Source organism: Algoriphagus taiwanensis (genome assembly GCF_036245645.1).
In the GTDB taxonomy this organism is placed as follows: domain Bacteria; phylum Bacteroidota; class Bacteroidia; order Cytophagales; family Cyclobacteriaceae; genus Algoriphagus; species Algoriphagus taiwanensis.
In genome coordinates, this window is sequence record NZ_BTPE01000008.1 from 1 (window position 1) to 115,343 (window position 115,343).

General features: G+C 43.5%; 100 protein-coding genes and 1 other RNA gene (1 of these 101 running past the window's edge). 31 read left to right on the plus strand and 70 right to left on the minus strand.

Features of this window, described 5'->3' with window-relative positions; genetic code table 11:
- Positions 1-235: 235 nt before the first annotated feature.
- From rplI to AAA938_RS12005, 4 genes are all read right to left on the minus strand, one after another.
- A complete protein-coding gene (gene rplI, locus AAA938_RS11990; protein WP_338228975.1) occupies positions 236-679 on the minus strand; it encodes a 50S ribosomal protein L9 in 444 nt (147 codons plus the stop codon).
- A 39-nt stretch (positions 680-718) separates the two neighbouring features.
- Positions 719-970 carry a 30S ribosomal protein S18 gene (gene rpsR, locus AAA938_RS11995; RefSeq protein ID WP_338221586.1) on the minus strand — a complete coding sequence of 84 codons (252 nt, stop codon included), beginning with the start codon at positions 968-970 and terminating at the stop codon, positions 719-721.
- Positions 970-1,338, minus strand: coding sequence for a 30S ribosomal protein S6 (rpsF, locus tag AAA938_RS12000; protein ID WP_338221585.1), 369 nt, complete (start codon positions 1,336-1,338; stop codon positions 970-972). The genes rpsR and rpsF overlap by 1 nt, the downstream gene beginning before the upstream one ends.
- A gap of 149 nt (positions 1,339-1,487) precedes the next feature.
- Positions 1,488-2,417, minus strand: a complete 930-nt coding sequence (locus AAA938_RS12005) for a coiled-coil domain-containing protein (protein ID WP_338228976.1) — start codon at positions 2,415-2,417, stop codon at positions 1,488-1,490.
- A 28-nt stretch (positions 2,418-2,445) separates the two neighbouring features.
- Between AAA938_RS12005 and AAA938_RS12010 the strand changes: the two genes are divergently transcribed.
- Positions 2,446-3,036, plus strand: coding sequence for a methyltransferase domain-containing protein (locus AAA938_RS12010; RefSeq protein WP_338228978.1), 591 nt, complete (start codon positions 2,446-2,448; stop codon positions 3,034-3,036).
- Here AAA938_RS12010 and AAA938_RS12015 read toward each other — a convergent pair.
- The gene (locus AAA938_RS12015; RefSeq protein WP_338228979.1) at positions 3,025-3,804 is read right to left on the minus strand and encodes an O-methyltransferase; all 780 of its coding nucleotides are present in this window, start codon (positions 3,802-3,804) and stop codon (positions 3,025-3,027) included. The genes AAA938_RS12010 and AAA938_RS12015 overlap by 12 nt on opposite strands.
- 1 nt (position 3,805) lies before the next feature.
- On the minus strand, positions 3,806-4,192 hold the full coding sequence (apaG, locus tag AAA938_RS12020; protein WP_338228980.1) for a Co2+/Mg2+ efflux protein ApaG: 387 nt from the start codon (positions 4,190-4,192) through the stop codon (positions 3,806-3,808).
- A gap of 65 nt (positions 4,193-4,257) precedes the next feature.
- Here apaG and ung point away from each other — a divergent pair, with 65 nt between their 5' ends.
- On the plus strand, positions 4,258-4,920 hold the full coding sequence (ung, locus tag AAA938_RS12025) for a uracil-DNA glycosylase (protein ID WP_338228981.1): 663 nt from the start codon (positions 4,258-4,260) through the stop codon (positions 4,918-4,920).
- A gap of 18 nt (positions 4,921-4,938) precedes the next feature.
- On the opposite strand, the gene lepB is transcribed toward ung, so the two are convergent.
- The 7 genes from lepB to AAA938_RS12060 all read right to left on the minus strand — a co-directional run bounded on the left by lepB (position 4,939) and on the right by AAA938_RS12060 (position 12,723).
- Positions 4,939-6,015 (minus strand): signal peptidase I, encoded by a 1,077-nt coding sequence (lepB, locus tag AAA938_RS12030; protein WP_338228982.1) that lies wholly within the window; start codon positions 6,013-6,015, stop codon positions 4,939-4,941.
- Positions 6,016-6,029: 14 nt separating this feature from the next.
- Positions 6,030-6,752: a 4-hydroxy-tetrahydrodipicolinate reductase gene (gene dapB, locus AAA938_RS12035; RefSeq protein ID WP_338228983.1), complete on the minus strand. Its 723-nt coding sequence runs from the start codon at positions 6,750-6,752 to the stop codon at positions 6,030-6,032.
- Positions 6,752-7,318, minus strand: coding sequence for a DUF5683 domain-containing protein (locus tag AAA938_RS12040; RefSeq protein ID WP_338228984.1), 567 nt, complete (start codon positions 7,316-7,318; stop codon positions 6,752-6,754). Before AAA938_RS12040 ends, dapB begins: the two co-directional genes overlap by 1 nt.
- Before the next feature lie 56 nt (positions 7,319-7,374).
- Positions 7,375-8,286, minus strand: a complete 912-nt coding sequence (locus AAA938_RS12045) for a ParB/RepB/Spo0J family partition protein (RefSeq protein WP_338228985.1) — start codon at positions 8,284-8,286, stop codon at positions 7,375-7,377.
- 2 nt (positions 8,287-8,288) lie between these two features.
- Positions 8,289-9,071, minus strand: coding sequence for a ParA family protein (locus AAA938_RS12050; RefSeq protein WP_338228986.1), 783 nt, complete (start codon positions 9,069-9,071; stop codon positions 8,289-8,291).
- 202 nt (positions 9,072-9,273) lie between these two features.
- Positions 9,274-11,067, minus strand: coding sequence for a membrane protein insertase YidC (gene yidC, locus AAA938_RS12055; protein ID WP_338228987.1), 1,794 nt, complete (start codon positions 11,065-11,067; stop codon positions 9,274-9,276).
- 39 nt (positions 11,068-11,106) lie between these two features.
- Positions 11,107-12,723 (minus strand): CTP synthase, encoded by a 1,617-nt coding sequence (locus tag AAA938_RS12060; RefSeq protein ID WP_338228988.1) that lies wholly within the window; start codon positions 12,721-12,723, stop codon positions 11,107-11,109.
- A gap of 478 nt (positions 12,724-13,201) precedes the next feature.
- On the opposite strand from AAA938_RS12060, the gene AAA938_RS12065 reads away from it, so the two are divergent.
- From AAA938_RS12065 to AAA938_RS12085, 5 genes are all read left to right on the plus strand, one after another.
- Positions 13,202-13,606: a hypothetical protein gene (locus AAA938_RS12065; RefSeq protein ID WP_338228989.1), complete on the plus strand. Its 405-nt coding sequence runs from the start codon at positions 13,202-13,204 to the stop codon at positions 13,604-13,606.
- A gap of 455 nt (positions 13,607-14,061) precedes the next feature.
- Positions 14,062-14,532, plus strand: a complete 471-nt coding sequence (locus AAA938_RS12070) for a hypothetical protein (RefSeq protein WP_338228990.1) — start codon at positions 14,062-14,064, stop codon at positions 14,530-14,532.
- Positions 14,529-15,950, plus strand: coding sequence for a CCA tRNA nucleotidyltransferase (locus AAA938_RS12075; protein WP_338228991.1), 1,422 nt, complete (start codon positions 14,529-14,531; stop codon positions 15,948-15,950). The genes AAA938_RS12070 and AAA938_RS12075 overlap by 4 nt, the downstream gene beginning before the upstream one ends.
- A 30-nt stretch (positions 15,951-15,980) precedes the next feature.
- Positions 15,981-16,685: a tetratricopeptide repeat protein gene (locus tag AAA938_RS12080; RefSeq protein WP_338228992.1), complete on the plus strand. Its 705-nt coding sequence runs from the start codon at positions 15,981-15,983 to the stop codon at positions 16,683-16,685.
- 168 nt (positions 16,686-16,853) lie between these two features.
- Positions 16,854-18,245: a purple acid phosphatase family protein gene (locus AAA938_RS12085; RefSeq protein WP_338228993.1), complete on the plus strand. Its 1,392-nt coding sequence runs from the start codon at positions 16,854-16,856 to the stop codon at positions 18,243-18,245.
- Here AAA938_RS12085 and AAA938_RS12090 read toward each other — a convergent pair.
- The 11 genes from AAA938_RS12090 to AAA938_RS12140 form a co-directional block, all read right to left on the minus strand.
- Positions 18,233-18,373 carry a hypothetical protein gene (locus AAA938_RS12090; RefSeq protein WP_338228994.1) on the minus strand — a complete coding sequence of 47 codons (141 nt, stop codon included), beginning with the start codon at positions 18,371-18,373 and terminating at the stop codon, positions 18,233-18,235. The genes AAA938_RS12085 and AAA938_RS12090 overlap by 13 nt on opposite strands.
- A 197-nt stretch (positions 18,374-18,570) precedes the next feature.
- The gene (locus tag AAA938_RS12095; RefSeq protein ID WP_338228995.1) at positions 18,571-19,794 is read right to left on the minus strand and encodes a S8 family serine peptidase; all 1,224 of its coding nucleotides are present in this window, start codon (positions 19,792-19,794) and stop codon (positions 18,571-18,573) included.
- A gap of 126 nt (positions 19,795-19,920) precedes the next feature.
- Positions 19,921-21,363 carry a S41 family peptidase gene (locus AAA938_RS12100; protein WP_338228996.1) on the minus strand — a complete coding sequence of 481 codons (1,443 nt, stop codon included), beginning with the start codon at positions 21,361-21,363 and terminating at the stop codon, positions 19,921-19,923.
- A 73-nt stretch (positions 21,364-21,436) separates the two neighbouring features.
- Complete coding sequence (locus AAA938_RS12105) at positions 21,437-22,147, minus strand: cell division ATP-binding protein FtsE (RefSeq protein WP_338221564.1); 711 nt, start codon at positions 22,145-22,147, stop codon at positions 21,437-21,439.
- Position 22,148: 1 nt separating this feature from the next.
- Positions 22,149-22,352, minus strand: coding sequence for a fructose-6-phosphate aldolase (locus tag AAA938_RS12110; protein ID WP_338221563.1), 204 nt, complete (start codon positions 22,350-22,352; stop codon positions 22,149-22,151).
- 42 nt (positions 22,353-22,394) lie between these two features.
- Positions 22,395-23,054, minus strand: a complete 660-nt coding sequence (gene fsa, locus AAA938_RS12115) for a fructose-6-phosphate aldolase (RefSeq protein ID WP_338228997.1) — start codon at positions 23,052-23,054, stop codon at positions 22,395-22,397.
- A 125-nt stretch (positions 23,055-23,179) separates the two neighbouring features.
- Positions 23,180-23,266: signal recognition particle sRNA small type (gene ffs / locus AAA938_RS12120), an RNA gene on the minus strand.
- 158 nt (positions 23,267-23,424) lie between these two features.
- Positions 23,425-26,058, minus strand: a complete 2,634-nt coding sequence (locus AAA938_RS12125) for a valine--tRNA ligase (protein WP_338228998.1) — start codon at positions 26,056-26,058, stop codon at positions 23,425-23,427.
- 131 nt (positions 26,059-26,189) lie between these two features.
- Entirely contained in the window at positions 26,190-27,569 is a 1,380-nt protein-coding gene (locus AAA938_RS12130) for a RagB/SusD family nutrient uptake outer membrane protein (protein WP_338228999.1), read from the minus strand.
- Between the two features lie 12 nt (positions 27,570-27,581).
- A complete protein-coding gene (locus tag AAA938_RS12135) occupies positions 27,582-30,560 on the minus strand; it encodes a SusC/RagA family TonB-linked outer membrane protein (RefSeq protein WP_338229000.1) in 2,979 nt (992 codons plus the stop codon).
- Positions 30,561-30,915: 355 nt separating this feature from the next.
- On the minus strand, positions 30,916-32,802 hold the full coding sequence (locus AAA938_RS12140) for a CocE/NonD family hydrolase (RefSeq protein WP_338229001.1): 1,887 nt from the start codon (positions 32,800-32,802) through the stop codon (positions 30,916-30,918).
- A 170-nt stretch (positions 32,803-32,972) separates the two neighbouring features.
- Here AAA938_RS12140 and fahA point away from each other — a divergent pair, with 170 nt between their 5' ends.
- Complete coding sequence (fahA, locus tag AAA938_RS12145; RefSeq protein WP_338229002.1) at positions 32,973-34,241, plus strand: fumarylacetoacetase; 1,269 nt, start codon at positions 32,973-32,975, stop codon at positions 34,239-34,241.
- A 245-nt stretch (positions 34,242-34,486) separates the two neighbouring features.
- Entirely contained in the window at positions 34,487-35,998 is a 1,512-nt protein-coding gene (locus AAA938_RS12150; RefSeq protein WP_338229003.1) for a hypothetical protein, read from the plus strand.
- Between the two features lie 57 nt (positions 35,999-36,055).
- Here the strand turns inward: AAA938_RS12150 and AAA938_RS12155 are convergent, their stop codons facing one another.
- Genes AAA938_RS12155 through AAA938_RS12165 form a run of 3 tightly spaced genes read right to left on the minus strand, consistent with a single transcriptional unit; the run spans position 36,056 to position 39,717 of the window.
- Positions 36,056-36,580 carry an FKBP-type peptidyl-prolyl cis-trans isomerase gene (locus AAA938_RS12155; protein WP_338229004.1) on the minus strand — a complete coding sequence of 175 codons (525 nt, stop codon included), beginning with the start codon at positions 36,578-36,580 and terminating at the stop codon, positions 36,056-36,058.
- A gap of 7 nt (positions 36,581-36,587) precedes the next feature.
- The gene (locus AAA938_RS12160; protein WP_338229005.1) at positions 36,588-37,316 is read right to left on the minus strand and encodes a class I SAM-dependent methyltransferase; all 729 of its coding nucleotides are present in this window, start codon (positions 37,314-37,316) and stop codon (positions 36,588-36,590) included.
- On the minus strand, positions 37,303-39,717 hold the full coding sequence (locus AAA938_RS12165) for a YfhO family protein (protein WP_338229006.1): 2,415 nt from the start codon (positions 39,715-39,717) through the stop codon (positions 37,303-37,305). Before AAA938_RS12165 ends, AAA938_RS12160 begins: the two co-directional genes overlap by 14 nt.
- Before the next feature lie 209 nt (positions 39,718-39,926).
- On the opposite strand from AAA938_RS12165, the gene ffh reads away from it, so the two are divergent.
- The 3 genes from ffh (at position 39,927) to AAA938_RS12180 (ending at position 43,866) form a co-directional block, all read left to right on the plus strand.
- Entirely contained in the window at positions 39,927-41,264 is a 1,338-nt protein-coding gene (gene ffh, locus AAA938_RS12170) for a signal recognition particle protein (RefSeq protein ID WP_338229007.1), read from the plus strand.
- A gap of 130 nt (positions 41,265-41,394) precedes the next feature.
- Positions 41,395-42,522, plus strand: a complete 1,128-nt coding sequence (locus tag AAA938_RS12175; protein WP_338229008.1) for a 6-bladed beta-propeller — start codon at positions 41,395-41,397, stop codon at positions 42,520-42,522.
- A 156-nt stretch (positions 42,523-42,678) separates the two neighbouring features.
- A complete protein-coding gene (locus tag AAA938_RS12180) occupies positions 42,679-43,866 on the plus strand; it encodes an ATP-binding protein (protein WP_338229009.1) in 1,188 nt (395 codons plus the stop codon).
- A gap of 269 nt (positions 43,867-44,135) precedes the next feature.
- Here the strand turns inward: AAA938_RS12180 and AAA938_RS12185 are convergent, their stop codons facing one another.
- The 7 genes from AAA938_RS12185 to AAA938_RS20295 form a co-directional block, all read right to left on the minus strand.
- Positions 44,136-44,612, minus strand: a complete 477-nt coding sequence (locus AAA938_RS12185; protein WP_338229010.1) for a nucleoside deaminase — start codon at positions 44,610-44,612, stop codon at positions 44,136-44,138.
- 83 nt (positions 44,613-44,695) lie between these two features.
- Entirely contained in the window at positions 44,696-45,370 is a 675-nt protein-coding gene (locus AAA938_RS12190; RefSeq protein WP_338224162.1) for an ABC transporter ATP-binding protein, read from the minus strand.
- Positions 45,371-45,380: 10 nt separating this feature from the next.
- Positions 45,381-46,637, minus strand: coding sequence for an ABC transporter permease (locus AAA938_RS12195; protein ID WP_338229011.1), 1,257 nt, complete (start codon positions 46,635-46,637; stop codon positions 45,381-45,383).
- Entirely contained in the window at positions 46,634-47,740 is a 1,107-nt protein-coding gene (locus AAA938_RS12200; protein ID WP_338229012.1) for an efflux RND transporter periplasmic adaptor subunit, read from the minus strand. Before AAA938_RS12200 ends, AAA938_RS12195 begins: the two co-directional genes overlap by 4 nt.
- Before the next feature lie 77 nt (positions 47,741-47,817).
- A complete protein-coding gene (locus AAA938_RS12205; RefSeq protein ID WP_338229013.1) occupies positions 47,818-49,020 on the minus strand; it encodes a serine hydrolase domain-containing protein in 1,203 nt (400 codons plus the stop codon).
- A 56-nt stretch (positions 49,021-49,076) separates the two neighbouring features.
- Entirely contained in the window at positions 49,077-49,313 is a 237-nt protein-coding gene (locus AAA938_RS12210; RefSeq protein ID WP_338229014.1) for a DUF2442 domain-containing protein, read from the minus strand.
- Positions 49,291-49,470: a DUF4160 domain-containing protein gene (locus AAA938_RS20295; protein WP_420915741.1), complete on the minus strand. Its 180-nt coding sequence runs from the start codon at positions 49,468-49,470 to the stop codon at positions 49,291-49,293. Before AAA938_RS20295 ends, AAA938_RS12210 begins: the two co-directional genes overlap by 23 nt.
- Positions 49,471-49,558: 88 nt before the next feature.
- On the opposite strand from AAA938_RS20295, the gene AAA938_RS12215 reads away from it, so the two are divergent.
- The gene (locus AAA938_RS12215) at positions 49,559-50,395 is read left to right on the plus strand and encodes an alpha/beta hydrolase (protein WP_338229015.1); all 837 of its coding nucleotides are present in this window, start codon (positions 49,559-49,561) and stop codon (positions 50,393-50,395) included.
- Positions 50,396-50,481: 86 nt separating this feature from the next.
- Here AAA938_RS12215 and AAA938_RS12220 read toward each other — a convergent pair whose 3' ends face one another.
- The 3 genes from AAA938_RS12220 to AAA938_RS12230 all read right to left on the minus strand — a co-directional run bounded on the left by AAA938_RS12220 (position 50,482) and on the right by AAA938_RS12230 (position 54,311).
- On the minus strand, positions 50,482-51,465 hold the full coding sequence (locus AAA938_RS12220) for a virulence RhuM family protein (RefSeq protein WP_338229016.1): 984 nt from the start codon (positions 51,463-51,465) through the stop codon (positions 50,482-50,484).
- 183 nt (positions 51,466-51,648) lie between these two features.
- The gene (locus AAA938_RS12225; protein WP_338229017.1) at positions 51,649-52,140 is read right to left on the minus strand and encodes a VOC family protein; all 492 of its coding nucleotides are present in this window, start codon (positions 52,138-52,140) and stop codon (positions 51,649-51,651) included.
- Positions 52,141-52,151: 11 nt separating this feature from the next.
- Positions 52,152-54,311, minus strand: coding sequence for an alpha-glucuronidase family glycosyl hydrolase (locus AAA938_RS12230; RefSeq protein ID WP_338229018.1), 2,160 nt, complete (start codon positions 54,309-54,311; stop codon positions 52,152-52,154).
- Between the two features lie 175 nt (positions 54,312-54,486).
- Between AAA938_RS12230 and AAA938_RS12235 the strand changes: the two genes are divergently transcribed.
- Both AAA938_RS12235 and AAA938_RS12240 read left to right on the plus strand, forming a co-directional pair.
- Entirely contained in the window at positions 54,487-57,723 is a 3,237-nt protein-coding gene (locus tag AAA938_RS12235) for a UvrD-helicase domain-containing protein (protein ID WP_338229019.1), read from the plus strand.
- The gene (locus AAA938_RS12240) at positions 57,720-60,557 is read left to right on the plus strand and encodes a PD-(D/E)XK nuclease family protein (RefSeq protein ID WP_338229020.1); all 2,838 of its coding nucleotides are present in this window, start codon (positions 57,720-57,722) and stop codon (positions 60,555-60,557) included. The genes AAA938_RS12235 and AAA938_RS12240 overlap by 4 nt, the downstream gene beginning before the upstream one ends.
- A gap of 62 nt (positions 60,558-60,619) precedes the next feature.
- Here AAA938_RS12240 and AAA938_RS12245 read toward each other — a convergent pair whose 3' ends face one another.
- Both AAA938_RS12245 and AAA938_RS12250 read right to left on the minus strand, forming a co-directional pair.
- Complete coding sequence (locus AAA938_RS12245) at positions 60,620-61,075, minus strand: YciI family protein (protein ID WP_338229021.1); 456 nt, start codon at positions 61,073-61,075, stop codon at positions 60,620-60,622.
- A 13-nt stretch (positions 61,076-61,088) separates the two neighbouring features.
- A complete protein-coding gene (locus AAA938_RS12250) occupies positions 61,089-62,462 on the minus strand; it encodes a TIGR00341 family protein (protein ID WP_338229022.1) in 1,374 nt (457 codons plus the stop codon).
- A gap of 387 nt (positions 62,463-62,849) precedes the next feature.
- On the opposite strand from AAA938_RS12250, the gene AAA938_RS12255 reads away from it, so the two are divergent.
- Genes AAA938_RS12255 through AAA938_RS12270 form a run of 4 tightly spaced genes read left to right on the plus strand, consistent with a single transcriptional unit; the run spans position 62,850 to position 65,813 of the window.
- Positions 62,850-63,218: a response regulator gene (locus AAA938_RS12255; RefSeq protein ID WP_338229023.1), complete on the plus strand. Its 369-nt coding sequence runs from the start codon at positions 62,850-62,852 to the stop codon at positions 63,216-63,218.
- 58 nt (positions 63,219-63,276) lie between these two features.
- The gene (locus AAA938_RS12260; RefSeq protein ID WP_338229024.1) at positions 63,277-64,074 is read left to right on the plus strand and encodes an MlaE family ABC transporter permease; all 798 of its coding nucleotides are present in this window, start codon (positions 63,277-63,279) and stop codon (positions 64,072-64,074) included.
- 3 nt (positions 64,075-64,077) lie between these two features.
- Positions 64,078-64,836 carry an ABC transporter ATP-binding protein gene (locus AAA938_RS12265; protein ID WP_338229025.1) on the plus strand — a complete coding sequence of 253 codons (759 nt, stop codon included), beginning with the start codon at positions 64,078-64,080 and terminating at the stop codon, positions 64,834-64,836.
- Complete coding sequence (locus tag AAA938_RS12270; protein ID WP_338229026.1) at positions 64,833-65,813, plus strand: MlaD family protein; 981 nt, start codon at positions 64,833-64,835, stop codon at positions 65,811-65,813. Before AAA938_RS12265 ends, AAA938_RS12270 begins: the two co-directional genes overlap by 4 nt.
- A 25-nt stretch (positions 65,814-65,838) precedes the next feature.
- On the opposite strand, the gene AAA938_RS12275 is transcribed toward AAA938_RS12270, so the two are convergent.
- The 4 genes from AAA938_RS12275 to AAA938_RS12290 form a co-directional block, all read right to left on the minus strand.
- Complete coding sequence (locus tag AAA938_RS12275) at positions 65,839-66,765, minus strand: endonuclease/exonuclease/phosphatase family protein (RefSeq protein WP_338229027.1); 927 nt, start codon at positions 66,763-66,765, stop codon at positions 65,839-65,841.
- A gap of 178 nt (positions 66,766-66,943) precedes the next feature.
- Positions 66,944-67,690, minus strand: coding sequence for an energy transducer TonB (locus tag AAA938_RS12280; RefSeq protein WP_338229028.1), 747 nt, complete (start codon positions 67,688-67,690; stop codon positions 66,944-66,946).
- A gap of 24 nt (positions 67,691-67,714) precedes the next feature.
- Positions 67,715-68,176, minus strand: a complete 462-nt coding sequence (locus AAA938_RS12285; protein ID WP_338229029.1) for a hypothetical protein — start codon at positions 68,174-68,176, stop codon at positions 67,715-67,717.
- A gap of 142 nt (positions 68,177-68,318) precedes the next feature.
- The gene (locus tag AAA938_RS12290; RefSeq protein ID WP_338229030.1) at positions 68,319-68,975 is read right to left on the minus strand and encodes a hypothetical protein; all 657 of its coding nucleotides are present in this window, start codon (positions 68,973-68,975) and stop codon (positions 68,319-68,321) included.
- A gap of 253 nt (positions 68,976-69,228) precedes the next feature.
- Here AAA938_RS12290 and pgi point away from each other — a divergent pair, with 253 nt between their 5' ends.
- A complete protein-coding gene (gene pgi / locus AAA938_RS12295; RefSeq protein ID WP_338229031.1) occupies positions 69,229-70,878 on the plus strand; it encodes a glucose-6-phosphate isomerase in 1,650 nt (549 codons plus the stop codon).
- On the opposite strand, the gene AAA938_RS12300 is transcribed toward pgi, so the two are convergent.
- Positions 70,875-72,404 carry a hypothetical protein gene (locus AAA938_RS12300; protein WP_338229032.1) on the minus strand — a complete coding sequence of 510 codons (1,530 nt, stop codon included), beginning with the start codon at positions 72,402-72,404 and terminating at the stop codon, positions 70,875-70,877. The two genes, pgi and AAA938_RS12300, sit on opposite strands and share 4 nt — an antisense overlap.
- A 132-nt stretch (positions 72,405-72,536) precedes the next feature.
- On the opposite strand from AAA938_RS12300, the gene AAA938_RS12305 reads away from it, so the two are divergent.
- Complete coding sequence (locus AAA938_RS12305; RefSeq protein ID WP_338229033.1) at positions 72,537-72,956, plus strand: LytR/AlgR family response regulator transcription factor; 420 nt, start codon at positions 72,537-72,539, stop codon at positions 72,954-72,956.
- Positions 72,957-73,015: 59 nt separating this feature from the next.
- Here the strand turns inward: AAA938_RS12305 and AAA938_RS12310 are convergent, their stop codons facing one another.
- Positions 73,016-74,224, minus strand: coding sequence for an S-adenosylmethionine:tRNA ribosyltransferase-isomerase (locus AAA938_RS12310; RefSeq protein ID WP_338229034.1), 1,209 nt, complete (start codon positions 74,222-74,224; stop codon positions 73,016-73,018).
- 62 nt (positions 74,225-74,286) lie between these two features.
- Between AAA938_RS12310 and menC the strand changes: the two genes are divergently transcribed.
- Positions 74,287-75,366, plus strand: a complete 1,080-nt coding sequence (gene menC, locus AAA938_RS12315) for an o-succinylbenzoate synthase (protein WP_338229035.1) — start codon at positions 74,287-74,289, stop codon at positions 75,364-75,366.
- Here the strand turns inward: menC and AAA938_RS12320 are convergent.
- Positions 75,363-76,526, minus strand: a complete 1,164-nt coding sequence (locus AAA938_RS12320) for a lactonase family protein (protein WP_338229036.1) — start codon at positions 76,524-76,526, stop codon at positions 75,363-75,365. The two genes, menC and AAA938_RS12320, sit on opposite strands and share 4 nt — an antisense overlap.
- A 171-nt stretch (positions 76,527-76,697) precedes the next feature.
- Between AAA938_RS12320 and AAA938_RS12325 the strand changes: the two genes are divergently transcribed.
- Positions 76,698-79,232 (plus strand): phosphoenolpyruvate carboxylase, encoded by a 2,535-nt coding sequence (locus AAA938_RS12325; protein ID WP_338229037.1) that lies wholly within the window; start codon positions 76,698-76,700, stop codon positions 79,230-79,232.
- A gap of 57 nt (positions 79,233-79,289) precedes the next feature.
- Here AAA938_RS12325 and AAA938_RS12330 read toward each other — a convergent pair whose 3' ends face one another.
- The 10 genes from AAA938_RS12330 to AAA938_RS12375 form a co-directional block, all read right to left on the minus strand.
- Positions 79,290-79,928 carry a hypothetical protein gene (locus tag AAA938_RS12330; RefSeq protein WP_338229038.1) on the minus strand — a complete coding sequence of 213 codons (639 nt, stop codon included), beginning with the start codon at positions 79,926-79,928 and terminating at the stop codon, positions 79,290-79,292.
- An 18-nt stretch (positions 79,929-79,946) separates the two neighbouring features.
- A complete protein-coding gene (locus AAA938_RS12335; RefSeq protein WP_338229039.1) occupies positions 79,947-80,420 on the minus strand; it encodes a hypothetical protein in 474 nt (157 codons plus the stop codon).
- Positions 80,421-80,539: 119 nt separating this feature from the next.
- The gene (locus AAA938_RS12340) at positions 80,540-81,778 is read right to left on the minus strand and encodes a BamA/TamA family outer membrane protein (RefSeq protein ID WP_338229040.1); all 1,239 of its coding nucleotides are present in this window, start codon (positions 81,776-81,778) and stop codon (positions 80,540-80,542) included.
- A 118-nt stretch (positions 81,779-81,896) separates the two neighbouring features.
- Positions 81,897-82,550 carry an outer membrane beta-barrel protein gene (locus AAA938_RS12345; protein WP_338229041.1) on the minus strand — a complete coding sequence of 218 codons (654 nt, stop codon included), beginning with the start codon at positions 82,548-82,550 and terminating at the stop codon, positions 81,897-81,899.
- 202 nt (positions 82,551-82,752) lie between these two features.
- A complete protein-coding gene (locus AAA938_RS12350; protein ID WP_338229042.1) occupies positions 82,753-83,811 on the minus strand; it encodes a helix-turn-helix domain-containing protein in 1,059 nt (352 codons plus the stop codon).
- A gap of 457 nt (positions 83,812-84,268) precedes the next feature.
- Positions 84,269-84,988, minus strand: a complete 720-nt coding sequence (locus AAA938_RS12355) for a porin family protein (RefSeq protein WP_338229043.1) — start codon at positions 84,986-84,988, stop codon at positions 84,269-84,271.
- A gap of 20 nt (positions 84,989-85,008) precedes the next feature.
- The gene (locus AAA938_RS12360) at positions 85,009-85,908 is read right to left on the minus strand and encodes a hypothetical protein (RefSeq protein ID WP_338229044.1); all 900 of its coding nucleotides are present in this window, start codon (positions 85,906-85,908) and stop codon (positions 85,009-85,011) included.
- A 152-nt stretch (positions 85,909-86,060) separates the two neighbouring features.
- Positions 86,061-86,600 (minus strand): hypothetical protein, encoded by a 540-nt coding sequence (locus tag AAA938_RS12365; protein ID WP_338229045.1) that lies wholly within the window; start codon positions 86,598-86,600, stop codon positions 86,061-86,063.
- 1 nt (position 86,601) lies between these two features.
- On the minus strand, positions 86,602-87,624 hold the full coding sequence (locus AAA938_RS12370) for an HAD family hydrolase (protein ID WP_338229046.1): 1,023 nt from the start codon (positions 87,622-87,624) through the stop codon (positions 86,602-86,604).
- A 51-nt stretch (positions 87,625-87,675) separates the two neighbouring features.
- Positions 87,676-89,241: an arylsulfatase gene (locus AAA938_RS12375; protein ID WP_338229047.1), complete on the minus strand. Its 1,566-nt coding sequence runs from the start codon at positions 89,239-89,241 to the stop codon at positions 87,676-87,678.
- 388 nt (positions 89,242-89,629) lie between these two features.
- On the opposite strand from AAA938_RS12375, the gene AAA938_RS12380 reads away from it, so the two are divergent.
- The 3 genes from AAA938_RS12380 (at position 89,630) to AAA938_RS12390 (ending at position 92,908) form a co-directional block, all read left to right on the plus strand.
- Positions 89,630-91,030: a sugar porter family MFS transporter gene (locus AAA938_RS12380; RefSeq protein ID WP_338229048.1), complete on the plus strand. Its 1,401-nt coding sequence runs from the start codon at positions 89,630-89,632 to the stop codon at positions 91,028-91,030.
- A 137-nt stretch (positions 91,031-91,167) separates the two neighbouring features.
- On the plus strand, positions 91,168-91,896 hold the full coding sequence (locus tag AAA938_RS12385) for a DUF2092 domain-containing protein (protein ID WP_338229049.1): 729 nt from the start codon (positions 91,168-91,170) through the stop codon (positions 91,894-91,896).
- 7 nt (positions 91,897-91,903) lie between these two features.
- A complete protein-coding gene (locus AAA938_RS12390) occupies positions 91,904-92,908 on the plus strand; it encodes a DUF6515 family protein (protein WP_338229050.1) in 1,005 nt (334 codons plus the stop codon).
- A 35-nt stretch (positions 92,909-92,943) separates the two neighbouring features.
- On the opposite strand, the gene AAA938_RS12395 is transcribed toward AAA938_RS12390, so the two are convergent.
- The 3 genes from AAA938_RS12395 to tamL are packed head-to-tail and all read right to left on the minus strand — an operon-like array spanning position 92,944 to position 96,877.
- Complete coding sequence (locus tag AAA938_RS12395; RefSeq protein ID WP_338229051.1) at positions 92,944-93,519, minus strand: phosphatase PAP2 family protein; 576 nt, start codon at positions 93,517-93,519, stop codon at positions 92,944-92,946.
- Positions 93,516-94,424, minus strand: coding sequence for an oxygen-dependent coproporphyrinogen oxidase (gene hemF / locus AAA938_RS12400; protein WP_338229052.1), 909 nt, complete (start codon positions 94,422-94,424; stop codon positions 93,516-93,518). The genes AAA938_RS12395 and hemF overlap by 4 nt, the downstream gene beginning before the upstream one ends.
- 5 nt (positions 94,425-94,429) lie before the next feature.
- Positions 94,430-96,877, minus strand: a complete 2,448-nt coding sequence (tamL, locus tag AAA938_RS12405) for a translocation and assembly module lipoprotein TamL (RefSeq protein WP_338229053.1) — start codon at positions 96,875-96,877, stop codon at positions 94,430-94,432.
- Between tamL and AAA938_RS12410 the strand changes: the two genes are divergently transcribed.
- Together AAA938_RS12410 and AAA938_RS12415 are read left to right on the plus strand one after the other, a co-directional pair.
- Positions 96,867-97,613 carry a TrmH family RNA methyltransferase gene (locus AAA938_RS12410; protein ID WP_338229054.1) on the plus strand — a complete coding sequence of 249 codons (747 nt, stop codon included), beginning with the start codon at positions 96,867-96,869 and terminating at the stop codon, positions 97,611-97,613. The two genes, tamL and AAA938_RS12410, sit on opposite strands and share 11 nt — an antisense overlap.
- Complete coding sequence (locus AAA938_RS12415) at positions 97,613-98,611, plus strand: bile acid:sodium symporter family protein (RefSeq protein ID WP_338229055.1); 999 nt, start codon at positions 97,613-97,615, stop codon at positions 98,609-98,611. Before AAA938_RS12410 ends, AAA938_RS12415 begins: the two co-directional genes overlap by 1 nt.
- A gap of 9 nt (positions 98,612-98,620) precedes the next feature.
- Here AAA938_RS12415 and AAA938_RS12420 read toward each other — a convergent pair whose 3' ends face one another.
- From AAA938_RS12420 to AAA938_RS12470, 11 genes are all read right to left on the minus strand, one after another.
- Positions 98,621-101,206, minus strand: a complete 2,586-nt coding sequence (locus tag AAA938_RS12420) for a mechanosensitive ion channel family protein (protein WP_338229056.1) — start codon at positions 101,204-101,206, stop codon at positions 98,621-98,623.
- A 167-nt stretch (positions 101,207-101,373) separates the two neighbouring features.
- On the minus strand, positions 101,374-101,634 hold the full coding sequence (locus AAA938_RS12425; protein ID WP_338229057.1) for an acyl-CoA-binding protein: 261 nt from the start codon (positions 101,632-101,634) through the stop codon (positions 101,374-101,376).
- Positions 101,635-101,742: 108 nt separating this feature from the next.
- Positions 101,743-103,029, minus strand: a complete 1,287-nt coding sequence (locus AAA938_RS12430) for a citrate synthase (protein WP_338221496.1) — start codon at positions 103,027-103,029, stop codon at positions 101,743-101,745.
- A gap of 249 nt (positions 103,030-103,278) precedes the next feature.
- Positions 103,279-103,701, minus strand: coding sequence for a BrxA/BrxB family bacilliredoxin (locus AAA938_RS12435; RefSeq protein ID WP_338229058.1), 423 nt, complete (start codon positions 103,699-103,701; stop codon positions 103,279-103,281).
- 24 nt (positions 103,702-103,725) lie between these two features.
- Entirely contained in the window at positions 103,726-104,067 is a 342-nt protein-coding gene (locus AAA938_RS12440) for a DUF59 domain-containing protein (protein ID WP_420915742.1), read from the minus strand.
- A 1-nt stretch (position 104,068) separates the two neighbouring features.
- Positions 104,069-104,497, minus strand: a complete 429-nt coding sequence (locus AAA938_RS12445) for a SufE family protein (RefSeq protein ID WP_338229060.1) — start codon at positions 104,495-104,497, stop codon at positions 104,069-104,071.
- Positions 104,494-105,717: a SufS family cysteine desulfurase gene (locus AAA938_RS12450; RefSeq protein WP_338229061.1), complete on the minus strand. Its 1,224-nt coding sequence runs from the start codon at positions 105,715-105,717 to the stop codon at positions 104,494-104,496. Before AAA938_RS12450 ends, AAA938_RS12445 begins: the two co-directional genes overlap by 4 nt.
- Before the next feature lie 4 nt (positions 105,718-105,721).
- The gene (gene sufD, locus AAA938_RS12455; RefSeq protein ID WP_338229062.1) at positions 105,722-106,990 is read right to left on the minus strand and encodes a Fe-S cluster assembly protein SufD; all 1,269 of its coding nucleotides are present in this window, start codon (positions 106,988-106,990) and stop codon (positions 105,722-105,724) included.
- Positions 106,991-107,008: 18 nt separating this feature from the next.
- On the minus strand, positions 107,009-107,773 hold the full coding sequence (sufC, locus tag AAA938_RS12460; protein WP_338229063.1) for a Fe-S cluster assembly ATPase SufC: 765 nt from the start codon (positions 107,771-107,773) through the stop codon (positions 107,009-107,011).
- 46 nt (positions 107,774-107,819) lie between these two features.
- Positions 107,820-109,265, minus strand: coding sequence for a Fe-S cluster assembly protein SufB (gene sufB, locus AAA938_RS12465; protein WP_338229064.1), 1,446 nt, complete (start codon positions 109,263-109,265; stop codon positions 107,820-107,822).
- Between the two features lie 241 nt (positions 109,266-109,506).
- Positions 109,507-109,980, minus strand: a complete 474-nt coding sequence (locus AAA938_RS12470; protein WP_338229065.1) for an Lrp/AsnC ligand binding domain-containing protein — start codon at positions 109,978-109,980, stop codon at positions 109,507-109,509.
- A gap of 372 nt (positions 109,981-110,352) precedes the next feature.
- Here AAA938_RS12470 and AAA938_RS12475 point away from each other — a divergent pair, with 372 nt between their 5' ends.
- The 3 genes from AAA938_RS12475 to AAA938_RS12485 all read left to right on the plus strand — a co-directional run.
- Positions 110,353-110,880 carry a hypothetical protein gene (locus AAA938_RS12475; protein WP_338229066.1) on the plus strand — a complete coding sequence of 176 codons (528 nt, stop codon included), beginning with the start codon at positions 110,353-110,355 and terminating at the stop codon, positions 110,878-110,880.
- Between the two features lie 147 nt (positions 110,881-111,027).
- The gene (locus tag AAA938_RS12480; protein ID WP_338229067.1) at positions 111,028-112,950 is read left to right on the plus strand and encodes a M14 family metallopeptidase; all 1,923 of its coding nucleotides are present in this window, start codon (positions 111,028-111,030) and stop codon (positions 112,948-112,950) included.
- A 9-nt stretch (positions 112,951-112,959) separates the two neighbouring features.
- Positions 112,960-115,343: the 5' portion of a S9 family peptidase gene (locus AAA938_RS12485; protein WP_338229068.1), read on the plus strand. It continues 427 nt past the right edge of the window; the window shows 2,384 of its 2,811 coding nt (coding positions 1-2,384); its start codon is at positions 112,960-112,962; its stop codon lies beyond the right edge, outside the window.

Here is a 115,343-nt window from a genome sequence, read left to right on the forward strand (position 1 = left end):
AAGAATGAAGCATGAAAAAAGGGCTCCGAAAAACGAAGCCCCTTCATTCCACTTGGCAGATTCTATTGCTGGTAAGTTGCTCCTCAGCAGAGCTTATGTCCTCTTCAAACCTGCACGGGATTTTAAGAAATTTTCTAATCAAAGGCACCAACTATTTTTGACCACATTACCTTAATCCAAATCAGACAAAAAAAAGAGGCTCTTCCATCGGAAGAGCCTTTCTTTTTTAAGTGAATTATTCGGCTACTACGACGAATTTCACTTTGGTTTTTACTTCTCTATGCAAATCTACGTCTGCAGAGAAGTCACCAGCACCTTCTACAGGTACTGTGATTGCGATTTTCTTACGGTCAATGTCGAATCCTTGAGTTGCCAAAGCATCTGAAATCTGAAGGGTAGTCACTTTACCGAAGATTTTTCCGGAGTCACCGATTTTAGCTTTGATTTCCAAGGTTACATTTTCCAACTTAGCTGCGATATTTTCAGCTTCAGTCTTGATTTTTTCAGCCTTGTGAGCAGCCTGCTTGATGTTTTCAGCAAGAATTTTCTTGTTTGAGTCTGTTGCCAAAACAGCAAAACCCTGAGGAATCAAGTAGTTTCTGCCATAGCCAGGCTTTACGCTGACCAGGTCATTTTTATAGCCAAGACCTTTGATGTCTGTTTTTAGAATAATATCCATTTGTAATGTTCTTTTTTGATTGAGCGATACAAGACTGAATTATTTCAAACCATCCGTTACGAATGGCAACAAAGCCAAGTGTCTTGCTTTCTTGATAGCCTGAGCTACTTTTCTCTGATACTTTGCAGAGTTTCCGGTCAATCTTCTAGGAAGAATTTTGCCCTGCTCGTTGACAAACTTCAAAAGGAAGTTAGGGTCCTTGTAGTCGATATACTTGATACCGTGCTTCTTGAAGCGGCAGTATTTCTTTCTGTTTTCGCCTCTGTTGATGGGTTCGTTTACTAGTGTCATTAGGCTTGCTCCTCCTTAGCTTCAACTTTTTTGTTAAATTCTCCTTTTCTTCTTCTCTCGGAATACACGATTGCGTGCTTGTCCAAGACAGTTGTAAGGAATCTCATTACTTTTTCGTCACGTCTGAACTCCAGTTCAAACTTGCGGATTACTGTTGGATCGGCTTTGAACTCAACTAGTACATAAAAACCGGTAGTCTTCTTTTCGATAGGGTAAGCCATCTTTTTCAGACCCCAGTTTTCCACATTGATCACGTCTGCCCCCTCTTCTTTTAACAAGTTCACAAACTTGTCGACGGTATCCTTCATCTGAACATCAGACAAAACGGGAGTTAAAATGAATACCGTCTCGTAATTTCTTTGGAACATTTTTTAATGTGTTTAGGAATTTGAATAAACAGGACGCAAAAGTAGATCAAAAGCGCCTTTATTCCAAACATTTATCCAAATCTCCAGCAGGGGAAATGAAAAAAGACCTCTTTTTGAGGTCTTTTATTGATTGTTGTGGTTGGATTGATTTATTTGACGGAGAAGGTCTTGGAGCCTGCCAGGTAATTGTCTACGAAGATTCGTACCTGATGGTCACCACTCAGGTAATCTGAGCCCTTTTCATAATAGAATACCAATTCCTGATTGGTATTGTCAAAGATCATGTCTTGGTGAAGGGTATAAAACAACTCCTGTCCATTAATCATGAAAGTTCCTGAGCCTTTGGCTACATCGAAGATCGCTTGTTCGTTTGGATCAAGAAGCTGGACATAGACATTTCTGGGACCTTTTTCTGCGACTTTGTTGTCAGCCAGGGTGAAACTCACTTTGATTCGCTCGATTTGTCTGTTTCTGAAGTCCTTGGTAGTCTCCACACGCTCTTTTCCTCGGGAATTAATCGCTGAGATTGCAATGTTTTCCACTTTCAGCATCGAAGCCACATCCACTTTGGCCTGCAAGTCCTGCTTTTGGATATTCAGCTGGGCTACCTCTTCCTCGATTTCGGCCTGAGTAGTTTTGAGATCCTGATTTTCTGCAAAGAGTTGCTGATTGGCTGCTCTCAACTCAAGGATTTCCTGATCCTTTTGCGCAATGAGGCCATTAAGGTTGTTGATTCGGCTGTTCAGCGCTGCTATTTCAGATGAGCTTCTTTGTTTGGCGCTGTTTCTCTCAGCAATGAGTTGATCTCGCACTGCTTCCAGAGCTTTTACATCTCCTCCCAGTTTCTCTATTTCCTTGATTCTGAGATTGAGCTGATAAGTAACGGAATCCAACCTTTGATTGAGTTCGTTGTTTTCAGTTGACAACAGAAGGATTTCCTCGGTTTTCTTGGTTCGGTCTACATAGTCCGTGTAGAGTTTGATCCCGCTGATAATCACTAAGAGGACCAAAACAATAATGATCACATTTTTGCTTTGGTCTTTTTTTGAATTGGAATCCTTTTGAAAATTGGTGTCCATTTTACTTTAATTTTAAAGGGCTTACGATATGTTGGATTTGGACGAGAATTTCTGGACGCATCGGTATCAACAGGGGAATACCGGATGGGACATGGGTTCCGTCTCTCCACCCATTTATCAATATCTTTGCCAAATTGAAAATAAAAGTCTCCGGGTGCTCGTTGCAGGTGCAGGAAATGCTTACGAAGTGGCTGCAGCATGGGATTTGGGCTTTCAGAATGTTTTTCTTCTGGATATTTCTCCTGTTCCAATTCAAAATTTTTTGAAAAAGCATCCTGAATTTCCTGCCTCACAAGTCTTTCAGGAAGATTTTTTCTTGCATCAGGGTAGGTATGATTTGATCTTGGAGCAGACTTTCTTTTGTGCCTTGAATCCCGAATTGAGAAAAGCTTATGCCGAGAAAATGCATGAGTTATTGGTTCCAGGAGGAAAGCTTGTTGGAGTTTTGTTTAATCGACAATTCCCTTTTCAGGGTCCTCCATTCGGAGGAAGTGAGGAGGAATACCGAGCGCTTTTTCAGAAAAGATTTGAATTAGTCGCTTTTGAACCTTGCCTCAATTCCATTCCTCAAAGGGCAGGTTTTGAGTTATGGATCAATCTTCAAAAGTCAAAGGGATAAAACTCGGTGAGTTTTTTCTCCTGGGTAGTCAAAAAACAAAACCCCACATTCAAAGAAATCCAAGCTGAGTTTGACTTTGGGGTGGGATTTGATTTCTTCCCAGGCTGTTTCCATTTCTGCACTCCAATGGATGTCTCCAAGAATACAGATACTGCTACCCTTAAATTTGGGTAAAAGCCAATTGAAATAAGAAATAGTCCCTGAATAGGTATGATTGGCATCAATCAAGGCGAAGTCAACTGTTTCCAATTGAGAAAGAATCGGGGGTAAATGGATTTCAATGGGTCCTAATATGGCTTCAACCTGTCCCGGAAAAGGTTCAAACTGGGCAGCATTCAAGATTTCTGATGCCCCTTCGAAGGTGTATAATCTCCCTTGGGTGACTTCTGCCAGATATCTGGTACTTAAGCCCATGCAAGTACCCAATTCAATGACATTTTGACTCGGAGTTAATCGGCAGAAGTACTGATAGGTAAGACAAAACTTGGGACTGCTTGTAGAGTATTGGGTTATTTTCCTGATTTCTCTTGAGGCGGAGGGGACTTTTTTTGACCCGGCGCCTAAGTCAATTACCTGAATGGGGTTGGTGTTTTTTAAAAGGACGGACCTTAGCTGCTCGATTGAATGGAATCCGCGTGGGTTTTCTTGTAAGTAGCCCCGCAAACCTTGATAGATGCTAAAAAGAAAAGGGGATTGCTGACTGTAATGATCTTCTTTTCTTAGCCAATACTTGAGATAGGCAAGAAGAGAGAAAAATCTTGAAGTCAAATCAGTTATGGAAAATATTGGCAATCAACTGGAATTCTGGGATGGATACTTCTATTCTTTTTCCATCAAATAGCTTTTCCATCACATAAATTCCTTTCATTTTCCCCAATCCGGATTTAAGATTGCATCCGGATACATAGGAGTGAGTTTCACCCGGTTCTAAAATTGGCTGTTGACCTACGACTCCCAATCCTTCTACCGTCTTGGGATTTTCAGCAGCATCAAAAATCTCCCATTTTCTGGAAATGAGCTGAAAGGTATGTTGGCTTTTATTTGCGATTTCTACCTTGTAGGTGAAAACATAATGATGCTGTTTGGGATTAGAAAATTCGGCCTGATAGGTGATTTCTACGCTTACTTGAATGCCTTCTGTGACAGCTGTGACCATGGAATTACCTTATTTTTGGACAAATTGAATACAAGATTCAGATATTTCATCCACAAAAACTACTAATGGAAATAAAAATTGAAGATAGTTGGAAAAAAGCATTAAGTAAAGAGTTTCAGCAAGATTACTTCTCAGATTTGGTGGCTTTTGTCAAAGACGAATACAAAGGGAGCAAGGTTTTTCCACCGGGAAAAGAAATTTTTAATGCGTTTTGGCATTGTCCTCTGGAGTCTGTAAAAGTGGTGATCCTGGGTCAGGATCCCTACCATGGACCCGGTCAGGCCCATGGGCTTTCTTTTTCTGTCAAACCCGGCGTGCCTTTTCCTCCGAGTCTTCTGAATATCCTAAAGGAAATCAAACAGGATTTGGGTAAAGACCTCCCTCCCAATGGAGACTTGACAAGATGGGCGAATCAAGGTGTGTTTTTGCTTAATGCAACGCTGACCGTGAGAGCTCACGAGGCCGGTTCTCATCAAAATAAAGGCTGGGAAACCTTCACAGACGGGGTAATTCGTGTGATCAGTGAGCAGCGGGAAAATGTGGTATTTATGCTGTGGGGAGCCTATGCTCAGAAAAAAAGTCAATTGATTGATTCCAATAAGCACTTGATCTTAAAAGCGCCTCATCCCAGTCCCCTTTCTGCCCATCGCGGATTCTTGGGATGTGGTCATTTTTCGAAGGCAAATGCCTATTTGGATTCAAAAAAAATCCCTGTCATCAATTGGTGACAGGGACTTTTTAGTGGTTTAATTGATGCCTTTGAAGAATCTGCTCCAGCGAATTTTGCCAAACATGGACTCATATTTGTCCAAGGAAAGCCACAGAAACCATGCTTTGCCCACAATGTGATCCTCCGGTACAAATCCCCAATACCGGGAATCCAGAGAATCGTGTCGGTTGTCCCCCATCATGAAGTAGTAGTTTTGCTTAAAGGTATATTGATCTACCTTTTGGCCATCGATGTATAGCTCGCCGTTTTTGACTTCTACTGACTCATGGCCTTCGTATTTTTCGATGGTCATAAAATACTTTGCCACATTGTCCGCATTCATTTCAAGGGTCTGACCTTCTCCCGGTACTAGGAGCGGACCAAAATTATCTCTGTTCCAAGCCAAGTCTGTATCTGCCGGGAAAATTCCTTCTTCTCTTTCTCCAACAGGCATGATGCGCTTGGTTATGGATACTACCACGGGAGAGGATTTCAATCGTTCCACGGTTTGGTCTGTACACCAAATAAGATATCCTGCTCCATTAGAGAATGCCATGAAGCTTTCTGGATTGATTCCATAGTCCTTGAAGAAATCGACAGTCAAAGGTCTGTTGGTGATCAGATCATAGGAGTATTGCATTTCCTCTGGCTGCATGGCCTCGCTGTCATTGACAAAGAGGTTTCCCTGCCTGAGTTCCAAAATATCACCCGGTATTGCTACTGCCCTCTTGATGTAGTTGGTTTTAAGGTCGTTGGGATATTGAAATTCAACGGGATAGTTGAATACGACCACATCATTTCTTTCCACATCAGAAAACCCAGGAAGTCTATAGTAGGGGAGCTGGATAGCATCAGAATAGGACGGGATCTCCGTCCCCCAGATTTTCTGGTGAGTCAGAGGAACTTGAAGTGGGGTTTTAGGAATGCGTGTCCCATAATGCATTTTGCTCACAAACAGAAAATCACCCACTAGAAGGGATTTCTCCATGGAGGCAGTAGGGATGGTAAAAGGCTCCAGCAATAGCCAACGGATCAAACTGGCAGCCACCACCGCAAAAACCAGCGCGTCAAACCACTCTCTTGCAGGGGATTTTTTAGTTTTAGTCTTGCTCATTTTTTAAAATTAGTTCAAAAGGACAGAAAATCATCCATGGAAAATACTCCTTTTTTGTCTTTGATCCACTCAGCCACCAAAACTGCGCCAAGGGCAAAGCCTTTCCGACTGTGAGCGGTATGAATCAGCTCAATGGTATCAATATCAGAGGAATACTGAATAATATGAGTACCAGGAGCAGGGTCGATCCGCTTGGAGGTGATCGGAATAGAACGTTCGGAATCGGCCGACTGTCCGGATAAATCCCAGGTGCTTTTGCTGCTGATATTTTCGATGATTCCCTCTGCCAAAGTAATGGCTGTTCCCGAAGGGGCATCTTTTTTTTCTGTATGATGAATCTCCTCAATGGCAATTTTGTACTCGTTGGCTTCATTCATCAGTTTGGCCAGATAAGTATTCACCTTGAAAAAGATGTTGACCCCGATGCTGAAGTTGGATGCGTAGAAAAACGCCCCTTCGGAGGTATTGGCCATTGCTTCCACTTCTGCCTTTCGCGAAAGCCAACCTGTGGTGCCGGAGACCACCGGTAATCCCCTGTCCAAACCCCATTTGATATTCTCTACTGCAGATTCTGGCTGGCTAAATTCGATGATGGCATCTACCTCTTTTGGGTTGATAGTTTCCAGCTCATCTCTATTTTCCAAATTGATTCTACCAACGATTTGGTGACCTCGGGATTCGGCGATTTCGCCGATGATTTTCCCCATTTTCCCGTAGCCGAGAAGTAAAATATTCATTACTTAAATTTTAATTTTAGTGTTAGTCCCATTTGGGTATTGGAAGCTGCAAAAGTTTCCACTTTGGGCTCGATTTTCAAGGCAAGTTCATCGCTGATATCAAATCCCGAAAGATGGGCATCGACATTAGCGTCGATGATATTCAGCGCATAGATTGCCACTAGGAGTAGGATGGTAAAATCCCTGTTTTGTCTCCAATAGTCCACATTTCTCACCAGTCCATCCCTATTGAGGGAAGGAAATTGAGAATTATCTCCTTCGTCAAAGGCAAATAAGGCTTCTCTGAAAGTCTGATAGCGCTTGTTGTTGTAGCCGATGAAATAGATGTCCGTCATAAATCCCGCATAGAGCAAAGGCACCTTCCAAGCTTTATTGTTATAGACTTGACCTGCACCCGGCAAAACTGCCGAAAGGAGGGTCGCCTTTCGGGGATTTTTAGGAAGAGAAGAATAGTCTGGCTTTTCATCTGCCTGAGCGGGCTTGGTTTTTTCTGTCGCAGTCGAACTGGTCGAGTTTTGTGCGTGGACTGAGCTGTTCAGGAAAATGCCCAAAAGTAAAAGCCCCATGAAAATCCACGGGGTTTTGGTCTTTAATACGCTATCTTTTATTGTAAAAGCCAAGCTTAGATGATTTCTAAAATTTCCAAAATCCTATTCAGGTCAGAGGCAGAATTGAATGGGATTTTTATTTCCCCTTTATTTTTCTCATTGGCCTTCAAGGCTACTTTGGTTCCAAAGTGAGATGCCAATCTCTGTTGGATTTTGTTCATTTCATATTTGCGAACCGGATCAAGAGAAGAAGATTTTTCGGGTTTGGTAGACTCTCCGCTATTCAGAGCCTTGACCAGGGCTTCAACTTTTCTTACGCTTAGTTCTTCTTCAACTGCTTTTTTGAAAATAGCCAGTTGCTTATCCACGCTTTCTACGTTGATCAAAGCCCGGGCATGGCCCATACTCAATTGCTGATCGCGGATAGCTGCCTGAATAGTGGGAGGCAGCTTGAGAAGTCGCAGATAGTTGTTTACCGTGGTTCTGTTTTTTCCAACGCGGTCTCCGAGTTCTTCCTGCTTCAGGTTACACTCTGCCAAAAGTCTCTGGTAGGAATGGGCGATTTCTAAAGCGTTGAGATTTTCTCTCTGAATATTTTCAATCAGGGCCATCTCCAGCATTTGCTGGTCATTGGCGGTACGGACGTAGGCTGGAATCTGAACAAGACCGGCGATTTTGGAAGCTTGAAATCTTCTTTCTCCCGAAATGAGTTGATATTCATTTGGAGCCAGTTTTCGAACAGTGATCGGCTGGATGATCCCTTGGACCCGGATGGATTCTGCCAATTCTTCCAAGGCATCTTTGTCGAAGTGCGTTCGTGGTTGAAAAGGATTGACCTGGATTTCAGTGAGGGGGATTTCAAAAATCCCGGTTTTCACTACTTCCGGCAGGATTTCCTCCGATTTGTTTTTGGCAGGACTATCCTCCAGGAGGGCTCCAAGTCCTCTTCCCAGAGCATTTTTCCGATTTGGTTTTTGATTGGACATAATTAGTTGCTCACCTTCTGGAGTCCGTTTTTCTTGGCGATTTCTCCGGCTAGGTTGAGATAGGCAATAGCGCCCTTCCCGTCTGCGTCAAAAGCAATCGCCGGCATACCAAAGCTTGGGGCCTCGGAAAGACGGACGTTTCTAGGGATAATGGTTTCAAACACCATGTTTTTAAAATGTATTTTGACCTCATCGACTACCTGATTGGAAAGTCTGAGGCGCACATCGTACATGGTCAGCAGGATGCCTTCTATTTCCAAAGCCGGGTTTAGACGGGTTTGGATTATTTTAATGGTATTCAACAGTTTTCCCAATCCTTCAAGTGCAAAATATTCACACTGAACAGGGATGATTACAGAATTGGCCGCGGTGAGGGCATTGATCGTAATGAGCCCCAAAGATGGCGAACAATCAATGATGATGAAATCATAGCTTTCCTGAATAGGATGGATGACTTCTTTCATCTTTTCCTCCCGGTTATCCATATTGATCATTTCCACTTCAGCACCGACCAAATCGATGTGGGAGGGAACAAGATCCAGATTTTCAATTTCTGTAGACAGGATAATGTCTTTGACTTCGATTCCATCCACCATGCACTCATAAATGCTGTTGGTGATTTCCTTGGGGTTATGTCCCAGTCCTGAAGTGGTATTGGCCTGAGGATCTGCATCGATCACCAGGGTTTTGTACTCCAATATCGCCAAGCTTGCAGCAAGGTTCATTGCAGTGGTAGTTTTTCCTACCCCGCCTTTTTGGTTGGCGATGGCAATAATTTTTCCCATGGTTTAGTCAGAGGGTATTTGGATTTCAATATTAAACAAAATAAGGTCTTTTCTTTGGTATCTTCTTCCTTTTTTTGGGGGGTGTGGAAAGTGAAACTTTCTTAAATAGGTAAGGTTCAATACCAAGCTTGCTAGAAATTTTTCCTCCTCATTTACCAAAGAACAGGCCAAAAAAAGGAGTCTTACTCAGACTCCTTTCCATTTATTTCTTTTTGTTGGCTTCGGCCGCCTTCATGGCGTCTTCCAGCCTCTGCTGGAATTTGGACTTCTTCTTATTGACGTTTTTCACTTTATTCTGCTCTACTTTTTCTCTGATTTTGGCATCGTCAACGAATAATTTGATCAATGCCTGCTGTCCAAAGGTGAAAACGTTGGAAACAAAATAATAGAAGCTCAATCCGGCGGGGTAGGAGTTCAGGATAAACATGAACATCACCGGCATGATATAGCCCAAGTTCTTCATCGGACCAGTGGCTGTGGTCAGCTGATTGTTGAAATGGGTATAAATGATTTGAGATACTGTCATCAGTAAAGTGAACAAGCTGACATGTGCACCATAAAACGGAATGGTAAATGGCAGCTTGATAAATTCATCGTAGGTGGATAGGTCCTTGGCCCAAAGGAAAGATTCCTGACGGAGTTCGATCGCATTGGGGAAAAAGAAGAACATAGCAAACAAAAACGGCATCTGAAGTAATAGCGGAAGACAGCCTGAGATCGGACTCACGCCCAATTGGGAAAACAGCTTCATTTGTTCCTGCTGCATTTTGGTAGGATCTTCTCCGTACTTCTCCTTCAGTTCGTCGATTTCCGGCTTGATGACCCGCATCTTGGCCATGCCTATGTAAGACTTGTAGGTCAAAGGCGATAGGGCCAGTTTGATGATGAATACTATCAGAATGATGATGATGCCATAATTGCTGAAGTATTTCTCCAGAAACTCAAACAAGTGAACTACGATGTATTTGTTGACCCAGCTGACGAAGAAATAGCCCATGTCGACATTTTCTTCAAAACCCTCAGTCACCTGCTTCAAGGTCTTGTACTTATCCGGGCCAAAATAAAAAGAGAAAGAGGATTTGCCGTTTTCAAATGGGATAGCCAAAGCCGCACTCATCGTACGGACTACCGAGCTATCTGCAGGTGTGCTTTGGCTGAGGTTTACTGCTCTAAATTCACTGTCGGCAATGATGCCCGCTGTAAAAAATCGTTGGCTAAAACCAATCCATTTGACGGGTTCGGCTACTGAGGCTTCCTCCAGATCATCGCTTAATCCCAAGTTTTCATAAGACCCTGAGCTGAGGTAGTAATTGACTTGAGATTTTCTTCGGGATTCGGCAAGATCTTTTTCATGTGCTTTCACCTGATCTTCCCATGAAAAGTTCAGAGAATTGCCTGTGAATACGCCTTGAAAGTTCTGAACTTCAAACGTTTTGTTGACTAGGTATTCTCCTTCTTTCAGGGTGAAAATCTGCTTGATGGTACCGGACTCGGTTCCTGCAGTGAAAGTTAATCTGTGAATTGTCCCTTCTTCCGTCTCCTCTTTTTCAAGCTTGGGCTGAAAATAGAAGTCAGCTAAGTTCATCTCGCCCATTCTGCTATCCAATACCAAACTCATCTGGGAGCTCTTTTCGTCTAGCAGCAAAAGAGGATTCATTTGCCAATCTTTGAACTCTTTCAGCTCTACCTGCTTGATTTGGGCTCCTTTGGTAGAAAAGGTGATTTTCAATTCCTCTGTTTCCAAGATCGCCTCTTGCTCCTCGCCTTGGGCAAGTGCCGCCAGAACGCCAAACTTGGAGAATCGAAGTGAATCTACCATTGCAGAAGAATTGGAGTCTGCTGCTATTTCCTGTGTCTCCGGAAGCGCTGAGGCTACTTCAGTAGAAGCTACCTCTTGTTCGGCAGGCGGAAGTTCTGGTCCGCTTGCAAAAAAAATCGAATAAATAAGAATGACCGCTGCAAATAAGATCAAGCCGGTCGCTTGGTTTCTATCCATATGTTTGATTTTGTACCTCTACTAGCCGAGGCCTAATTTTTATTTTAACTTTTGGTCGATGGCTGCCTGAATGAATTTGACAAACAAAGGCTGCGGATTCAAAACGGTACTTTTGTACTCCGGATGGAATTGAACGCCGACAAACCATGGATGGTTTTTGAGCTCGACTATTTCCACCAATCCGGTTTCCGGATTTTTTCCGGTTGCAATCATCCCTTTGGATTCGATTTGCTCCAAATAAGCGTTGTTAAACTCATATCTGTGGCGATGACGTTCTTGAATTTTTGTTTTTCCGTAGGCAGCAAAAGACTTACTTGATTTTTTGAGGTCGCAAGCATACGAACCCAATCGCATTGTTCCGCCTAATTGATCGATTTTCTTTTGCTCTTCCATCAATGCAATCACCGGGTGAGAAGTGTTTGGGTCCATTTCCGTTGAATTTGCGCCCTCCAGCTTGAGTACATTTCTGGCAAATTCAATGACGGCAACCTGCATTCCCAAGCAAATACCGAAGAATGGAAGGTGATTTTCCCGGGCATATTTTACGGTCTCGATTTTTCCTTCAAATCCCCGCTCTCCAAATCCCGGAGCAACTACAATTCCATTGAGTTCTGAAAGTTTGGATTTGATATTGTCCCGATTCAATTCTTCGGAAGAGATCAGTTTGAGATTGACCGCACATTCTGCTGCTGCACCGGCATGAGTGAATGATTCGATGATCGACTTGTAGGAGTCGGGCAGGGATACATATTTTCCAATCAGGCCTATGGTGACTTCCTGGGTCGGATTTTTGAGTCTGCCTAGGAAATCCTTCCAACTTTCGAGGTCGGTTTCTGATTTTGTGGACAATTTTAGCTTGCTCAGTACACGTTCGTCAAGCTTCTCCTTCTTCATCAGGAGGGGTACATCGTAGATGGTTTCTGCATCCATAGCTTCGATGACACTATTGAGCTGAACGTTGCAGAAGAGGGCAAGCTTTTTCTTTACCTCCATGGGTAAATGATGCTCTGTTCGGCATACCAAAATGTCCGGCTGAATACCTGCCTCCAATAGCTGCTTGACTGAGTGCTGAGTGGGTTTGGTTTTTAGCTCTTTGGCAGCTTTGAGATAGGGGATTAGGGTCAAGTGAATCACCAGAAAATTTCCTGGCCCCAAGTCCCATCTTGCCTGTCTCACAGCCTCAATGAATGGAAGGGACTCGATGTCACCTACACATCCACCTATTTCTGTGATGACCACATCAAATTGCCCATCCTGACCCAGTTTGTAAAAATTCCGTTTGATCTCATCCGTAATGTGTGGGATGACCTGAACGGTTTTGCCCAGGAATTCACCTTTTCTTTCCTTGGTGATGACGTTGTTGTAGATTCTCCCCGTAGTAATGTTGTTGCTTTGGGAAGTGGAAACATTCAAAAATCGCTCGTAATGGCCTAAATCCAAATCGGTCTCTGCCCCATCTTCTGTGACGTAACACTCCCCGTGCTCATAGGGATTGAGTGTCCCGGGATCGATGTTGAGATAAGGATCAAATTTTTGGATGGTGACACTGTACCCTCTGGCTTGCAGGAGTTTGCCTAGTGAAGCGGCAATAATTCCTTTTCCTAGAGAGGAGGTCACACCTCCGGTGATAAAGATGTACTTGGTGGATGAGGCCATAAGAAGCTGGGCGGGATGTATTTTGATTGGTTTCTTATGGGGTTCAAAATTAGGGAAATTTCTTGGATGAATTGGGATGTGTTTCTGTTTTTTGTAAACCTTATCTTTTTAGGTTCTGTAGTCCTATCCTTCTTTAAACTTGAAATTTCTTTAGGATGTATATAGAAATTTAATGCTTAATCCTTTAATCAATTTTTGAGAAAAGTTTAATTCTTATTTTGTTTTATACTTTCTATACATTTGGAACAGTAGTTAACTCCAAGGCTTTTAACCCGATTTTTTGTGAAAAATGGTTCACTGACTACTTCTTTTTATTGAAGAGAAAAGGGAAGCTGGTTTGCATAGGGTAGTTATAAACCTTGTTTTGGCCCGGCGGATTATTGAATGTTATTTTTTAACGTAATTTAAAAATTGACTTTTTCTTGTCAGTTTTATATTAGTATATTGCATCGGTTTATTAACTATAAATTTTATCCCAATGAGAGAATTAATAAAGGAGTCTATTATAGACTTAAAAAAGACGGACGGTTTCATCTATGTGACTGCCGAAGGAAAGAAAATCGATTTACATGAAGCTGCTGCTCGTGGTATTGCGGTGACTCCTGTTAACCCAAAGGATGAAGTGATCAAGAAATTGGAAGCTGCAGGCCTTTTTCTGACTGATTCCAAGTTTTTGAATGATTTGAATGATCTTATTGCTGAGCTTAGCGGTAAAAGTGCTGCCAAGTCTAGCGGAAAAAGAAGAAGCTTCTCTGATTCTGAAAAGTCAAAAATCATTGAAGAGTGGAAAAAGGTAGAAGCCGCAGGAAAGAAAACAAAAGCTGCTTTTGCTAGAGAGATAGGTGTTGGATATCAGACATTTATCAATTGGCTGAGAGGATAATTTTCCCAATCAGATAAAAAAGGACAACTGAAAGGTTGTCTTTTTTTATGTTTTTACTTTCCACTTTGAGATATTTATCTTCCACCAAACATCTATTTATTTGTTCATTGTAAAGTCTATTAAATAGAGATTGGGGAGATCTTATGGTGGAGTAGATTTCAATTTTAAATTATACTTATCATACTTTAGATTGTTTTTTGATCCTACTCTTCCAATTGCTGTTCGATGTTTAAAATGCTTTTTTCTGGATTTCTTGTTAATCGTACGGACAAACGATTTTAGAATTAGAGTTTTCTTCTCACTTCTACTTATCTAAATCTTTTTTTAGGGATCAGTCTCTTTTTTTAAACAGGGGCATCCTTTCATCCCGTTTTGTACAATTCTAAAGATGGAATTCGGGATTTTGAGATGGCGGGCAGGATATTCTGATTATTTTTGTGCCAAAATATTACGTTTTGGATTATTCAGCTATCGTCAAGTCTTTCAGAGATTCCGGGAAAGTCACGCTCAAAGAAGGGAATTCCCACCTCATTCAATTAATCAAGCCCGATTTGTGGGAAGCAGAAAAAGGGACTGACGGAATTTTCCTGCTATTTGATCTTTTTCAGATTCGTTCAATCTGTACGCCTTTTTCAGAAGTTTCTTTGGATATCGTTGATTTCACCTCGAAACCAACCATTTTTCATAGTCCGGTAAGCACCGCCTTATCCTCAGGTCCAATTCAGAATGGTCAAGTCAAATTTTCCTTGATCAGAGAGCCGCACTGGAACAAATTATTATTTCAGCTTTCCCAACCCGTAGTTGCTCGAGTTTTGTCTCAAGGTAATGCCGATCATCAGGTGTCTGTCTTTTTTCCCCTTCTGATGAAAGGGGTGAAGGAGATGTTCTTGGGGCCAGAAGGCGAAGTAAAAATTATCAAAGGATGAATTTCAAGAATCACCTGGATCAGTTTGAAGTCTTTGGAAAAGTCGCTGCAGCAGCCCAAAAGCTAAATTTGCCTACCTATGTAGTGGGAGGGTATGTAAGGGATTTGATTCTGAAAAGAGATAGCAAGGACATTGATTTTACCTGCGTGGGAAGTGGAATCTCGCTTGCCCAGGAAGTTGCCAAGGGATTTGATGAGCATGTTCCTCTTTCCGTTTTCAAAAATTTTGGAACAGCCATGCTCAAGCTCGAAGATTGGGAGTTGGAGTTTGTCGGAGCAAGGAAGGAGTCTTATCGCTTGGATTCCAGAAAGCCAATTGTAGAAGATGGCACCTTGATGGAGGATTTAGAAAGGAGGGATTTTACCATCAATTCCATGGCAATCTCTCTCAATGCTCAAGATTACGGGGATTTGGTGGATCCTTTGGGAGGATTGGAGGATATCCGAAAAAGAAATATCCGGACTCCCTTAGATCCGGTAATCACCTTCTCTGATGATCCCCTCCGCATGATGAGAGCGGTGCGATTTGCTGCTCAACTCGATTTTGACATCGACCCGGATACATTTCATGCTATTCAGGAATCAGCCACAAGGCTTTCAATAATTTCAGCAGAGCGGATTATTGATGAGCTCAATAAAATCATCAAAACTCCAAAACCCTCTTATGGATTTAAATTGCTCTTTGCCTCCGGGCTATTGGCAGAGTTTTTCCCCGAGATGGTAGAGCTTCAGGGGGTGGATTCGGTTGACGATAAGTCTCATAAAGATAACTTCTACCATACCCTTCAGGTCCTTGACAATGTATGTCAAGTGTCCGATGACCTTTGGCTTCGCTGGGCTGCAATCCTGCACGATATTGCCAAGCCGGCTACGAAGCGATTCAACCCTAAAGTGGGCTGGACCTTTCATGGGCATGAAGATAAAGGAGCAAGAATGACTCCTTCAATTTTCAGGAGGTTGAAACTGCCGATGGATGAGCGAATGAAGTATGTTCAGAAATTGGTCCGACTTCACCTCAGGCCTATTGCACTGGTCAAAGATGAAGTGACCGATTCGGCCCTTCGAAGACTATTATTTGATGCGGGGGACGACATCGATGACCTGATGAAGCTATGCCGGGCAGATATCACTTCCAAAAACAATAAAAAGGTCAAGCGCTATCTGGACAATTTTGATAAGGTTGAGATCAAACTGAAAGAGGTGGAGGAAAAAGATCAGGTCAGGAACTTTCAGCCACCGGTGAGTGGGGAGGAAATCATGGAAATCTTCGGAATTCCCCCCTCCAAAGTCATCGGCGAAATCAAAGAAGAGATTAAAGAGGCTATATTGGAAGGCAAAATTGGGAATCATCCCGAGGAGGCTAGAAAACTCATGTATGATATTGCCCGTGAAAAAGGCTTACACCCTAAAAACTTATAAATTTCAACTACCAAAAAGTAAATCTTTCCTATGAAAAGAATTCTGTTTGCCTTGCTGATCATCCTTTGCAGCGGCAGCCTATTAGCTCAGACCAACGATTCCATTCCCAGATTGGACGCCAAAACTAAAAATGCGCTGAATGCTATCGACCAAATTGCCTACCAGATGGCCTTGAGATACAACGATCGAGCCATGGCGAAGTCTAAATTGTATGATCTGATGTCCAGAAACCCTGAGGATATCCGATATATGGAGGCATTGACTAGCCTATATTTTGAAGCAGGGCAGACCGCATCTGCAGCTTTGGTAGCTTTGGATATTTTGGAGCTGAACGATAAAAGTATCGGAGCATTAGAAATTGCAGCGTATTCCTTGGAGCAATTGGGTGCTTTGGATCGGGCACTGCCTCAATACGAAAGTCTCTATCTGCTCACTGGGGATAATTTCAGTCTATACAAATCCGCTTTCCTTCAATATAGCCTGAAGCGCTACGAGGAAGCTATCAATTCGGTCAATATGCTGGTAAAAAATGCAAAAGCCGATGAAAAAGTCGGATTTCCAATTTCTGAGACTGAAACCCAGGAAGTAGCGATCAAGGCGGCCGCATTGAACCTTAAAGGTTTGATCTATCAGGATCAAAACTCCACGGCTGAGGCAAAAGCTGCTTTTCAGGAGGCTATTTCTCTCGACCCTAATTTCCAGCAGGCACAGGAAAATCTCAAAAAACTTAACTAGTCTGTAATCAGAAAGTAGAAAAGCCCAGAGGTCATAGCTTGATCTCTGGGCTTTTTTGTTTTTGGTAAAATGAACCCAAAATTGGGTTTTCATTAAGTTTGAAGGGCAGGTTGCTCACTTTGGAATTATTGGTTAGTTTTCCTAACTCATCCTTTTCACATATTTTCCATGAATCCCAAGTCGAAAATCTTTCTATTCATTCTAGTCACTTGCCTTTCCTATGCATCATTTGCGCAAGAAGGGCTCACCTATCGCGCCCCTCAATTTCATTTCGATTGGTCTAAACCTTCTCCCTATCCCGACCGAATTGTGGTTAGTTTTGGTGAAGATCCAAGCAAGGAAGCAAGCGTAACCTGGAGAACTGACAGTACCATTGCTCAGGGGTATGCAGAAATAGCTTTGGCCACTGCAGCTCCAAAGTTTTGGAAAATGGGTAAATCCTACGAGGCCAAGTTGGAAGTATTGGATGCCCGCTCTATTCCTGAAACCAATGTGTATGCGCATTATCATTCTGTTTCCTTCACAGATCTTTTGCCAGATGAGGTATATGCCTATCGGGTAGGGGATGGGGAGCGTTGGAGTGAATGGTTTCAATTCAGAACCGCCTCGGAGGATCCTGATGAAAAGTTTTCGTTTCTCTATGTGGGCGATGCTCAAAACTACGTATTGGAGCTTTGGTCCAGACTTGTCAGAGAGGGATTCAGAACTGCCCCCGATGCTCGTTTTTTTATCCACGCAGGAGACTTGATCAATAGTGCTCACCGAGAGCAGGAATGGCATGAGTGGTTTACAGCCGGAGGGTTTATCCATAGCATGATTCCATCTATGCCCACACCGGGAAATCATGAATATCGAGCCAAAAACCAAGAAGAAGCTGCCCGGAAAGAAAGAAGCCTTTCCGTACAATGGAGGCCTCAGTTCACGCTTCCTCTGAATGGTCCCAAGGGATTGGAGGAGACGGTGTATTACATGGATTACCAGGATGTGAGGATGGTGTTTTTGGATTCTAACAGAGATCAGGTTATTCAAGCTGATTGGTTGGAAGGGGTTTTGAAAAATAATCCCAAGAAATGGACAATTCTCACCTATCATCATCCGCTTTTTTCAGCATCCAATGGCCGGGATAATGAAGAGCTAAGGAAACTCTGGAAGCCGATTTTTGACAAATATCGCGTCGATCTTGCCCTACAGGGACACGATCATGCGTACGCAAGAGGAAGAGTTTCCCCAGGAGAAAATGTCATGGATGGATTGAATCTCCGAGATCAGACGGGCACCGTGTATGTGGTGAGCGTGAGTGGAGGTAAAATGTATGATATCGGAGATGATTGGACTGCCAAAGGCGGACAGCGGGATCGCATAGCTGAAAATACCCAGCTTTTTCAGGTGATCACAGTGGAAGGAAATCGCCTGAAATTTGAATCCTATACCGCCATCGGGGAGCTTTATGATGCATTTGAATTGGTAAAAGGGGATAATGGCATCAACCAATTTATCGAACTCCGAGTAAATGCGGTCCCGGAAAAGACCCATTCCAATACAATACCTTACAAGGATTGATCGGGAAAAAGATAAAAGGCTAGAAGGGTAGTGGCAAGAGAAAGGATCAAGCTGAATCCCATGATTTTGAGATAATTCGTCTGCCATTGTTTTCCATTTCCAGGAGTTTGAACGACAAGCTTTCTCATGGGCCTTATTGATAACTGAACCAAGGCCAAACTTCCTAAAAAGTAGACTAAGAATAGTAGCGAAAAGGTTGCTATTTTTTCCATAAATCAAAGTAACCCTAAGCTTACTGATTCTGAAATAAATAATTGAAAATTAACGAAATGATAACAAAAAAAGAGGTGGGCTTTTCTTGTCCACCTTTTTTTAGTTTTGAGCTTTATCTTATCGCAATCGGATCAGGATTGCCGTCAGGATCATTTTTGACTGTTCCATTTGTGCTGATGTTTCCAAGTAAGAGGATGCCTGCAACATGTGGAGTTGCCATAGAAGTACCGCTGATGGTATTGTAGCCTCCCCCTTTCCAAGTGGATTGGACACTTACTCCAGGTGCGCAATAGTCAACCGGTGGATTTCCAAAGTTGGAGAAGGAAGCCCAAGAGTCAGAGCTGTTCATTGCAGAAATGGTATATACATTGGTTCCATTGGCGCTTCCTGGTGACACATTGTTTGTGTTTTGGGATTCATTTCCCGCAGCCAAGGCAAATTTAATTCCGTTGGATGCAGCGGCAACTACCGCATCGTTCACAGCCTGTGAATAGGGACCACCAAGGCTCATATTGGCTACATCCCCAGAATTGCCAGTAGCAGCAACAAAGTTGATCCCCGCGATCACACCGGAATAGGAGCCCGAGCCGGTAGCTCCTAGAACCTTGATCGGAACCACTTGTGCACCAGCAGCTACACCAATTACACCAATGGAATTATTTTTCGCGGCGATAGTTCCTGCCACATGGGTTCCATGGCCATTTCCATCATCTAGGGATCTGCCGTCTTTTCCAGAAGTAAATGCATTAAATCCAGCACTGGCATTGACATTTAGATCTGGATGATCCAAATCAATTCCTGAATCTAAGATGTATGCTTTTTTGCTTCCCGTGTAATTCACCGCACCACCTACTCGGGTAATGCCCCAAGGAGTAGTTTGGCCGGTGGAGCCTCCTCCGCCACCTGGTCTGCCTTTTTGGGCAATACCCATCATTCGGTCAGGCTCTATGTAGCTGACTGCCGGGTCATTGGCTAAAGCCTGAGCCTCATCGGTAGATAAAGAGATTGAAAATCCCTCAATGGTATTTCCAAAGATATGATCCAAATTAGCTTCTGAGATTCTGTACTTGGATAGCAGGGAGACAGTGGTTTTCCTCATGGAGGATTGAACTTCCTCGTAGCCCATGGACTTTCTCAGATTAAGTCCAGAAGGTTTAAGCACGACAATGTATTTGCCGGGGATAATATCTCCTGCAGCAAACTTTACTACTGCTAATTCGCTTGATGCGTCCAAGGGGAGATTATCCTCGGTAGGTTGGCAGGAAAACAGCATAGCTCCTATTGCTGAAGCCAATGCTACGGGTTTGAAAAGATTGGGAATTGAGAATTTTTTCATAAAGTTTATTTTGGTTGGTGGTTGATTTATAAAATAATTTTTGGAATCTAATTAGAAAAAATTTTAATGCCAACAAAAAAAAGCTGTCCGATGTGAACAGCTTTTATACTTATGAGATAATCATTTTTAGTTTTCTGAAATTCTCGCTTGGATCAGGTCACGAATCGGCTTTTGGATTTGGGGATCATCTTCGATCAAATTGCCAAATCGGACTTTGTGCTCTAGGGTACTTCCTACATCTACACGGTCTAGCTTTTCGATTCTGGCTCCTGAGGCTACTCCAGTGATTCGTTCAATTGCTGTCCTAAGCAACAATTCATTGGTATCACCCAATGGCCGAAGCCTTTCTGAAGATTCCAGCGCTTCCACATTTGGTCCAAAGCCATTGGTATAATCCGACTGATCCAGACTATTGAAGCTCCGAGTCACAATAGGCAGCATTCCGTATTTGTTTTCAGGGTTGTCCTCATCTTCAAAAGGAATGGAACCCACATTTTTTCCTGTAGTCGTAGCTCCGATCAGAAATACATCCATATAGGGTCTTAGGCCGTTGATGATGAGCTCTGATGCAGATGCCGTTCTTCGTGAGGTCAGAATGTAAACTCGATTATTTTCCAAAACAGGACCCAAGTTTTGAGACTTGTTTCTGAAGGTAGTCTGCACATTTTTTAGCTCGTCAAACTGCATCAGGAAGTTATTGTATTTGGTTTTGGAAAACACATCTTTATCTGTGACTCCCGGGGCAATTAAGCTAGCTAGATTGATAGCCGAAGAGACAAATCCCCCTCCATTATATCTAAAATCCACAATCAGATTATTGATTCCTTCAGCTTTTAGCTTGGCAAAAATCTGATCCATCTGACTATCGTATTCTGTGCTGCCACTTCCAGGTCCAGGAGCGAAGAAATGGTAAATCACATAGCCGATTTTTTTGTCTTCAATAGTGTAAACTGTATCCAGGAAATTGGGGTTTTCAGCCAACTGCACCGGCACTAAAGAAACTTCTGCCTGTGGTACAAAACCTCCGTCTGATTCACTGAAACGGATGAAATTCAAAGAATGCGGCTCATCAATACCTCCAAGAACTGTTTGGTAATTGTCCAGATTCATTTGGGTACCATTGATCCGGGTGATGATGTCTCCACGGCGAAGGCCAGCGCTTGAAGCTGGGCTGTTTTTCTTGATGTAGGAGATCTCCGCAATCACATTATTGTTGCTGGAGCTTTCCCGATAGAGTGTGAATTCATAACCTGCCTCCAAAGAAACCCCTCCAAGGGAATTAATCAATTCCTGATAATCAGGATAAATCGCAGAAAACCGATCGGTGGGTCTATTTAGCAATGACTCGAAATAATCCTCAGGGGCAGAAGTATTGGCTACGGGAGTTTTCATTTCTGCGAGCCATAAGTACACTTCATCCATTACAGCCTTAATCCACCCATTTATGGCTATATTCGGATTTTCGGGTTCTTCAATTACCGGCTCAGTATCCTCTTCGTCTTTACAAGAAGAAGCGCCGAATGCGACTAGTGCTACAAGTAGCAGTTTGAGGAGAAGTTTACTTTTCATTGGAGTACTAATTAATATTTCGATAACGTCTTGAGGGACTGGCTTGTTTCTTTTTTGAAAAAAAAGCCTGATCTCAAAAAGATGAACCTAGAGAAACGTCGTGTAGCTGACTGTCCAGCAGTTTGCCTTTTTCACATTTTAGGACTCGATAGGGGAATTTTCTAAGCAATTCATGGTTGTGTGTGGCCATAAGAATAGCGGTTCCTTTTTTATTGATATCCTGAAAAAGCTTGAAAATCTCATCAGCCACATCCGGGTCCAGGTTTCCTGTTGGTTCATCTGCCAATAGGATCGAGGGTTCATTGAGCAATGCACGGGCGATTACCACTCTTTGCTGCTCCCCACCTGAGAGTTGGTGAGGCATTTTCATCAGAGAATCTATCAGACCTACCTGAATTAAGACTTCGCTGATTCGCTCCTTGATTTTTACCTTATCCGTCCAGCCGGTTGCGCGGAGTACAAAAGAAAGGTTTTCGCTTACGTTTCTGTCATAGAAAAGCTGAAAATCCTGGAAGATGATCCCTATTTTCCTTCGGAGAAAAGGGATCTCCGAATTCTTGATTTTTTGTAAGTGAAATCCTACCACCTCACCAAGTCCGGCCCGAAGGGGTAAATCCGCATAGAGGGTTTTCAGCAAAGAACTCTTGCCGCTGCCTGTCCTGCCGATCAAGAATACGAATTCGTGCTTTTCTACAGCAAAATTCACCTCATTAAGCACCGGAGATTCACCTTGGAAAATGGTGGCTCCGGTCATCTGCAATACAGGCTGAGTACTAAAATCCATATTATAATTCCAGTTTTTGAAGTTTTCCGAAAGGCAATTCTCTGATCAATTCCTCCAGCTCCTCTTCCTTGCCTTCCAAACCGAATTTTTCCATGTTTTTCATGGGTCTATCCGCACGGAAATAGGCGACCAATACGAAGTTTTCATCCCGAATTTGGATGTAATCCGGGATTTTGGCCTTGCCTTTTACTTTGATTATATACATGATTAGACTTCGGTAAATGGATAAACGATCAGCCTCAAGTATTTATTTGGAAGCTGCTTTGGCGTGGTCAGCCAAAAACTGAGCCAGTCCGGAATCGGTAAGCGGATGCTTTAGCAATCCGGTAATCACTTTCAGCGGGCAGGTCACCACGTCGGCACCGATCTCTGCACACTTGACCAAATGCATGGTGTGACGGATAGAGGCTGCCAAAACTTCTGTTTCGAATCCATAATTGCCATAGATATGAACGATCTGACCGATCAGTTCCAAACCATCATAGGAAATATCATCCAATCTTCCGATGAAAGGGGAAAGGTATGTGGCTCCAGCTTTTGCAGCCAAAATGGCCTGTCCGGCTGAGAAAACCAGAGTACAGTTGGTTCGGATACCCTCGCTGTGAAAATATTTGATGGCTTTGATCCCGTCTTTGATCATTGGGATTTTTACCACGATTTTATCATCGATTTTGGCTAGGTCCTTTCCTTCCTTGATCATTCCATCAAAGTCCGTAGAAATGACCTCAGCGCTTACTTTGTCGTCTACGATATCACAAATGGCCTTATAGTGGGCTCTTACATTGGCGTCTCCGCTGATTCCTTCTTTCGCCATGAGAGAAGGGTTGGTGGTCACTCCGTCCAAAATGCCCATGTCGTAGGCTTCTCGGATTTCAGCCAGATTGGCTGTGTCAATAAAGAATTTCATGGAAATAGGTTTTAATGATAAGAAAATCTAGGGTCGAAAGATCAGAATTCGATCTGGACAAAGTTAGAAGATAATTCAGGAATCGGAATCTTCAGGAAAAGCTATTCAGGAAAATTAGGGCAAAAAAAGAAGCGGCATCGCACCGCTACAACCGCCTACCCTTGCTTCCTTCCGGACCTGGGGGATTCAGCAGGAGCTGGTCGTGCCGCTAGGCCACAAAGGTAGGGTAAAAATGACTCAGGGCAATATCTTTTTCAAAATTCAAGGCTATCTGCCTTGGATTCAGGTGAAAAAAGTAAATCCGAAGTCAAAAGGCTCCGGATTTGTGTATTGGTAAAATACCTTTCAGGTCTGAAATATCTCAGAGGGTTTATCCCAGCTTAGCCAAGCTTTCTTCCAAAGCTTTGATTTTGGCTTCCGCATCGGCTTGCTTTTTCTTTTCCATTTCCACTACCTGTGCCGGTGCACCGGCTACAAAGCGCTCATTGCTCAGCTTTTTCATCACTGAATTCAAGAAGCCCCGAGTGTATTCCAGTTCCTTTTGGAGATTGGCTTTTTCTTCTTCTACATCAATGGAGTCTCCCATAGGCACAAAGCACTCGTCTGCTTTGACCACAAAGCTCATGGCATTATCCACCTTTTCGGCAAATGATAAGGAGGAAAGGTTGGCCAGCTTGATCAATACTGCCTCAAAGCGGGAGTAAAGCCCCTCGTTTTTGGTATTGATAGTCAGATCAAGTGACTCTTTGGGAGACATCCCCTTGGATGCCCGGAGATTTCTCACTTGAGAAACCACCTCGAAGACTTGCGCTGCTTCTTCGATGATCTTGGGATCAAAGCCTTTTTCTTTTGGCCATGCCGCCAAAATAAGGGACTCATCCACACTTCTTTCTTTGATCAAATGCCAGATTTCCTCGGAGATAAATGGCATAAACGGATGAAGGAGCTTTAGAATCGACTCGAAGAATTCGATGGTTTTGTCATAAGTGGCCTGATCGATGGGTTGCTGATAGGCCGGCTTAATCATCTCCAGGTACCAGGAGCAGAAGTCATCCCACACCAATTTGTAGGTAGACATCAAAGCGTCTGATATTCTGAATTTTTCGAAATGCTCATTGATTTCCGTCAAGCCTTGGTTGAATCGGTTTTCAAACCACTCCAAGCTAGCATTATTGGCAGAGCCATCCAGCTTAGGATCAATTTCCCAGCCTTGAACCAATCGGAAGGCATTCCAAATTTTATTGGCGAAATTTCGGCCTTGTTCGACCAGTTTCTCATCAAACGGAAGGTCATTTCCGGCAGGAGAGGAGAAAAGCATCCCGGTCCTTACCCCATCGGCTCCGTATTGCGCGATCAGGTCCAGAGGGTCAGGGGAATTGCCAAGAGATTTGGACATTTTTCGGCCTAGTTTGTCTCGTACAATACCTGTCAAATAGACGTTTTTGAAAGGTTTTTCTCCCATATACTCATAACCCGCAATAATCATTCGGGCTACCCAGAAGAACAGGATTTCCGGTGCAGTCACCAAATCATTGGTCGGGTAGTAATATTTCAGTTCCTCGTTGGGCTTACCCGTGGCAAATACATCCGTATCAAAAACTGATATTGGCCACAACCATGAGCTGAACCAGGTATCCAACACGTCCTCGTCTTGGTGGATGTCAGCCAGAGTCCAATTGGCTCCGAATTTTGCATTTGCCTCTGTCAAAGCTTCTTCGGCTGTTTTGGCTACCACAAATTCTCCGTTGGGCAGGTAGAATGCCGGAATCCGATGTCCCCACCAGAGTTGGCGGGAAATACACCAATCGCGCACATTTTCCATCCAAACCCGGTACATGTTTTTGAACTTTGGTGGATGAAGCTGGATCACATCCTCCATGACCGAAGAGAAGGCAGGCTTGGTGATTTCGTCCATTTTTAGGAACCACTGCAAAGAAAGTTTGGGTTCGATCACTGCATCAGTTCGTTCGGAATGGCCGACATTGGACTTGTAATCTTCGATTTTTTCGAGTTGGCCGGCTTCTTCGAGAAGCTTTCCGATTTTCTTTCTGGCGATGAATCGGTCTTCTCCTACCAGAATTTGCGCTTTCTCGTTTAGTGTTCCATTGTCATTGAGGATATCGATGACTTCCAGCTTGTGCTTGATGCCTAGTTCGTAGTCATTGATATCGTGAGCAGGAGTCACTTTGAGGCATCCCGTTCCAAACTCCATATCCACATATTCGTCTTCGATGATTGGAATCGCTCTATTAATCAGAGGGATAATGGCTTTTTTGCCTTTCAGATGCGTGAATCGGTAATCATTTGGATTGATACAGATCGCTACGTCGGCCATGATCGTCTCCGGACGGGTAGTGGCGATGGTCAGAAACTGATCTTCCTTTCCTTCGATTTTGTATTGGATGTAATAGAGTTTGGAGGAAATTTCCTTCATGATCACTTCGTCATCCGAAAGTGCAGTTTGCCCTTTTGGATCCCAGTTGACCATGCGAATACCTCGGTAGATTTTTCCTTTTTTGTACAAATCCACAAAAACTGAAATCACCGCATCGCTCAATCCCGGATCCATGGTGAAGGCAGTCCGATCCCAGTCGCAGGATGCGCCGAGCTTTTTGAGCTGCTCCAGGATGATTCCCCCGTATTTTTCTTTCCATTCCCAGGCATGCTTTAGAAATTCCTCTCTGGAAATATCCTTTTTGTCGATACCCCGCTCTTTCAGCAGTTGAACCACCTTGGTTTCGGTGGCAATGGAAGCGTGGTCAGTTCCGGGTACCCAGCAGGCGTTTTTGCCTTGCATTCGGGCACGGCGAATGAGAACGTCTTGGATGGTATTGTTCAGCATGTGGCCCATGTGGAGCACCCCGGTGACGTTAGGCGGAGGAATCACGATAGTGTACGGTTCCTTGCTGTGGTCGATTTGTGAGGAAAAGAGCTTGTGCTCCATCCAGTAGGCGTACCATTTGGCCTCGGCGGCTGCCGGTTCGTATTTGCTGGCAATAGACATACTCAGGTTTATGTTTTTTCGAAGGGGCAAAAATAGGAGAAAATGGGGAAAAGGCTGTGTTGAAGGCTCAGATAAGGGCAAAAGAAAAAAGACCGACATCGCTGCCGGTCTTTGATTAAATGAATTGAAAATTAGTCTCCTGAATATTCATCCCAGTTCAACTCAGCCTGAGGGTGAGGGAATTGGGTGAAAATAGTACCTCCGTCATAGCTGGTAGGGATTTCAGATAGCTTACCATATCTACGGGCATCAATCCATCGGTGACCCCAAGGTTCAGCCCATAGAGAGTATCTTCTTTGATACAGAATCTCGTCAATCAATGCTTCCGTAGAAGTAGCACCTGTATAATCCCCCAGTCCTGCGGCATTGCGAATGATATTGATCGCTTCCACTGCTTGAGCAGGTTGATTGAGATTGGCATGAGCTTCAGCCTTAAGCAGAATCAATTCTTCATTCTTGATGAATGGAATAGAGACTGTATTTGAAGCCCAACGGGCATCCTGATGGGTGCCAACTAAGGCGCCGGCATCCGTGGTGACTGTCACAGGAGTTGTTCTTTCGAAGAACTTTTCCTGCACCCGCAAATCACCAGGAGTAGCATCGTCCAATACTGAAGGATGGACTACGATGATGGTATTGATTGCCGCATCAGGGATATAAAACAGCGGATTGAAGATATCCGGTGCTGCACCATAGGGATGGGAAGGGCCAATTTGTAAAGGACCATTCAAATTCATAAAGGATTGTTCCAGTGCAGAAAGCACGCCCTGCCAATCTTTGCGATAAGCATTCAGCCTAGCGGTAATTGCCCGGTTTACGCTTCTAAGTCCCTGGATAGTACTGAAGCCGGTAAATCCTCTTGTCAAAGTAAAAGGGAAGTTTCCGGATCCAGCAGCTGCCAAATCCGCATCACCTGCGTCCAAGATTGCCTTGATCGCATCCAATGCCTGAGCATAAGGTACAAAAGGCCCAGGATTCAGAGGATCAGTCACATCGATTCGGATACCATTTTCATAAACGAAATTGGCGGGAATCATAAACTGATAACCCTGAATGGTCTTGGCAAACCCATTTACCGCACTTTTTGAGGTTTCAGGAATCAAACTTGTGTTTTGAGCAGCCAAAATCAGGACATCGGCTTGCTTGATTGCCTGATAGGGAGCTGCCCAAGATCCTCCTCCGGTACTTCCAAATCCAAAGTAAGACCGGTCAGGGACTCTTCCGTTTTGTCCCAGCCAATCTGTCTGGAAGCGAGGATCAGAAGCATTGAGGTACCAAACTTCTCTGCCGAAAGTATTCCAAGCTTGAGAAATATTGGTCACGTAGCCACGATGGCGTGATTCTAATCCCGTTATCAGAAATTGGATCTGTTGGGGAGTTGCATTGTTGGCCACAGATCCTACTGAAGGGTTATTTGGATCTTGGACATCGTCAAGTTGCAGCGGATTACAGCTGGCGAGAACTGCGGCGGTAATCAATGCTGAAGCAAAGTATTTTTTTACATTTTTCATGATTATGCCGGTTTAGAAGTCAATAGTTAGGTGGAAGAATACTCTTCGGGGAGTAGGGTAGGGAGCAATGTCCACGTTGTTTGCAATGGCCTGTGCACCAAAAGTGGAGGTTTCAGGATCGTAACCCTGATAGTCTGTAAACAGAAAAGCATTGTTTACAGAAGTACCTACTTTCAGGTTTTGAACAGTATTGCCAAACCAGCTGTTCAGCGTGGTTCTTGGAACAGTATAGTACAAGCCGATTTCTCTGATTTTGACAAAAGAGGCGTCTTGCACCCATCTGCCCGCATTGTTGTGAGGAGCAGGTGGTCTTTGTCTTCCGTTTGGAATTCCGTCACCATTGTCATCTTCAAACCAACCATTGGTGGTACCGCCACCGTCTGTAAGGAAAGAGGTCAGGTTGATGTTGTCGCCTCCTTTTTTCCAATCAATCAAGAAGGAAAGTTCCAAACCTTTAAATAGACTCAAGGTATTGTAAAATGACATATTGAAGTCTGGCTGAGCATCTCCCCAAAAGGTAAATCCTCCTGGATTATCAGCGTTTGCAGGAGTACCCACAATGGTAGTGGGAGAATATCCTTCAGCATAGAGGAAGGTTCCCAAACCTGCTCCAAATGCACCTGCAATGTAGGTTGGAATGCCCAATCGAGTCATCAAAAGGTCATTTTTCCAGAACATCACCCGGCTGAACCAACGGAAATTTGCTGTTTCGACAGGTGTGCCCGAAATAGAAAGCTCGATTCCTTTATTTTCCAGTTCGGCCTCATTACTTGGGGTGGTATTCACCCCTGTAGAAGGAGACAGATTCAGGTTTTGGATATTATTCTGAGTGGACTTGATGTAATAGGTCGCTTCAATACTCAAGCGATTATTAAAGAAACCTGCATCTAAGCCAAACTCCAATTCTCTCGCCGTTTCTGGAAGAATCAGCGTGTTTCCAATTTGAGTACTTACCACTGAGCCGAGTAGTCCTCCGATGTTGGTTCCACCTAGCGGAGTGAAAGTTGCCCCAAATCCAACCGGACCTGCGGTTTCACCATAGGCTACTCTTGGCTTGAGTTGATTCATGAATCCTACATTCCAGAAGTCAAAATTAGCCAAGTTAAACGCCACAGAAGCTCTAGGGAAGGAGTAGAATTGGTTAGGGTCTCCGTTCAGAGTAGATTTGTCCCAACGGATACCCACTGTACCGATAATCTTGTCTTCCCAGTTTACCTCCTGCTGGGCAAAGATGCCCGCATCCTGAATCTTGCTGTTGAACTCAGCATTGATTTCCTGAATTGCAGCTTGCTTGAGGTTGGTTTGTCCTGGTACCAAGCCTCTTCCTCGGTTGAAAATAGAGCTGTCTTCAAAATCCAATCGGACCAAACCAGCGGATGTATTCATATTCACTGATCCTAAATTCCAGTTGTACACCAAAGCAGCCTGGAAGTTTGTGTTGAAGCTTTCTTGATTTCCTTTGAAGATATCTCCTGGGTTAGCTTGTCCTCTTTGGAACTGGAGAAACTCAGGAAGATAAACCAAGGTGCTGTTTTGCAAATAATCCAATCCTCCCGAAAACTGTGCTTTCAGGAAGCTGTTGCTCGTCTTGAACAAGTCAATATCCAAAGTGAATGACTGGATGAATCGGTTGACCAGCGAGTTGTTTACTGCATTATCGGTGACTGCTACCGGGTTTTCAGAGAAATAGGGGTTGATAGGATAGGTTCCATCTGCATTTCTTCTCAAATCATAATAATTGGGGACATAGGCGATGGAATAACCGATTGAAGCTCCAGTGTTATTCTGGTTTCCGGTAAAGCCCCTGTCAGTGTTGGACCGAATGTAATTGGAAGAAACACCCAATTTGATGGAATTGGTGATTTTGTGGTCAATGTTTGCCCGGATAGAATATCGCTCAAATCCAGTATTTCTGACCGTTCCATCTTCGTTGGTAATATTTCCTGAAACAAAGAATTTGGTTTTTTCATTACCTCCAGACACATTCAGGCGAGTGTTAAGTAGGGTTGCCTGATTGTTATAGAAGAAATCTTCATAATCCACAAAGGTTCCACTGGCTTGAGCAGCTCGGAATCTTTCCAATTCCAGTGGTCTTCTGGCTTCTGGGAAGAAGAAGTTGATCTTTTCTTCACTCCAATCATCCACACCCAATAATCTGAGTGGCTCTGCAAACCCGATATCCTGGGAAAGAGAAACAGTAGTTCTTCCTTCTTGGCCTCTTTTGGTAGTGATGATAATTACCCCGGCATTTGCCCTTGTACCATAAATAGCCGCAGCTGATGGGCCTTTTAGGATTTCTATGGTTTCGATGTCGGCAGGGTTAATGTCTGCCAATCTATTCGAGCCGTCATCCTGATTACTTCCTCCGGCACCGGTTACCGTGGCTCTACCTGTCCTTTGGGAGGCATTGCTGACGTAGACTCCATCAACAATAATCAAAGGTTGAGAAGCACCTGTCAAACTGGAAATCCCTCTCAGTTGAATGGAAATCCCTCCACCGGGAGCACCGCCATTGGATCGGATAGTAGCTCCAGGCACTTTTCCATAAAGTGCTCCGTCAGTTGTTTGGATAGTCGTGGTTCCTAATAGTTCTCTGGAAGAGACTGAGGTCACGGCATTGGCGAGGTTACTTCTTTTGACAGAAGTAGCCAAACCGGTGACTACGACTTCTTCCAAGTTGGTTGCATCTTGCTTCAACTGAATATTCAGGATGCTGACACCCGGAGCCACATTGACGTTTTGAGTCAGGTAGCCGATGGAAGAGAAAATTAGGGTAGTACCCTCATTGGTAGGAATCGTGATCGAGAATCCTCCGTCTAGGTCAGTGATCGTTCCAGTGGTAGTTCCCTGGAGGAGAATACTGGCCCCAATTAGCGGTTCGCCAGTACGCTCGTCAGTGACTTTTCCTGTGACTGTGTACTGAGCCCAAGCCCAGCCCACCGACCCCCACAGGAACGCCATAGTGAGCAAAGTTTTGTAGAGTTTAAACATAGATTTGTGAAATTGTTGGTTGTATCCGAATTTCTTAAAAATTCTTCAATCCAAATGCTTTTTAGAATAATTCGAGAAAAAAAAATGATAAACGGAAAGAATCTCCTACAATAAGTAATATTTCAAGATTGGTTTGATCTTTTGAGGGAAATAAGAAAGGAGTAACAATCTTTTGCCAAAAAAGTGGAAATCCTCAAGCCCCCCTTTGCTGTCTCTGGCCAATCTCTTGAAAAAAATCCCATTAGCAGTCTGATTATTCCAGTGGGTGCAACAAAGGATAGGGGATTTCGAATTGCCCCTTTTTCCCTAAAAGAAAAGACCGACATAGCTGCCGGTCTTTCTTTAAGCGTCAATTTTACTTTTTCATCATTGGGAGTACAATCCTGCTTTGGAATTTGCCACCATGGTGAATGTTGTTGGTGGCGACTTTTCCTTCGGTTTCATCGTAATTGTTTCCACCTGTGTTCATATTTCGATCAAATCTTGGGAAGTTCGAAGAACTCACTTCGATACGGATTTGATGCCCTTTTTCGAAGTAGTTGGACGTGCTCATCGGAGTCATTTTGATTTCATAGACTTTTCCGTTTTCCATCATGACTTCTTTGTCATATCCTTCACGGTAGCGTACTCTTTGGATGGTTTCATCGAGGTTATAGGCCTTACCGTCAGGATATACATCGATCAGCTTGATGGTCACGTCCGTATCCAAAACGTCGGAGGATAGGTACAAATAGCTTTCGATAAAGCCTGAAACTTCCACTCCTTCGGCTAAGGGCTCCGAAGTGTACACCAAGATATCATCCCGAAGTTCCATTTCACTTTGGTCAAAGGCACCACCTTGGACAGCATTTCCGGTACAGCAGACGTTTCCGCCATAGGAATTGACCGGATTCATCGGGTCATACTTGAAAGTGTCTTTGGCCTCCGTTTTTGGGGCTTTTGCTACCAATTTTCCATCTCCGTTTCTTGTATTGGCTTTTCCCTCGGAGTCCAAAAAGAAAGGAGTCATCACTGCTTCTTTTGGAGGCCATACATCAGAAGACTGCCATTTATTGATTCCCATGGTGTAGTAAGTCACTTTGGGAAGCTTTGCAATAGTTCCGTTTTCGTCTTTTCCTTTCAGCCAAAGATCAAACCAAGCGGTAATTACTTCGTCGTAATTCCATCGTGCATCACCTACGCTTCTTTCACCCACGATGGTATTTTCCGTTGCTCGTGTATAGGCGCAGTGCAATACCGGTGCGATTACCAGGTATTGGTTGTCCCGGGCCATTTGGCTGATGGCATTCTGACGGGCATGGTTGTATAGAGCGATGTTAGGGGAGGAGGAGACATCATACCAAGATACAAACCACATGCTTGGCGTATCGAAAGGCATGTCATCGTGATACAATCCACCCTGATACCATCTGGCACTGTTGGGCTTTCTGGTGATCATCTCCTCATAGATTCCCATTGGGCCATTGGCATTTTTAATGATGTCTTGCACAGGTAGATGAGCCAATCCCTCTTTCCAATCCACTCGAGGATATTCCGGCGCCATGTCATAGAAGCGCTGCAATCTCAACAGGTCTTTTTGCTCGATACCCGGCTGCAATCTTGGAGCCATTGGGTCATGCTGAGTGCTGTACAGCCATGCAGTAAAAAGCATCTGTCCCGCACCACCCCGATACCAGTTGCCCTGCTCGTAGTAGTCTCCGATCCTGCCGACTCCTGCACCGTAACCCTGAGGTACCATGGCACCCAAAGCAGGGTGCTGAAGGGAGGCCGCAGCCATTTGCCATTCGGCAGTGGAGGAACAGCCTAAAAGACCGATTTTACCATTGCTCCAAGGCTGGGTAGACATCCACTCAAACGCATCGTAGCTATCCGTCAATGGGGTGCCGAGAATGTCCCAATTTCCTTCGGAAAAGAATCGTCCCCTTTCGTTTTGTACCACGTAGGCATAGCCTTTTTTCACCCAAGAAAGGGCAGTCTGAAGGGTTCTTTCATTCATTTCTCCGTTTCCGAAGGTGTTGAAATTATAAGGGGTTCTGGAGTAAACGACAGGTACTTTGGCATCCCCTTTGGGTCGATAGATGTCCGTCGCGAGCCGGGTTCCATCCCGCATAGGCATCATTACTTTCTGATCGATGATAGCGATCTCATCGAGTTGGACTAAAACAGGTTTTTCCTGGGCAATAACCAGTGGACTCAGTCCCAGAAAAAACCAAAAAGAAAACAGTATCAGTTTTGATCTCATAGTTTGTTGAGTTTAGAAAACTTAAGTTAAGCACCAAATTCCAAATCGTCGCTGATTTTTGATAAATGGCTTTTTTTAGCCTGAGTCTCACGGATTATCCTCACGGAGGTGTGGTTTGATTTTTCATTTACCCAGATAAGGCTAAATTTGCATCTCAATAATTTTTACTTATGTCCGACAGTTCGAACAATACCCTGAGTACCTGGGTAGAAATGCCGAATCACTCCGATTTCACCATTTATAATCTTCCCTTTGGAGTTTTCAAAAACAAAAAACTCAGCCCGAGAATCGGGATAGCAATAGGGGATAAAATCGTCGACCTCAGTGTTCTGGATCAGGAGGGCTTCTTTTCCACCTTTTTCCTGCCTGAGGGAATATTTCTAAAGGATTCGCTCAACGACCTGATCGCTTTGGGGAAAACACAAACGCGCAAAATCAGAGAGCGGGTACAGCAGCTTTTACTTGCAGACAACGAAGAGCTGAGAGATCATTCTGCCCGGGGAAAAGTGATGGTCAACCGCAAAGAGGCAGAAATGCTCCTGCCGGTAAAAATCGGGGATTACACTGATTTTTACTCCAGCATAGAGCATGCGACCAATGTGGGTAAAATGTTCCGTGATCCGGAAAATGCCCTTTTGCCCAACTGGAAGCACCTGCCCGTAGGCTATCATGGAAGGGCCTCTTCCATAGTCGTGTCAGGTACACCAATCTATCGTCCAAAAGGGCAATTCAAAGATCCGAATATGGATAAGCCGGGTTTTGGACCCAGTCGGAGATTGGACTTTGAATTGGAAATGGCATTTATTACCGGACGCCAAACCAAACTTGGGGATGCTGTAAGTACTGCAGATGCCGAAGAGTATATTTTTGGAATGGTCCTGTTCAATGATTGGTCTGCCCGAGATATTCAAGCTTGGGAATATGTACCCTTGGGTCCATTTTTGGGGAAAAACTTTGGATCTTCCATTTCTCCATGGGTGGTCACCTTGGAGGCCTTGGAACCCTTCCGTGTGGCTGGTCCTACGCAAGAACCCGAGGTGCTCGATTACCTCAAATGCGAACAGAATCACAGTTTTGACATCAATCTGGAGGTGTATATTCAGCCGGAAGGCAAAAAAGCCACCAAAGTCTGTCAGTCCAACTTCAGCTACATGTACTGGAATATTGCCCAGCAGCTAGCCCATCACACGGTCAATGGATGCAATATCAATGTAGGGGATATGATGGCCTCTGGCACCATATCCGGCGCGACAGAAGACTCCTACGGTTCTATGCTAGAACTCAGCTGGAAAGGAACACGACCTGTGAAGCTGGAAGACGGGGAAGAACGCAAATTTATAGAGGACGGAGATACGGTAACCCTGAAAGGCTTTGCAGAAAAAGACGGCATCAGAGTGGGGTTTGGTGAAGTAAGCGGCAAAATCCTTCCCAGTAAGTAATTTATAAAGGTTCACTTTCTTAAATCCCTCAAAAATCCTGTCACAAATGGCAGGATTTTTTTGTTTTTAACCAAAAAGGTATAGCTTTATATCTAACTGATTTTCAGATACTTGTTAAAATAGTTTAACAAGCGTATTAGGTTCCCGAAAGATTTTGTCAATGTTCCTCTTCGGGATATTTATCCAGTAGTTTCCGGTCTCCGGAGTGAATACCTAATTTATTTTTAACTAAAATTCTTCAATTTATGGCTAAGCTAAGAAGCCTTTCCATTACGTCTCCCATCGTTTTTGCACTTCCTTTCAAAAGCGAATGGGCACAAGTCCCTATTGATCTCGATGCTCCTTTCAGTTCGGGTGCTTGGGATGATGCCGGTACCCTCAAGTTTTCGCGGGGGTTTGTTTTGGCAAAGAATGATGCCAGATTTCTCTATTTGGCTCTGGATGTAGTCGAGGACACCGGAAATGACACTGGAACCAACGATTATTTTTGGTTGACTTTTGATGTCAACCGGGACCGGGCGATCACTTCCAATTCGGACGTGAACTATGCTCTCTACCCCGGACAGCCCAATAAATTGGGTAAACAAAAATACCTTGGTCCGGGAAGGTGGACCGGTCTTCTTCCTGATACTTCAATGAGTGAAGTGCGGCAGGAATTTGGGTCCAGTATGAATGCTTCCGGGTCACACAGGATTTGGAAATTCAAAATCGATCTGAGTGAAATCAATGTGGCCATTTCCTGGCCGCTGAGCACGCCCTACACTTATTTCGGGTTCCGGGTTAAATCCAGCAGCTCTGGGTTTACTACAGATTTTCCCGGTAATTTCTACAAGGATTTTACCAAGCTCCGTCAATTAGTCCTTTCCCGAAAACCTGCCATTCCATCCAAGGATTTGGGACCGTTGATCGGAAGTGTGGGAATGATTCCCACGACTAAGATCAATTCCTCAGGAAGAGCTACCACAGATCCGGGCTATTTCGTTCCTGCCCAAAATGCAGCTTTCGGCGGTACGCTCAATCTGATTGGTAATCGAACCAAAATTCAGAATCTTTGGGATGCTGGCAGAAAAAAATATCAGGTACATATCACCCCTCCGGGTGGTACTGCCCAAAAGCTGATTTCCAATTGGTCGAATTACCGATGGAATGGGTCCACCTATATTTTGGAGACTTTTGGTCCATCAAGCTTGGGATTCTATGAATTGCCGGATCCGTCCAAGGATTATTCCATTGATGATCTGCTGATTCAGTTTCCTACCACAGCCCTTCTTCCCGGTCTTTATTCAGTCAATGTGGTGTTTTACAAGCGGGTAGGCTTTGTGGATTTGCCTGACCTCACGGCCAGTCAAACCATTGAACTCTATATAGATAATCATCTACCAGAGGTGAATATTGAAAGCATCAAGCATGGAAAGACCGAAGTCTCCGCCTGTGCGATTGAGACAATCGGCAATGCTCCGGATGGAATCAATTTCAGGATTACGGCATTTGATCCTCAGGGAAATCTTCTGGGAGTCAGCTTCTATGCTACTTACGGTGCAGGTCAGTCGGCGGCAATATTTTCAGAAAGCTATGAACCTTCCAAAGGCAATTGGCAGGGATTTTCCAATCAATTGATCCCCGCAAGCGGAAATTGGAGACCGCCTCAAAGCTGTGCTTATAGCTTCATTGTCTCCGCCACTGCCCGAACGACCAACGGGTATGGCTATATTGGGAGAGTTTCCAATCACCGAAACCTTACGCTTTTGCTAGGCTAAAAGAAAACAGCCACCTGGATTGACTCTTAGGTGGCTTTTTCATTTTATTTATCTCGATCAATCGTGAGCGCCGTGCTCTCCGTGCACATGTCCGTGCTCCATTTCTTCTGCGGTGGCAGGTCTTACCTCAATGATTTTTCCATCAAAGTGGAGGTCAAAGCCCACCAAAGGATGATTGAAATCCAAAATCAATTGATCCCCCAGATTTTTGAGGATTTTGGCCTGCATGCTATATCCATTTTCATCCATCAGCGGAAGAAAATTTCCTTCATCCAGCATTTCGGGTGAAAAGCCCCTCTCTCCTGAAAATTGAGCCGTGGGTAGGGTAATGATCAGCTCATCATCGGCATCTCCATAAGCTTCTTGGGCACTGAGCACAAAGGAAAAATCTTCCCCTTCTTTTTTTCCGGCAAGAAGCTCTTCAAATTTTTCAGGAAGGCCGCTTTGGCCAAAAAGAAAATAGAATGGGTCTTCCTCGTCCCTGATTTCCACACTGAAAGGCGCTGACTCGATATCGTCCTCGTCTCGGCTGACTTTGAGTTCGTAGGTCAGGCCTACCACTGTTTTTTCCTCGATTTTCATAGATTTTTTATTTGTTTGGAAGCCCGTATTTGAGGCGAATTCGGATTCGCTCTTTCAGGACAGCCCATTTGTTTTTTGGGGTTGATTTTTGAAGGGGTTTTGCTGCGCGAAAGACAAAGTACTGGTAGTCTTTTTCTTCAAAGAAAAGGGAATAGGTTTCCATCTTTTCGAGGTAAAACCCATTGGCTGTAATGTTTTTGATCAGGTCTCCTGAGTCCAAAGGCTGATCGATGACCTGTAGCTTTGCAGGCTCATTTTCGATCATCCACTGCAGGTAGCGAGGGGCAGGAATGTGGATAAAAATCACCGAATCCGAATGGGAATGCTTTTGGATTTTCTGAAAAAGCCGGAAATGCTGATTTACAGGGATGTGCTCAAGCACATCTGGGAATACAAAGAAATCGAAAGTCTCTCCTTTTTTGTCAAAGTCAGACATGTCGGAGACCTCGAAACTGAGGTTTTTTTGATCCTTCCAAAGCAATTTCGCTTTCTCGATACTTTCTGGTGAAATATCCACCGCAAGCACTTTCCCTTTGGGCACCTGCGTGGCAAGCAGATGGGATACTGTACCAATCCCACAGCCCACTTCAAGGATTTTGTGGTCGGATTGTAGTCCGGCAAGCTTTACCTTATCCAAAATGCTTAAGTGCCTGGAGTTTATTCCGGTTTTTTCCTGCTTCTCCGCAAATTGGTCGTAGAAGCTGACGACTTTGTCTTTATTTTCAGGATTGGACATGACTTTTTCTGAAAGTGAGGAAAATTCCGCCTGCCAACGCGATCAGGATCAAATATTGGAAAATAATGGTTGGGGTCTTGGTGCTGTAGTAGCTTGAAGGCTCAAAGGTAAAGACAATCTCGTGATTACCTTCCGGTATTTGCAAACCTCTCAGCAGATAGTTCACTCGCAGAATCTCGGCCTCTTCCCCGTCAATCGTAGCTTTCCAGCCTTTGGGGTAGTGAATCTCTGAGAATACCGCCAAGCCGCCACGAGTCATTTCGGCAGAATAGTTCAGCTGATTGGGCAGGTGTTCGGTCAAAGCAATTCGGCCCGTTCCTGCACTAATAGAGCCATATTCCTTCGTATTCAAGGTGGCTTGTACCTTGGTGTCGATTTCTCCCAAAAGGTCTATTTCCTCCTGATTGGAGGCCACGGGCAAAACTTCCTGAGGAATCCAGGCCGCCCCGTTGGCTTCAGGGTTTTCGAAAACAGAATTAGCCTCCGAGCCAGCCATCAGGTACTTGGTGTTGAGCATATTGATCACGCCGATTCCATTCCAGTCAAAGTTGCCTTCCTGAGCTTTTTGGACAAAATCCTGAATCTCAAACTGAAGCTGATTGTCTACCAAATCCTGATACCTTCTCAGCTTAGCGCCATGATAGCCGCCCAAGCTTTGAAAGCGATAGCTTGTTCTCGCTCCCTGAGTAAGTCCTTCGGTAAGCGAAAGCACACGAAAATAGTCTGTGTCCTTGGCAATTTCTTTTTCAGCAGGAGTTTCAGCAAAATATTGCCTGGAAGGATTTCCCTGAAAGGATTCTTCATTCAGGTATCGTCTGTTGATCGTCCATACATCTATGGTGATCAGTGCAATCAATCCTGCCCCGAGGATGAGCTCCGATATTTTTCCTTTCAGATAAAAATAAATCAAGCCGATGGAAAGTGCCACGAAGGCGAAGCTTTTCCAAGCTGAGGAAGAAAGCATGGCTTTTCGGTCGGACTTCAAAGCCGTGACCAGCCAATCCGGGAAATTGGCATCCGCCGCTCCCTCAAACCGGAAAAAGGCTCCCGAAGCCAAGGCCAAAATCAGGGTTAATCCTGCCACTATTCCTCCTGAAATCAGTAGCGGTTTCATTTCCTTGGTTTGGGATAAGCGCTCCAAAGCGATCATTCCCAAAACCGGGATAGCAAAAAGGGTCATTCCCAAAGCCATGGAAACTGCCCTAAACTTGTTGTATCCGGGCAAAATGTCAAAAAGAGCATAATTGAACCAAGCCAGGTTTTTTCCCCAACTCAGCATCAGCGAAAGGACGATGATCGTCCCGAAAGTGATCAGACTTTCTTTTGGCGCAGCCCAAATGCCCAAAATGGCCAAAAATACCAAAATCACACTTCCGTAAATCGGCCCACCCGTAAATGGCTGATCTCCCCAATAGGTCGGGGCACTTTTGACAAATCCATTGATCTGCGCAGGGTCCAATCCTTGTGCTCTCAGAGCTTTTTCTGAAGCAGAATCCTTGGAAAGGGGGGTATTGCTTCCGCCCCCGTAAAAGTCCGGGACGAGCAGAGTCAGGGATTCCATAATTCCATTGGACCAGCCAAAAGCATAATCTTTATCCAAGCCAGCTGAAGAAGTCTCCAAAGTGGCATTTCCCCTTGTGGAGTAGGGACTGTATTCCAAAGCTGTAGCCAATCGGGTGAGATTTCCGCCCACCGCAAGCAAGGCACCGATCACCAAAAAGCCCAAAGCTTTGGCCAAGGGGGCAAATCCTTCTTTTTTCCAGGAAAAAATCAGACGAACTGCTACATAAATCACCGAAATGATCAGTGTATAGTAGGTGATCTGTAGGTGGTTGAATTTCAGTTGGAGTACAAGACCTAGGGCCAAAAGGGCCGCGCCGAGGAGGTGTTTTCGCTCAAAAGCCAGATGAATTCCCGCCAGAATGAGCGGAATGAGGCAAACTGCCCAGATTTTGGCATTGTGTCCTGCCTCGAGGGAAAGCAGATTGTAGGTATTGAAGGAAAAAGCAATCGCACCGGCCATAGAGAATATGGGCCTCACTCTAAAGCTCAATAAAAGAATGTACATACCCACCATGCCGAAAAAGAGACCATTGATCGGGTGGGGGAGTCCTAGGGTAAGAATAGAAATCAGCAAATTCGTAATGTCGCCGGGAAGCTCCAGACTAATAAAGTAGGTTGGCATCCCTCCAAACATGCTATTGGTCCAGAGCAATTGCTCGCCCGTCTCAGCCCGATAATCGAGGACTTCTTTGGCAGAGCCTTCCCATTGAAGGATATCCCCTTGGAAGATAATCTTACCGTCAAAGACCATGGGGGAAAAATACAGGACAACGATAAGGTAGAAGAAAAGTACCCCGATCAGGTGGGGAAGAATGTCTTTCTGAAATTGAAGTTTCATGCAGGCCGTGTTGAAGTACGTTCGGGCTGCAAATTAGGGATTTCGTGGGAAAGAGTGAGAGGAAATGACTTTTGATTAGTGCTCACAGATGCCACAGAAATACACAGATTTTTTTCATCTGTGCCCATCTGAGGCATTTGTGAGCTAAACAAAAAGCAGGTAGAAATGCCCAAAATCATTACTTTTGCACCAAATAGCCGAAAAGCCACATGTTTGATAATTTAAGTTTGAAGCTGGACCGGGCCTTCAAAACCCTGAAAGGAACCGGAAAAATCACCGAAATCAACGTTGCATCTACCGTAAAGGAGATCCGAAGAGCCTTGATAGATGCCGACGTCAACTATAAAGTAGCCAAAGAAGTCACCGACAAGATCAAGGAAGAGGCCATGGGCCGGGATGTCTTGATCTCCGTTTCTCCGGGACAACTCCTAGTAAAGATCACCCAAGAGGAGTTGACCAAGCTCATGGGAGGCTCCAAAGTGGATATCAAGCTCAGCGGAGACCCTGCTGTGATTTTGATCTCCGGTTTGCAGGGTTCGGGTAAGACCACTTTCACCGGAAAGTTGGGTGCCTTCTTGAAAAAGAATGGTCGCCAAGTGCTATTGGTCGCCTGTGATATCTACCGGCCTGCGGCGATTGATCAGCTGAAAGTGTTGGGAGAGCAGATTGGGGTGGAGGTATACGCCGAACCGGAAAATAAAAATTCCCTGCAGATCGCCAACAATGCGATTGCTCATGCAAAGAAAACCGGAAAGAAAACCGTAATCGTCGATACCGCGGGCCGCTTGGCGGTGGATGAACAGATGATGCAGGAGATTGAACAGCTGAAAAAAGCGCTTAATCCATCCGAGACCTTGTTTGTGGTAGACTCCATGACCGGTCAGGATGCGGTCAATACTGCCAAGACCTTTGACGAGCGATTGGATTTTGACGGGGTAGTCCTGACCAAGCTGGATGGGGATACCCGGGGTGGTGCCGCGATTTCCATTCGACACGTGGTCAATAAGCCGATCAAGTTTATTTCCACGGGAGAGAAAATGGAAAATCTGGATGTCTTCCATCCAGATCGTATGGCCCAGCGGATTCTGGGCATGGGTGACGTGATCTCTTTGGTCGAGCGTGCACAGCAGGCCTTTGACGAGGATGAAGCCAAGCGAATCAATGCCAAAATCCGTCAAAACAACTTCAATTTCGACGATTTCCTTTCTCAGCTGGAGCAGGTGAAGAAGATGGGAAATATCAAAGACCTGATGGGAATGATCCCCGGAATGGGCAAAGCAATGAAAGGCTTGGATATTGATGACGATTCCTTCAAGCCCATCGAGGCAATTATAAGAAGTATGACTCCCAAGGAGCGTCAGCAGCCGGACATCATCAACGGAAGCCGAAGAAAGCGAATTGCAGATGGCTCCGGTAGAAATATCACCGAGGTGAACAATCTCATGAAGCAGTTTGACGACATGCGCAAGCTGATGAAGCAGATGAACAAAATGGGTGGTGCCAAGCAGGCACTAGGTCGTATGATGCCTCCCGGAGGAAGAAGATAAAAATCAGAAGTATAATTTATAAAGAATGAAAACCCGGTCTGAAAGGATCGGGTTGTTTTTTTGAAATAAATCGTACCGCTTGGGAGATTTTTAGGTGATGTTTTAAATTAGAACCTACTTTAAAATTTGAATGAGAAACATAGGCTTTTTTGCAATTCTTTTTTTTGTGGGATGTAAATCAATCGATCCAAGCCTTAGGGTCAAAACAGTAACAATACAACCCCAATCTCAAGAAATCAGATTTGAAGAGGTCTTTTCAAAGGCTAAGGCGTTGAATCTTTCTGGCGAAGAACTGCCTTTGTCAGTTTACCGGGTCATTCCATTGGATGAAGGTTTTTTAATCTTGGATGGGAAGAAACAACAGGTTGGTTTTATTAATTCAGAAGGAGATTTTAAGACAGTAATTTCCTCCGTGGGTGAAAGTCCAGGTGAATTCTTGGAAATCTGGGACTTAAAGATTAATCCCCAAAACAATAAGATTTTTATTCTTGACAGAAAGGTTAGAAAGCTTTTGATCTTCTCCGATTCATTTGGATTTGAGACAGAGATTCCTATCAAAAAGGAATATGCATCTTCACTTCTTTCATTTTCGGTTTTATCTGGAAATGAAATTCTCTTCCAGACCAGTGGGAGTTCAGGATATAAGTTTATGAGGTATGATATTTCTTCCAAAAACTTTGAATTTAAGGTGCCGATCGATCAAGAGTTTGAAGGGCTTGGTTTCGGCAGCGATCGGTCTATGTCTGTTTTGAATGACCAAGTTTCTGTGATTTATCCCCTGAGCAATAAGATTGAACGATATGACAGATTCCTGTCTAGGAAAGAGGATTTGTTTGTTGATTTTCAGGGATTTTCGATCACCGAGTCGGAGTTGAAACAAGTCGCGTACGATCAAAATCGAATGTTTGATTTGATACAAAATGATAGAAATAAAAAAACTCACTCTTTCGGAATTGTTGAATTAGATCGATACTATGTGATTTCCTACTATTTAGGATCGTTTCGAAATGGGGATTTTTTGAAATCCATTGTTGAAAAAAGTACAGGGCACACTAAGACCTACAATACCATAAAAATCGGTGATGTGGAGGTAGATCTTTTACTTATGGGAAATGGGAAAGGAGATGAATTGATTTTTTCCCTAAACCCAGAAAAATTGGAGCGTATGTCTGATTCTCAAATCCATGCTTTATCCAAAAAACTAAAAATTTCAATAGATAAAAACTCTCCTTTGTTGCTTTTCTGTACCTTGAAATAAGACTTTTTTTTCATCAGGTAAAGTCTAAAAAATAATCGGTCTGAAAGGATCGGGTTTTGTTTTGCAAAATGCAATAATTGTTTTCTGTAAAAAACAATTATTTATAATGTTTTTTATAAAAAACAAATTGTATTTTTGTTTCTTATAAAAAACAGTATGGATCGTTTAATCACCTTATCCAAAAGGAAGCTAGAAGTCTTAAGTTTTTCATTTGCACGATATCTTTTTGAAAAAATAGATTGGGAACAAAGGCTGATCTTGATTCTGGGACATCGTGGCGCAGGAAAGACTACACTTATGCTCCAGAAAATGCAATCGGAAAAAAGGGAGGAGTCCATTTACCTCAGTTTGGATGATTTTTATTTTGAAGGAAACAGATTGGTGGTGCTGGTGGAGGAACTGTATCAATTAGGCTATCGAAGATTTTTTTTGGATGAGGTGCATCGCTATGAGCATTGGTCGGTGGATCTAAAGACCCTTTTTGATCAGTATGAAGATGCCTATTTTGTGGTCTCTGGCTCTTCGATTTTGGGAATTTCAAAAGGAAATGCAGACCTCTCAAGACGTGCTGCCCAATATGTATTGGCGGGAATGTCCCTCAGGGAATATATCGAACTTGAAAAAGGGATTTCGTTTCCTGTATTAAGGTTAGAGGACTTGCTTTCTAATCCACAGGAATTGACCATGTCAATTACCGATCAGGTGGATATTTTATATGTTTTTCGGGATTATTTGATTTTTGGATATTATCCATTCTATAAACAAGGGAAGGAGCTCTACCCGGAAAGATTGATCCAAACCACTCACCTTGTGTTGGAGATGGATATTGCACCTTTTGAGGAATTGACTCACAAAACCATCCAAACGATGAAGAAGCTCCTTTACATCATCAGTGAGTCGGTGCCTTTTATCCCAAATGTAAGCAAGCTGGCTGAGCGATTGGGAGTGTCAAGGAATACAGTGCTGAAGGTATTGGACCTGCTTCATCAAGCCCAAGTGCTCAATTTGCTGAGATCATCTGTTCAGGGAGTTTCTTTTTTGCAAAAACCCGAGAAAATCTATTTGCATAACCCAAACTTGGCTTTCGCTTTGAGTCCTTCAGAAGTGAACTTGGGAAATGTCCGCGAGACTTTTTTCTTTAACCAACTTCAAGTCCTACATCAGGTGAGTTTTCCGAAGTTTGGAGATTTTAAGGTAGATCAAGGATTTTACTTTGAAATCGGCGGACCCAATAAATCAGCACATCAACTTCAGGGAGTTCCCAATTCCTATTTGGCCCTGGATGGAATCACGACTGGAAATTCAAACCGGATTCCGCTCTGGGCCTTTGGTTTTTTGTATTGAGGGAAAAGGAAATTATTAATTCTGATTATACGCTATTCTGCCAGTTGACAAATTTTCCTTTGAATTTGGGCTGGAAGACCGATGACGGAAAGCCTGCCCCGAAGGATTTCGGGGACCGAAGTAGGCAAAAAATTGGTGTTTACTACATCTTTTCGCCTTGTAAGGAAGCTAATGGCAAAGTACCGTATATTCATATTATTAAATTCCCAATTGAAAAATTCCAAGTGAATGAATTTTTTCCGATTCCCTTTCCTCCTAGCTCCTTAACTTCAATACAGCGTCTTATCTCCCTTTTCTTTCCAGATTTCAAAGGCTTCTAAACTTTCCTCCCTCAGCAAATTTTCCATAGGGATTTTTCTTTCTGAGGGTTTGACTTCGATTTCCTGATAGATAAACTCATCATCAAAACCTGCATCGGCAGCATCTTCTTTGGTACAGGCATAAAAGACTTTGCTCGGTCTCGCCCAAAAAATCGCTCCCAAACACATAGGGCAGGGTTCGCAGGAAGTATAGACCTCACAGCCTTCGAGTTGGAAATGATTGAGGTTTTTGCAAGCATCCCGGATCGCCACTACTTCGGCATGGGCTGTTGGATCGTTGGTTTTCAAAACCATGTTGGAACCCTGCCCGATGATCTTTCCGTCTTTGACGATCACACAGCCAAAAGGGCCACCATTACCGGCGAGCATCCCCTCCTTGGCCAAAGTGATGGCTTTTTTCATGAAGTCTATTTGTGCTTGTTCCATTTTGATTTTTGGTTCACTGATGAAAAATTGAGGTTGAGATGTCCTTCCATTTTCCATACGTTTTATGGCAGAAGGGGATTTGATCAATGCCGGATTACCTTCCCGTCTTCCATCTCGATGATTCGGTCTGTGCCCTCGGCAAATTCCGGATCGTGGGTCACAATCAGCATGGTCTGCTTAAACTCCTGAGCCAATTCCTTGAATTTGTTGTAGACGATATCCGAATTTTTCTTGTCCAGATTGCCTGTGGGCTCGTCTCCCATGATCAGCAGGGGATCATTGATGAGGGCACGGGCGATGGCTACCCGCTGTTTTTGACCTCCGGAAAGCTGATTGGCCTTTTTCAGTGCATGCTCCTGCATATCGAAGATTTTCAGCTTTTCCATGGCCCGGTGCTCTAGTTCCTCTCTGGAATATTTCTCCAACTTCAATCCCGGAATCATCACATTTTCCAATACGGAAAATTCATTGAGCAGGTAGTGAAACTGGAAAACGAAGCCGATTTTCTCATTTCTCAGGTGTGCCAGGTAGTTTTTGGGTTTGCCGGAGATCAGTTCCCCATCCATAAATAGCTCACCCCGGTAATCCGTGTCCATGGTGGATAGAATATAAAGCAGGGTGGATTTGCCGCAACCTGATTTACCCACTACAGAAATAAATTCTCCTCTTTCCACCTGGAAACTTACCTTTTTCAGGACTTGAGTCTCCGTGGGGTTATAGAAAAACTTGTCAATATTTTTGGCTTCCAATACCTTCATTTGCTTTGGGCTATTTTCCTCGAATGATTTCCACCGGATCCACTCCTGAGGCTTTTCTGGCGGGGAAAAAGCCTGCGAAGTAGGTCGTAATCAGACTGAAAATCCCTCCAATTAGGTAGTATTTGGGATTGTAATCCACAGGAAAGGTCTTAACGGTAGGAAGAGCGTCTGTTTCAAAGGGGACTTGGTCAATTCCCAATCCAGCCAAGTAACCAAAGATCAGTCCTAAAACCCCTCCGACAATCCCTATTGAAAGGGCGATCACAATGAATATCCGGTTGACATCCTGACTGTTGAACCCGATGGCTTTTAGGATGGCGATGGTATCCAGCTTTTCGTAGATCATCATGTTCAGGATATTGTAAATCCCAAAACCTGAAACCACCAAAAGGGTAATTCCAACTGCGTAGCTGATCAGAGTACGGATTTGTGTACCCGTCTCAAATTGGGCATTGACTGTCTGAATATCATCTGCATCGATCTGGAATATCCCTCCAAGCTCTTTTGCCATGGAAGGAGCCTGATTGAAGTCATGCAGCTTGACCTGAATATCGGTGATGTAGGAGGTAGGTTCTCCCAGCATTTTTTGTACCGTGGAAATGGAGGCGTAGCTGTTGGTATTGTCAAAATCTCCCAAACCACTTTGGTAATAGCCGACCACTTTCAGCTGTACCCGATTGCCTTGTGCAGTGGTGACCTGAATGACATCGCCGATGTCGGCCATCATTCGGTCTGCCGCTCCTTTTCCCAAGATGATTGTATTGATCTGATTTAGATCCTGATAATTTCCCACCGTGACATAATCTTTGAAGGCAAACAACCGGGCTTCTTGCTCCACATCGATTCCATTCACCACACCGGTCAGGTCAATCGTTCCGATATTGAAAAATACCTGAGCGGAGATTTTGGCACTGACGCCGAGCACCCTGGAATCATTTTGAAGGGTTTGGATGATGGATTCACTGTTGTGGATGGTCAGTCGGCTGGTACTGGGTTTGATCGAGCGGATTACATTCATGGAATTCTGAAAATCCGGACTGAGATCGATGGGCTGATTGGGATTGGGTTTGATTTCGTTGTAGAAGCGGATATGAGGCGTCCTGTTCAGTACCAAACCGTCAAGAAGCGTATTCAGTCCGTTCATGAAGCCAAGCAAAGCCACAAACATGGTGATGCTGAACATCACTCCGGTGGCAGCCACTAGGGTCTGCTTCATTCTGGCCAGCATCAAGGCCTTGGCAATCTCCAAAATCAATCCCCACTTCATTGATTGGGCTGAATTAGTTCGGTAGTATTACTGACCCCTTCGAGGATTTCTGCAAACTGGAAATTCTTGATTCCCACTTTTACGGTCAGCGTATCTCCATCTGAGGTAATGACCTGATTTTCTCCCAATAGGTAATTTCTTGGAATCACCAGAGTTTTTAAACTCACTTTTGTGACGACATTGGCTTCCAAGCTAAGGTTCGGATATAGCTTTGGGGGAGCTTTCGTGAAGACCGCTTCCAGCGTGAAGGTTTTGGACTTGGAATCCATGATGGGGTACACCTTGGTGACCTCAGCTTCAAAAGTCTCACCTTTGTAGCTGTCCATGCTCACGATTACTGGCTGACCTACCTCTACTCTGGCGATGTCATATTCATCTACCTGAAGCTCGAGGATAAAATCACCCGGACTGCCAATGATGGCAAGGGGAGTTTGAGGATTGGCCATTTCACCAACTTCCTTGAGCAGGGAAAAAACAACTCCATCGATTTTACTTTTAAGGGTAAACTCATTTTCCACCACTTGGCTGATGGCGAGGTTTTTTCCGGCACTTTTGGAATTATATTCGATTTCCCGCTTCAGGTCTCTATACCGTAAAAGGGATGACTCGTAGCTGGTTTTTGAGTTGCGGTAGTTAAGCTCTCGCTGTTCGAGTTCCACAGCCGTACCGATTCCCTTGTCCCAAAGATTTTTGGTACGTACCCAAAGCAGGGAGTCATTGTAGAGTTTGTTTTTGGCAAAGCTGATAGCCAATTCCAGATCCCGAAGGCGGGTTTGGTTGGCTTGCTGATCTGCAAAAGACTGGGCAAGCTGGGCATTTTCCTTTCTCAGTTTTTCAGCCTCATTGTAGACCAAAAGGATGGGGGCCCCTGCTTTTATCGTATCACCTTCCTTGACAAAAACCTCCTGAATGGGGCCGGAGGCCATCGTAAAAGCCTCGTATTGATTTTTCGCTTTGACCAAACCGGAAGCATAAACTGATTCGGTGATGGCTTTGTACTCAGGAAAAACAGTTTCCTCACCTTCTTTTCCGCAGGAAAAAAGAATGAGAGAAAACAGGAGTCCCACCCAAATGGAAGATTTATTCAGCAAGAAACTGGACATAGTGCTGCATCGATAAGCTACACAAACATAAGAGAAGCGGTTTGGGGAAAACCTGAGAAATGTCATTTCTGGGCTATTTATTCAACAGCCTGGTAAATCATCTGCCGGAAGCGGTTTTCGTAGTATGAGCTAAAAGGACTTACCTGGGTCATAAAAATGGCCACTAAGTCTTCCTTAGGGTCAATGAAGAAATAGGTGCAAAAGGCCCCACTCCAATAAAAGGTGCCTTCCGAACCCAAGGCATTCGTATCGGCCAAATCATCGATCACTGCAAAACCAAACCCAAATCCCTTCCCCGGATCCAAGAATAGTCCATCGTCATGAGGCAGAGTCATCAATTCCACAGTTTTGGAGCTGAGGTAGCGTTTGCCTTCCCACTCTCCCCCATTGAGCATCATCCGGGCGAATAGGGAATAATCATGGGCAGTTGAAAACAAGGCATTGGCTCCTGCAAAGACGGTATTTCCTGAAGTTGGTGTTTGTCTTTCAGCTATAATCAGTTTTCCTTGCTCGTTATAAGTGTGGAGGGTGACCATTCTTTGGTTTTGCTCATCATTCAGATTGTATCCTGTATCCTTCATTCCCAAGGGTCCAAAAAGCCTTTCCTGGAGGAATTCAGCTGGGTTTTTTCCCGAAATAACTTCAATGAGCCTAGCTAGAATATCCGGAGTAGCCGAATAGTACCACTGCTCACCCGGCTGACCAATCATGGGCAGTTTGGCATAAGCAGACACTCGGGTAGCTATGTCGGGATGGGGCGTATAATACAAGCCTTCGATTACCTCTTTGTCCACTTTGGAGGAACCTAGACCATGGGAAAACCCGGCCGTATGGCTCATCAACTGGGCGAGAGTGATCGGTGACTTTAAGGGTTCCAATCCTCCTTCTGAGCCTAATTCGGGATCTTTGGCCACTTTGGCGTCCTTAAACTCCGGGAGGTAGAGGTGCAGGGGATCATTCAGGAAAAAATGCCCCTCTTCATACAGCATCATGAATGCCGTCGTGATGATCGGCTTGGTCATGGACTGGATGTAGAAGATCTGATCTGATTTCATTGGGGCTTGGGTAGAAATATTACTTACCCCAAGTGCCGACTCATGGACTTTTTCTCCGTTTTTGTAGACTAGCGTGATTACCCCGGGTAATTTTCCCTGATCAATTTCATTTTGAAAATAGGCATCGTAGCGGGCAAGTCTTTCTGGAGAAAGGTTAGTTTGTGCAAGTCCTAAATAGCTGATGAACAGGGCTAAAAGGAGGGTTGAAAGGGTCTTTTGGATCATGTTTTTGAATATAAAAAAGACTCGAATTTTCATTTCGAGCCTTGTGGTTATTTGCTTTAAGAAATTAATTCACTGACCAATAAATCTTCATCCAGGTCTTCCCAATGGATTCCTTCTCCATTTCCTATGAATCTCCATTTTTCAAGTTGTTCCTTGGTTGCTTCTCGTAGTCTTGGAAACCATTCGATCGGAATCCCAATTTCCCGACCATCCTCCATGAAAATGGTCATTTTTCCATTGGAAAATGAAAGATCAACTGCCTGATTTGATTTAAGATTTGTTAAAGTACTCATCCCAACTTGATTCAATTAGTTTCAGATTATCTTGGATCAAAATACGAATTTCTCGCAATTCGGAAGCGGAAAACTTTTTGGAAACGACCAACTGAATAGGGTCTAGAAAAAACTTAGCCGTTTTCCCGGACTTTTCAATGTGAATAGGCTTAGGCAAGTGATCGTTGCTTTAAAAGAAAAATCTAAACCCATTTTGCTTGAATATGGTCGGCATCAGCATAAATTTAAAGAAATCAATTCAACTTATGCCACATTTAGAAACTTCCTATACCGCTCACGATGGACAAAAACTTTACCTCCAAGCGTGGATGCCGGAAGCTCCCAAGGCAGGTTTGCTAGTCGTGCATGGTCTTGGTGAGCATAGCGGAAGATATGCCTATTTCGCAGAAAAAATGAATGAAATCGGAGTTGCGGTTTTCACTTTTGACGGAAGGGGGCATGGCAAATCAGCTGAAGGGAAACCCACCGCCTATTTTGATTCTTACCTTGATTATTTGAAAGACATCGATGCGCTGTTTGATAAAGTCAAATCCTACCTTCCTGGACTGAAAGTTTTCATTTATGGACATAGCATGGGTGGAGGCTTGGTGGCAGCCTATGTGTTGAAGTATTCACCTAAGGCCGATGGGGTGATTTTAAGTTCTCCTGCGATCAAGGAAGCTGAGGGTACTTCGGCGCTTTTGATTGCTGTATCGGGTCTGATTAATCGTTTCCTCCCTAAGCTGAAGGTTTTGAAACTGGATATCGCAGGGGTGTCCCGCATTCCGGAGGAAGTGGAAAAATACAAAAATGACCCGCTGATCTATCAGGAAAATATTCCTGCCCGAACGGGCTATGAGATCTATCAGATGATGCAGTTTATCCAAGGAAAAGCGGAGGAATTCGAGTTGCCCTTCCTGCTGATTCATGGAGATGCAGATCGATTGACCAACCCCAAAGGATCAGAACTGCTCTCCAAAAAGGCGAAATCCAAGGATAAAACCTTTTTGACATTTCCCGGAGGGTATCATGAGCTGATCAATGATCTCGACCGAGAAAAAGCAATACAGGTAATGGTGGATTGGGTGGGAGAGAGGATTTAAGTTTTATCAGCAAGGGGTTACATAAGATAGGAGGAGGCGGAGAGGTTTTTAATTGCTAAAGAAGTAAAATACGGGTTTTAAGGCCCTTATTTCTTTAACTTCTTGATCAATCGATCAAAATCGGATTCATACCTTTTGTCTTGAAAAACCCGAAATTTATCAAATTCCCCTTCGGCCTTTAGCTTGGCCTCCAGCATGCTTACTCTTCCCTTGTCCCTAAGAATGGGATAGCTGGAAAGTTCAAGAAAGCTATCCAGAAACTTGGCCCATTGTTGCATGGAAAAGGCCCTACCTCGCTGCGCATTGTTTTCTGCAAGATCCAGGTAGGCAGAGACGATGCGATTGAGTTCCCCGATATGTTGACGCGAAAGATAGTTTTTGGCGATGGACACATCGCTTTTTTGGATTTTGCCATCGGGAGCATCCTTCCATGTCTTCAGACCCATGTAAAGTTTGGTAGCGTCAGCTTCATCGTAGATGATCTCCGCGGCCGTTTTACCAGTGATCGCCCAATGAAGTTTGTTTTGCACCATGGCAAAAAACTCCTTGGTTTGGACACTTTGGGGGTCGTAATCGGTGCTCAGAGCATAGAGATCAGTAATCTTTTGGTAAAACCTTCGCTCGCTTGCCCGAATCTCCCGAATACGCTCCAGCAACTCGTCAAAGTAGTCCTGGCCAAAGTGCTTTCCCTGCTTCAGTCTCTCATCATCCATCACAAATCCTTTGATAATAAACTCATTCAGCGTTTGGGTGGCCCATTTGCGGAAGTCGGTAGCTTGAATCGAATTGACCCGATAGCCTACTGCCAAAATTGCTTCTAAACGATAGAATCGGGTAGAATAGGTTTTGCCATCAGAGGCAGTTGTTTCCAAAATGGAAATAACTGAATCTGACTCAAGCTCCCTGGTTTCGAATATATTTTTTAAATGCTTATTTACAGCAGGCACTTTCACTCCAAACAATTCAGCCATTGTCTTTTGAGTCAGCCAAAAAGTACCTCCTTGAAAATAGACCGACACGTTGACGGTTTGTTCCGCATTTTGGAAAAGTAGGATATCTCTAGGTTTCATAGGAGGTCTTTTAGTTCAATTTTAGAATTTCAATAGGTCTTAAAGTAGTTTATTATCTGTGAGATATAGCTTAAAACCATCTTATAACTCTGAAAAATTTATTCTAAAGATAAATTAAAGTCTAAAACGAAAATTCTATTGACATGTAGAGAGGGGGATTTAGAATGAAAAATCTTTCAAAAATCAGTTTTTGATTTCTCCCAAAAGCCCTTCCAAATCCAATCTTCTGGTGTACATCGTCAATTCACCATTTTCGTCCTTGGGCCAAAGCTCCCTCGGTCTATCCCAATATAATTCCACTCCATTTTCATCAGGATCATCCAGATAGAGCGCTTCCGACACTCCATGGTCAGCCGCCCCAGTCAATGGATACTTGGCTTCAATCAAGCGTTGGAAAATCAGGGCTAAATCCTTTCGGGTGGGGTACAAAATAGCGGTATGAAAAAGCCCTGCTGAATTTTTCGGGGCTGGTTTGCCACCTTTGCTTTGCCAGGTATTCAGCCCGATGTGATGGTGGTAGCCTCCTGCAGAAATAAAGGCTGCATCTTTTCCGTACCTCATCACCAGTTCAAACCCGAGTAGACTACAATAAAAATCCAAAGATCTTTCCAGGTCACTTACTTTGAGGTGGACATGCCCGATTCGGGTAGCTGAAGGGATAGAGTAGGGTTGCATGAGAAGAATTTTTACCAACGTGGACGAATACCGGGAGCGAATGGAAAATCCAAGCTTTTGAAATACTCCAAATCCCCTTGAGGTTGCTCGATTTCAGTTGGGAAGGGACGCTTTGCGAAAGTCTGGAAATACAGTAGGCAGGCATTTCTCCACCATTCTGCTTCCTGCACTTGGATTGCCAAAAGTTGACTGACATGGGAAAATCTTTCAGGATCGATTTGTCCCTGAAGCGAATCCCATTGGGATTTCATTTCTCGGGCTGTTTTCACTCCCTGATCATAGTGTAGGCCTATTCCCTCCCAGAGGGTATTTCCTGACTTCAGTTCAAAATCCCATGGTAAGTGATGAAACCAAAGCAGATGCTTCTCAGGAATCTGATTTGGATCAGACCAAACCTGCGAAATTTCATGGGCATATTGTCCCAAGGCATTCGAGCCTGTGGCAGTCCGATCAAATCCAATTCCCAAACTATCCGCCCGATGATAGTAAAGTGAAGTCCAGTCCGCTCTTCCGCCTTCCACCCAAGGAGCAGGTCCGTAGTGATGGCTTCGGCCCATGATATGATGCAGGCCGAGGGGATTCATGTAGTTGACTGCCGCTTCACGGGATTCCAACATGATTTCTTTGGTTTTGGAAAGGACTTCGGGGTTTTGACCGAAAGTCATTTTTATCCACTCTTGGGCAATTTCCTCTGAATTTAAGTAGGGATTCCAAGCTTGTCGTCCGAATGCATACCAATTCGCCTGTCCAAACAAATGTCCGGTCCAGTTGCGATCAGTACCAATGTTGGAGACTCCAGCCATAAGGGTGAGTTTTTGTCCAGAATCACTTCCATCGATAATCCCTGCTACCATGGAGCTGGGAGTGGGGCGGTAGGTTTTGCTTCGCAAAGTTTCTTCCCACATTGGGGCTAGATAGACTAGCTGTGTGGCTTGTCCCAAGTATTCTTGGGTGATCTGAAACTCCATCCCCAAGTTGGTGTTTTTCACTGCTCCGAAAAGAGGATGGAAAGGCTCTCGAGGCATAAAATCGATCGCCCCGTTTTTCACCTGAATAATTACATTATCCCTGAATTTTCCATCCAAGGGTTCAAATTCCAAATTGGCCTGCTTATGTCGGTCCTCATCGATCTCATGGGAATAAACAAAGGCTCTCCAAATGACAATCCCTCCATATGGCGCTAAGGCATCGGCAAGCATATTGGCTCCTTCTGCATGGTTTCGACCATATTCATGCGGGCCCGGCTGCCCTTCTGAATTGGCCTTGACCAAGAATCCCCCAAAGTCAGGGATAAAGGAATACATTTCCTCGGTTTTCTTTTTCCAGAAAGCAATCACATCCGGATCCAGCGGGTCAGCTGTTTTCAATCCACCGATTTCCATGGGGGCAGAAAACCTGGCAGTCAAAAAGACCTTGATGCCATAGGGTCTGAAAAGGTCCGCCAATACCTTTGCTTTTTTCATAAAGTCCGTGGTCAGAATTCGGGCATTGGCATTGACGTTGGTCAGGGAAACGGCATTGATCCCTAGGCTGGCATTGGCTCTTGCATAATCTATATACCGGGGATCGATGTAGCCCGGAAGCTTGTGCCAATCCCAAATCGAAAAGCCGGCATAGCCCCGCTCCACCGTTCGATCCAGATTGTCCCAATGGTTGAGCATGCGAAGCTTAACTTTCGGAGCATCAGATTTTTCAGATTTAGGATCAAAAGTTTCAGTTTGGATGCTTTTGAGCCAATCAAAGACTCCATAAAGTATCCCTACGGGCTGATTGCCAATGATAGCATAGTAGCTTTTTCCCTGAAAATCGATCGATCCTCTCCAGTATCCCTCGGGGCCGAGGTTCCGGATTTTCATCTGAGTTTCCAGTCCAAGAACTTGGGCAAGTTCCTCTCGTGTACCCAGCCAAAGCCGGGTTCGATCCAACCTTTCTTGGGTGAATACAGGATCTTTACCCAGCATCTTATTGCCAGCAATTTGAAGTTCTTTTCGAATTACCTCTTGGGTTGGCTCTTGTCCGAAAAAATAGATTCCGGAGAATAACGTCTCAACTTCGGTTTTCAAAGCAGAGGATTCGATTCTCGGGTAATCCAGCCAAAGCTCATATCCATCCTTTGAAAAGGCTGAAATTGAAAAAAGGGTGAAGAAAAAAACGGCGAATAGGTTTTTCATAGGTTTAAAGATTTGCAAGGTTAAGTTGGCCAAAAAACCACGGAAACTCAATTCCGATTTTTTTGAAGGAATCTGAAAAGGTTAAATGGTTTTGTGACAATATTCGTCACGGACTTCCTTCAGATTGGGAATTAAAGAACTTGGTTACCTATCTTCAAGCCTTACTTTTTTCGAAATGGAAAACAGACCTTTTATTATTTACAAATCCTCAGCGGGCTCTGGAAAGACCTACACGCTTACTTTGGAATATCTCAAGTTGGCTTTAGCTCATCCCGGGGCTTTTCGGCAAATCCTTGCGGTGACTTTTACCAACAAGGCAACCGCCGAGATGAAGGAGCGGATTTTGGAAGTCTTGGAGCGCTTGAGTCATGAGGTTAGGCAGGGTGAGTTCTTAGATATGCAGTTGATGAAGCACCTGAATCTGGACGCAGAGCAACTGAAAACCAGAGCTAGAAATACACTGCTGAGCATTCTTCACGGGTATGGCTATTTTGCGGTAAGCACGATTGATTCATTTTTTCAGAAAGTTATCCGCTCGTTTGCCCGAGAGATGGATCTACAGGCCAAGTTTGATCTCGAAATGGATACAGACGCCGTTTTGGAGCGATTGGTGGATCGATTGGTGGAGAAAGTAGCCCAAGACAAAAACCTGCGTGCTTGGCTGATTGGCTATGCCGAGGAACAAATTGAGGAGGGAAAATCCTGGGATATCCGAACTGGCATTAAAGGTCTGGGAAAAGAGATTTTTCAAGAGAGATTTAAAGCTTTCCGATCCCTTTTTCAGGAAAGCGTGGCGAAGGACGGCTTCTTGGGAGACTTTAGAAAACAAATCGAAGCCGAACGCCGGAAGCTTATTGCGGAGGCGGAAGAAATGAGAGAAAAGGCGGAAGCCATCCGGGCTCAGTTTGGTTTGGAGTGGACGGATTTTAAAGGAAGTTCAAAAAGCTTTGCTCTTCGTTTTGCCAGATTGGGAGATCCAAAATTTCCCTTTCCAGAACTGACAGAAGTTATGCTTCGGGATTTGCCAGATTCAGCCAATTGGTTTACCAAAGGATCAAAAAATGCCTCTAGCATCATTTCGGCAGTGGATTCGGGATTAGGCGATATTCTTTTTTCTTGGCCTGAAAAAGTCATCCAATGGAACACCATTTCAGCTTTGAAGCGAAACCTGAATGCCTTTGGCGTTTTCCGGGACCTGATTTTGGAGCTTCGAGACCTGAAAGACGAAGAAAGCATTCTGCTGATCTCCGATGTCAATGATTTCCTTAAAGAAATCACCCAAGGCAATGACGCTCCTTTCATCTATGAAAAAATCGGCAATCAGTACCGCAACTTTCTGATTGATGAGTTTCAGGATACCTCGGATTTTCAATGGTCCAGCTTTCGGCCTCTGCTGGAAAACTCCCTGGCCTCCGGCAATACCAATTTGCTGGTTGGGGATGTGAAGCAGTCCATTTACCGCTGGAGAGGAGGAAAGCTGGAGCTTCTTTTGAATGAGGTTCAAAGACAGATCAGAGAAGAATTCATTGTGGTCAAAAACCTGGCTGTAAACTATCGCAGTCTCCCAGGAATCATTGAATTCAATAATACGATTTTTGAAAAACTGCCGGCTTTGATGCAGATCGGTATGCAAGATGGATTTGGAGTGGATGCCCAAAATCTGTTGGCAGATGCATTTCTTGAGGTTAATCAGGAAATTCCGGAAAAGAAAAAGGGGCTGGAATTTCAAGGGAAAATTCATCTTGAGTTTAGAGAGAAAAGTACTTCGAAGAATTACTCCGAAGAGGAAGAGTCGGAAGATGAGGAAGCCGATTCCGGTGTCTTGGATAAATTGCCCGGTTTGGTGATGGAACTTCAAGACCAGGGCTATGGGCCGAGTGATATTGCCTTTTTGGTCAGGAAAAATGCTCAGGGGGCTGAAATCGCAGACCGCTTAATGAAGCATCAAAGAGAAAACCCGGACTCGAGATATAGTTTTGATGTGCTTTCGGAAGAATCACTCTTTATCGATAAATCCATTGCGGTAAAGTGCCTACTTGCCTTTTTTACCTATCTCAACAATCCCTCAGACAAGGTAGCTCTCAAAACCCTTTGGCACTACTATGCCTTGCTTCACAAGGTGGAATTGAGCCATGCTCTTTTTTACCAACGGAGCCTTCCCGAGACTTTAAAAGAAAAAGAACTTCAGCTCTTGGCTAAAGAAAACAGCCTGCTTCAGCTTCCTTTGGTCGAGTTGATGGAGGAGGGCTTATCCTTTTTGGGATTGACTGAAAAGCAACAGGACTTGGCCTACATTTCAGGGTTTAAGGAGGCAGTGTTTGATTTTGTGAAAAAGAATCGGGCTGACCTTTCGGGATTCTTGGATTGGTGGGAATTGAACAAGGGCAAACGAACGATCAAAATCCCCGAAGATCACGATGCCATGCGTATTTTGACCATTCACAAGTCCAAGGGCTTGCAGTACAAAGTGGTGATTATGCCTTTTTTGGATTGGAAAATCGTGGCTACAGGACTGCAGGCACCTGTGATTTGGGCTCCCTATCCCCAAGAAAATCCTCTAACGGTCGTTCCGCTCACTCACCAAAGCGGATTGCAGAATTCACATTTTAGCAGCTTCTACGACGATGAGGTGAGGTTGGCCTATCTGGATTCTCTCAATATGCTTTATGTGGCCTTTACCCGGGCAGAGGAGGTGATTTGGGGCTATTCGGATTTCAGTCGGACCAAGGATGGAATCAATCTCAAGCAAACCGGAAATGTGCTGTACACTCTTTTTTCCAATGGTTTTCAGCTATTAAATGGTTCTGGCGAGGGCTGGAATCCGGAAAAATTGACTTTCGATTGGGGAGAGTGGGGGAGAAAACTGCCTCCGAAAGTCGAAAAGCCAAAGACTCCTGTCGGCTTGCGCTGGGAAATTCTGGATTGGAAAGAAAAACTCAAAACCCGCAACTACGCCTGGGATTTTTCTGAGGAAGGCTTAAGAGCAAGGAATCAGCGAAAATTGGGTGTGATCATCCACGAATTGCTGGCAGATTCCCAAAGTCTGGAGGATGCGCTCCGACTACTTCGGGAGTTTACTTTCGAAGGGCGATGGGACGAAGAAACCGCTGCGGAGGTAAAAGTCCAATTGGAGACGCTTTTTGCCTTGAACCAAATTCAAGACTGGTTTAGTCCTGCCTATCAATCGCTTTCAGAGCAGGGAATTTTGCTTCCTGGTGGTGGTCAAAAGCGCCCAGATCGAATTTTAATCGGAAAGGAAAAGGCCTTGGTAGTCGATTTTAAAACCGGAGAAAAGCGGGAAAGCCATCTTCAGCAGGTGAAAGAATACATGGACTTAGTGAGCAAACTGAGTCAACTCCCGGTCAAGGGCTATCTCTGCTATCTCGAACCCACAGAAATTTTGGAAGTATGAACCCATTTTTGAAAGAAACCGCTCAGAAAATTCTTGAATCGGGTCGAGACCTGAAGGAAATCACCGTGGTCTTGCCCAACCGACGTGCGGGCTTGTTTTTTACCCGATACCTCGGTGAATTGATCGAAGAGCCGGTTTGGATGCCGGAGGTGATTACCATCGAGCAGCTGTTTTATCGATTGGCGGGAAATACGCCGGCGGATGATCTGACTTTGATTTTTGAGCTATACGAGCTGTATCGGCAGATTCAGACCGAGCCTGAGGATTTTGACCGGTTTTACTTTTGGGGAGAATTGATCTTGAAAGACTTCAACGACTTGGATCAATTTCTGGCGCCTGCCAAAACGCTCTACACCAATCTGGCCGAAATCAAGGAATTTGAATCGGATTTAAGTTATCTCACAGAAGAGCAGAAAGAGCTGATTTCTCAGTTTTGGAAGGCATTTGAGCGGCAAAACGAATCCGAGCAGGAACGCTTTCTTCGTTTTTGGCAGATATTGGCCCAATTGTACGAGAGTTTTCAGGCGAGACTCCGGACGGCAGGTTTGGCCTATTCCGGACAGCTGTACCGTCAGGTTGCTGAAAATACAGGAGAAATTACAAAGCCTGAGAAGCACTTCGTCTTTGTGGGTTTCAATGCCTTTACGCTGACCGAGGAAAAGCTGATCAAGCATTTTGTCAAAGAATTCGGAGCGGAGATCTTTTGGGATGTGGATTCCTACTACTTGGATGATCGATTGCAGGAAGCGGGTTTGTTTTTCAGGGATTATCAAAAAGATGCGGTTTTGGGAAAAACTTTTCCGGAGGTGATACCCGCCCAAATCAGCCAAAAAGCAGCCCAAATCCATACTCATGCCATTCCGCTGAAAACCAATCAGGCGAATTTGGTGGGGAAAATTTTAGAAAGTGTAAATGCTGATGAAGCCTTGGAGGAGACAGTCATTATCCTTCCCGATGAGCAACTGCTTTTTCCGGTCCTTCACACGATGCCTGAATCAATCCCCAAGCTCAATGTGACCATGGGCTATCCGATCCGAAATGCGCCTATCTATGCCTTTTTGGATGCGGTTTTGGACTTGCAGCGCTTTGCCAAGTGGAAAGGAGGAAATGTCTTCTTTTACCACAAACCGGTTATTGACCTGTTGTCCTTTTCTTATCTGAAGACCTCCGATTCTGAATTTGCTGCGCAACTCTCTGAAAAGATCAAAACGGAAAACCTTCTGGATGTACCGGTGGAGGCTTTGGCGAAAGAGGGAACACTTTTTCAGCTGGTTTTCCAAAAAGTAGAGCCGCAGGACCTCTTTGACTATCTCGGATCCATCATCCAATACCTGGCGCAGGACCTCAGAGAGGATGTGATCCAAAGAAGTTATCTATATCAAGCCTTCAAGCAGCTCAATCGGCTTAAGGAAATCTTCAAAACCAATTTGGACAAAACAAACAAGATGGATTTTGTCCTGAAGTTGTTCAGGCAGATTTTCCGTGAGTTGAAATTGCCTTTCGAAGGGGAGCCTCTTCAGGGATTGCAGATCATGGGGGTGCTGGAATCAAGAAATCTGGACTTCAGAAGGGTGATCATTTGCGATGTGAACGAGGGCAGCTTTCCTCCCGGTGGTGGGATCAATTCCATGATTCCGTTTAATCTCCGTAGGGCATTTGGCTTGCCGGTTCAGGAGCAAAACGATGCGATTTATGCCTACACCTTCTACCGACTTTTGCATCGGGCAGAAGAAGTCCACTTGATTTACACCACTGCTGCCGATCAAGGAAAAGCCAATGAAGTGAGCCGGTTTGTACAGCAGATGCAGGCTGAGCTGCATATTTCCAAACCCGAGCCTGTGATGATTCCGGTGGAGCTCACGCCAAGTCAGGAGATCCGACTGGCAAAGACCCCGGAGATTTTGGATCGGCTAGCGCTTTATTTGAAAAAAGAGGAAGGGGAGCCATTTGCCAAAAGTTTTTCTGCTTCGGCACTTTCCATGTACCTGGATTGTCGTTTGAGATTTTATTTCCGGTATGTGGCGGAGCTAAAAGAGAAGGAAGAGGTAGTCTCGGAGATCGACCCCATGACATTTGGAACCCTTTTGCACAGCGCAATCGAGCTTTTGTATGCCGTCGATCAGGGGAAATCCTATCGGGATATCGACTCCCACACCATTGACCGACTGCGGGAGCAAGTTCCTGTGGCTGTAGACCGGGCAATCAAGATATTTTACTCCAAGGAAGGAGATGAGGACTTCGAGCTGAGCGGTCAATTGCTTATTGCCCGAGAGGTATTTATCAAGTACGTGAGAGAAATCCTGACCTATGATCAGAAAAACGGACCCTTCAGAGTCATCGGTTTGGAGAAGAAATACCTGGCTGGAATCCCCGTGGAAACGGCTCAGGGAAGGGTAGAGGTCGCCCTTCAGGGCGTAATCGACCGAATGGATATCAAGGACGGAGTGGTGCGGCTACTCGACTACAAGACGGGTAAGGATAACAAGAAAGTCAATTCAATTGCTTCTCTTTTTAACAGGGATGATGATAAGCGGAATAAAGCAGCCATGCAGACTTTACTTTATGCCTACTTCTACCAGCACAGTCATCCTGAAAACCAGCTCCCTCTGAAACCCGGGATTTTCAATATCAAGGAAATCTATGACCCCAAATTCAACCCATTTTTAGTCATGAATAAAGAGGAAATCAGCGATTACCTGGACTTTGCTGAGGAGTTTGAACAAGGGTTGAGTGGACTTTTAGCAGAAATATTCAATCCGGAGGTTCCTTTTGACCAAACCGAAGATGAGAAAAAGTGCTCCCACTGCGCGTATAAGGAGATCTGTGGGAGGTGATTTCGGTAGGCAGTTTTCCGTAGGCAGTATGCAGTTTTTTTGGTACTGCCTACTGAGACTGATTACTGGATACTGTTTTTCGTCACCTTGGGATAGAGATCCGGCAGCATCATCAGCGCGGCGGAGCCATACCATTCTTTCAGGTCCATTTTCAGGACTCCTGCTTGGATGGCAGGGTCGGTTTCGGTGAGAGCCTTGGCCTCTTCTAAGGTTTGTACGTCAAAGATGTAAATGCCGCGCAGGTCATCATTTCCGAAAAAAGGTCCAGCCACGATCAGCTTTCCCATTTCAGCCATTTTCCCGATGTTGGCCATGTGTCCGGCTTGGATTTCGGAGCGTTGCTCGGGGGTGTATTCGGAAACACGGTCTCCTCGAAGGAGAAAGGCCATGACATACTTTCTCATGCCGTAGTCATCTGCGCCTAGTTTTTTGGCTAGAGCTTCATCGTAGGACTCTTGGGCAATCGAAAAACCGAGAAATCCAATAAAGAAGCTAATCGTGAGAAATAGGTTTTTCATATAGGGCTGGGGTTTAGTCTAGGATCAAAGCTACCGTATCTGCCTTAGTTCTGATTTTGAGCCATTGCCTTAGCTTTTGTATCTCGGCAGATGAAGGTCTGCTTTTGAAAGAGGCGTAGGCGGCGATTAGGGTATCACTGTTTTTGGAATCCAAATCACTGAAAATAGATCTGCCTAGGCTGAATTTGCTCAAAGTTGGATGATTGATTTTTGCCTCTTCAGCCATTTCTGTACTCAAGGTGCGGATTTCTGCATCTTGGGCCAGTTCTTTTTCCAAAAGGGCGATTCTTTCGTCTTTGGTTTGGATCAAGGCTTCATTGCGCTCATAGAGGTCTTTGAGGATATCGTTTCTTAAGACGCGCATATCTGTACTGCTTCCGCTTTGATTGATAATCAGATCAGTTTCTGCGAGCCCAAAATCAATGATTTTGGTTTTGAGGATTTCAATTTCATCATCGGAAATAGGTTCGCCAATGAGACTGACTTCGATTTTTCTATTGTCAGTATCGTAAGCGAATTCTGCATTTAAGATCTGGGTTTTAGGAAATTTCATTTCGGTTTTGACAAATTTCTTTGCCTGCTGATCCCAAATGGACTGCTTGACAATCCCGTAGGCTAGGTAAATGCTGGGAATTACTGTCATCAAAGTAAAAAGGGTGATATAGGTTTGCACACGTTTTTCCCTTTTGGAATCTAGAAAGTGCTTTTTTGGGTAGCCCATAAACCGGACAATCAAATAGGTCGAAAGGCTGATGAAGACCGAGTTGATGAAAAAGAGATAAAAGGCTCCGAAAAAGTAGTATAGATTTCCGGTGGCTATTCCATACCCTGCAGTACAGAGTGGGGGCATAAGCGCAGTGGCGATGGCCACACCCGGGATAGCATTGCTTTTTTCCTTTCTGGAACCTGCAACTATTCCTGCCAGCCCTCCAAATAGTGCGATCAAAACGTCCCATACCGTAGGCTCAGTCCGCGCTAAAAGTTCGGATTGGGCATCACTAATAGGGGTGACCAGAAAGTATAGGGTAGAGGTGAGGATCGAAATAAATACGGCGACGGAAAGATTTCGAAAAGACCTTTTGAGCAATTCAAAATCGTTGATACCCGCAGCTAAGCCAATACCCATGATGGGACCCATCAGAGGGGAGATCAACATGGCACCAATAATGACTGCGGTGGAGTTGACATTCAATCCCACGGATGCCACCAAAATAGCGAAGATCAGAATCCAAAGGTTAGCTCCCTTAAACTCCACATTTTTGGAAATGTATTCAATAGTTTCCAGTTCATCTTCTTTGCCCTCTTCCAGGTCAAAACGATGTGCCAGGTAAAGCAATACCCGAATGATTTTACTTCGGTTTTTTTTTGGTTTTTGGGTCTCCTCCATAACTGATAATGCCTTGGTGAAAATAGGTCTTTTTTTATTTGGGGGAGGTGAAAGAAAAAAATATTTGTTAGTAATACTGAGCTTCTGGATAGAGTAGGGGAGGATGCTAAGTGAACCTGAAGGTAGGAAATAGATGAAAAGTTTTACTTGATTTGATTTGTTGTAAATAATTGATTGATAATTTTTTAAATGTGATTTTGATGAATCTTAATTTGGTTAGGCTAAATAAATTAGACATGACTAAAAATAAGTATTTCCTGAAAATGAAAACCTAAAAGGAAAAGGTATTCTGCTTTTTTCTAAAACTGATTTCTTTATTTTTGGGAGATTTTGAGAATCAACCTCAGCTCTTATATTTTGAACTTACCTTGATTTTTTCCAACCAAAATGAACCAATCTGACAACCTATTAGTAGTCCTGGATGATGACAAAATCATGCATCTTTTGTTACGAAAAAGGATCAATCTATTGGGCTTGGTATCTGATCTGAAATTTTTTGATCAGGCCTCGGATGCCCTGAATTTTCTGTCCGAAGCTCCCCAAGCGGTGGTGATTTCGGATCTGAATTTGGGAGTCATGGAGGCATGGGAATTTTTGGATTCCTTGTTTAACCAAGGGTTTCAGGGGAAGTTTTTTTTGATGAGTTCTTCCATTATCAACTCAGACAGGGTACGAGCAAATGCAGATCCAAGGGTATCGGGTTTTTTTGAGAAGCCGCTTTCCGAAACCGATCTAATCCAAATCCTACAGGCTTAAAGAAAATTAAGTCCGGCATTGTGGAAATTTCCTTATTTTCGAGAATCCGAAATAAATTATGGCCGAAGAAGCAGATGATCGGAAGCCCTTGCTTTCGAAAAAAATAGATAAGTTTTTTACGGGATTGGCGGATGCCTGGAACTTCGTCCGACGATTTTTCAGGGAAGTATTTCTGCCTCCTTACGAATTCAAAGAAGTCATTCATCAGTGTTACCGTATTGGTGTAGAATCTCTCCCGCTTATATCCCTAACGGGATTTATCGTCGGAATTGTATTTACCAATCAGTCGAGACCTTCCCTATCTGAATTTGGAGCCACATCCTGGTTGCCCTCTCTTATTTCCATCGCTGTGGTGAGGGCTATGGGGCCTTTGGTGACTGCCCTGATTGCAGCAGGAAAGGTCGGTTCCAGCATCGGTGCAGAAATTGGCTCCATGAAGGTGACCGAGCAGATCGATGCCATGGAGGTATCAGCTACCAACCCTTTCAAGTTTCTTGTAGTAACTCGCGTTTTGGCCACGACGTTTATGATTCCTTTGTTGGTCATGTACACGGATTTTGTGGCCTTGATCGGATCTTTCATCAATGTGAACAAAAATGAATTGGTCAGCCTATCGACCTTTTTTGTTCAGGTTTTTGATTCGATTTCCTTTTTGGATGTGTTTTCTTCGGTTTTAAAATCACTCGTATTCGGTTTCACGATCGGGATTGTGGGCTGTTACAAGGGATATAATTCTTCCAAAGGAACAGAAGGTGTAGGTCGTGCTGCAAACTCTGCAGTAGTGATATCCATGTTTTTGATCTTTATTGAGGAACTATTGGCGCTTCAGATTGTCAATGCAATACGGGGAATGTAGGTTATGGAAAATCGGGAAATCGTCGTCAAAATCAGAAACCTATTCAAATCCTTTGGGGATTTGGATGTACTCAAAGGAGTGGATTTGGATCTGTTCCGAGAGGAAAACCTCGTAGTATTGGGAAGGTCAGGGACAGGGAAGTCTGTTCTGATCAAAATTATGGTCGGACTCCTCAAGCAGGATAAAGGGACGATGGAGGTCTTGGGCAAAGAAGTATCTAATCTGAATACAAAAGACCTCAATGCGCTGAGACTTAAGATTGGCTTTTCTTTCCAGAATTCAGCGCTTTATGATTCCATGACCGTCAGGGAAAATATGGAGTTTCCTCTGGTCCGGAACGTAAAGAATTTGACCAAAAAGGACATAACCATGCGTATCGAAGAGCTCCTCGATGCAGTGGGACTTCCTCAGACTATCAATCAAATGCCCTCGGAGCTTTCCGGAGGTCAAAAGAAGCGGATTGGGGTAGCACGGACTCTGATTCTCAATCCTGAAATCATGCTTTACGATGAGCCTACAGCAGGTCTAGACCCGATTACCTGTGTGGATATCAACAATCTCATCAACGAAGTGAGAGAGCGATACAAAACCACCTCCATCGTCATCACCCACGATTTGGCCTGTGCCAAGATGACGGGAGACCGAATGGCCGTATTGCTGGATGGGCAATTTAATGCCATGGGCACCTTTGAGGAGGTGTTTCCTCATGCAGAGGACGAGCGAGTCAAATCATTCTACGATTATAATTTCATTTACTCATGAGAGGAGAAAACAAACGATCAGTCATTGTAGGAATTTTTGTCTTCCTGGGAATAGCCATCCTGGTGGCGGGTATTTTGACCTTGGGTGGACAGCAGAAAAAATTCGTAAAGGCCATTCATCTCAAAGCCGTCTTTGATGATGTGGGGGGGCTGCAGACTGGAAACAATATCTGGTTTTCCGGAGTGAAAATCGGAACGGTCAGAAAAATCAACTTCTACGGAGACTCCCAAGTCGAAGTGGAAATGAATGTAGAGGAAAGCGTTTCCGAGTTTATCCGCAAGAATTCCAAGGCCACAATCAGCTCGGATGGATTGATTGGAAATAAGATTATCGTCATTTATGGAGGAAGCACCGACTTCCCGGCAGTTGAGGAAGGAGATCGATTGGAAGCGGTCATGCCGCTGGATACAGATCAGATGATGGAAACGCTGCAGGTGAACAATGAGAATTTGGTGGAAATCACTGCTGACCTCAAGCTACTCACCGGGAAACTTGCGGCAGGAGAAGGTATTGTTGGGGCTGTGATGACTGATTCCACGCTGGCTGTACGATTCAAAGAGATCGTAACAAATCTGGACAGAGCCTCTGCTAACAGTAACAGAATGCTGGCCGAACTGAACACTTTCGCAGGTAAGCTGAATCAGGAAGGGAACCTGTTCAATGATTTGGCCACGGATACCGAGATAGCGGATGAATTGAGAGCCACTATTGCCAGCTTTAAGGCAAGTGCTGAAAACACCCAAGAATTGACCAAAAAGCTGGAAGAAATCTCCGCCAAGCTCGATGATCCCAATAATGCCCTCGGAACTATGCTCAACGACCCTGCTTTTGCAGAATCTCTCAAAAGTACCTTGGTCAATACGGACTCAGCCACTTACAACCTAAACAAAGGTTTGGAGGCACTGGAGTACACTTGGCCATTCCGAAAAGGATTTAAGCGAAAAGCCAAAGAGGAAGCAAAAGCTGCTGATAATTAAGTTAAAAGCCGGTCAAAAGCCGGCTTTATTCTTTATGGCCATTGATGATTTTAGCCCTGGCTTCGATCTTTTCATCCCCATTGGCTTGAAAGGTGTCTGTGGTTTTTTCAGAAGTAAGCGTTGCTTTAATCTCGATCGGAAAGTGGTCTGAACCGATGCTTCTGAGCACTTTCAAGCCGGATAAGCCAAAGTGCCTGCTCAAAAAAACGTGATCCAAGGGCCAACGGAAAAAGGGGACTTTGGCATGAAAAGTACTGTAAAATCCCCTTCCCCGTCTGGGATCGGCCATTTCGGATATTTTTAAAAATAAATGGGTGGTATAGCTCCAAGCCACATCATTGAGGTCTCCCATGACTAAAGAGGGATTGGGGTTTTTCTGGGCTTTTTTGCCAACGATGAGAATCTCTGCATCCCGTTCGGTACTTTTTTCATTTTCTCCCGGTACTGGAGGAGTAGGGTGTATTCCGTACAGGGTGATGGTCTTGCCGGATGGCAACTCTAAATCCACTTCAATCGAGGGAATCTCCGGGTCAAGCAAATAGTTGATCTCTTTTCTGACCATTGGAAACTTGGAGTAGAAAACAAGACCATAGGTGTTTTCCTTAGGCAAAAAGATGCTATGTGGATAGTTCTCCTCAATCTCCTTTAAATTATCCACCCAGTCCTGATTAGTTTCTACCAGAAATACCACATCCGGATTCCTTTTTTTGATCAGCTGGACTGTTTTTGAGTACTGGGTATTGAACTGATAGACATTTCCTACGATGAGATGAAAGCCGTTTTCTTTGGAAAATGGGACCCGCTGAATCATTTTTTTACCAAAAATGGTGTAAGGCCATACCTGTATAAAGAGGTAAACAACAGACAAAAAAATCAATCCCAAACCCATCCACTTTTCTATCCCACTTTTTTCCGAAACTATCCAAAATATGCCCAGAAGGATCAGAATCATCAATTTTTGTAATCTGGGATAATCAAAAATGCGAATCCACCAGTGATCCCATTTCACCGAGGGAATGAAAGTGGCTAGGATAAAAAAAGCGGTAATTCCGGATAGTATCAAAATTCAAATGATCGAGACAATTAAAAATAGACCCAATCCAATGAGCATCCTAGAGGATTTGGAGGAATCACCCCAATTTGAATCTGACCGGAACATACATCCATGCTTCTATTGGGTTGCCCTGTAGGTCCAAGGCTGGGAAGAATGGGCCGTCATAAAGTTGGATTACTCTTAGTGCTTCCTTGACCAGTTCTTTATTCATCCCATAGGCATTGGCCGGTTCGATTTCTTTGAGCTCTCCTGTTTCTGAAATCAAAAGGGCGATTTGTACGGTTCCGCTTTGTCCCAATCTCCTTGCCGAAATCGGATATTGGAGATTCTGGGCAAAAAGCTCCTGAAGTCTTTCCATATCCAAACCCGGCTTGAAATCGTCCCGATTTTTCAATTTTTCTGACTCGGGGCTTTCACGCCATAAGGTAAATGATTGATCACCTAGATAGATGACTTGGCCTTTTTTCTCACCTTTTTCATAAAAGCTGGTCAGATACCTTCCATTATCCAGATTTTTGAGCGTTTGGTTTTTAAGGTTATTCTGAGTGTCAAAATGATCTCTTATTTCTTGATTAAACTTTTCTGTCTCATTAAAACTCTTCTTAACCTGAGCAATTAATCGATTTTCCAGATCAAAGATCAAAACCAGCTTTTCTCCATTTTGAATTTCATTTTCTACTTGTTGGAAGGCTCTATTTTCTGAATCCTTTCCACTGATTTCATAAAAGTGTTGATTGAGATAGGTTACTTTTTGGGATTTGGTCTGAGCTTGATTCAAAAAACAGATAGAAGTAAAAACAAGGAAGGTGAAAAGAATTCGCATGGGGTAGAATTTTGAAATGATGGATTAATAGGTGAACTCTAGTATTTGCCAGAGATCGTTGAATTTTTCAGAATTGTTTCGAGTAAGCTCTCGTACTTCGGTGATTCGTCCGCAGCATTCGGTATCGTATTGCGTATAGGACAGGACTAGTGTATCAATTTTGCCATTAGGATAGCTTAAGAAAACCGGTCCGAGAGGAGGGAAAACCTCCGCGTAGAAGGTGGTATCTCCGTCATAGTAAGGAGAAAAGAGGGGTTGAAGGCCGTATTCCACCCGCTCGTTTCCCTGAAGGGAGTAAAGAGTGAATTCTTCGGGATTGAATTGGGCATCTGGACCAAAAACCAAATCCTTACCCGTATCTCCGGCTAAGATTCTGAACTCAAAGTCATATTTGGAAGCCAGGCAATCCAGATTCCTGCAAGGGTCGCAGGAACAAATTATCAAAAGGATTAGTAAAATGAGGGACTTATTTATGGGACGTGTCATGGATTGATGTCTTTTTAAAAATGAAAATCGAGTTTCTTTCCCTAAAGGCAACGAAGGATAAATGGGAAGTGCTACGGTGAAATCATCTTTTGAGGTTTGAAAAGGAAAGGCAAACAATTGGCATAAGTTTTTTAAGATTTTACTACCTAAATCTAATTTCAATTGGACCCGAATTTAATCTTCCTCCTACATGGAAATAAAAATACTTCCATTTTTCAAGTGTGTTTCCAAAAGCATCTTTAGCAGGAATATAGCCTTTCTTCCAAGAGTTCACTGCCTTTACGAACACCTTGGCGATTTCCGGGTCAGCACCTATGGGATTGACCCAGTCGACCGCCTTGACTTCTCCTGTCTTATCCACCAGGACCCCGACTACAATGAGTTGCCTTTCTGTGGGCCATTTACTTTTTTCTATTTTGGTTTTCTCCGAAATAAAAAAGGGAAACCGTGCTTTTGGATCATTTGGATAGGGTTCAAAGTCGTTTTCCAAGATTTCTTTGGGCTTTTCGTCCCCCAGCCGAATGACAGAGTACTTGTGCTCTCCTCTGTATAAAACCTGCCCCACCAGCTCGTCATCTGCATAGTAGGTAGAAATGAATTTGGAGTTGAATAGATTGGCAGTCCGCTTATGGATAAGCTGACCCTCAAGGTCATATTCTTCCAGTGTCAACTCTTGGAAATCATCCGTTTTTATGCCTTTTCGGACGATTTGCACGAGTTGATTTTGAAGTGTGAAAACGCGCTCGATAAGGGTGGAGTCCGAAGCAAAAGACCTGATTTTGAAGTATTCCTGCTGCATGGAATCAGAGGGCGATATCTCAAAAAAATGCTTATTCAGGGGGATTGGATCAATATTTTGTGGAAATCCTGAATGTGAAATCAGAATTACACTCAAAAGCAAAAGATAACAGCGCACTATAGAAAAGGAAAATCTTTGAGGTGGAAAAGTAGAATATCAGCATCTAAAGGCCAAACCTTTAACTAGGAAATCTTACAAAATATTCTGAAGATAACTCTTAATTTTACCTTGACCTATTTATTCATTTTCATTCATGAATTCGATCAACCCTACTTCTACCCCCGCTTGGGGAAGACTCCTTGAATTGAAGGAGAAGCATAAAAATCACTCCATTTATTCTCATTTTGACTATCATGGCCGATTTGACCAATTCAGTATCCGTTTTGAGGATATCGTGGTTGATTTTTCAAAAAACCGGATTTCTGACGGGATTCTTCTTGCCTTAATGGATTTGGCGCGAGAGTGCGGAGTACATGAGGCTATCGAGGAGATGTTTACCGGAGGTGCCATTAATAAAACAGAAAATCGGGCGGTGCTTCATACCGCACTGAGAAATAGAAGCAATCATCCGGTCTATGTGCAGGGCAAGGACGTGATGCCGGATATCAATGCGGTACTCGCCCAAATGAAAAAATTTGCCGATCAGGTCTTTCAGGAAAAATGGCTGGGCTACACCGGGAAACCTATTACCAACTTGGTGAATATTGGGATTGGGGGTTCAGATTTAGGTCCGGTGATGGTGACTGAGGCCTTAAAGCCCTATCAGAATCCTAATCTTTCCATTCACTTTGTGTCCAATGTGGATGGAACCCACCTTACTGAGACCTTAAAAAAGGTAGACCCCGAGACTACGCTTTTCTTTATTGCATCCAAGACCTTTACCACTCAGGAGACCATGACCAATGCCCATTCGGCTAGAAACTGGTTTATGGACTATGCCAAAGATGAATCAGCCATTGCCAAGCATTTCGTCGCTTTGTCGACCAATGCCAAGGCTGTGGAGGCTTTTGGGATTGATTTGGCCAATATGTTCGAGTTTTGGGATTGGGTAGGAGGACGTTATTCCCTTTGGTCCGCTATCGGCCTGCCTATCGCCTGTGCTATCGGTTTTGACAATTACGAAAAGCTGCTTTCCGGTGCCTATTCTATGGACGAGCATTTCAGGCATTCGGCTTTTGAGCGAAATATTCCCATGGTTTTGGCCATGATCGGGATTTGGAATACCAATTTCTTAGGAGCTACATCTGAGGCCATTTTGCCTTATGACCAATATCTTCATCGTTTTGCCGCCTATTTCCAACAAGGAAATATGGAGAGTAATGGAAAGTATGTCAGCCGCACCGGTGAAAAGGTAAATTATCCGACCGGGCCGATCATTTGGGGGGAACCCGGGACCAATGGGCAGCACGCATTCTACCAGTTGATTCATCAGGGGACCCATCTGATTCCCTGTGATTTCATAGCTCCTGCTATTTCCCACAATCCGCTTGGAGACCATCATCAGAAATTGCTTTCCAACTTCTTCGCTCAAACGGAAGCCCTCATGAAAGGGAAATCTCTTGAGGAGGTGAAGGCAGAAATGAACAAAGCAGGGAAATCCGTAGAGGAAATTGATCAAATAGCCCCTCACCGTGTTTTTGAAGGCAACAGACCGACCAATTCTATCTTGGTGAAGCAAATCACTCCTTATACACTTGGACAATTAATCGCCATGTATGAGCACAAAATCTTCGTGCAGGGGGTAGTTTGGAATATTTTCAGCTTTGATCAGTGGGGAGTAGAATTAGGGAAAGTTTTGGCAAATGGTATTTTGCCTGAATTGGAAGGGGATTCGGAAGTCACCTCCCATGACTGCTCTACCAATGGCCTGATCAATGCCTACAAGCAAATGCGAAAAGGCTAATCTTCCAGTAAGCCAGTCAAATCTATTTCAAACAGTCTCGGGGGAATAGTACCTCCTCCGACGGAAATTTTTTCCCCCGAGATTTTTATTTTCTCAGAAGACAATATTGCTATTCCCTCAGTCTGACTGGTGGTAGAGACACTTCCCAAGTAGATGGTGTAGCGCTCGTTTGAAGCGGAGGTTTGGCCTGGATTCCAACCTGAGAATACTTCTAAAAAGGCTCTAGATGAGATCCCTGCAATCTCATAGCCGAGGAGAAGCAGATTTTTTCCGTCTGAAGTAATATCTGCAGCGGTGATTTTGCCGGCAGTGGGAAAAGTCTCCACCTTGGAGGCTACCTGACTGGCCACATTGGGATCGAGAGTGTAGTGGGTAGTTTCATTGGCACTTACCGGTTTGGTGAATAGATGCAGTTTGCCTTCCCACCACACCATGGCTTCGCAGTCAAATGCATGGTTGGGATCGTTGAATCCGGTCTGATCCGGGTAAGAAAACTCCAAAATCTCGGCAGTCACCTCATTGCTGTTTAGCAAATTCGAAATAGGAATCTTCAAAACCCTTAGATCTTTTCGATTTCCCAGATTATTGCCAAAATCCCCGATAAAAACATGAGTATCGCTAGAGGCAAGGTCTTCCCAGTCCACATTGGGCGCATTGGTGACACGGATGCTACGCTCGGGATTTCCGGAAAATGGAGAAATTTCAAAAAGCTCAGGAAGGTTACCTCCATCATTTAGAGTAAAAAGCCGGTCTCCTATCGCTTCAAGAGCGGAAGTTTCGCCGAGGACAGGCCCCAATTCCTTGCGGTAAAAAGGAGGGAATACCTGAGGATAGGTATCCCCGCTCATCGGAATGCTTCTTTGGTTCAAATCAAATAGTGGATCCGCAATGCCAATCTGCCCATTTGAACTGCTGCTGTTGAAGTAGAAAAAAGACTGATGGCTAAGAGGCAAAGGATCCAAACCCAATCGGAATCGTTGACCATTGGTCAGTGTGATGGCTGTCTTCACCGTTTCCAAAGTATAGATGTAATAGAAATCACCTTGGGATCCCATCATACCTGTCTGGGGAGTGATAATTTGAGGTGCTGATTGGAGATTGGACTTTTGGATACTGAGCAGCTGATACCTCGAAACTCCATTCAACTGCGTGGAAACCTCAGGGCTTGAAACCGAGAGAGTACCGGAAAGGTCCACAGGAAGGGTGCTGGAGATCTTGACAGAGGATATTGGAGACTCATAGCTGTAGGTACCAAAAGGGAGCTCGAAGGTGAAGCCCTCGGGATTGGAAGGAAGTTGGATGGTATAGGAATCTCCACTTTCCTGAGAGGTAAAGGTCACGCTCTGACCAGGAGAAAGCGGATGATTCCATTCCTGGATGGTGTTTAGCCTACCATTCGGAATGGGCTTTTCGAGTAGGATTCCTGTCAGGGTAATTTTGGCTAAGCCAGGCTTAGGATCCTCTTTTTTGCAGGAAAAAAGCAGAAAACAAAAGATTAATAAAAGGCTCTTTTCAAAAAGTCGCATGAGGATATGGGTTCATCTTTAGTTCAAATAACTCAAAAGCAGAGGAAGTTTCCATTATTTCCCAAAGAATAAAAACGAAAGTCAAAACATTATTAATCCACAGCATGTTGCACAACCATAACATCCTGAGGTATGAAAGAGCTATTAGAGGGTATCAGAGTCAGTAAAAATGGAAATGGAAATGGAAAAAAGCACCATTTATCCGAGGAGCCGAAACTCCTGATCAAGGATGCCATTTTTGTACGCCATGAAGGGAGTTTGGTCAAGGTAAAGTTTGATGACATACTCTGGCTCAAAGGAGATGGCAATTACACCACTTTGGTTACCAAGAATGCCGTGATTTCTGTAAGGAATATTCTCAAGGAGTTTGAGTCTGTTTTACCTTCTGAAAATTTCCTCCGTATTCATAAAAGCTATATGGTGCAGATCGGAGAAATCTCCGCCATCAATAACAAAGAAGTACAGGTGGGTAAAGATTGGATACCTGTAGGAAGGACTTTTTATCAAGAACTGCTCAAAGGCATACAGCGAATTGGGAGTCAGGGAGACTAATCGAACTGAATTCTTATATAAATCAAAGGTCTCGCTTTTTAGGTGAGACCTTTTCTTTTTCAGAGCCAAAGCAAGCTGCTGTCCCCATAGCTTAGGAAGCGATAATTCTTGTCCAAGGCTTCTTGATAGACTTTTTTCCAATCCTTTCCCAAAATCGTGGAGATCAAAAGAATCAGCGTAGAACCCGGTTGATGAAAATTGGTGATCAGCGCGTCAATCATCTGATAGCGATAACCTGGAAATATAAAAATCTCGGTATGCCCTAGAACAGTATCCGTACCTTCTCGATCCATTACGTCCAAAATCGCCTGAAGTGCTTCTTTTTTCTCTGGCAAAGCAGCTCGTGTCTGGTAAGGGAAAAGCTTTTCTACCTCGAGTTTTTCTCCTTTTCCTTCCAATATCTGAACTCCATACCAATAGATGCTTTCCAAAGTCCTTACGGAAGTGGTACCCACAGCAATGGTTTTTCCGGTATTTTCCAGAAGTTGTCTGAGGGTTTCCCGTGAGACTTGAATCTGCTCGGAGTGCATGGGGTGCTCGGTCACTTCCTTCACTTTGATCGGCTGAAAAGTCCCTGCACTCACGTGTAGAGTGACTTGGGCTTCTTGGATTCCCTTTTTTCTGAGTTTTTCAAAAACCTCTTCGGTAAAATGAAGTCCTGCGGTGGGAGCTGCTACCGCGCCTTCTTTCTTAGAATAAACGGTCTGATAGCGATCTTTATCCTCTTTTTCAGGCTTTCGATTCAGGTATGGAGGAAGTGGTACTTCTCCGCTTGCTTCCACCAAGTCCACAAAGGCGATTTCGGAATCATCCCATGAAAACTCCACAGACATGGCTTCTCGATTGATCAGTCGAGCCTGTAGAATCACTTCTTTTTCCCCAATCTGGATTCTACCTTTAAGCACCTCCTCATCTTTCCATTTTTTAGCATTGCCGACAAGTGTCTGCCACGTTACCGGATACTTAGCGAGCATGATCTCAGCGATGACGGTGGTTGGGGCGATGGGAGCGAGGAGAAAGATTTCGATTTTTGCGCCTGTTTCCCTTTGAAAAATCAAGCGAGCCGGAATCACCTTGGTATCATTGTAGACCAAAAGGGCATCATTGGGCAATAAATCAGGCAAATCATAGAAATGGTAATGGCTGATTTGGCCCTGCTTGTAATGAAGGAGTTGGGAATGGTCTCTTTTTTCGAGAGGAAACTTGGCGATCCGGTCTTCCGGTAGCGTATATTCGAAGTCTTGGAGATCAAAGGTAGGAATTTCCATTTGACAGGATGATTTGGCTGCAAATATAGCCATCCATTTGGTCCAAAAACGGTTTTATCTTTATGGCAGATTCGTTTCGATTACAGTTTTCCCTGATAAAAAGGGTTCTTCAGTTCAGATTTGATGCAGGGACATCAAGAGGTGTTCTCAAAACCCGGGAGGTTTTTTGGATCAAAGCGACTCATCCCGACTTTCCTGAAAGAGTGGGATGGGGAGAAGCAGCTCCCTTGGTGGGACTGAGTCCGGATTATCGGGAGGATTTTGAAAGAGTCATTACAGCACAACTTGAAAAATTGGCACAAGAAACATGGGCGGAGGATTTAGATTCGGTTTTACATCAGGTTAAATCTCGGGTTCCTTTTGACTTGCCGTCACTAAGATTTGGTGTGGAAATGGCCCTTTTGGATTGGATTCAAGGCGGGATAAAGAAGTTTTTCCCCAATCCATTTTATGATCAGAAAAAGCCTATTCTGATCAATGGACTGATTTGGATGGGAGATCGGGATTTTATGCTGGAGCAGATTGACCAAAAGCTAAAAGAGGGCTTTGACTGCATCAAAATGAAGATTGGAGCCATTGATTTTGAGCAGGAATTGGCGCTATTGAGCTATATCCGAAAGCAGTATTCCAAGGATCAGATCATCCTCCGGGTAGATGCCAATGGGGCTTTTTCACCAATGGAGGCGATGAACAAACTCGGTCAACTCGCCGAATTGGATATTCACAGCATCGAGCAGCCTATTCGTGCCGGCCAATGGGCAGAAATGCGAAAGCTCTGTCGGGAAACTCCACTTCCGATCGCCTTGGATGAGGAGCTGATCGGGACTAAAGAAAAAGAACTTCTCCTCGATACCCTAAAGCCGCAACACATCATTCTTAAGCCCACACTTTTGGGAGGTTTTCTGGAAACTCAGCAATGGATAAGCTTAGCAGAAGAGCGGGGAATTGGCTGGTGGATGACCTCGGCTTTAGAAAGTAATATCGGGCTCAATGCCATTTCCCAATTGGCTTCCTCCTACGACCCAAAAATCCCCCAAGGTCTGGGCACTGGTAAGCTCTACCATAATAACCTTGCCTCGCCTTTGGAGATTGAAAAGGGGCAAATCCGCTATGGAGATAGGCTTTGGGAGAATCCTGCCTAGTTGGGTAGAGGATGTAAATAAACCGGCTTATGTACTTGTGCTTTCCAAAGGGTTTGGGTTAAAATCCCCGTATCCAAGTCCCGCTCAAAGATCACAATATCATTACTGGCCTGATGGGCAGCAAGAAGGTATTTTCCATCTGGGGTCAAATTAAAATTGCGGGGCATAATACCTCCTGAGGAAATGTTTTGGATTCGTTCATACTGACCGGAGTCGTTTTTGGCGAAAACCGAAATTGTATTGGCATCCCCGCGATTAGATACGTAGACATTTTTTCCATCGGGAGAAACTCTGATCTCTGCAGCGCCAACATTTCCGGTAAATCCCTCATCCAATAGAGACAGGCGTTGTTGTGGAGTCAGAATTCCATTTTCGTAGGAGAAAACTTCCATCACTGCGCTCATTTCCTGTACGACCAAGACTTCTTTGCCATCTTTAGAAAAAGCCAAATGCCGGGGGCCATCTCCCGGGGTAACAGGAAACTCTCCAGCTAAACTCAATGGCTCGGCCTGATCAGGAGCAAAATCATAAACATAAATTTTGTCAGTACCCAAGTCGGCTACCAGCACCCTTTTTCCTTCAGGATCAAAAGTAGTGGAATGAACATGAGGTTTCTCTTGACGATCGGGATTGACGCTTTTGCCGGTGTGCTGGATCAGCTGGACAAAATCCAGCTTTTTGTCTTCAATTACTTTGAAGACAGAAAGGCTGCCTCCGGTATAATTACCCAAAATCACAAAATCCTCATTTGGAGACAAAGAAATATGGCAAGGGTGATCTCCCTGAGAGGCATCCTGATCCAGTAAAGTCAGGGAATTGTCTTCTCCATTTCTGGAAAAAGTCAGGACATTCCCACCTTGAATTCCAGCTTCCTCTTCGAGAGAGTAGACTGTTTTGCCGTCCTTGGAGGCAATCACAAAAGAGGGATTGGCGATACCCGCTGCAATAGTTTGCACGGTCATCAGATTTTCTCCCGGAGAAAAAGTCAGATGGTTGATGCCATGGTGAAGGGAATCCGTATAGGTTCCAACCAAGAATTGGTAACTTAGGTTTTGCACGGGTTCTTTCTGAGTTTCGGGATTGGAAGGATTACAGGCAAAAGACAAGAGGCCTAGGGAAATTAGACAGAAAGCCAGTGAAAGGGAGGGGAATGATTTCATGGATGAAAAGTAGTGAATTTTGAGGAGCATGTCTTTTTTCATAGAATTAAAAAGTAGAATGATTCTGTGTGATAAATCAATTTTTGAACCTTGTTTTTTGTTGAAAATTTAAAAATAGTGCGATTAAGCTTTAAAAATGTTAATTTGGCCTAGCCTATTAAATGCAAAAAGATGCAACAAATTTATGATACCCAAGTAGCCAAGCGGTTTACGATTTATAACAGTTTATTTTTGGATTTGCCCTTTGATGATATTTACGTCACGGGGACTCTTTTGCCCTTTTTGGGCAAGGCCTGTGAAAAGGGTTACAAGGAGGGAAAGACTCCTGTGGAAATTATAGAAGGGTTTTTTGAAGAAATGATGCCGGGAGAATCCGAGAAAAAGCGAAGTGATTTTCTCTTCCGGATGATTCAATATGTGGAGCGGCAAGTGGTTCTTTTTGATTCGATAGAAGATGCTGCATACGATAAAATCAACGATATCAATGGGAAAGGCTCCATTAAAGCTCTGATTTCCAGAGTAGAGACCGATAAGAAGAAGAAGGAGCTGATAGAAAAGCTCAAGACTTTCTCGGTGAGGTTGACTTTGACAGCTCATCCCACCCAATTTTATCCGGGAAATGTATTGGGAATCATCACCGATCTCGAAAATGCGATTCGAACGGATGATTTGGAAAGCATCAACCTTCTTCTCCAGCAATTGGGCAAGACCGGGTTTATCAATCGGGAAAAACCTACCCCTTTTGATGAGGCAATCAGCCTGATTTGGTATCTGGAAAATGTGTTTTACCAGAGTATACCCGATATCGTGATTCGGTTGCTGAAGGGGCTTGGTGAGCCAATCCATACCTGGGAGAATCCGGGAATTTTGAAAGTAGGGTTTTGGCCAGGGGGCGACCGGGATGGCAATCCATTCGTAACCCACGAAACCACCCTTCAGGTAGCGGATCGCCTCAAAAAGTGGCTGATGAGATGCTACTACAGGGATCTTAGAAAATTGAAGAAGCGATTGACCTTCAAGAATGTGGAGGAATTGATCGCCAAAGCTGAGCGCGGAATTTATTATACCCTATTTGAAAACAAGCAAGTCTACAACTCGAAGGAGGATTTGTTGGCGATTTTATTGGAAGCTAGGGAAGCCTTGATTACCCATCATGATGGGCTGTTTTTGAACCTTTTGGATGAATTCATTCTCAAGGTGAGAATTTTCGGCTTTCACTTTGCGCACATGGACTTGAGACAGGACAGTCGTAAGCATGATGCGCTGTGGGAAGAGATTTTTTCCATTCAGGGGAAGGAATTTACCGGAACAGAGGATGAATTGATCTCAAAAGTGATGAAAACCCGGGGTCTTCCTTCCCTGGAGGATTTTCAGGAGCCCTTTCATAAGGAAATGCTTCAATCCTTAGGTACTGTTAAGGAAATCCAAACGCTAAATGGAGAAGAAGGACTTCACCGCTACATCATTTCCAATTGCCAATCCGTACTTCATGTCTTGGAGGTTTTTCAGCTGGCAAAATTAACCTTGGGGGCCAAGTCAAGCCCTCTTCCTTTAGACATTGTTCCATTGTTTGAGACGATTGATGACCTTTCAATGGCTCCCAAAATCATGGCCAAGCTGTATGAGACTCCGGAGTATGCCGATCACCTGAAGTCCCGTGGGATGAAGCAAAATATAATGCTTGGATTCTCAGACGGTACCAAAGACGGGGGTTATTTAAAGGCCAATTGGTCGATTTTGGTGGCCAAAGAGGAGCTTTCGGAAGTATCGAGAAAGTATGGGATCAAAGTGGTCTTTTTTGATGGGCGAGGCGGTCCTGTAGCCAGAGGAGGAGGGAACCTTCATAATTTCTATGCATCCTTGGGAGAAAAAGTGGACAATTCCGAAATCCAGGTGACCATTCAGGGCCAAACCATTTCCTCCAATTACGGAAAGCAAGTATCCTGTACCTACAATCTTGAGCAATTACTCAGTGCAGGATTGGAAAATCATCTCTATCAGGATGGAGAAAAGAATCTGAATTCCAAGCAGAGAGCTATGATTCAGGCATTGGCCGATTCAGGATATGATTCTTATAAGGAACTGAAAAATCACCCCAAGTTTGTTCCCTACTTAGAGCATGTGGCCCCTCTGAAATATTTTGGAATGACCAATATTGGAAGTCGACCTTTGAAAAGAGGCAAAGGTTCAGGGTTAAAGTTTGAGGACCTCCGTGCTATTCCTTTTGTAGGATCTTGGGCTCAGATGAAGCAGAATATTCCGGGCTTTTTTGGGGTAGGAGCGGCAATTGAGCAGGCCGAAAAAGAAGGCAATCTCAAAGAAATCAAAAAGCTCTACCAGGACAGCCTGTTCTTCAGAACCTTATTGAGTAATTCCATGCAGTCACTGAATAAGTGCTTCTACCCGGCTACTGCCTATTTATCCAAAAATGAGGAGTACGGGGAATTTTGGAATCTCTTGTTTGAGGAATACCAAAGATCTGTGGAAAAAATCAAAGAGATTTCCGGAATGAGCGAACTCTTGGAAGACAATCCGGTGACCAAAAAATCTATTGAAATCCGGGAAAAAATCGTGCTTCCTTTGATTACCATTCAGCAATACGCAATTCAGAAAATTTTGGAAGATGGAAAATCCACCAATACGCTGGATAAGCTGATTCTCCGGGCGATGTTTGGGATTATCAATGCGATGCGAAACGCAGCATAAACGAAAAGGCCCTTGGATTTTTGATTTCCAAGGGCCTTTTTTCATGTGTAGGAATTCTTATTTTTTTACGATCACTCCGTCTTTAATCATTTGGTCAGAAATTACCATGGCAAAGGTTCGGGCAAAAGCCTCAAGATTTGCTGGATTGGTAGTTTCGGATTGAGCTGACCATACCAATTGTTCAGTTTCTACGTCATAAAGGTTGGCCTCGAGGAAGTAGTTTTTATCTGTGGTATAGTAGCCTGGATCGTACATCATTGGGCTATAATAATTGTAATATCCCCAATAAGATCTGTAGTATCCTCCATACATCATTGGGGCATAGGTGGTAGTACCAGGCACATATCTGGATTCCTGCGTCTGGTCCAATAGAGCCACGGTAAGTACGGCATCATGGCCTTGGGATTTGAGAGTTTGAGCGAATTTCTCTTTTTCCTCAGGGCTGGGTTTTGTTCCCGGAGGAATGATTACAGAAGAGTTGGAAGCCTTGATCCCATCCTGTGTCAATACGCTTTGGATTTGATCTTCGAAGGTCTGTCTGCTGATGACACTTTCGGAAATTCCGATAATGACTACATCATCGTATCCTCCCGCTTTTTTCTCAGGACTGGCCCAAGAACCTAATATTTTTGTGCTGGGTGAGCAGGAGACAAGTACTGCAAATGCCAATGTGGCGAGTAAGGAAAACTTTTTCATTATATGATTTTATAAAGGTTATTTGAATTCATCGATAAAGGGTAACTCCTGCTGAATAGCATTTCGAATAGTATTGTGGATGTAGGTGTCCAGCTGGAGAAATTTTGCCGCGTCCAGTGCGGAAACGCCCTTTTTTAGTTTTTTATAATACTTCAAGTGAAGCTTGGACAGCTCTTGGTCGTTCTTTAAGGTTCTGAGGGCTAAATTGTCAGCCTCAGTCTCTCCGATGTTGGAATATCCTTCCATGTAGTCGTTGATGATTTTGATCCGCTCTCTGGACAAAGCTCTTCGTTCGGTCTCATAAGCTTCGTAAATAGGCCAAAAAGCCGCCGCTTTTGTATCAGAAAGTTGCAGTACTTCCTGGACAATCATCTTTTTGTCCATTCCAAAGGCTTCCTGAATAAGGGAAATCTCATCGTCAATCGTTTGGGCAAAGCTCGCATTCATCCCCAAAAGAAAGAGTGCTAGAGAAAATAGGATGCTTTTTTTCATAATGTTGTAAGGGTTAGTTTTATGGAAATTACTGGTGTCTGGATAGTTTAATCTTTCAATTTTTGAATAATTTAAGAAAAAGTTAAAACAAATATTTACCCGTTTTTAAACGTTCGCTATTAGAATGTTTCATTGATGTTTAGATAAAATCCTGAATTGCCTTTTTGACCAAATGCGTAATCGGCGGTGATGGTGGTTCGCTTTTGCTTATTGATCATTACACGCAATCCTAATCCATAACCGGGATTGATTTTTTCAAATAACCTTTCGTATTGAGGTGTTGCTCCAAGACTTGATTCAGGTCTTGCTCCGCTGAAACTTGCCGCATTGACAAAAACTGTAGCGCCAAAGGTGTCTTTCTCTTTTTGCAAAGGAAATCTCCATTCAGCTTCTCCGTAGACCATGTTTTCCCCTCTGAATCTTCCTTGCGCATAGCCCCGGCCACTTCTTCCAAACATATCCCAGCCAATTGACGGTAGGTTCATATATGGGAGATTGCCGGATACAAGAAAGTTACCCATTCCCCAGACGCCAATGAGATGTCTTTTGCGCTTAGGATTCAGATTGAAGTAATGCCTGTAATCAAGGAGTAATGTGCTCGATGATTGGGAAGAACCGAGAAATTCAGGATTGATTTTATATTGAATCCAGGCAAAGTTTTTTTCATAAGGGGAGACTGCCATGTCTCGCTTTTCCATGATAAAATTGAAGGATACCCCTGATAGTGAATACTTATCCGTATCAAATCCCTTTGAGATATTGTAGGCATCATGAGCAAACTGAAGGGTTAGATCCTGATCTGCATCCTCATCCAAGAAGTTTTCAATTTTGCTATGTACATCCAAGTGATATCCCAATCCCAAATAGAAAGGAGAATCCCCGATTTTTTTTAAAACCGCTTCATAAAATCTTAACAGATTGAAATCCATCTGTTGCTCCCCCCAATAGGCAAGAGGTTGATTTGGATTTTGGGCAGGTTCGTTGGGAGTAGAGCTTCCTAGGCCAAAGGTAGGCTGGGAAGTGATAAAGTATCTCCAATCTCCCATTAGGATAAGCTTGTTTTCTGAGAGAAACAGATTATGCCGACTGCTGAAAATCCACTGTTTCTTGGTAGTGTATAGCAGGTTGCCAACCAAATTGGACATCTTCGTGTTAGCAGGATCATCCATATACCAAGAGGCAGAAGGGGCAAGTCCAAACATCCATCCGTTGGCAGGATTGGATGCCACTGCCGGGAGTGGCACAAAGCTGAAATGATAGACTTTATTGGGCTGATAAAAGTCAACCGAATCAGCTTTCTGGGCTTTTGCCCAAAAGATGATCACAAAGGAAATCAGGAAGAGATTGAAACGCCTCATTGCTCGCTGGGATGGTGTTACAGATATTCAAGATAGTGATCCCTAACTGGATCTAGGTTCGAATTTCTGCTATACCTTGAGTAATCTTTAGGATTTTTCAAGAAAACAGGTGCTTTCGTTAATTCGAAAACCTGAAAACCAATCCTCCCTGAAACCCAAACTGAAAGATAGTGGAGTAAGTAGATACTCCGGTGCCAACGCCACCTGTGCCGAAATAGAATCCTCCGCCCGCTCCTTGTACTGCAGACATAAGGGATGCTTGGAGCTTGATTCCGACTTTTTCAGCCAGCCAGAAATTGGACCCTCCACGTAAAGCCCAAGCGAATTTGGTGAAGTTTTGAGATCGGCCATTGTCTGGATTATCGACGTTGGAAATCACCATCCCGATTCCAGCGCCGAAATAAGGCTCCACTTTGTCGTTGACTTGAAAGTAGTTGTTTCCATTGACCATAATCCAGTTGTTTGCCAAATCAAATGTGGTGCGCTGCAACTGTCCACCCAGAATTCCTCCATCTTGGTAGATCATCGGAGCTTGGGTGTCTTGTCTTAAATATTGAAGTTCAATTCCTTTGCCATTGGGCAGTTTGTATTCTAATCCGGCACCCCATTGAAAACCTCCCTTAATGGTGCCTTCATAGTAGCTGCTTGAGGAAAAATAGCTGTCTACGCGATCATCGAATACATATCCTGCATAGGTGTTGAGACGGATTTCCTGGGCTGATGCATTCCATGCAAGAGCGAACGAACAAAGAATAATCAATAATTTTTTCATAGTAAGGCTTTGTTTCCTTTAGTGTCTGAGTGTATTTGGAAAGAGTAAAACTTGGGCAAAATTAAAAGCTTTTAAATCGCCTCGTCAATTTATGTATTTGAGCTGAGCATCTTATGCACAGATTCATTGAATTCAAACGGATTTTTCCAAAAACCAATTCAGGATTTATTCACCGAGCAGATCCCGGACATTTATTTCCTTCCTACTTTTCCTCAAAGCTCTTTTCCAAGGATTTCAAATATTGGGATGGCGTAGCGTCCTTATATCTTTTGAAAGAGGTAATGAAAGAGTTTCGATTATTAAATCCGCATTCTTGAGCCAATCCCTCCAAAGTCATCAATTTATGGTCTCCATTTGAAATTTTTCTGCAACATTCCTCTATTCGATGCTGATTGATCAAATCAGAAAAACTAATTCCCAGATTTCGGTTGATGTATTGGGTGAGAAGGTAAGCGGGAATTCCCGAATCCTTTGCCAAATCATTGATATTATAGCCAGGTTCCAAATACTTCTTTGAAACCTCAATTACCTCATTCAGTTTGTTTTGAATTTCTATCTCTTTAGTGCCGGATATGGGCTCGTTACTTTGTGTTTCTTTGGGCTTTTCAGGTTCACCTTCCAGATCGATTCCATAAAGGATATTAGGGAAGAATAGAATGATAAGGGAATTCACCAAAATGAATAATGCACCGGTAAAATGGATTAAATCATAAGAAAGTTGGGAATCCACAACATTATTGAGTGCGAAAAATGGAAGAAATAGGATTGTGATTCCGTAGACGTAGGTTTTCGCCCATAGAATCCATTCTTTGGATAAATGAGATTTTTTTTCCCGAACGAGTTTTTGCTGCTTATTTAATAATCGCAGTGAAAATATCCAGTAGACCATAATTAAAAAGGTTCTTCCCAAGGTGTAAAAATTGGGGGGGAAAAACCGGCTCTGATTGAAATAAACAAATACGGCTGGGTTTTCTATCTCTGAAAGAATAAGCCTTTCTTTTTCCTCAATAGTGGTAAAAAATAAGATGGGGAAAAAATCAATGAAGTAGATAAAAACAGGAAGAAAATGGATCAAATCTTTTATTCTAAATCCTTCTTTTTGAACTTCTTTATAAACATACAAGTAAAACAATGGCATGAAGGAAAGTGCCGCAATATTGCCCGAACGATAGAGTGACGGAATCAGTACATGGTAGCCTGAGCTAATCAAAAAAGCAAAAGCGATAGCATAGGATAAGGTGAAAAAGGAAAACCCAATCAAAATATTTGTTTTCCTCCTCTTAAATGAAAAAAGGATCAACAACCCACTAGTAAGAAAACCCAAAAGAATGGCGCTTAGATATACCAAATCTTTAGGGCTTAGCACAAATTCCATAAATCAATTCAAATCCATTCGGATGAAATTAATTAAGAATTTCACTGAACTCCAAAAAAGAAAAGATTTATGTTTTTTTAAAAAAGGTAGCCCTAAGCCCTTAATAGATAGATTACCAGTGATTTATCCATTAATTACTTCCTTTGCATTGCGATAGTTTTTTCAATCCAATTGGATTTACGGAACAGGTCCAAGGATGGTGCATTGCGGATATCAATCTTAGGGAATCCTGATTCCTAATTTTTCCCCTAAGGAATCCTCTATAATAAATCAAAAACTACTTTCCAAAAACTTGGCAAATCAAACCTTCTAAGTTTTTATCGGTAGGCCCCCTTTTTTGCGGTCAATGGTCTTTCACTTTTCCCCGGCCTATTGGAAGGTTGGTGTAGATTGCCCATTGCGCATGTGAATTGGTGCCAGGGTAGTCAGGGAGTACATCTGTTAGGCCACCGTGGTACCTGATCCCCAAAGTGTTTTCCTGATTTTTGCCTAAGAGAAAGCCAATACCCGCCACATATCCAAAATCCCATCGGGCCACTTCTTCTCGGATATCTTTTTTGTAAATCACCTCATCTTCATTAGAAGTCTTCGTGAAGATATCCGTGGCTCCTAATCTAAAATTGATCTGTGGTCCCGTTTCTACAAACCATCGATCTTTGAGTAAATATCTCGCTGAGATAGGTAAACCAAGATAATTGATTTGCCGATTGATTTCTGCCATGCTGAAGATTTGGTCGAGATTTGGATCTTCTAAAGAATAAAACGCCAAATCTTTGGCTCCTTTCCTATACTTAGGCAGTGCTTCAACATTAATCATCCACTGTTCATTGAGTTTATGGGTGAAAAAAAGCCCCAAATTGAAAGTGGGAATTGCTTTTGTGCCTTCGAAATTAGATATCGAATTTAGGCTTTCATTGAAATGAATCCCAAAAAGGTTCTTTTCGCTGTTAATTTTATCGCCAAAAATCAAACTGATGAGCACCTGACTTTTTGCAGAGTGAGAAAGGCACATACAAACCCACAGAAGACCAATCAAGATCAGGTTTTTATTTCTAGTTTTCATTGGATCAGGATTTATTGGGTTCATTTAAAGCCTGGAAATCTCCAGTTTAGATTAAGCAAAAATTGACTTCTTCTACCAAAGACCCCCATTTCAGTCCTGAGCATCCAGTTTTTATTAAACTGATATTGAGCTCCCAAGATCATATTGAATGGCGCGGTCACTCGCTTATCCAATTTGTAATTGATTCTTGTATCTCCTGGATCAATCCCGTTTCCAATGTCTTCCAATTTGGCGATGATCTGTTTGACCACGACTTTCTGTGCAGGAGGAAGAGTTTCGGCCCATTCATTGAGACGATCGATGACTAATCCATCCCCAAACTGAGGGAAAATCTCTTCCAAGGACAGGGAGCCTTCTGTATCATTTTGGATGCTTTGATAAAATGCACCTACCCATATGGAAAGATTTCTTTGAGGATTGGAAAGGGAGGGGACTGTATGGCCTAGTCGCAAGCTTGAATTGAAAGCAGGGACTGGTTCTACGATAACTTCGACGTCGGCAAAGTTGAAGTTATTGTCCCATGCTACCCAAATTGGACCAAATGCCCCAGTAAGGGTACCTCCAAAACCAAAACTGGATACAGAAAATTTTTGGACAGTTTCAAATTCTGCAGGTGCCACCAGCAAAACCTCAGTTTGAGTAGTACCCCCTCCGAAGATTCCATACACATTCAGGAAAGGCAAGACCCAAAGATCTGGTCTGATGGTATAGGCATTGGTGGTGGCGATAGTTGGTCCGAATCGGATAAACTGACTGACATCTACCAATGGGCTTTCATTGATGCCTACCAGGGTACGATCAATCGTAATTTCCTGCCTTTGGGTAAAAAAGATTCCGCTTACTCCCCAAGCATAGGGAAGATCATACCCAGCTTTGGAGGCTTTTTTACCCAAAACCGGAAAAGTATAGGGATAATCCATCTGCCTAAGGCTATCAAAATAATCCTCGTAGAAAGGGTTGAAAATTTTTTGAGCTCCTTGGGCCCTTGATAGGTTGGGTATCAATAAGATCCCGCAAAACATACAGAGGGGTAGGAAGAAATGGAAATATTTCATTGGGTGAGGAGCTTGAATTATTCTTTTTTCCAAATCCGCTTATTGAAAGCTATTCCAAAAGTCCAAGAATCATAGATTTCCTGCTTGTTCTCGTAGGCTATACTGAGGGCAATTTCAAAAGTCTCACTCATCTCAAAGCTGTATTCTGAGCCGATTTTCCAAAAGTAAAGGTTTTCATTTTTCTCGAATTCCCAACCTGGACCTGCATAGAATGACCAATGCCTTTTTAAATGATAATGGACCACAGGTGCCAAAGAAAATGGATAGTTTCTTTCCAAAAATGCCCCTTCATCTTCCACCTCAAAGCTTTGCAGCTTGAGGTCAGCTTGCAAAGCCACTGACCAGCGAGAGTGGAAATAGTAATCCACATCAAACCCCCAAGCGGGGATGATGGCTACTTTTTTATCCCCTTCAAAAGCTTTCGGTACATGAGAATTGGCAGTGATTAAAGCCACCCGGATTTGGGGAGCGAATTCTTCCTTTTCTTCTTCCTTATCTTGGGCAAAAGCAGATGAAGAGACCAAAAAGCCCAGTATAAAAATCAAGACATACTTCATCTCAATTTGGATAAATAATGGACCAGTCTTTAGCCATGTCGACTATGATCCAACCTTTTTCAGGCCCTTCCAAAAGGCCTCTTTTGAGATTGCCGATATGAGAAAGGCTGTCGTAAGCATATTCTCTCACAGAATCCGTATGGTGAAGAATAATACCAAGTCTGGCGCCTGGTTGATTGGTAGTGTATTCCAGCATCTGAAAGTCCCCGTCCGAATTTCCACTTGCAATTACCGGTTTTACTCCCAAATGCTGATGGATTCCTACAGGCTTTCCGGCTTTGTCATCGATAAAGTTTAATTCCGGAATTTTCACCACTTGAAATTTCCCGTCTACTTCCTCATACTTTGCTTTGATCGATGATCCCACTACTTGGTAGGGGGGGATTCCATAAGCTTCCTCAGCCCAAACTCGAAGAAAATCGATTCCTCCGCCTGAGACAATGAATGTTTTGTATCCATGGGCTCTGAGGTATTCCAAAAGCTCCAGCATGGGTTGGTAGATCATCCGGTTGTAGGGCCTGCCTGTGTCCGGATGCTTGGATGTACTGAGCCAGTCTTTTACTGCAGCAGAAAACTGATCCTCAGTCATTCCAGCATGGGATTTCATGACGATATCTATCAATGCTTTTTCACCACCGGCCATTACTGCCATTACATCCCCATCCATGGCTGCTTTGAGTGTGGGGTCTTTTGCCCAATCGGGATGATTTGGAGCCTCTTTTTTTACATAGTCCAAAGCATAAGCCAGTTGGAAATAAAAAGGCTGTTCGCCCCATAGATTACCGTCATTGTCAAAAACAGCAATTCTGTCTTTTTCCGGGATAAAGTCAGGACTGTTTTCTGTGGTGGTTTTCCTTACAAAGTCTTCAATTGCAGACTTAGAACTGCCTTCATTCCATGATTCTAAATATATTTTTTGGCTGATGACCTCTTCGGTGTATTCCGTATTTACCGAGGTTTGACAGGAGTGAAGAGTTAGGAAAAGGAAGGAAATGATAAGGGCTGTAAGCGAAATCTTTTTCATAGCTGAGTAAAAAAAAGAGCCATGGGAAAATTGCCATGGCTCTGTGGGTTTTTATTGATTTTGGCCTTTGACCATGTTTTCAATTTGTTTTTCCACCTTACCAAGACTCCAATCTCCGGCAGTTTGGCTAGGAGGATAGTCTTTGAAGGTAGACAGGAAGTTGAATGCATAGCCCTGAATAGACACCAAGATATAAGCCCGATCAATATACCAGTCGTAGTAGGTATTGGAGCCATAGAGCGCTTTTTCAAACGGGTCTCTTCTGAGGTTAATCAGGTATGGGGCTCTCAATTCCACAAAAGGTTCCAGCCAAATCTGAAGTTGGTCAGCTCTGTTTTCCAAAAACATGGCTTTCCAATCTGAATATCTGAGTGCAGCTATAGAACCTGCATCGTTTACATAGATAAACCCTTTTCGAGGAGATTCCTTTACTTTCCCGGTAAGGTAATCCAATTGATTGACCCCATCGATGTAGTTTTTATAGGATCTACCGTTGAGTGTAACTCCCTTCATGATTTTTGATTTGATATCTGGATCACCACCCACGGCTGCAAAAGTCGGAAGCCAGTCCTCATGAGATACGATGCCGTTGTAAGTTACACCCGCAGGGATCTTACCGGGCCATCTTACAAATGCCGGAACACGGAATGCACCTTCCCAGCTGGAGTTTTTCTCTCCATGGAATGGAGTAGTGCCTGCATCCGGCCAAGTATTGTAGTGAGGACCGTTGTCAGTGGAGTAAAATACGATAGTATTGTCTGCGATCCCCAATTCGTCCAAAAGATCCAGTAATTCACCTACCATACGGTCATGCTCTACCATCCCGTCACTGTATTCATCCTGACCGGAAATTCCCCGGTTTTCTTCCTTCACGTGAGTTCGGAAGTGCATACGGGTGGCATTCCACCAAGTAAAGAAAGGCTTGCCATCCGCTACTTGTTTTTTGATGTGTTCTTTGGCAGCAGCGAGGGTTTCTTCGTCGATAGTTTCCATACGCTTTTTAGTCAAAGCACCGGTATCTTCGATTTTTTGTCCTCCTTTGCCATCAGCCCAGCTGTGGATGACACCTCTTGGACCGTACCTGTCTTCGAATTTGGTACCGTCTGCCAAAATTAAACCTGTAGGATAATCTTCGTTTTCAGGTTCCTCCTCTGCATTGAGGTGGTATAGGTTACCGAAGAATTCATCGAAACCATGCATGGTAGGCAAGTGCTCGTCCCGGTCTCCTTGGTGGTTTTTACCAAATTGTCCGGTAGCATATCCCAAGCTTTTCATAACAGTGGCAATGGTCACATCAGACTTTTGCCATCCTTCCAAAGCACCAGGCATACCTACCTTGGTCATGCCCGTTCTGACAGGAACATTTCCTCCCAAAAAGGCGGCTCTTCCGGCAGTACAAGACTGCTGACCATAATAATCGGTAAATCCGGCTCCTTCTTTTGCGATACGATCGATATTCGGAGTCATATAGCCCATCATGCCCCGATTGTTGTGGCTGATGTTCCAAGTGCCTATGTCATCTCCCCAGATGACCAGAATGTTGGGTTTTTTCTCTTGAGCCTGCAGAGTCAGGACCGCCAGAGAAAAAAGGGTTAATAGAAAAATCGGTTTTTTCATAGGAAGGGTTATTACTGTTGTACTAGAAATTGATTAAAGAAGATATTCAGAAACTAAAACTGACAATTTTAATAGTCCAGACCAACTGATGAGCGGTAATCCAAGCGTTTTACCTGTCATTATTTCGCTGATATTGACAAAACTTGCCTAGAAATTAAGGGTTATACTTCGATTCTTAAAATATTTTTTTAATTCTTTTCCCAATGACCGAGCAGTAAATCCGAGTGCCAAGTGCGATAATTACCCTTCTAATTCATGATATTTTACCTGATCTTCGTATAATTGATTTGATATAAATTACATTTCTTCAAAAACTCCTAAGGATAAAGGCAGGATTGGATTGCTCAGAATTTCGCTTATTTTTTGACTTTCTATTTCTTGTAATCGCATGAACCAAACCTCAACTTATCGTCCGACCTACCTTTGGTTGATAACTTTGACTGCTGCCCTCGGCGGCTTTTTGTTTGGGTACGATTGGGTGGTGATCGGAGGTGCCAAACCTTTTTATGAACCCTATTTCAACATTACCAGCGTAGCCGATCAAGGCTGGGGCACGAGTTCGGCTTTGGTAGGCTGTATGATTGGGGCAGCGGGATGTATATTTCTCAGCGACCGATTGGGTAGAAAGAGATTATTGATCGCAGCCGGTTTTCTTTTTTCCCTTTCTGCCGTCGGAACTGCCCTGGCTGTGAGTTTCTTTGGGTTTAACCTGTACCGGATTTTGGGTGGAGTGGCTATGGGAATAGCACTCAATCTTTCTCCGCTTTATATCTCGGAAATGTCTCCTGCGGAGAAGCGTGGCCGAATGGTGACCATCAATCAGCTTTTGATCATGTTTGGGGTGCTCCTCGCCCAAGTAGTCAATTGGCAGATTTCCCTTTTAGATAACGGGTTGGTAGAGGGAGCTTCTTTTGATCAGATCGCGGCGAGCTGGAGTGGGCAGGAAGGCTGGCGATGGATGTTTGGAGCAGAAGTGATTCCCGCTGCTTTGTTTTTCATTCTGATGTTTTTTGTCCCAGAGAGTACCCGATGGCTGATCAAAAATGGACAAATCGAGGAAGCAAGAAGGGTGTTGGTAAAACTGGGAGGAACTGACTACGCCGAGGATTCGATCCGGGAGACCCAGTCCACGCTACGAAAGGGAGATGAAAGCCAAATTAATCTGGGGGCGCTTTTGCTGCCCAAGATATTGCGTCTGTTGGCTTTGGGGATTTTTCTGGCCTTTCTCCAGCAGTGGAGCGGGATCAATGTGGTGATCTACTATGCGGCGGATATTTTTCAGGCGGCTGGCTTTACCCTGAAGCAGATGATGCTCAATATCGTGGTGATCGGAGGGGTGATGGTGGCTTCGGTATTTGTGACTTTGGCTACCGTAGATAAGTATGGTAGAAAAACTATTCTTTTGACCTGTCTGGCCGCCATGACCCTGCTTTATGCTGGTATCGGTTATTCCTTTTATGCGGATTTGGGTGGAGGAATGGTCGTGGTGTTGGTCTTGGCCAATGTGATGTTTTATTCCATTTCTCTGGCACCATTGCTTTGGGTATTGCTTTCGGAGATTTTCCCGACCAGGGTCAGAGGGGCAGCGATTTCCATTGGTGCTTTGGCCCATTGGATTGGGAATTTTACCCTGACGTATTTTTTCCCTGCGATCAAGGAAAACCTCGGTTGGGCGAATAATTTCTGGCTATATGGGGCAATATGTGCGATGGGTTTTTTGATATTGTGGAAGGTATTGCCTGAGACCAAAGGGAAATCCCTTGAGGAGTTGGATAGGGAATTGTCCTAAATGGATTGCTTGATGGATAATGATATTCGGGATAGGGTCTTGGTTTTTGTCAACATTTGGTAAATTGAAACCAGCTAAATCGGACATGTTTATAGGTTCGGAAAGCGAATAACGATTTTTATACAAACAATCCGCACATGAAAAAACAGCTTCTAGTAATTTTTGGAATCCTTATTTCTTTTGGGGTAAAAGCCCAAGAGGGATATCATGATTCTACTGCTTTGGCCATTATGGACAAAGTAGGTGAATACTTTGGGGAATTGAATTCTCTGAAGTTCACCACCCAAACCGCCGAAGACGTAGCTTTTTCGGACAACTTCTTCATCAAGGAGTTTAAAACGGGGGAATTTGTGCTACAAGGTCCTAATAAACTGGCTGGTAAAATCCATAAACATGGGAAAGACCATTTCTATTTCTACAATGGAAGCCAGATAGTCTATTATTCTTTGGATGGTAATTTTTATGCTGCAGCTGATGCTCCAGATAAAACATTGGATATGTTGGAATGGCTGTATACTGATTTTGGAGTGGAGCTGGTGGTGGCAGATTTTCTCTATCCCAACTTTTCCCAAAACATGATCGATTCCATGGATTATTTGGAGTATTTGGGGCAGGCGGAGCTGGATGGAAATAAAGCTTTCCATATCGGCGGAACCAATTCAGAAATGACTTTTCAACTCTGGGTGAGTCAGGACTTGGAGATCAAACCGATGAAGGCGGTCATCACCTATTTTGGAGAACCTTATTCTCGGCAATTAGAAGTGAGTTTTGGGGATTGGGAGGTCAACCAAACCTACCCTAATTCAATCTTTGAATTCCTTCCACCTCCTTCTTCAAAACAAATTATTTGGACCAAAAAAAATTAAGGAAATCATGAAGACCTATTCCATAAAACTTACCTTTTTCCTGTGTCTGGTGATGCTTTTCAGCTTTCCTGATATGGTCGATGCTCAGCGTTTTGCTGGACGGGGAGGGGCTGCAAGGCCTGCCGCCAGTCGCCCTGCTACTTCCAGGCCTACCGCTTCCCGACCTGCCTCAAGACCAACGACAACATCCCGGCCTACCTCCCGACCTGCCACCACTAGCCGGCCTTCTAATTCCAACAATAGAGGGGGGACTTTAAACGGTGGTTCTAACCGGGTGACCAACAATTCCAAAGTAGACAGCAAAGTGGGATCCATCAAGGGAGGCGATAATTCCGGCAACAGAATCAATAATGTCAATACCGGTGACCGAGGCTCAAATAATCGAGTCAATGTGGACAAAAGCAGGGGAGATGTAAATGTCAATATTAACAATAGCCGTAATACAGTGGTAAGAAACAATCGGAATGTAGCTTACCGACCTCCTTATCGACCGTATCCCCGTCCTCCCTATATGTGGGGTGGTTTTGGGTTTTCTTGGTATAGACCCTATTACTATCATCCCTTTGTACCTTTTTATTGGGGGCCTGTATGGCATCCATGGGGCTTTTTCGTTGCGACTTTGGCAGTGACGGCGATTGTAGTATCAGTGGATAATCAGGATTATCACTATGATGAAGGCGTTTTTTATGTCAAAGAAACGGATGGATATGTGGTGGTAGAAGCTCCTCAAGGTGCAAATGTGACCGTAATTCCAAAAGAATCAGAGGTAGTGGAAGTTAGCCCTACCGTGAATAATTATTACTACGGAGGTACTTTCTACGAGCAAAAAGATGGAACCTATACTGTTGTTCCTCCGCCGGCAGGTTCAGTGGTTTCTAACTTACCTGAAGGGGCTGAGGAAGTCAAAGTAGGGGACCAGACCTTCGTGAAATACGGGGATACTTATTATATGCCGGTGGAAGTGGACGGAAAAAACATGTATGAAATAGTCCAGGTGGAAGAGGAAAAGTAAAGCCAGAATAAAAAAACCGGGTACTCCCGGTTTTTTTATTTCAACACACTCTTCACCAGCTCCCTTTTGACAAACACAATAAAAAACCAAACGAGAAAGGCGACTATCACCCCAATAGTGGCTCCCAAGACTATGTCAAATGGATAATGAACACCCAGATAAATTCGGGTATAACTTACCACGATGGCGTAAAGAAACATCCATTTGAGGTGTTTTATCTGTTTTCCCAATTTCAGATTAAGAAAAGTAGCCACTGCGAAAGTATTCGCCGCATGAGAAGAGACAAATCCATACAATCCTCCGCAACGGCCGTAATTATGCATCTGGCCTTCCCATCTGGGGTCATGGCAAGGTCTAAGTCTTTCCATCAAAGGTTTGAGAAATCCTGAAGTAAACTGATCAGCAATCAGGATACTGAGCATAATCCCCCCGAATACCCACCAACTGTTTTTGGGGTTTACCTTGTAAATCTTATAGATCAAAAATAAAAATAGAGGTGTCCAGGTGATCGTTTGGGTAAGTTGGAACATGACGGGATCCAACCAATCAAAATGAAAGGAATTGAGCCAGAGGAAAAGCTCCTCATCCCAGGTTTTGAGAGTTTCTATCATATTTCAAGGTTTAGCCAGTCAATTCCTTTTTGTAATTTCTTCTGGGTATATTCTTCGGGGCTTCCGGCTTTTGGCTGATACATGTACTGCCAATCGGCATGCGGAGGCATACTCATGAGAATACTTTCTGTTCGTCCATTGGTATCCAGTCCAAATTTGGTCCCGGCATCCCATACCAGATTGAACTCAACATAGCGGCCTCTGCGGAGATTCTGCCAGGCTTTTTCTTGGTCTCCGAAGGGAATGGAGTGATTTTTTTTCATAAAATACCCATAAACCTCAGGGAATAGCCTTCCGATGGATAAAGAGAAATCCAGAAGACTCTGAAATTCCTTATCTGATTTAGCACTCATTCGGTCATAAAATATCCCACCAATTCCCCGGGTTTCATTTCTGTGCTTAAGGAAAAAGTAATCGTCTGCCCAGGCTTTGAACTTCGGATAATACATGGGGTCAAAAGCATCGCAGACTTTTTTTACCTCAGAATGAAAATACCTAGCATCCTCCGGGACGATGTAGTGGGGAGTAAGATCAATCCCTCCTCCAAACCAATGGACTCCATTCTCCATCTCGAAATACCGGATATTCATATGAATAATCGGTACTCTCGGACTAAAAGGATGAAGCACTATAGAAACACCTGTAGCAAAGAATTCAGCCTTTTCCAGCCCAAGTTTTTGCAGGATTTTTTCTGGAGTGGGGCCATGGACGGCAGAGAAAGCAACGCCTCCCTTTTCGATGATTTTACCATTTTCGAAAATCCGGGTTCTTCCTCCTCCACCTTCAGGCCTTTCCCAGGCATCTTCCTTAAACCTTCCCTGACCATCCGCCTCGGTCAATTCCCTGCAAATGTGATCCTGCATACTTCGGTAGATGTCCGCTATTTCTTCTTTTGATTTTCTCATGATGATTAGAAAGGATATCCTATCCCAAAATTAAATACCGTTTGTCCTCTGCGCCCAAAGGGGCTTTTGAAGGAGACATTGTCAAATACCCATCGTTCTCCTTCAGGTTTGGAAGGGTCTACAGCCTTTGTGGCCAAGTCTAGTCGAATAACCAAAAAATCGAAATCCATTCTCAGACCGATTCCAGCCCCTACGGCGATCTCTTTATAAAATCTATCCAAACGAAAATCCGCTCCGGGTCTTGCCGGATCCACTCCGATCATCCAGCTATTTCCTGCATCTATAAACAAAGCCATATCGAAGTATCCGAATAGGTTCCTGCGATATTCCAGCATGGACTCCAGAATCATCTCCGCCGGCTGTTCGTTGGTGTAGTCATATTCTCCTCCTTCACCGGTCTGTGGCACAGAACTACCCGGACCCAATCGTCTGGCTTGCCAGGCGCGTATACTGGTACCACCGCCCGCAAAGAAATATTTTTCATAAGGCAAGATTCCTGCACTGACTCCATAAGGCTTTGCCCAACCAAAATTGAATCGATAGGCAAAAGTCTGCTTTTTATTTACCGGGTAATACCGACGAAAATCAATTTGGGTTTTTAGCCATTGGAAATTAGCAAACTCAATTCCCGGCTCGTCGTTGCTTGGTGTATCAAAAAAGTTGATGGTAGTCCCGCCGCTTTCAAAAAACAACTTGAGCAAGGAGGCTTTATTGGTATTGAAATTTCCGTACTTGTTAAAGTTGATGATGGTTTGTCCAGAAATGCTGCTCACAAAGGAGGGTAGAAAAGACCAAATCAGGTTATTGCCTTCTTCCTGAAGCTGAACCAAAATATCCGCAAATTCTTCCTGAATACGTGGTGTGCGAACGTAGCTTAAGTCCGCAAGGTTAAAGGTGAAAATTTGCCGGGCATCACGAGTTTGCCAATTATAGGAAAGCTTTCCATTAATCGAATTCCGGGTGTATTCCGGCCGATTGGTGTAGTTGTAACCAAACTGAGTTCGGGTATTGGGATTGTATTTTCCAAATTTCTGAAGCGTGCCCGGGGCAAATGGGATTAAAAATCGGGGAAAAATTACCGCAAACCCCGCATTGACTTCACTGCTTTGATAGACCCCCTGTCCGGTTGCAGATGCTACCCCTTCGAGTCCAGCTCGGAAGTTGAATTCCAAAATTTCTCCAGCACGAAAGAAATTTCTATTCCTAAGGGCTGTACTGAAAAAGGGCCCAGGAAGCTGTTCGGTGATAGTTAAACCAGCCTGATTGGTCAGCTGGTACTTTTGGTTGGGCTGAGTGATGATATCTGCACGAAGTCGGGTTCCCAAGGTGTCAAAGGTGATATTGACAAACCGAAACAAATCCAGATTGCTCAAAAGCCGCTGGGTTTCTATGGCATCGTTACGGTTGTATTTTGAGCCTTCTTTCAAAAGAATCCGCGAGGAAAGCACTTTTTCGGAGTATCGGTCCTCATAAAAAGAAAAATCAATCCCGCTGAAACTTCTCTGAATCCTACGATCTGTGAACCTGTTGCTGGGAGCATTGATCCGGAAGGTAATGGAATCAAGGGTGTAGGCCTGATGTGTTTCGGCAAAAGTAGGATCCAGGATAATCCGCTCTACATTGACTATTTTCTTTGCCGTGTCTTTGTAGACAATGTAATTGATATAGGACTTGGAAAACATGAAAAACCCGTTGTTTTTCAGGACTTCTTCGATCCTGTTCCGTTCTTGGATGATGTCATCCTGCACGTAGATATTCCCTTTTTTTAGGTGGGTTTTTGCCCGGTTGGCTTTTAGGATTGCCTCTACATTTTCGCTGGAAGGGCGATATTGGAGAGAATCTATTCGGTAAGGCTCTTTTTCTGCGATCTGATAGGTTACGGTGGCTTTTTGGTTTTTCACCGTCACCTCATAATTCACTTCCGCTTCAAAAAATCCATGATTGACCAAATAGGCTTCAAGATTTTTGGAGGATTTTGCTGTCAGATTGCTGTCCAAAAGGGTCACAGGATTGCCTGTTCGCATCAGTGCATTGCCATAATCCAGTTTTTTGGTCAATCCTTCAATTTTAGAGCTTAGCTTTTCTTCCCGTTTTTCTAATTTCCTGTCATCGGGATTACTTTCTCTGGACTTTTCGATTTCAGCTTTCTCTATTTTTAGAGACCCCAATTCATCAGCAATCTTTAGGCTATCATAAAATGACTCCCCAAACCGATAAATGTTAACCCCCAACGAAGTACCGAGAAAACGGGTATTAGGCTCCTGGTCCAAAAGTCCGTAAAGTGCTTCTTGGTCTGATTTTTCTACACCCTGCAGGTCGTTTTCGTAAAGCACATACTGATTATCCTCCAAGTTTCGGGTCAGTGAACAGCCAAAACTGATTCCAAGCAGAGCAATAAAAAGTATATATTTGGAGGATTTCAAATTGGGATAATCGGAAAGGATGCTGAGCAAAAATACGGTTAAGTTTATAAAATCCTTACATCAAAAAAAATACCGTTCCGAGTCCGGGATGTTCTTTGTGGAGGGGGAAAAGAGTGTTTTGGAGGTGTTGAACTCAGATTTTTTGATAGAAAAGCTCTTTGTCACCGAATCGTTTGAACAAAAGCATCTAAGCCAACTCAAGACCTTTTCAGGAATAATTGAACAGGTAACCCAAAACCAACTCGAGCAATTGGGGCAGTTTCAATCTAATGATTCTGCCCTTGCGGTAGTAAAAATGAAATCCAACCGGGCTTTTTCCCCTGAAGCTGGAGAATGGATTCTGGCTTTGGATGAGGTGAGAGACCCAGGGAATTTGGGAACCATAGTGCGGATTGCCGACTGGTATGGCATCAAACGCTTGGTCTTTTCTCCACAGACGGCCGAGTTTTATAACCCAAAGGTCATTCAGGCTACGATGGGTTCTTTCACTAGAGTGGAGTTTTTTTACGAGGATTTAGGGAAAGTATTCGACCGATGGAAGCTTCCTGTGTATGGGGCATTTCTGGATGGGAAAAATATCCATTCTCTTCAGGAAATCAGGCCCGGGGTGATTTTGATGGGAAATGAATCCAATGGGATTTCCCCCGAATCCAGCCAATGGGTAACAGAAAAAGTGACCATCCCAGGCTTTGGTCAGGCAGAATCTCTTAACGTGGCTATTGCTACAGCCATTATCTGCGATAATTTCAAACGTCTTTCAAACTGATGAAGCTCAGGCTTTTCCAAACGCTATCGAAGGTCGGAATCAATGGGTTTTTGTTGGGGATTTTCTTTGCTATTGCACTCGCATCTTGGATTCCTGAAGTAGGCTCTGAAGATTCTTTTATTCCTTGGAAGCCAATTATCAATGTAGGGATTGCTTTGGTCTTCTTTTTTTATGGAGTCAAGCTAAATCCAGAGCAACTTAAAGCAGGCCTAAGTAATTGGAAACTCCATTTACTCATCCAATCTGCTACATTTTTGCTTTTTCCGGCTTTGGTTTGGGCTCTGATGCAGGTCATTCCTTGGATTGAAGAGGAATTCAAACTGGGCATTACCTATCTGTCAGTACTTCCATCCACTGTCAGCGCTTCAGTAGTGATGGTGTCAATCGCTGGGGGTAACTTACCCGCGGCGATCTTTAATGCGAGTATATCCAGTTTGTTGGGGGTGATTTTTACTCCAGCTTGGATGGGTGTTTTGGCTGGGGGAGTGGAGGGGGAGTTGGATTTTTGGTCCACGTTGGGAGAGCTATCGCTCAAAGTGATTCTTCCGGTCACTTTGGGAGTTTTTTGCCATGGTTGGTTGTATCCAAAAATCCAATCCAAGATTAAAAATCTGAAGTACCTGGATCAGTCTGTGATCATGGTAATTGTTTTTACTTCTTTTTCAGAATCCTTTTCTCAAAAGATATTCTCCTCATTTGCTTTGGGAACTCTTGTAGAGGTAGCTTTGACCATGCTTGCGATATTTTTGCTGGTTTTGGGAGTATTGACCGGTTTGAGTAAGGTTTTTGGCTTCGCACTCCCAGATCAGATTACCACTGTTTTTTGTGGCTCTAAGAAATCCTTGGTACATGGAGTCGTCATTGGTAAGGTTATTTTCCCGGATCCAGCGGTATTGGGATTGGTTCTTTTGCCGGTCATGCTTTACCATATCCAGCAGCTGATCTTGGGTAGTATTTTGGCAGGATTTCTTGGAAAAAGGAATTCCACATTTTCCTGAAAAACATAATTACTCTTCTTCTTTATTGGATTTAGGTGGGGTAATCCAATGCAAATCCCGCTGAGGGAAGGGTATTTTTATCCCGTTTAATTTAAACTGCTCATTGGTTTTGCTTACGATATCACCTTTGACAAAAGGGAAATCGAAGTAATTGTTGAGCCAGATTGAAATTTCGATTTCAATGCTGCTATCGGCAAACTCAACCGGAACTACCCGTGGATTAGGTAGATGGCGAATGCGGGAATCTTCAGCAATGATTTCTTTCAAAAGTGCTAGTGCTTTTTCCAAATCGGATTCGTAAGAAATCCCGATGATCAGCGTAAGTTTTCTGCCTTTGCCGGTTGTCCAATTGATTAGCTTTTGGCTAATCAACTCCCCGTTTGGTATGACGACAGTCGAACCTTCAAACATATTGACCACCGAGCTTCTAAATCCGATGGATTTCATGATTCCCGGTTTGCCTTCAATTTCAATCAAATCTCCAACCTTCACTGTGTTTTCAAAGGCGATGATCAGTCCGCTGACCAGATTGTTGACCAAACCTTGCAGGCCCAAACCAATACCCACGGATAATGCGCCTAAGATGATGGTGATTTTGTCCAGTGGAATACCGGAAGCGGCAAAAGCCAAAAAGAGACCCAAACAGATAATGAATATCTGTACCAATAAAAGCCAGGATCCAAAACTGATTCTTTTTCTTTGTTCCTCCGAATTAATCGCATCTGGATCGGCTGAGAAAAGGGAAAGAAGTCTGGAAATCAGGACTGATATAAAAAGAATAATAAGGAATATAAAGATGCCATTGATCGAGAAGGTGTATGATCCAATTACTCTTTCTTGGGTTAAAAACTGATTGATTTCACGGACAAATCTTGAAAAGATATAGAAGTTTTTACCTATCAAAATGACCCAACCCAACCCTAAAAAGAAGTAGAAGATTCCCGGTGCCCGAGATCCTATTTTGTCAAAATTGATAAAGAATAAATCCTTTGTAGAGGTTGAATATATTTTTTTGGCAAGGTTAAGCCCCTGATTGATCAACCGAACCGTCCACAGGAGATAAATTCCCAAAACAATTCCCATATACCCTGAGACCATAAAAGACTTAGCCAGGTTAAATTTTCCGTAGAGATTCAATACGATGGAAATAAATTCAAAAATCCCCAGGAGCCAGATAAAAAAGACGATTTTTCTTTCCTTAAGTTGATCCGCCTTTTTGCTGAAAATCAGATAAACAAGAAATATTACTGCGATAGAGGAAATTGCAATCATCAAATATTTTTCCTCTACACTGGGAATCAACATCATATTGACCAGACCTCCAGTCAAAAAGAAAAATACGGTACAGATCCAAAAGATTTTCCAGAATTTCTGGAGGAAACCAATAAACAAAAATGTCAAGGCTATACTTCCGATCAGCCATAGAATCCAATAAAAAATGAAAGGAGGATCGAAAAAGAAAAACTGAAACACTCCGATGGTTAATATGATCGCTGCGGAAATCGGAGACTTTAGGATCAGATTGTTTTCGTCTATCGGATCATGATCGAGTGAATCTTTGGTTTTGGATTTTAATCTGTTGATGAAAGCATAATTAGAGAAGAATAGGAGAATCATCCAAAAAAGTCTTCCTGAGTTTAATTCCAAATAATAAAGTAAGGCCACTTTCTCCTTTTGAAAAGAAATGCCTAATACTTCCCAAAAGGAGCGGTTGTAAAATTCATCTTGGGGATCGGTTGGAAACTGCTCATTGAGGATGGACTGATTGAGGTTTTTTAGAGCGTAATCGTAGGATTCTGTGATTGAGGTGAGACTAAATGTCAATTCATTCAGGAGCGTCATCGCCTCATCGATTTGCTCTCTGCGTGACTTTAGAGAGTCATTGATAGGCCGAACGATTACTGAGATTTCGGTGATTTCTTTGGCAAACTGAAGCGCTTCCAACGTATCAATCGGTATCTGGTAAAACTCCGGCATGGCCGTCATGGAGTCTGCGCGATAGTGGGATAGCCGAAGCTCTCTGGAATAGTCTTCTACTTCCTTTTTATAGGTCTGGACTTTCTGAGATATTTCTGAGAAAATAGCATAAGAAACTGAAAGATTTCGATTGGATATGAGTTTTGAGCCAGGATCAGTTATTCCTTTTTGAACCATCGGAATCAAATCCGCAATCTTCTCCAACTCACTGTTGATAGTCCGAAAATTTGGCGAGTTTGTTAAAATTCGTTTGATGGTATTGATTTCTGTACGGAAATTGGCTACCAGAGTCGTTTGGAATAAATAATTTTTCCGACTCTCAAATTGCTTCAGATTGGCTTCATAGGAAGCCTGAAGCTCTCGGTCGACTTCATTGATCAAATTGATTTTTGATTCCTGTGAAAGCCTGGATAAGGACGAATCCTCCGGAAAATATTTGATCAATAAGGAGTCCTTTTTAGCCGTATCTGTGGGGAAAATCGAAGAAAGGCTGTCAAGTGTAGAATTGACTGTAGGGTTCTGAATTTGGTAGCCAAAGCCCTCAATTCCAAATCCCCACCATAGAATCAAAAAAGCTCTGAGAAATAGGGAGATTAATGATTTTTTTTTGGGCGCCATGAAAATTGATTTCAACCCTTTCAAGCTAAGAAAAAAGCTTTGGAAATACCAAATTTAGGGATAAACCAAGCTGTGCCAATAGCAGGTTTGAATGGAGGTGAAAGGTCAATTCCTTAACTTCAAAAAATATTACCCAAAAATCAAAAAAGGCGGGGGACCGCCTTTAATTACATATACTTCGCTGAAAGCTCATTTACAAGTTCCAAATAGGCTTGGGTCGCTTCTTCCTTGGATTTCCCCTTATAATTCAGCCAAGCCATGTATTTGGCTGCAGCTTTGAAGTCAAATCCTCCCGGTCTTTCTCCCTCATTGTCTCCTTCCGTAGCCTGCTTGTAAAGGCCATAGAGCTTTAGTAATTCCTCGTTGCTAGGTCGGGTAGTGAATTTTTGTGTGAGAGCCATGGCCTCATCCAGTGTAGTTGGTTTCATGAAAACTGAGAAGTGTGTTTTGAGTTTCCAAATTTGCTATCATTCTTGAAATAAGAAAAGGGGGGAAACAAAAAAAACCGGCTATTGCCGGCTTTTCGAAAATAATATTTATCGTTTGTTCAAGCTAACATAATCTCTTTCCGTAGCACCGGTATAGACTTGTCTTGGACGACCGATTGGTTCTCCGTTTTCTCTCATTTCTTTCCACTGAGCGATCCAGCCTGGGAGACGTCCCAAAGCAAACATCACCGTGAACATATCGGTAGGAATACCCAAGGCACGGTAGATGATTCCAGAGTAGAAGTCTACGTTTGGATACAGCTTTCTTTCTACGAAATAAGGATCACTCAAAGCTGCCATTTCCAGTTCTTTGGCGATATCTAGAATAGGATCATTGACTCCCAATTTTTCCAATACATCGTCAGCCGCTTTCTTGATGATTTTGGCTCGTGGATCAAAGTTTTTATAAACTCTGTGACCAAATCCCATCAATCGGAAAGGATCATTCTTGTCTTTGGCTTTGTCCAAATACTTTTTGGCATCTCCACCGTCAGCTTTGATAGCCTCAAGCATTTCGATTACAGACTGGTTGGCACCGCCATGAAGTGGTCCCCAAAGCGCATTGATACCTGCAGAAATGGACGCGTAGATGGAAGCTTGGGAAGAACCTACAATCCTCACAGTCGATGTAGAGCAGTTTTGCTCATGGTCTGCATGGAGGATCAATAGGGAATCCAAAGCCTTGGCAACTACTGGGTCTACTTCATACTTTTCTGCTGGCAGAGCAAACATCATCTTCAGGAAGTTGGAGCAGTAGTCCAAGGAGTTGTCCGGATAATTGACCGGATGTCCCATTTTATTTTTGTAAGCCCAAGCTGCGAAAGTTGGCATTTTGGCAATCAATCGAATGATGCTGAGATTAACTTCATCTTGGCTTCTGTTGGGATTCAGGGAATCTGGGTAGAAAGCAGATAGCGAACAAATCAGGGAAGAAAGGACGCCCATTGGGTGAGCATTGGAAGGGAAACCATCCAAAATCTTCTTGATATCCTCGTGAACAAGGGTGTGGTAGGTGATTTCTTTGGTGAAGCTTTCAAATTGCTTCTGAGTAGGCAGTTCACCATAGATCAACAGGTAAGCGACTTCGATGAAGCTGGATTTCTCGGCCAAGTCTTCAATTCTGTATCCTCTGTATCGGAGGATTCCCTGCTCTCCGTCCAAAAAAGTGATGGCACTAGTGGTGGAACCTGTGTTTTTGTATCCCGGGTCAAGGGTGATTAGACCCGTGGCACTACGAAGTTTGGCAATATCAATAGCAGGTTCGTTTTCAGTGCCGATGGTTACCGGAAACTCAAAATCTTGTCCGTTGTAGGACAACTTGGCGGATTCAGACATATCTCGTTAGTTTGGATTTTTATTAAGCGTAAAACTTTAAAATCGGCCTTAAGTTAATAAAACCGATGATTTTTTATGGATTTTATTCCTTGAGTAGAAGGATAATTATGCAAAGGATTACGATGGAATCTGGAATTGGGTTAAGCGTTTGGAAATGAAGTAATTGATTCCCGTCATTTTCATAGCTGGTCCTTATTGATTCCATAAGGTTCCTTTTGACACAAAAAAAAAGCCCCTAAGGGCTATTTTTTATTCGCAGAAGTGCTCAAATACTTCCACCAAATGATCTCCGATCATTTTTGCATTTCTTCCTTCGATATGGTGTCTTTCGATAAAATGCACCAATTCTCCGTCCTTAAACAGGGCCATAGCTGGTGAAGATGGAGGATAAGGCAATACCAATTCTCTCACTTTCGCCACTGCGTCTCTGTCATTTCCTGCAAATACAGTAGCTAGATTGCTTGGCTTTTTCGCGGCATTTTCTAAAGCATAGCGCACTCCAGGTCTTGCTGCACCGGCTGCACAGCCACATACTGAATTGACCACGACGAAGGTGGTGCCTTTATGATTGGGACCCAAGTGTTCGGCTACTTGTTCAGCAGTTCTGAATTCCTGGAATCCTACGTTGGATAGTTCTGCCCGCATGGGGGCAATGAGTTCTTCAGGGTACATATGTTTTGCTTTTTATTTTATCGTTTAAAGAAATCCTAATTCAAGTTTGGCAGCCTCAGACATCATGTCTTGAGAGTAGGGGGGATCAAATGTCACCTCAACCTCTACGTTGTTGATTCCCTGAATTTGCTGGATTTTATCCTTCACTTCTGTGGGAATATATTCCGCAGAGGGACAGTTTGGAGAGGTTAGCGTCATCTGTACGTAGACATTATTGACCGGGTACACGGTGATTTCATAGATCAGGCCGAGTTCGTAGACGTCCACCGGGATCTCCGGATCATAGACTTGCTTGATCGCCTGGACTACTTTATCCCGAAGGTTCTCGACTTGGGTAGTGCTTTCAGTAGGATTAGATGATTCCATATCAGGCATTTTGCTTGGATTGAAAGGCCAAAGCGTAAAGTTTCATTTGTTTGATCATTGATGCCAGTCCGTTGGACCGCTGGCTGCCAATGATATTTCCCATTCCGATCCGATCAATAAAATCAAGATTTGCATTCAAAATAGCCTCAGGCTTTTGCTTATCCAGTACCCGGATCAAAAGCGAAATTAATCCCTTGGTAATATCCGTGTTGGAATCTGCCTGATAGTGGACTTTTCCATCTACTTCATCAGCAATCAACCAAACTTTGGACTGACAGCCTTTAATGATATTTTCCTCTTTTCTCTCGGATTCCGGAAAAGCATCAAGCGATCCGCCCAATTCCATGATATAGAAGATGGTGGATTCCCGATCATCTCCCAATACCTCAAATTCGGATACGATTTCCTCTTGAATTTCTTGAATGCTCATTTGTTTTTCAGTCTCGCGATTCGTTCTACACCTTCTGCCAGAGATTCAATCTCTGATTTGGTATTGTAAACTGCAAAAGAAGCCCGAACAGTTCCCTCCAATCCCAGTCGTTTCATCAAAGGCTGTGTGCAATGATGTCCAGTCCGAACTGCAATCCCTCTTGCGTCGAGCATTTGCCCAACATCAAAAGGATGCATTCCATTGATATTGAAAGACAAGACGGAAACTTTTTCCTCAGCTGTACCGACGGGGATAAAACCTTTGATCGGTAGCATCAGTTCGTTGGCGTAAGCCAAAAGCTCATCTTCGTGGGCTTTGATTCGGGATTTTTTCAGGCTTTGGATGAAATCCAGGGAGGTTTTGAAAGCGATAACGTCCGCTATGTTTGGAGTTCCGGCCTCGAATTTGAAAGGAATATCATTGTAGGTCGTTTTCTCAAAACTGACCTCCTTGATCATTTCTCCACCTCCCAGAAAAGGCGGCATGGCTTCCAATACTTCCCTTTTTCCATACAATATTCCCAATCCGGTAGGTCCGTATAATTTATGTGCGGAAAACGCCAAAAAATCACAGTCCAAGTCCTGCACATTCACCTCAAGATGCGAAGTAGACTGAGCTCCATCCAGAAGGACTTTTGCGCCCACTGCATGTGCTGCTTCAATTATTTTTTTGACAGGATTGATGGTGCCCAAAGCATTGGAAGCGTGTACGACGCTCACGAGCTTGGTTTTTGGAGTAATCAATTTTTCAAACTCTTCCCAAATCACTTCTCCCGAATCTGTAATTGGGATGACTTTCAGGATCGCTCCCTTTTCTTCACAGAGCATCTGCCACGGAACAATGTTCGAGTGATGCTCGAGTGTGGAAATTAAGATTTCATCTCCTTTTCCGATAAATTTTCTTCCAAAAGTCTGAGCAACCAGGTTGATGCTCTCAGTGGTTCCTTTGGTGAAAATTATTTCGGCAGATTCCTTCGCGTTGATAAATTTCTGAACGGTCTCGCGGGTATTTTCATAATACCTGGTTGCCCGATCAGCCAAGGCATGAGCTCCGCGGTGAATATTCGAATTGTCGTGCTCGTAATAGTTGGTCAGGGAATCCAATACAGACTGCGGCTTTTGAGTGGTAGCCGCATTGTCAAAATAAATCAAGGGTTTGCCATGCACTTCTTGGTGAAGTACAGGAAACAAACCCCTGATCGATTGAATATTTAAGCTCATGGATTTAGAATTTGCTTCCCAGCCTCTCCTGTATCAAGGAAATGGCATAGGAACGGAAGCTTTCCTCTTCAATTTTTTCCAAAACCTCCCCTGCGAAAGCATACAAAAGCAACCCTGTAGCTGTGTTTTTGTCGATTCCTCTGGCTTTCAGATAAAAAAGAGCTTCTTCGTCCAACTGGCCCACTGTACATCCGTGGGAGCATTTGACGTCATCTGCCCAAATTTCCAGCTGAGGCTTGGTATTGACAATGGCGTCTTCAGAAAGCAAAATATTGTTGTTTTGCTGGAATGCGTTGGTTTTTTGCGCGTCCTGTCTAACGAAGATTTTTCCATTGAATACTCCCCGGCTTTGGTCTGCTAAAATGCCTTTGTAAAGCTCATTGGACTCAGCATGAGGAATGGTATGGTCCACATTGGTGTGGTTGTCCACGTGAGTTTTTCCATTCAGGAGATAGACTCCATACATGTTTCCTTCCGAATTGCTTCCCAAAAGATTTAAAGTCAGATTGTTTCTGACCATATCTCCGGAAAGGGAAAGGTTAACAGAAGTAAATCTGGAATCCTGAAAAATGTCTGTGTGGATATTGCTGACTTCGATTGCATTCTTGCTTTCGTTTTGCAAACGATAGTAGTTGACATGGGAATTAAGTCCACCTTTGATCTCTACTACCTTGTTCACGAAATAAGGATCTTCTGTTTGGGAAATACTGTGGTCGATGAAAGTAACCTCAGAAAAATCTCCAGCTTCAATCCAAACTCTTGGCTGAATCACCTGTCCTGAGTTGGCTTGATTAAACGAAATCAGAAGGATAGGCTTTTCGACTTTTTGTTTCTTTGGGACACTGATGAAAAGCCCATCTGAAAATGAGGCCAGATTCAATGCAGAAAAAGCGTCTTTTTCCGGCTTTGCAATGCTTCCCAAAGGAGTGTTTTCAGCTTGAGATAGGGAAGATACCGTGATTCCTTCTGGTGAGGTGGATAGCTCAGGCAGGTATTTTCCATTGGAGAAAACCAAAACATCCCCATCAAATCCTTCAAATAAAACGGATTCGATGTCTTCTTTGGACACTGCAAATGGAAGAGCAGATTTAAACTCCTGGATTTTGCTTTCCAGCTTCTTCGCGATGGAAGTAAACTTATATTCCTCTTCCTTCAAAGCAGGTAGCCCCTGAGTCAGGTAAGTTTCTTTTGCCTGAGTTCTGATAGGGGCAAAAGAGGAGGAAGCTGAATCCAAAAGCGATTGAAATGTATCTTGTTTTGTCAAGGTACTCATGATGGTAGTTTTTTGGGTTTAGACCGCAGTAGCGGAATCTACTTCTTCTTTGATCCAGTCGTACCCTTTTTCTTCCAGCTCGAGGGCAAGGTCTTTGGTTCCAGATTTTACAATTCTTCCTTTATACAATACATGTACAAAATCAGGAACTATATAATCGAGAAGTCTCTGGTAGTGTGTCACCACGATAGTGGCAGTCTTATCGGACTTCAATTTGTTTACTCCATTGGAGACGATTCGCAATGCATCGATATCCAATCCTGAGTCGGTCTCATCCAAAATAGAAAGGGTTGGCTCCAGCATGGCCATTTGGAAAATCTCGTTTCTTTTCTTCTCACCACCTGAGAAACCTTCATTCAATGAACGGCTGAGCAATTTCTGGTCAATTTCGACCAGTTTCATTTTCTCTTTCATCAAGGTCAGGAATTTCACCGCGTCCAAAGGCTCCTGTCCACGGTATTCTCTTACTTGATTCAGGGCAGTCCTGAGGAAATTGGTCGAAGATACCCCCGGAATTTCCACAGGATATTGGAAAGCAAGGAATACCCCTTCTCTTGCTCTGTCTTCGGGAGCCATTTCCAGCAATTCTTTTCCTTGGAAAATAACTTCTCCCTCAGTAACCTCATATTCCTCTCTTCCTGCCAATACTGAGGCCAGGGTGGATTTTCCTGATCCATTGGGACCCATGATGGCATGAACCTCACCAGCTTTAACTTCCAAATTGATTCCTCGGAGAATAGGAGTGCCTTCTACAGAGGCATGTAGATTTTTTATACTTAGCATGATTAGATATTTTTCAATTTTTCAATGTTCCAATTTTGCAATTGGATTATCCCACTGAGCCTTCCAGAGTCAATGCTAGGAGCTTTTGTGCTTCTACTGCAAACTCCATTGGCAGCTGATTCAAAACTTCTTTTGCATACCCATTGACGATCAGAGCCACAGCATCTTCGGTAGCGATTCCTCGCTGATTGCAATAGAAGATCTGATCCTCTCCGATTTTGGAGGTGGTGGCTTCATGCTCTACCTGAGCAGAAGAGTTGTTTATATCAATGTATGGGAAAGTGTGAGCGCCGCATTGGTCACCCATAAGCAAAGAATCACATTGGGAGAAATTTCGGGCATTATCTGCACGCTTCATTACCTGGACTTGTCCACGGTAAGAGTTTTGTGATTTACCTGCAGAAATACCTTTGGAGACGATTCTTGACTTGGTGTTTTTGCCAATATGAATCATTTTGGTTCCCGTATCTGCCTGCTGATAATTGTTCGTAACAGCTACAGAGTAAAACTCCCCGATGGAATAATCCCCTTTCAGGATACAAGAAGGATATTTCCAAGTCACGGCAGAACCGGTTTCTACTTGAGTCCAGGAGATTTTGGAATGATCTCCTGCGCAGATACCTCGTTTTGTTACGAAGTTGTAAATTCCTCCTTTGCCTTCTTTATCTCCTGGGAACCAGTTTTGAACGGTAGAATATTTTACCTCAGCATGAGCGCCGGCGTAGATTTCTACTACTGCTGCGTGAAGTTGGTTTTCATCCCGCTGCGGGGCAGTACAACCTTCCAAATAGGAAACGTACGACTCATCTTCCGCCACGATTAGGGTTCTTTCAAACTGTCCGGTGTTGGCGGCATTAATTCGGAAATAAGTGGAAAGCTCCATTGGACATCTCACTCCTTTTGGGATGTAGCAGAAAGATCCATCAGAGAATACGGCAGAGTTCAAAGCCGCGTAGTAATTGTCGGTCATTGGGACTACCGAACCCAAGTATTTTTTCACGAGTTCTGGGTGTTCTTTTACAGCCTCACTGAAAGAACAGAAAACAATCCCAAGTTTTGCTAGGGTACCTTTGAATGTGGTAGCAACAGATACGGAGTCCAAAACAGCATCTACAGCTATTCCCTGAAGCCTTTTTTGCTCGTTCAGAGAAATACCCAATCGCTCATAAATAGCCAACAATTCCGGATCTATTTCATCAAGAGATTTTGGCTTTTTGGTCTGCTTGGGTGCAGAGTAATATTTAAGTGCCTGAAAATCTACCTTGGGATAATGAACATTGGCCCATTCGGGCTCTTTCATGGACTGCCAGGTCTTAAATGCCTTTAATCTCCATTCCAAAAGCCATTCAGGTTCTTCTTTTTTTGCAGAGATCCATCGAATGATACCCTCATTGAGTCCTGCAGGGGCTTCATCGGCTTCAAAATTGACCGACCAGCCATGTTCATATTCTTTGGAGGTGAGTTCTTCTAAAATCTGATTGTCTTTGCTCATGCTGCTGAGTTATTTAGACTAATTACATTTTGATTGCGAAGGTACAACATCTCGGCAAAAAATATTGTTCACTGTCATCATAAAAATCTATGGGATATAGAGTTTTTATTTCCAAAAAGCCCTCATTCCTTTCAAAATAAGGTTTTTTCATAAAAGAAAATTAAAAAAATAAGGAAGGGTAATTCTACCATTCCTTGTTCAATTGTATAATTTTATTTATCTGGATTTAATCTAAATAGGATTACTTCTCCTTGGTAAAAAACTGAATGGGTCTATTGATACTTTCTTCGAGTACTATTAATGTCTCCGTGCGGTCAATTCCATCGACCTTTTGAATACTATCCAACACTAATCTGAGATGGTTGGTATCCCGGCAGATAATTTTGGCAAAAATGGAATAGTTGCCTGTAGTATAATAAGCACGAACTACCTCAGGAATCTCCTGAAGATTTTCGATTACATTATCATATAAAGAACTTCTCTGTAGGTAAATGCCCAAAAAAGCAGAGATGTCATAGCCTAATTTGGAAAAATCGATATTTAGTGTTGCGCTTTTCACTACACCCATATCCTCCAATTTCTTCATGCGGACATGAACAGTACCCGAGGACACAAAGACTTTTTTGGCAATTTCGGTGTAGGGAGTCTTCGCGTCTTCATTGAGAAGAGAAATAATCTTTAGGTCGATGTTGTCGATATCTAAAATTTTATCCATTTTCTGAGGGAGGATTTAGATGATTTATAATGAATCTCGCTGTAAATTAGAGATTGTTCAAAATATAGCAAAATTTATTTTTCAATTTGTAATTAAATCGAAAAACCCTTTACTTTGGCCTTGCTGGTTTACTTCAGTCAAAAATTTGGTTTTTTTCAATTCTTATTTTAAAATGAATCGAAAACAATCAATCTTCAGAAGAAATCATCTTTGAAAAGAAAACTTTTATCTCTAAAGTTATATTTGGGTTTATATTCTGAAAAGGGTCTTGCTGCTGGCAAGACTTTTTTATTGAAATAATTTTTTTTGAAATACATTTTTTTGCATTTAAAAATTTATTTTCTGTATTTTTGATTCACATTCGGATCTAATATGAAATCTCAATTTCGATCAATATTCTTCTCGGTTTTCGTAGTTCTTTTTGGACTTCCTTATGAAAACCAGGCTGCCATTGCCCAGCAGACTCCTGAGTATCTTGCGGTAAATCCTCTTCCGGTGAAATATAATCACTTAGAAATCAGTAGGATTGAGAATAATTCCTTCTCAGGAATGCCTTCCTCCAAAGATGATTTGAGCTACAGTGACCTCACGGTAGTAGAAGAAAATATGGCCAAAAACCTTAATTCTCATTGGGCTTGGCCAGAGTACACGCTGGATATGATTGATAGCTATTCGCCCTTCCTTTTCAGAACGAAGAAGTCCCAAAGTTTGGAAGAAGTGAAAGTAATCCTACAAGTAGATGCGCGGGGAAGAATATCTGGATTCGAAGTGCTAAGTGAAGTGGATAAGGGCCTTAAAGAAAGACTGGATCACATGATTCGTAAAATGCCGGACTGCAAGCCCGTTCCCGGCTATCAGGAATATGCTCCCGCACTTTTTGAATTGACAATCAATAAATGATTCATTGTTAAACAATTGACAGCCAAAGTTTCCATTACGGATGGAATAAATGGCGATCTGGCATTTTTTAGAGCTTGTTCTTTTTTTTGAGCGGTTGGTTTCCCTTCAATGAAGACCCTTATTTTTAGCTGAACATCTAGATTCAGCATGAGACCAAATCTACCTATCACCGCAACACTTCTCCTTCTTAGTGGAGTTACCTTCAGTCAGGTGAGGTCTTTTCAAAATGAAAAACCTTTTCCTGAGAAAAATGAAAAATCCAAATTTTATACTGTCTCTGGCGAGCGCCATGGCCCCTCTTTCTTTAAAAAGCAGGTATTTCCTGAGGTGGAATACACCCCGGGAGACAAGCTGACTTTTGACAAGTACCATACGGTGGATGTCATGTATCACTGGTATGAGAAGTGGGCGGCGCAGTACCCGGATATTGTGGATTTGTATATCATCGAACATTCCTTTGAAGGCCGGCCCATTTATCAAATGACGCTTTCTAATAAAAAGACAGGAAAAGATACAGACAAGCCGGCTGCATATTTTGAGGGTGGACGCCATTCGGGGGAGATTACCTCCAGTGAATCCATTTTATGGCTGACTCAGCATCTGATCGAGAATTATGGGAAAGATCCGGAAATCACCCAACTGATCGACACCAAAGCCATTTATCTAAGGCCTCAAAACAATCCGGACGGGTCTAACATGTACCTTTTCACCGAACAGAGAAACAGAAGTACGGTGAAACCCAACGATACCGATCGGGATGGGCTGGTTGATGAAGATCCTGAAGAGGATTTGGATGGAGATGGGATTATTTATCAGATAAGAAAAAAGGCGGTAACTCCGGAGGAAAAGGAAAAAGCCAATTTCATCATTGATCCCAGAGATCCTAAAGGAAGACTCATGAAAAGGACTTTCCCTGGAAAAGGTGATTACTTGGTTTACACTGAAGGAATCGATAATGATGGGGATGGAAGCTTCAATGAAGATGGTGTAGGAGGGCTTGATTTGCACAGAAACTACCCGGAAAACTGGCGTCCAAATACCGGTGGAGATTTGACCGGCAGAGGATACACCCAGTTTGGGGCAGGTGAATACCCCTTGAGTGAGGTGGAAACCCGCTCCACGGCCCTTTGGGTGCTCAGCCATCCGAATATCTCTGTGGTTAATTCTATGGATACCCGCGTGCCTATGCATCTCAGACCTCCGTCAACCTCCAAAAGTGAGGAGCGGATGTATCCGGAGGATTTGGCTATTTATAAGGAAATGGATCAGTTGGGACTTTCCTACACGGCCTATCCTTGGGCAGGTGATGTGTATGAAACCTATGCTACAAGATATAAAGTCAATTCCATGACAGGTGACCCACTGAAGCCTGAGCCACTTTTCGGTCATGGACCTGATTTTGGCTATTTCTATTATGGAAGCATTTGGTATGGGGATGAGCTATGGAATAATGGCGCCATGAAAGACTACGACGGGGATGGAATTTATGACGATTACGATGGGCTGATGTGGGATGATGAGGCAAATGGAAGCAAAGGCTTTAAAGTCTGGACTCCTTTTACTCATCCCCAGCTTGGGGAGGTGGAAATCGGAGGATTTCATCCCAAGTTTTTTGGGCAAAACGGCCCGCCTTGGCAACTGGAAGACTGGGCTAAAAAACAGGCTTTGTTTAATCTGGCCATGGCCAAGCGATTGCCTCAGCTGAACATCACGGATTTGAATGTTCAAAAAGTAGGGGATGGGGAGTTTGAAATCACGCTGAAGTGGACCAATTCTGGAAAACTTCCAGTAGCCCTAGAGCAGGCCAAGTTGGTCAAAATCGTGAAAGAGGACCGGGTTTCCCTGAATTTTGACAAGGAGCTCACCAAGGGCTACGAGGAGGCAAAAGTTCAGATCATCAATCCTGAACTGTACGATAAAACCATCTATTCTGGCTACACAGGCGTTGGCGAGCAGAAATCTGCCACATTCCGAGTCAAAGTCAAGGGAAATGAGGAGGTGAAAGGAAAAATCCAACTTTCGTCCACCCGAGGAGGTTATTTTGAAAGAGAATTTACCCTAAATCAATAAAGGAATACCATGATTACAAAACCAAGATTGAGTATCTATTTGATCCTCTTTTTGCTCTGGCAAAGCGGATTTGCCCAGCAAAAAAGATCTCTCAACCATTCCGACTACGACGGTTGGGAGAGTTTATCTTCAGATAAAATCACAAAAAACGGAAAATTTGCAGGCTATCAGATTTCTCCTCAGGATGGAGATGGAAGGTTGGAGATTTTTTCTACCTCATCTCCTGGCAAAAAAACAGTCATTCATCGGGCTTCTGGGTTCAATTTTTCACCTGACGATGCCTTTGCTGTTGGGAAAATTTTACCCCAAAAGGATAGCGTTAAAGTACTGAAATTGCAGAAAAAGAAAGGGGATGACTTGCCCAAAGACAGTCTGTTCATCATGAATCTGGCCTCTGGACAAATCGAAAAATTAGCTCGGGTCAAATCCTATTCGCTTCCGAACGAAAAAGGGAGCTGGATAGCAATTCAGTTTGAAAAAGAAGAGGTTAAGAAAAAAGATGAGGCTGATTCTACAGCTAAGGAAGAAAAACCAAAAAAGACCGACGGGACCAAACTTCTGGTCAGATCTTTGGATGGTACCCAATCCTGGGAGTTTGATAGAGTGAAATCCTTTGGTTTTGCACCAAATGGAGATTTTCTTCAATACACTCTTGCTGAAGAGGAAAAGGAAGATAATGCTGCCGTTTATTTGCTCGACTTGTCTTCCGGGCAAAGCACTCTTGTTCACGAAAAGATGACCACTTATAGTAATCTCGTCTTTTCTCCTCAGTCCGGTTACCTTTCCTTTATCGCTACCGATGATTCACTCAAAGCGAAAAAACCACTTCACACCTTATTTATATATGACCTGAAGAAAAAAGATCTGGGAATTCAGGTAGAGAAGTCTGCTTTAAAATTTTCCAATGGAAGAATCAGTCCAGATGGAAGTGTGCGGTTTTCAGAAAATGAATCCCGACTGTTTTTTGGGGTGGCAGAAGATTACAAAGAATATGCTTACGAAAGTGACACCACTATTCTGGACGAAGAGCGTGTCAGTCTGGATATTTGGGGATGGCAGGATGAGGAGATCCAGCCCATGCAGCTGAAGAATAAATCAATCGAACAAAAGAAAACTTACACTGCAGTATTGGATCTTCAAAATAGCCAGGTCACTCAATTGGCTACTCAGGAGGTAGATAATGTCATTTTGGAAAGCAAAATCAATAAGGACTTTGCCTTGGCCTGGACAGATTCTCCTTATAGAAGAAACTACAGTTGGGATATCCAAATCGGGAGAGATTTGTATTGGGTGGATTTCAAAACCGGGGCCCAAACCCTGATTGAGAAGAATGCCTCTGGATTTCCAAGAATTTCCCCAGCGGGTAAATACGTCTACTGGTACGATGGAAGAGATAGTGCTTGGGTGGCATTTGATATGGCTTCCAAAGCCAAGATTAACCTGACCTCTTCCATTCCAGTGCCTTTCTACGAAGAATTGCATGACTCTCCCTCTTTGCCTGGCAATTACGGTTCTGAGGGTTGGTTGGAAGAAGATGCTGCTATCTTGATCAATGACCGATATGATATTTGGAAGATTGATCCTAAGAATCCAGCTGCAGCAGTAAATCTCACACAGGGACAGGGTAGAAGCAATCTTATCACTTTTAGAAGAGAAGTGTTGAAATCGGATGAGCAGTTTATTGATTCCAAAGAGCCTTTGATCCTTTCTGCTTTTCATGAAAAGACCAAGGAAAATGGGTTTTACACTTCGACTTATGATGGGAAATCCGCACCAAAATCCCTGCTGATGACTCCTCATCGATACTATGGCTTGACCAAGGCCAAAGAATCCAGTCAGGTGATGGTTCGCCGTTCTACCTACCAGGAAAATCCTGATTTATACCTGACTGATCTATCTTTCAAAAATCTAAACAAGGTTTCCAACCTCAATCCACAGCAGGCGGGAATCAAGTGGGGTTCTGTGGAATTGGTGGACTATTTGGCTAATGATGGCACGCCTCTTCAGGGACTCCTGTTCAAGCCGGAAGGCTTTGACCGATCAAAGAAATACCCAATGATGGTGTATTTCTACGAGCGTAATAGCGACGGTCTACACAATTACCGTGCTCCGGCACCAAGTCGATCCACGATCAATATCCCATTCTTTGTCAGCAATGATTATTTGGTTTTCGTGCCTGATATTAAATACGAGTTGGGTCTTCCAGGACCAAGTGCCTATGATTGTATTATTCCAGGTGTTCAGGCAGTGATTGCCAAAGGTGGGGTGGATACGGAAAACATGGCCATCCAAGGTCAAAGTTGGGGAGGCTACCAAGTGGCATATCTGATCACTCAGACCAACATGTTCAAAGCTGCCGGAGCCGGCGCCCCGGTAGTCAACATGACCTCAGC

What these genes read in the sequence shown, in the direction of transcription:
- rplI (WP_338228975.1), bottom strand. Translation starts at nt 679, where the DNA reads ATGGATATTATTCTAAAAACAGACATCAAAGGTCTTGGCTATAAAAAT.
- rpsR (WP_338221586.1), bottom strand. Translation starts at nt 970, where the DNA reads ATGACACTAGTAAACGAACCCATCAACAGAGGCGAAAACAGAAAGAAA.
- rpsF (WP_338221585.1), bottom strand. Translation starts at nt 1,338, where the DNA reads ATGTTCCAAAGAAATTACGAGACGGTATTCATTTTAACTCCCGTTTTG.
- AAA938_RS12005 (WP_338228976.1), bottom strand. Translation starts at nt 2,417, where the DNA reads ATGGACACCAATTTTCAAAAGGATTCCAATTCAAAAAAAGACCAAAGC.
- AAA938_RS12010 (WP_338228978.1), top strand. Translation starts at nt 2,446, where the DNA reads ATGTTGGATTTGGACGAGAATTTCTGGACGCATCGGTATCAACAGGGG.
- apaG (WP_338228980.1), bottom strand. Translation starts at nt 4,192, where the DNA reads ATGGTCACAGCTGTCACAGAAGGCATTCAAGTAAGCGTAGAAATCACC.
- ung (WP_338228981.1), top strand. Translation starts at nt 4,258, where the DNA reads ATGGAAATAAAAATTGAAGATAGTTGGAAAAAAGCATTAAGTAAAGAG.
- lepB (WP_338228982.1), bottom strand. Translation starts at nt 6,015, where the DNA reads ATGAGCAAGACTAAAACTAAAAAATCCCCTGCAAGAGAGTGGTTTGAC.
- dapB (WP_338228983.1), bottom strand. Translation starts at nt 6,752, where the DNA reads ATGAATATTTTACTTCTCGGCTACGGGAAAATGGGGAAAATCATCGGC.
- AAA938_RS12040 (WP_338228984.1), bottom strand. Translation starts at nt 7,318, where the DNA reads ATGGGGCTTTTACTTTTGGGCATTTTCCTGAACAGCTCAGTCCACGCA.
- AAA938_RS12045 (WP_338228985.1), bottom strand. Translation starts at nt 8,286, where the DNA reads ATGTCCAATCAAAAACCAAATCGGAAAAATGCTCTGGGAAGAGGACTT.
- AAA938_RS12050 (WP_338228986.1), bottom strand. Translation starts at nt 9,071, where the DNA reads ATGGGAAAAATTATTGCCATCGCCAACCAAAAAGGCGGGGTAGGAAAA.
- yidC (WP_338228987.1), bottom strand. Translation starts at nt 11,067, where the DNA reads ATGGATAGAAACCAAGCGACCGGCTTGATCTTATTTGCAGCGGTCATT.
- AAA938_RS12060 (WP_338228988.1), bottom strand. Translation starts at nt 12,723, where the DNA reads ATGGCCTCATCCACCAAGTACATCTTTATCACCGGAGGTGTGACCTCC.
- AAA938_RS12065 (WP_338228989.1), top strand. Translation starts at nt 13,202, where the DNA reads ATGAGAGAATTAATAAAGGAGTCTATTATAGACTTAAAAAAGACGGAC.
- AAA938_RS12075 (WP_338228991.1), top strand. Translation starts at nt 14,529, where the DNA reads ATGAATTTCAAGAATCACCTGGATCAGTTTGAAGTCTTTGGAAAAGTC.
- AAA938_RS12080 (WP_338228992.1), top strand. Translation starts at nt 15,981, where the DNA reads ATGAAAAGAATTCTGTTTGCCTTGCTGATCATCCTTTGCAGCGGCAGC.
- AAA938_RS12085 (WP_338228993.1), top strand. Translation starts at nt 16,854, where the DNA reads ATGAATCCCAAGTCGAAAATCTTTCTATTCATTCTAGTCACTTGCCTT.
- AAA938_RS12090 (WP_338228994.1), bottom strand. Translation starts at nt 18,373, where the DNA reads ATGAGAAAGCTTGTCGTTCAAACTCCTGGAAATGGAAAACAATGGCAG.
- AAA938_RS12095 (WP_338228995.1), bottom strand. Translation starts at nt 19,794, where the DNA reads ATGAAAAAATTCTCAATTCCCAATCTTTTCAAACCCGTAGCATTGGCT.
- AAA938_RS12100 (WP_338228996.1), bottom strand. Translation starts at nt 21,363, where the DNA reads ATGAAAAGTAAACTTCTCCTCAAACTGCTACTTGTAGCACTAGTCGCA.
- AAA938_RS12105 (WP_338221564.1), bottom strand. Translation starts at nt 22,147, where the DNA reads ATGGATTTTAGTACTCAGCCTGTATTGCAGATGACCGGAGCCACCATT.
- AAA938_RS12110 (WP_338221563.1), bottom strand. Translation starts at nt 22,352, where the DNA reads ATGTATATAATCAAAGTAAAAGGCAAGGCCAAAATCCCGGATTACATC.
- fsa (WP_338228997.1), bottom strand. Translation starts at nt 23,054, where the DNA reads ATGAAATTCTTTATTGACACAGCCAATCTGGCTGAAATCCGAGAAGCC.
- AAA938_RS12125 (WP_338228998.1), bottom strand. Translation starts at nt 26,058, where the DNA reads ATGTCTATTGCCAGCAAATACGAACCGGCAGCCGCCGAGGCCAAATGG.
- AAA938_RS12130 (WP_338228999.1), bottom strand. Translation starts at nt 27,569, where the DNA reads ATGAAAAATGTAAAAAAATACTTTGCTTCAGCATTGATTACCGCCGCA.
- AAA938_RS12135 (WP_338229000.1), bottom strand. Translation starts at nt 30,560, where the DNA reads ATGTTTAAACTCTACAAAACTTTGCTCACTATGGCGTTCCTGTGGGGG.
- AAA938_RS12140 (WP_338229001.1), bottom strand. Translation starts at nt 32,802, where the DNA reads ATGAGATCAAAACTGATACTGTTTTCTTTTTGGTTTTTTCTGGGACTG.
- fahA (WP_338229002.1), top strand. Translation starts at nt 32,973, where the DNA reads ATGTCCGACAGTTCGAACAATACCCTGAGTACCTGGGTAGAAATGCCG.
- AAA938_RS12150 (WP_338229003.1), top strand. Translation starts at nt 34,487, where the DNA reads ATGGCTAAGCTAAGAAGCCTTTCCATTACGTCTCCCATCGTTTTTGCA.
- AAA938_RS12155 (WP_338229004.1), bottom strand. Translation starts at nt 36,580, where the DNA reads ATGAAAATCGAGGAAAAAACAGTGGTAGGCCTGACCTACGAACTCAAA.
- AAA938_RS12160 (WP_338229005.1), bottom strand. Translation starts at nt 37,316, where the DNA reads ATGTCCAATCCTGAAAATAAAGACAAAGTCGTCAGCTTCTACGACCAA.
- AAA938_RS12165 (WP_338229006.1), bottom strand. Translation starts at nt 39,717, where the DNA reads ATGAAACTTCAATTTCAGAAAGACATTCTTCCCCACCTGATCGGGGTA.
- ffh (WP_338229007.1), top strand. Translation starts at nt 39,927, where the DNA reads ATGTTTGATAATTTAAGTTTGAAGCTGGACCGGGCCTTCAAAACCCTG.
- AAA938_RS12175 (WP_338229008.1), top strand. Translation starts at nt 41,395, where the DNA reads ATGAGAAACATAGGCTTTTTTGCAATTCTTTTTTTTGTGGGATGTAAA.
- AAA938_RS12180 (WP_338229009.1), top strand. Translation starts at nt 42,679, where the DNA reads ATGGATCGTTTAATCACCTTATCCAAAAGGAAGCTAGAAGTCTTAAGT.
- AAA938_RS12185 (WP_338229010.1), bottom strand. Translation starts at nt 44,612, where the DNA reads ATGGAACAAGCACAAATAGACTTCATGAAAAAAGCCATCACTTTGGCC.
- AAA938_RS12190 (WP_338224162.1), bottom strand. Translation starts at nt 45,370, where the DNA reads ATGAAGGTATTGGAAGCCAAAAATATTGACAAGTTTTTCTATAACCCC.
- AAA938_RS12195 (WP_338229011.1), bottom strand. Translation starts at nt 46,637, where the DNA reads ATGAAGTGGGGATTGATTTTGGAGATTGCCAAGGCCTTGATGCTGGCC.
- AAA938_RS12200 (WP_338229012.1), bottom strand. Translation starts at nt 47,740, where the DNA reads ATGTCCAGTTTCTTGCTGAATAAATCTTCCATTTGGGTGGGACTCCTG.
- AAA938_RS12205 (WP_338229013.1), bottom strand. Translation starts at nt 49,020, where the DNA reads ATGATCCAAAAGACCCTTTCAACCCTCCTTTTAGCCCTGTTCATCAGC.
- AAA938_RS12210 (WP_338229014.1), bottom strand. Translation starts at nt 49,313, where the DNA reads ATGAGTACTTTAACAAATCTTAAATCAAATCAGGCAGTTGATCTTTCA.
- AAA938_RS12215 (WP_338229015.1), top strand. Translation starts at nt 49,559, where the DNA reads ATGCCACATTTAGAAACTTCCTATACCGCTCACGATGGACAAAAACTT.
- AAA938_RS12220 (WP_338229016.1), bottom strand. Translation starts at nt 51,465, where the DNA reads ATGAAACCTAGAGATATCCTACTTTTCCAAAATGCGGAACAAACCGTC.
- AAA938_RS12225 (WP_338229017.1), bottom strand. Translation starts at nt 52,140, where the DNA reads ATGCAACCCTACTCTATCCCTTCAGCTACCCGAATCGGGCATGTCCAC.
- AAA938_RS12230 (WP_338229018.1), bottom strand. Translation starts at nt 54,311, where the DNA reads ATGAAAAACCTATTCGCCGTTTTTTTCTTCACCCTTTTTTCAATTTCA.
- AAA938_RS12235 (WP_338229019.1), top strand. Translation starts at nt 54,487, where the DNA reads ATGGAAAACAGACCTTTTATTATTTACAAATCCTCAGCGGGCTCTGGA.
- AAA938_RS12240 (WP_338229020.1), top strand. Translation starts at nt 57,720, where the DNA reads ATGAACCCATTTTTGAAAGAAACCGCTCAGAAAATTCTTGAATCGGGT.
- AAA938_RS12245 (WP_338229021.1), bottom strand. Translation starts at nt 61,075, where the DNA reads ATGAAAAACCTATTTCTCACGATTAGCTTCTTTATTGGATTTCTCGGT.
- AAA938_RS12250 (WP_338229022.1), bottom strand. Translation starts at nt 62,462, where the DNA reads ATGGAGGAGACCCAAAAACCAAAAAAAAACCGAAGTAAAATCATTCGG.
- AAA938_RS12255 (WP_338229023.1), top strand. Translation starts at nt 62,850, where the DNA reads ATGAACCAATCTGACAACCTATTAGTAGTCCTGGATGATGACAAAATC.
- AAA938_RS12260 (WP_338229024.1), top strand. Translation starts at nt 63,277, where the DNA reads ATGGCCGAAGAAGCAGATGATCGGAAGCCCTTGCTTTCGAAAAAAATA.
- AAA938_RS12265 (WP_338229025.1), top strand. Translation starts at nt 64,078, where the DNA reads ATGGAAAATCGGGAAATCGTCGTCAAAATCAGAAACCTATTCAAATCC.
- AAA938_RS12270 (WP_338229026.1), top strand. Translation starts at nt 64,833, where the DNA reads ATGAGAGGAGAAAACAAACGATCAGTCATTGTAGGAATTTTTGTCTTC.
- AAA938_RS12275 (WP_338229027.1), bottom strand. Translation starts at nt 66,765, where the DNA reads ATGATTCTGATCCTTCTGGGCATATTTTGGATAGTTTCGGAAAAAAGT.
- AAA938_RS12280 (WP_338229028.1), bottom strand. Translation starts at nt 67,690, where the DNA reads ATGCGAATTCTTTTCACCTTCCTTGTTTTTACTTCTATCTGTTTTTTG.
- AAA938_RS12285 (WP_338229029.1), bottom strand. Translation starts at nt 68,176, where the DNA reads ATGACACGTCCCATAAATAAGTCCCTCATTTTACTAATCCTTTTGATA.
- AAA938_RS12290 (WP_338229030.1), bottom strand. Translation starts at nt 68,975, where the DNA reads ATGCAGCAGGAATACTTCAAAATCAGGTCTTTTGCTTCGGACTCCACC.
- pgi (WP_338229031.1), top strand. Translation starts at nt 69,229, where the DNA reads ATGAATTCGATCAACCCTACTTCTACCCCCGCTTGGGGAAGACTCCTT.
- AAA938_RS12300 (WP_338229032.1), bottom strand. Translation starts at nt 72,404, where the DNA reads ATGCGACTTTTTGAAAAGAGCCTTTTATTAATCTTTTGTTTTCTGCTT.
- AAA938_RS12305 (WP_338229033.1), top strand. Translation starts at nt 72,537, where the DNA reads ATGAAAGAGCTATTAGAGGGTATCAGAGTCAGTAAAAATGGAAATGGA.
- AAA938_RS12310 (WP_338229034.1), bottom strand. Translation starts at nt 74,224, where the DNA reads ATGGAAATTCCTACCTTTGATCTCCAAGACTTCGAATATACGCTACCG.
- menC (WP_338229035.1), top strand. Translation starts at nt 74,287, where the DNA reads ATGGCAGATTCGTTTCGATTACAGTTTTCCCTGATAAAAAGGGTTCTT.
- AAA938_RS12320 (WP_338229036.1), bottom strand. Translation starts at nt 76,526, where the DNA reads ATGAAATCATTCCCCTCCCTTTCACTGGCTTTCTGTCTAATTTCCCTA.
- AAA938_RS12325 (WP_338229037.1), top strand. Translation starts at nt 76,698, where the DNA reads ATGCAACAAATTTATGATACCCAAGTAGCCAAGCGGTTTACGATTTAT.
- AAA938_RS12330 (WP_338229038.1), bottom strand. Translation starts at nt 79,928, where the DNA reads ATGAAAAAGTTTTCCTTACTCGCCACATTGGCATTTGCAGTACTTGTC.
- AAA938_RS12335 (WP_338229039.1), bottom strand. Translation starts at nt 80,420, where the DNA reads ATGAAAAAAAGCATCCTATTTTCTCTAGCACTCTTTCTTTTGGGGATG.
- AAA938_RS12340 (WP_338229040.1), bottom strand. Translation starts at nt 81,778, where the DNA reads ATGAGGCGTTTCAATCTCTTCCTGATTTCCTTTGTGATCATCTTTTGG.
- AAA938_RS12345 (WP_338229041.1), bottom strand. Translation starts at nt 82,550, where the DNA reads ATGAAAAAATTATTGATTATTCTTTGTTCGTTCGCTCTTGCATGGAAT.
- AAA938_RS12355 (WP_338229043.1), bottom strand. Translation starts at nt 84,988, where the DNA reads ATGAAAACTAGAAATAAAAACCTGATCTTGATTGGTCTTCTGTGGGTT.
- AAA938_RS12360 (WP_338229044.1), bottom strand. Translation starts at nt 85,908, where the DNA reads ATGGATTATCCCTATACTTTTCCGGTTTTGGGTAAAAAAGCCTCCAAA.
- AAA938_RS12365 (WP_338229045.1), bottom strand. Translation starts at nt 86,600, where the DNA reads ATGAAGTATGTCTTGATTTTTATACTGGGCTTTTTGGTCTCTTCATCT.
- AAA938_RS12370 (WP_338229046.1), bottom strand. Translation starts at nt 87,624, where the DNA reads ATGAAAAAGATTTCGCTTACAGCCCTTATCATTTCCTTCCTTTTCCTA.
- AAA938_RS12375 (WP_338229047.1), bottom strand. Translation starts at nt 89,241, where the DNA reads ATGAAAAAACCGATTTTTCTATTAACCCTTTTTTCTCTGGCGGTCCTG.
- AAA938_RS12380 (WP_338229048.1), top strand. Translation starts at nt 89,630, where the DNA reads ATGAACCAAACCTCAACTTATCGTCCGACCTACCTTTGGTTGATAACT.
- AAA938_RS12385 (WP_338229049.1), top strand. Translation starts at nt 91,168, where the DNA reads ATGAAAAAACAGCTTCTAGTAATTTTTGGAATCCTTATTTCTTTTGGG.
- AAA938_RS12390 (WP_338229050.1), top strand. Translation starts at nt 91,904, where the DNA reads ATGAAGACCTATTCCATAAAACTTACCTTTTTCCTGTGTCTGGTGATG.
- AAA938_RS12395 (WP_338229051.1), bottom strand. Translation starts at nt 93,519, where the DNA reads ATGATAGAAACTCTCAAAACCTGGGATGAGGAGCTTTTCCTCTGGCTC.
- hemF (WP_338229052.1), bottom strand. Translation starts at nt 94,424, where the DNA reads ATGAGAAAATCAAAAGAAGAAATAGCGGACATCTACCGAAGTATGCAG.
- AAA938_RS12410 (WP_338229054.1), top strand. Translation starts at nt 96,867, where the DNA reads ATGCTGAGCAAAAATACGGTTAAGTTTATAAAATCCTTACATCAAAAA.
- AAA938_RS12415 (WP_338229055.1), top strand. Translation starts at nt 97,613, where the DNA reads ATGAAGCTCAGGCTTTTCCAAACGCTATCGAAGGTCGGAATCAATGGG.
- AAA938_RS12420 (WP_338229056.1), bottom strand. Translation starts at nt 101,206, where the DNA reads ATGGCGCCCAAAAAAAAATCATTAATCTCCCTATTTCTCAGAGCTTTT.
- AAA938_RS12425 (WP_338229057.1), bottom strand. Translation starts at nt 101,634, where the DNA reads ATGAAACCAACTACACTGGATGAGGCCATGGCTCTCACACAAAAATTC.
- AAA938_RS12430 (WP_338221496.1), bottom strand. Translation starts at nt 103,029, where the DNA reads ATGTCTGAATCCGCCAAGTTGTCCTACAACGGACAAGATTTTGAGTTT.
- AAA938_RS12435 (WP_338229058.1), bottom strand. Translation starts at nt 103,701, where the DNA reads ATGTACCCTGAAGAACTCATTGCCCCCATGCGGGCAGAACTATCCAAC.
- AAA938_RS12440 (WP_420915742.1), bottom strand. Translation starts at nt 104,067, where the DNA reads ATGGAATCATCTAATCCTACTGAAAGCACTACCCAAGTCGAGAACCTT.
- AAA938_RS12445 (WP_338229060.1), bottom strand. Translation starts at nt 104,497, where the DNA reads ATGAGCATTCAAGAAATTCAAGAGGAAATCGTATCCGAATTTGAGGTA.
- AAA938_RS12450 (WP_338229061.1), bottom strand. Translation starts at nt 105,717, where the DNA reads ATGAGCTTAAATATTCAATCGATCAGGGGTTTGTTTCCTGTACTTCAC.
- sufD (WP_338229062.1), bottom strand. Translation starts at nt 106,990, where the DNA reads ATGAGTACCTTGACAAAACAAGATACATTTCAATCGCTTTTGGATTCA.
- sufC (WP_338229063.1), bottom strand. Translation starts at nt 107,773, where the DNA reads ATGCTAAGTATAAAAAATCTACATGCCTCTGTAGAAGGCACTCCTATT.
- sufB (WP_338229064.1), bottom strand. Translation starts at nt 109,265, where the DNA reads ATGAGCAAAGACAATCAGATTTTAGAAGAACTCACCTCCAAAGAATAT.
- AAA938_RS12470 (WP_338229065.1), bottom strand. Translation starts at nt 109,980, where the DNA reads ATGGATAAAATTTTAGATATCGACAACATCGACCTAAAGATTATTTCT.
- AAA938_RS12475 (WP_338229066.1), top strand. Translation starts at nt 110,353, where the DNA reads ATGAAATCTCAATTTCGATCAATATTCTTCTCGGTTTTCGTAGTTCTT.
- AAA938_RS12480 (WP_338229067.1), top strand. Translation starts at nt 111,028, where the DNA reads ATGAGACCAAATCTACCTATCACCGCAACACTTCTCCTTCTTAGTGGA.